The organism is Brucella intermedia LMG 3301, assembly GCF_000182645.1.
GTDB lineage: Bacteria > Pseudomonadota > Alphaproteobacteria > Rhizobiales > Rhizobiaceae > Brucella > Brucella intermedia.
In genome coordinates this window covers 1,235,001-1,350,343 of sequence record NZ_ACQA01000002.1, presented here as the reverse complement: position 1 = coordinate 1,350,343, position 115,343 = coordinate 1,235,001, and the positions used below count along the sequence as shown (strand labels likewise).

The following is a 115,343-nucleotide window of genomic DNA, read 5'->3' as shown; positions in this document are numbered from 1 at the left end:
ATACATGCGTCACGTAGATTTTTCCCCGCTTTATCGTTCCACGGTCGGTTTCGATCGCCTTTTCACCATGCTTGATACGCTCGCTTCGCCGGAAGGTAACCAGTCCTATCCGCCGTATAATATCGAGCGCACGGGTGAAAACACCTATCGCATCACCATGGCGGTTGCGGGCTTTTCCGAAAGCGAACTCGAAATCGAAGCACATCGCAACCAGTTGACCGTGAAGGGTCAGAAGGCCGACGAGAATGCTTCCGATATCGGTGAAGTTCTCTATCGCGGTATTGCTTCACGTGCTTTCGAGCGCCGTTTCCAGCTTGCCGACTTCGTGGAAGTCGCCGGTGCGAGCCTCAAGAATGGCCTCCTGCACATTGATCTCAAGCGCGAAATCCCGGAGCAGATGAAGCCGCGCAAGATCGAAGTCACCAAGGCTGGCTCGGAAAGCGCCCAGCAGATCGAGGCGAAAACCGCGCATTAAAGCATTCCCTGCAAAGTACGAAGAAGGCGGCGCTCAAAGCGCCGCCTTTTTTAGTTTCCATGCTTATTGAAAGGCGTCAGGCAATCAATTCGGCGAAGCGGTCCACGTCTTCTTCCGTATTGGCGAAGCTCGTGACGAAACGGGCGAAAATCTCGCCGTCGCTGATGCGGTTTACTTCCGAATGCGGCGGGTTCCAGTCGTAGAAAATCGCTCCGGCATTGCGCAGGCGGTCATAGACCGACTGTTTCATGATGGCGAACACCTCGTTGGCTTCCGGTTTCCAGGCAAGGCGCATCTGGCTCGACGCATTGATATGGCCGGCAAGGCGCGTTGCGAGCGCGTTTGAATGACGCGCCAGTTCCAGCCAGAGATTGTCTTGCAGATAAGCATCGAATTGGGCGGCCACGAAACGGGTCTTGGAAAAGAGCTGCGCTGCGCGCTTGCGGATGAACGGCAGGTCCCTGGCGCGTGCAGGGTCCATGAAGACCAGAGCTTCGGCGCACCAGCAACCGTTTTTCGTGCCGCCGAAGGAAACAATGTCTACACCCTGTTTCCAGGTCATTTCGGCAGGCGTCATGTCCAGGGAAACGAGTGCATTGGCAAAGCGTGCACCGTCCATGTGCAGCGGCAGGCCTGCATCGCGGCAGATCTTGGAGATGGCGGCGATATGCTCGGGCTGGTAGAGTGTGCCGACTTCGGTCGCCTGCGTGATGCTGACAGCCATGGGCTGCCCGGCGTGAACGAAGGCCGGATTGAACCGCTTCAGTTCGCGCTTGAGAAGCTCGGGGTCGATGCGGCCATGTGCGCCGTCAATCGGATGCAGACGGGCCCCGCCGGTGAAATATTCCGGCGCGCCGCATTCATCCTCGATCACATGCGCCTCGCGGTGTACCAGCGAAACACCCCCGGGCCGGTTGACGCTGGCAAGCGCCAGCGAGTTGGCGGCGGTCCCGGTTCCGACAAAGAATACGGCAACTTCACGCTCGAACAGTTCGTTGAACCGTTGCTCGACGCGCTTGTCGATTTCACTTGCGCCATAGGCTGCCGCAAAACCCGCAGCATGCAATGAAAGGCTCTCGGCGATTTTCGGATGGGCACCTGCCCAGTTGTCTGACGCAAAATGCACGTGTTCCTCCGGATGCGTTCAATCAGGCTGTCGCCAGCCCTCGTGTCTATGGCTGTCTACAGCATCGTTTGGAGAATCGGAATCACTTTTCGGAAAGCACGACGCGCCGATTTCACTGGGTTCCTGCGCTCGAGCGTATCCGTTAGCGCGCAACCTTCTGCAAAAGCGGTTGGGGCTGCTTGTGATAAAAATGCCGCCACGCTGCCTATTTTTTAGGCATCAAAGACGAAAACGGCGTGAGACCAAACTGACGCAATGGCCGCCAAACGCAATTTAAAGCCCACAAAATCACCGCTTTTGATATTTTATTACGGAAGTTGCCGAGAAAAATTGCGTTTCCATCTTGTGAGGCAATTTGAATTCTGTCATACGTAATTAGGACAGCAATGCTGTCCAATTAGAAGCTGATGCGAACGGAAGCGACGCAACGCTCTCCGAAAGTTTCAGAAAGAGGCGCCGGAACCCGCAGGCAGATCGCCTGGCGGTAACAGGCGCCCCGACCGCGACAGGAGGAATTCGAGTGCGCCGTTCCGGCGGGCTGGGTGTCGTCTGTCCAAGCCTGATGAGAATAAGGCGCTAAACATCGTTCCTCGCATCGGCTTTGCCGCTCGTCCGGAACCTCGTCCAACGCCTTGTCGATAAGGCTTCCTTTATATGCAAAGCAACGGCGGGATGGTTGTCACACCATCTCGGTATATACTGATCGCGCACCTCATGATGAGGGCCAAACGGAGGGAATGACGATGACGCATTTGACGCCATCTGTATCGACTGTGGTTTCTCACAACGTACAGAACGGAACGGTCAAAGCTGCGACGACCGCTCCCAACCGAACGACGCGAAAAACGAAAGCGGCGGGTTTGCCCGCAGCGCAAGGACTTTATGATCCGCGCAATGAACATGATGCGTGCGGCGTTGGTTTCATTGCGCATATGAAGGGCAAGAAGTCGCATCAGGTCGTGGAAAGCGGCCTCCAGATGCTGGAAAACCTCACCCATCGCGGTGCGGTCGGTGCCGATCCGCTGATGGGCGATGGCGCTGGCATTCTGGTGCAGATTCCAGATCGCTTCTTCCGCGAGGAAATGGCGCGTCAGGGCATCGATCTGCCGCAGCCGGGTCACTACGGCGTGGGCTATCTGTTCATGCCGCGCGATGCGCAACTGCGCGCCCATATTGAAGAGATCGTCAAGGAAGTAATCGCTGCCGAAGGCCAGACCTTCATCGGCTTCCGCGAGGTTCCGGTCGACAACTCATCGCTCTCCAAGGCGCCTGACATTGCCGCAACCGAACCTTTTCACGTTCAGGTCTTCATCGGACGCAATCCGATGCTGGAGACGGATGACGATTTCGAGCGCCGCCTGTTCGTTCTGCGCAAGGTCATTTCCAACCGCATCTATCAGGAAAACGACGGCGACGATAAGGGCTTCTATGTCGTGTCCATGTCGGCCCGCACGGTCGTCTACAAGGGCATGTTCCTGGCCTATCAGGTCGGCGCCTATTATCAGGATCTGAAGGACCCCCGTTTTGAAAGCGCGGTGGCGCTGGTGCACCAGCGCTTCTCCACCAACACTTTTCCATCCTGGCGTCTGGCGCATCCATACCGCATGGTTGCGCATAACGGCGAGATCAACACGCTGCGCGGCAACGTCAACTGGATGGCGGCGCGTCAGGCTTCGGTCGACTCGGAACTGTTCGGCAACGACATTTCCAAGCTGTGGCCGATTTCCTACGAAGGCCAGTCGGATACGGCCTGCTTCGACAATGCGCTCGAATTCCTGCATCAGGGCGGCTACAGCCTTGCCCATGCGATGATGATGCTGATCCCGGAAGCGTGGTCCGGCAACAAGCTGATGTCGGATGAGCGTCGCGCATTCTACGAATATCACGCAGCACTGATGGAGCCGTGGGACGGACCCGCCGCCGTTGCCTTCACCGATGGTCGCCAGATCGGCGCGACGCTCGACCGCAATGGCCTGCGTCCCGCACGCTATATCGTCACCGACGACGATTTCGTCATTCTGGCTTCGGAGGCAGGCGTGCTGCCGGTCGAGGAAAAGAAGGTCGTCAAGAAGTGGCGTCTCCAGCCGGGCCGTATGCTGCTCATCGATATGGAAGAAGGCCGCATCGTCTCGGATGAGGAAATCAAGTCGCAGATCGCGCAGAAGCATCCTTACAAGCAGTGGCTCGCCAATACGCAGCTCATTCTGGAAGAGCTGAACCCGGTCGAACCGCGTGCGCTGCGCAAGGATGTAAGCCTTCTCGACCGCCAGCAGAGCTTCGGCTACACGCAGGAAGACACGCGGATACTGATGGCTCCCATGGCCACGACCGGTCAGGAAGCCATCGGTTCGATGGGCACGGACACGCCTATCTCGGCCATGTCCGACAAGTCGAAGCTGCTCTACACCTATTTCAAGCAGAACTTCGCGCAGGTCACCAACCCGCCGATCGATCCGATCCGCGAAGAACTGGTGATGAGCCTGGTCTCCTTCATCGGCCCGCGCCCCAACATCTTCGACCTTGTCGGCACGTCGCGCCGCAAGCGTCTGGAAGTGCGCCAGCCGATCCTGACCAATGGCGATCTGGAAAAAATCCGCTCCATCGGCCACACGGAAGACCGTTTCGACACCAAGACGCTCGACATCACCTATAATGTCGGCGAAGGTGCTGCGGGCATGCATGGCGCAATCGAACGCCTTTGCGACCGCGCGGAAGCAGCCGTCCACGGCGGCTATAACATCGTCATCCTGTCGGATCGTCAGGTCGGGCCGGACCGCATTCCGATCCCCGCCCTTCTGGCAACGGCAGCCGTGCACCATCACCTGATCCGCAAGGGCCTGCGTACCTCGGTCGGCCTTGTGGTTGAATCGGGCGAGCCGCGCGAAATCCATCATTTCTGCTGTCTTGCCGGTTATGGCGCGGAGGCGATCAATCCTTATCTCGCCTTCGACACGCTGCTGGACATGCACCGCCGTCGCGAGTTTCCGCCGGAGGTGGACGAAGATGAAGTGGTCAAGCGCTACATCAAGTCCATCGGCAAGGGCATGCTCAAGGTCATGTCCAAGATGGGCATCTCGACCTACCAGTCCTATTGCGGCGCGCAGATTTTCGATGCGGTGGGCTTGCAGTCGAGCTTTGTCGATAAATTCTTCTTCGGCACGGCAACGAGCATCGAAGGCGTCGGCCTCGATGAAATCGCGGAAGAAACCGTACGCCGCCACCGCGACGCCTTCGGCAATGATCCGGTTCTGCTGACCGCGCTGGAAGTGGGCGGTGAATATGCATACCGCATGCGCGGCGAAGCGCATTTGTGGTCGCCGGATGCGGTGGCAAGGTTACAGCATGCGGTGCGTACCTCCAATCCGGAGACCTTCACCGAATATACCTCCATGCTTGACTCCAAGTCGGCGCAGGCGAAGACCATTCGCGGCCTGTTCAATATCCGCTTCGCCGAAGAACGCGGTCTGAAGCCGGTTTCCATCGATGAGGTTGAACCGGCGGCGGAAATCGTCAAGCGCTTCTCCACCGGCGCGATGTCGTTCGGTTCCATCTCGCGGGAAGCGCATACCACACTTGCCCGAGCGATGAATGCCATTGGCGGCAAGTCGAACACGGGTGAGGGCGGTGAGGAGCCGGATCGTTTCTATCCGCTGCCTGACGGCACGCCGAACCCCGAACGCTCCGCAATCAAGCAGGTGGCATCGGGCCGTTTCGGTGTGACCACGGAATATCTGGTCAATTCCGACCTGATCCAGATCAAGGTCGCACAGGGCGCCAAGCCCGGTGAGGGCGGTCAGTTGCCGGGTCACAAGGTCGACGCGACCATTGCCAAGACCCGACATTCGACGCCGGGTGTCGGCCTCATTTCGCCGCCGCCGCACCACGACATCTACTCCATCGAAGATCTGGCGCAGCTGATCTACGACCTGAAGAACGTCAATCCGGCTGCTGATATTTCGGTCAAGCTGGTGTCGGAAGTAGGCGTCGGAACTGTTGCCGCGGGCGTCGCCAAGGCGCGCGCCGACCATATCACCGTGTCGGGATATGATGGCGGCACGGGTGCCTCGCCGCTCACTTCGCTCAAACATGCTGGTTCCCCTTGGGAAATCGGCCTTGCCGAAACCCACCAGACGCTGGTGCTGAACGGGCTTCGCTCCCGCGTGGCATTGCAGGTGGATGGCGGCTTGCGTACCGGTCGCGACGTCATCATCGGCGCGCTGCTCGGTGCCGACGAGTTCGGTTTCTCGACCGCACCGCTGATTGCGGCTGGCTGCATCATGATGCGCAAGTGCCATCTGAACACCTGTCCGGTGGGCGTGGCCACGCAGGATCCGGTTCTGCGCAAGCGCTTCAAGGGTACGCCGGAACATGTCATCAACTTCTTCTTCTATCTGGCGGAAGAGGTGCGGGCGCTTTTGGCCGAAATGGGCTTCACCAGGCTGGAACAGATTATCGGCGAAACGGAGCTGCTCGAAAAGCAGGCCATGATCGATCATTGGAAAGCCAAGGGGCTGGATTTCAGCCGCATCTTCTACAAGCCTGAGGCCGAAAAGCACGAGATCTACTGGACCGAGCGTCAGCATCATCCGATTGAAGATGTTCTCGATCGTAAGCTGATTGCCGAGGCCATGCCAGCGTTGGAAGACCGCCAGCCGGTGAAGATCGACGTGGAGATCAAGAATGTTGACCGTTCTGCCGGTGCTATGCTTTCCGGCGAGGTGGCAAAACGCTTCCGCCACAAGGGTCTGCCGGAAGACACCATCGCCGTTACGCTTCGCGGTACGGCTGGCCAGTCCTTCGGCGCGTTTTTGGCGCGCGGCATCTCGTTCGAGCTGATCGGCGACGGCAATGATTATGTCGGCAAGGGTCTTTCGGGCGGTCGCATCGTCATCCGTCCGCCGGAAGACACGCGTATCGTTGCCGAAGATTCCATCATCGTCGGCAATACGGTGCTCTATGGTGCGCTTGAAGGTGAGTGCTATTTCCGTGGCGTGGCAGGCGAGCGTTTTGCCGTGCGAAACTCTGGCGCGGTGACGGTTGTCGAAGGTGTGGGCGACCATGGCTGCGAGTATATGACCGGCGGCGTTGTCGTGGTCATCGGGCAGACCGGCCGCAACTTCGCGGCGGGCATGTCAGGCGGTGTCGCCTATGTGCTCGACGAGGAAGGCGATTTCGCCCAGCGTTGCAACATGGCGATGGTTGAACTCGAGCCTGTGCCGGAAGAGGACGACATCCTCGAAAAGCTGCATCACCATGGTGGCGACCTCATGCATAAGGGCCGTGTGGACGTTTCCGCCAACATGACCCATCATGACGAGGAACGTCTCGTGCAGCTGATCGCCAATCACCTGCATTACACCGGCTCGACGCGGGCGAAGGACATTCTCGACAATTGGGAGAGCTATCGCCCGAAATTCGTGAAGGTCATGCCGGTTGAATACCGCCGCGCTCTGGAAGAGATGGAGCGTATGCGGATCGGTGTCGCGGCTGAGTAAGTGCTATCGTCAAAACGCAGTGCTTGTGCGCCTGGGATGGCGCACGGCACCGCGAGCCTCGCACAGCGAGAGGAGAATAATATGGGTAAGGTAACTGGTTTTCTTGAAATCGACCGGCAGGTGGCAAAGTACCAGCCAGCGTCGGATCGTATCCGTCACTTCCGCGAGTTCACCATTCCAATGACGGATGGTGAAGTGCAGAAGCAGGCGGCACGCTGCATGGATTGCGGCATTCCGTTCTGCCATGGGCCGACGGGCTGCCCGGTGCACAACCAGATCCCGGATTGGAACGATCTCGTCTATAACAACAACTGGGATCAGGCGATCCGCAACCTGCATTTGACCAATAATTTCCCGGAATTCACGGGTCGCGTCTGTCCTGCGCCCTGCGAGGAAGCCTGCACGCTGAACCTTGAAGATACGCCGGTTGCGATCAAGACGGTCGAACAGGCGCTCGGCGACAAGGCATATGAGTTGGGCTATATCGTGCCGCAGCCCGCCGCCAACAAGACCGGCAAGTCGGTCGCCATCATCGGTTCCGGCCCGGCGGGTCTCGCGGCCGCGCAGCAGCTGGCCCGCGCCGGTCACATGGTCGACGTCTATGAGCGCGAAAGCCGTCCCGGTGGCCTGCTGCGCTACGGCATTCCCGATTTCAAGATGGAAAAGCACCTGATCGACCGCCGCATCGCACAGATGGAAGGCGAGGGCGTCCGCTTCCTGTGCGGCGTGAATATCGGCGTGGATAAGCCGCTGCGCGGCCTCCTCGATACCTATGATGCCGTGCTTTATTCGGGTGGATCGGAAACGCCGCGTCCGGCGGGCATTCCGGGGGCTGATCTGGAAGGCGTGCATGATGCCATGCCTTATCTGGTGCAGCAGAACCGCCGGGTGGGCCGCGAAAATATCGAATCCGTCGCCTGGGCTTCGGCTCCAATTCTGGCTGGCGGCAAGCACGTCGTAGTGGTCGGCGGCGGCGATACGGCTTCGGATTGCGTGGGCACCGCGTTTCGTCAGGGCGCGGTCAACGTCACCCAGCTCGACATTCGCCCGCAACCGCCGGAAAAGGAAGACAAGCTCAGCGTCTGGCCCTATTGGGCGACCAAGATGCGCACGTCCTCCAGCCAGGCGGAAGGCGCATCGCGCGAGTTTCAGGTGGCGACCTTGGAATTCATCGGCGAAGACGGTCGTCTTACCCATGTGAAGTGCTGTCAGGTCGATGAAAAGCGCAAACCCATTGCCGGCTCTGAGTTCTTCATCAAGGCCGACCTCGCCTTCATCGCTATCGGCTTTGCCGGCCCGGCAGAAAACAGCGTGGTCAAGGAACTGGGCGACAAGCTCGAAATTGCCACCGACCGCCGTGGTTCAAAGTCGGTCAAGGCCAATGAGCGGGATTACCGCACCAATGTCGACAAGCTCTATGCGGCGGGCGATGTGCGCCGTGGCCAGTCGCTCGTCGTCTGGGCCATCCGCGAAGGCCGTCAGGCAGCGCACGCCATCGATGCCGATCTGATGGGGAGTTCGGTCTTACCGCGTTAAAGCTGCGATATTCCGCCTCTGGCGGCCTGCAAATGGCGTTGTTTTGCGCTTCCGGTGCTCATGTACCTTTAAGTACACTCCGCTCCGGTTCTCAAACTCCACCATTTTCGGCTCGCCAGCGCCGCAATCTCATCAGCTTTAAAGAGCGCACTGAAAATAAAAAACCCGGGGTCTCCTCCGGGCTTTTTCGTATCTTGGAGCATTTCCAGCAAAAGTGTGAAACGTCTACGCGGGGAAATCAGTTCATTGGACCGATTTCTTATCCCGCTTCGATGCGTTGGATAATGCGATAAAACAAATAGTTAGAGCGGTTCCGGCGATTCTGTTAGAACAGGAACCGCTCTAGCCGGTCAGCTTTGGCTGCGCCGTGACTTCATCACCAGATAAGCGACGGCGAGAAGCACGAACCACACTGGCGTGATTTTCAGTGCTGCCGCAGTATCCGGCTTTTGTGCCAATGCCCAGAGAATGAAGGCGAAGAAGGCAAAAACCATCACAACGGCTGCGCGTCCACCGGGCATCTTGAATGTAGACTTTTCATGCAGGTCCGGGCGCTTGCGGCGATATTGAAGATAAGACGCCAGAATGACCGACCAGATGAAGATGAAGAGCAACGCCGAAATCGTCGTGACGATGGTGAAGGCTTCAATGATGCTCTGGCCAGCATAAAGCAGCACCACGCCTGCGAGCAGGAAAATGCACGAGAAGAACAGAGCGTTGACCGGTACTTTTCGCTTGTTCAGCTTGCCGAACGCCTTTGGCGCGAGTTTGGACGTGGCGAGACCGTAGATCATGCGCGACGTCGAATAGATGCCGGAATTCGCGCTCGACGTTGCCGAGGTCAGCACGACGAAATTCACGACATGGGCGGCGATGCCGAGACCAGCGAGCGAGAACATGGCGACGAACGGGCTTGAACTCGGGTCAACCTGATCCCCAGGGAATGACGGTGATGATGACGAAGAGCGCGCCGAGATAGAACAGCACCACGCGGATCGGAATGGAGTTGATCGCCTTGGGCAGATTGCGCACGGGGTCCTTGGTTTCCGCAGCGGCGGTGCCGACCAGTTCGATGCCGACGAAAGCAAAGACCGCGATCTGGAAACCGGCGACAAAGCCTAGGAAACCATTGGGGAAGAACCCGCCATGGTTCCAAAGATGCGCGACCGATGCTTGGCTGCCGTTCGGCAGGGTGAAGCCGGTCGAGAGCATGTAGACGCCGGCAATAATCAGGCCGACAATGGCAACGATCTTGATGAGAGCGAACCAGAATTCGATTTCACCGAAATTGCGCACCGTTGGCAGGTTGAGCGCCAGAAGCGTAAAAATCAGGCCGAGGGCCGGTATCCAGAGCGCCAGTTCCGGGAACCAGAACGAGACATAGCCCGAAACGGCGACAACATCGGCCACGCCGGTCACAATCCAGCAAAGCCAATAGGTCCAGCCGGTGAAGAACTGCGCCCAAGGCCCCAGATAATCGCCAGCGAAATCCGCGAAGGAGCGATATTCGAGATTGGACAGCAGGATTTCGCCCAGTGCGCGCATGACGAAGAACAGCATGAAGCCGATCACCGCGTAGACGAGCAGGATCGAAGGGCCTGCCAGCGAAATGGTCTTGCCCGAGCCCATGAAAAGGCCGGTGCCGATGGCCCCGCCAATGGCAATCAGCTGAAGGTGCCTGTTGGACAGATTGCGTGCAAGATGGGGTTCCTCCTCCCGATGTGGATCGACAGAAGGCTTTGATGCAATATTCATTCAAACGCCTCTTGTTTTCTGATGGACGCCAAGAACAATTCCCCGCTCATGCGAGTGATTGCGCCCTCCCTTGAGCCTTTTCAGGCCGACGGTGCCTCCTGATAGACGATGCAGACGCTTCTGGAAACAGCGCGGAATGTAGCAATTAGAATCATATTGGGTAGAGGAAGCCGCTGGCTATCAGTTAGGTGATAGTTCAATCATACTGATATGGGTGCAGAAATTAGGGATTTGCGCTCTTCTGCGGCCAGGAAAAATCATCTGCCCGACCGGGGGACGGCTTGCCGTCATTTCGGGGGAGGCGTGCGGCTTGCGGGCGCGCTGCGAGGCTGCCGCCCAGCAGGACTCCGCTTTCATCCTTGTCGATATCGCGAATGCTGACCGGCGCTACGCGATCAACCGGTTTAGACGGATCGTGGGCGCCCGCCGCGGGCAGGGTCTGATCCTCTTCCTTCGCCCCGCCGAGATAGGCGCGAAGCGGTTTTTCGGCATAGAAAGCAAGCTTGCGCTTGCCTGCCGAAGTGATGTTGATGCCGTCATTGCCGCGCAGGCGTGCGGTCTGGCCGTTGATATCGAAGCCAGTCTGGGTAAAATTGCCTTCTTCATCGACAAAACCATCCCAGACATCGGCGAATTTGCCTCCCGCCTTCTCGGTGGCGGTGCGGTGGATTTCGTTGAGCGCCAGCATGTCCTGCGACATGCCCTTCGGGCGGAAAGGCGGCTGGCCGATCCAGGCGAACGGGACGTGCCGGTCACCGATCGCCTTGATGAAAGCCGCGACGCGCTTCTGGTATTCTTCATTCCATTCCGGTGACCGGGGCGGCAGGCTCACGCCCTTCTCTGTCATTGCCTGCCTGTCATTGGAGCCGATCATCACGACAAGGGCAGCAGGCTTCTCCTCATCCAGTATCTTGCCGATATTGTCTGGCCAGTCGAAATGGTCATTGCGGACAAAGCCGGAAGAGCCGTTTATGCGCGATACGACCTTGAGATCGGGGTCAGAAGCGAAGGCAAGGTCGAGCCCTTCCGCAAGACCATTGCCAATGAAATCTCCGACAACCAGAATCTTCCTGGCATCCGGCTTCTTGTCCACGAATTCGACAGCGGGGCTCGCCACTGGCGGCGGTGTCGGGCGTGATGCGGGCGACGCCGCCTTGGGTCGTTTCGGCTTAGGCCGTGCACGCTGGGGAGCGGGCTGCTGATATTGCCGCTGCGGTTGCGCTTGCCGGGGGCCGAACAACAGATCGAAAAGCGTGCGCGGGCGCTCCTGCGCAGAGGCCGTGGCGACGGCTGAAAACAGCAGCGCTGCCAGTGCGAGCACCATGCCAGCAGCTTTCATCAGCTTCCGCAACTTTCGATTTTCGTGCATTCGTCTCGCCTTCATGCCTGTATATTAGCTCGACGATGTTGAAAAACAAAATGGGCGCACTTCTGTTGAAGCGCGCCCATTTGATCAATTCGCCAGTTTAACGGCGGCGCAGGACCGACAGAACTTCCTTGCTCGGATGGCCATCCGGCTGAAGTCCATTCCGCTGCTGGAAGGCTTCGATGGCGGCCCGGGAGGTGGAGCCGATCTTGCCGTCGATATTGCCGTCATAATAACCGAGCGCCTTCAGATGGGTCTGCAATTCCAGCCGCTCATTCATGGAAATGGGCGTGAACGGGCGGTTCCAGTCCTGCCGAAGCCCCTGATAGCCGCCGATACGGTCCGCGAGCAGGCCCACGGCCAGCGCATATTTGTCGGCGTTGTTATAGCGCTTCAACACGAAGAAGTTCTTCGTCATTAGGAAGGCTGGCCCCTGACGGCCATCGGGTACTTTCAGTGTCGCCTTTTCATTCGGATCGGGGAACGGGCGTCCGTTGGCCCGGACAATGCCGATCTGCTGCCACTCGGCAATCGAGAGCGAGCCGTTGGGGAACTTGCGTCCCTGCGGCAGGGCGACTTCGTAGCCCCAGGTGCGGCCGGGCTGCCAGCCATTGCGATGCAGCAGGTTCGCAGCCGTACCAAGCGCATCGGGAACCGAGTTCCAGATGTCACGCTTGCCATTTCCGTCCACGTCGACGGCATAAGCCTGATAGCTGGTCGGGATGAATTGCGTGTGGCCGAGCGCACCGGCCCACGAGCCGGAAAGATGGCCGCGGTCGATATCCCCGGTCTGGAGAATCTTCATTGCGGCAATGAGCTGCGTGCGGCCGTACTTGGCGCGGCGCTGGTCCGCATAGGCAAGCGTTGCCAGCGAACGCACTGCATCCCGCATGACGTCGTCGCGCTTGAGGATTTCGCCGTAATTACTTTCCATCGACCAGATCGCAAGCAGGATATTGCGGTCAACCGAGAAACGCTGCTCGATGCGCTGGAGCCACGGACCCCATTTGCGGGCCATGCTCTGGCCAACGGAGACCGACTGCTCGTTCACGCGATTGTCGATGTAGTTCCAGACAGGCTCGGTAAATTCAGGCTGATAGCGCGCCTTCTGCAGCACCACCGGGTCCGGCGCATCCACGCCGCGAAATGCGCGGTCGAACGTGGAAGGCGAAACACCTGCCTTTATGGCGACAGGACGGAAGCTCGCGACCCATTGGCGAAATTGCGCATCAGCCAGTGCAGAACCGGTCGTAAGAGTTGAGGCGAGCGCAGCTATCGCAACCGTTGCAGCTTTCAGCTTCATTGACGGGCTCACCGTGAATGGAAATCGCAGCATTCTGTGTTTCCCTTCTGCAATCAAATTTAGCCGATACCGGCGCGTTTCCCTTCGACCTGGATTCTGCTCGCTCCGGATTGCATTAATCAATTAATACCATCCTGTGTTGAATTTGAGCCAGCGGAAAATTCCTGGTCGAACCGTTGAACGTTCAAATTAGAACCTGTCGGTTAGCAATTGGTTTACCATCGCCGCTTCAGGTAAGAATTTGCCCGAAGTTTCGAAAAATTTTTGAATCAAGCAACATTAAGGGCGGGTCATTGAATGTGATGGGATCGGTCCCGCAATTTCGTCGTTCTTTAATGAAAAGGCCTTATTTGAAATTCAGTCGTTTCAATGCTTTGATAGCAAATCTGAAATAGTGAAATCGAGGAGAGGAATGAGTTCGATCCGAAAAATTCGCAAGGCCGTGTTCCCTGTCGCAGGTCTTGGCACCCGTTTCCTGCCCGCCACCAAATCGATCCCGAAAGAAATGCTGACGGTCGTCGACAAGCCCGTCATCCAGTATGTAGTCGATGAGGCGCGCGAAGCTGGTATCGAACATCTGATTTTCGTCACCGGACGCAACAAGGCAGTTATCGAAGACTATTTCGATGCGCAGGTGGAGCTTTATTCCACGCTCGCCGAGCGCGGCAAGACGGCGGAACTGGAGCATCTCCAGGATATCCAGCCGCAGCCGGGAACGACCAGCTTCACGCGCCAGCAGGTGCCGCTCGGCCTTGGCCATGCGGTCTGGTGCGCGCGCGAACTCGTCGGTGACGAGCCGTTTGCATTGCTGTTGCCGGACATGGTCATGCAGTCCAAGAAGGGCTGCCTGAAGGAAATGGTCGAGCTTTACGAAAAGACCGGCGGCAATGTCGTTGCCGTGCAGGAATGCGATCCGGAAGAGGCGCATAAATACGGCATCGTGGGCAAGGGCGAAACCGTCGGCAGCGGTTTCGAGATCACGCAGATGGTCGAGAAGCCAGCCAAGGGCACAGCGCCATCCAACCTCTACATCAATGGCCGCTACATCCTGCAGCCGGAAATCTTCGAGCTTCTGAGCAAGCAGGAAAAAGGTGCTGGCAATGAAATCCAGCTGACCGATGCGATGCTGAAGCTTGCTGACGCCCAGAAATTCTTCGGCTTCAATTATCAGGGCCTCACCTTCGACTGCGGCTCCAAGGCCGGCTTCATCGAAGCCAATGTCGCTTTCGCCTTGTGGCGCAACGATATTCGCCCCTCGGTGGAAGGTTCCATCGGCCATCTGCTGAATACAATCAAGCCAGCCTGATTAAATCCGGTCTGGACTCTGGTGGCGCCCCCTGAAAAGGGGGCGTTTTTTTGTGATTTGAGCACTATTTCGTGAAATTTGCTTTTCCGGACGACGATAGTAGGTATTTTGCCTAGTATGCATCCCAAAAAGTGTGAAACACATTTTTGGGCGCAATGATAAACGGGCTCCTCCCCAAATAAGGAATAAAGCATGCAGGAATTCCAGCAGACGATGGGTGCGGGTGCGCTCATCTCGATAGCGGTTGGCGCTGTCCTCTTATTGCTTTTGCTCATCATCCGGTTTCGCGTTCATGCTTTCGTGGCGCTTGTGATCGTCAGTCTTTTAACGGCACTCGCGACCGGCATCCCGGCGGGCAACATCCTGACCACCATCACATCGGCCTTCGGATCTACCCTTGGCGGGGTGGCGCTTCTGGTCGGCCTTGGCGCGATGCTGGGCCGTTTGCTTGAAATATCGGGCGGAGCGCAGGCGCTCGCCGATGATCTCATCCGGCGTTTCGGCGAAGAACGCGCACCCATGGCGCTTGGCATCGCATCGCTGATTTTCGGATTTCCGATCTTTTTCGACGCGGGGCTGGTCGTGATGCTCCCGGTGGTCTTCACGGTCGGGCGGCGCCTCAAGGGAAGCCTGCTGCTTTATGGTATCCCGGTTGCCGCAGCCTTTTCGGTGATGCATGTTTTCGTGCCCCCGCATCCGGGTCCGGTCGCGGCATCCGAGCTTCTGGGCGCTGACGTGGGGCTTCTCATTCTCGTCGGGATCGTCGTCGTCATCCCGGTCTGGTTTATCGCCGGGCACCTTTTCGGTGCGTGGATCGGCAAGCGGATCAATCTTCCCATCCCCGACAATTTCGATGCCGGAAGGGACGTGGAAGAGGCGGCGAACCCTCCGAGTTCCAGCCTGGTCGTATTGCTTCTTCTTCTGCCGCTGGTCCTCATTTTCATCAATACGGGTCTCGACTTCGCCCGCGCGCAAGGCTGGGTCAGCGCCGATGCAAACTGGTATCAGCTCGCGCGAATGATTGGATCGACGCCGGTTGCTCTCCTTATTTCGGTGCTGGTGGCTTCCTACGTGCTGGGACCACGGCGCGGCACAGATGCAGCCAGCGTGGAACGCATACTCGATTCGGCGCTGGGCCCGGTCTGCTCCATCATCCTGATCACGGGAGCAGGCGGCATGTTCGGCGGCGTCCTGCGCGCTTCCGGCATTGGCGATGCCTTGTCCACCGCGTTTGCGAATACGGGATTGCCCGTCATTGTGGCGGGATTCCTGCTCGCAACGATTTTGCGTGTAGCACAAGGGTCGGCAACAGTGGCGCTGATCACTGCTGCCGGGCTTGTTCAGCCTGCCGTTCAGGCTGCCGGATATCACGGACTTGAAACCGCAGCGATGGTGATCTCCCTTGCTGCGGGTTCTGTCATGCTGTCCCACGTCAACGATTCCGGTTTCTGGCTGGTCGGACGTTTCTTCAACATGGATGTGAAGACGACGCTGAAAACATGGACGGTTCTGGAAACCCTTATCGGGCTTCTGGGATTCGGCATCGCCTGTTTGCTGTTCTGGCTCGCCTGAACGCACCACGACACGGCATCCCGGAAGGGATGCCGTTCTCTTTTCTAGCGCTGAACTTTCACGCCAAGATAGACACTGTCGGCTCTATATTCGCGGTCGGAGATGCGGCTCGTCAGGAATTCGTGACGCAGGCGCGCATCCAGTCCGACGAACCGATTGATCCAGTAGGTTGCACCAATCTGCGCGCCAAGGGTGTAGTCGGTGCCGGTCCCGTCCTTGTTCTGCCGGATATTCGCGTCCAGCCTGCCATTGAGGCTAAGGTCGGAACGTATGCGGCGGCTCACCTCCAGGCTTGCGAAATGCAGAAGCGACCCGGCAATACCCGGCGTGGTGGAAGTATCGACCGTACTCTGGGCATAAAGGCGCACATCGGTTCCGCGCAGCGGTGACCAGTTGAGCGCAGCATTGACAGACGGACCGCTAACGTCGCCGAGACGGGAATCATCGCTGTTGGCGCGCATGTATCCGGCAGCGAACTCGCCGCTCAGCTTTTCGCCCATATCGAGCATCAGGCCACCGCGCAGTGCGAACTGCGATCCGCTGCGTTCATAGCCGTTGCTGTCCACTTTCTCGTCGAAGACGCGCTTGCCCAATTCGACTTCCGCGAAGGGTTTGATCGCCGGCGACAGGCTGAAGCCGCCGCGCAGCGTAATGCTGGTATAGGTGTTATCGCGGTCCTTCTGGCTGACAGTGCCGCCGGACGACAGTTCGGCGTCGCCATAGATATTGTGCTCTACCCGCCCGGTGGCGCTGCCGAAGAGCAGGCCCATATCGCGTTCGATGCCGAGACTTCCGTTGAGGGTATGAACCAGCGGGCGTTGCAGCGCGCCGACCACCCCATTCGGGCTGGACGCGCTTTCACGGCGCAACTGATAACCGGCACCGGTATTGACCGTCGTCTGGTCGCCGAGATCGAGCCGAAGCTTACCCTGAATATCAACGCGCGGTTCGGAAACATCTTCTCCCGAAATGGATTTGGACCAGGTGCCTGATGCGTCGAGCGTTGCCTGATGGCGTGCCCAGTCCGACTGCGCATTGAGCCGCAATGTTGTTTCGTTGAGAACGGCGCTGGAACCGGCAGCGCTATTGTCACCGTTGGTGGTAGCCCGGATACCCTGTTCGAGCGAGGGTCGCAGGACAAACGAACCGGTGCGAATGCCGAGCGGTGCGAACGGATCAGCGTCCTGTGTAGAACCGCGCCCCTGCTCCGGCAACTGCCGCAGATTTTCGCGCTGTGCCCGCCCCGTTTCCTCGCCCGCTTCGGTATCGACCGAACCGACACGCATGTTGTCGGGTGGAATGGGCTGGCGGTCCTGTGGCACGGGAACCGTTGGAACGGTTTGGATTGTAGTGGCCGGGTCTGCCGCCGTGGTGTTTTCAGGCGGGGGGTAACTGTCGTTGTCGGTCGTCTCGCCAGAGCCGTCATCATATCCCGGCGCGGCAAGTCCGCGATTTGCCAATGTCTCCGGCGAAGAGGCCGAAAGCACGTCCTCGGCAACGCTTCCGCGCAGATAGGCTTCCTGGGCAAATGCAGAACCATGACAAATTGCCAGCGCGACGCCCGACAAAAACAGGCATCGCAGCCTGCGGGCAATGGGCGTCGAACCGCCAGATGGGGCCTTGGCAAAAAGCATGTCGTGTTTTCAAACCGTCGCAACGTGGTGGATGAACGGTAAAGGCACATGGTTAATTCTTGGTTGCTGCGGCCCGCATCACGACGGTTCCGGCCACACAAATGTTTGGACAAGCGCCTGCGAAGAAGCTAACCCTTGCGGCCATGGAAAAGCTCGATCAGATCACCCCTCCGGCAAACGCAGAAGCGGCCATCGCGTCAGCGTTGCGCACCATAAAAACCGAAAATGCGGGTCTCTCCGCGCTGGAAGACGCGCTGAACAATGGCCTTTCCGCCCCATTCGTCGAAGCGGTGAAGCTGATCGTCGCTTCGCGCGGACGCCTGGTCGTGACCGGCGTCGGCAAAAGCGGCCATATCGGTTCCAAGCTTGCGGCCACCTTTGCCTCCACCGGCACCTCTGCATTTTTCGTGCATTCGGCAGAAGCCAATCACGGTGATCTCGGCATGATCGGCCGCGATGATGTCATTCTGGCCATCTCATGGTCTGGCGAAACGGCGGAACTGAAGGGCATCGTCAATTATTCGCAGCGCTTCCGTATTCCGCTGATCGCGATCACTGCAGGCGAGAATTCGGCCCTCGGCCGCGCGGCGGATGTCGTGTTGCTGCTGCCGAAGACTGCCGAGGCCTGCCCGCATGGTCTGGCGCCCACGACCTCGACCATGATGCAGCTCGCCATCGGCGACGCGCTGGCAATTGCGCTGCTGGAAGCGCGCGGCTTTACCCCGAGCGACTTCAAGACTTTTCATCCCGGCGGCTCCCTGGGCGCAAGTCTGATCCATATCCGCGATATCATGCATCGCGGCGAGCGCCTGCCGTTGGTAAAGATGGGCACCTCCATGCCCGATGCGATGAAGGTACTAGCCCAGAAGAGCTTTGGCTGCGTCGTGGTTGTGGATGATGGCGGCGATCTGGCCGGCATTGTTACGGATGGCGATATCTCGCGCAATCTGAGTCGCAACCTTGCTGCGTTGTCGGTCGATGAAATCATGACGCGCAAGCCGAAAACGGTTGACCAGAACATGCTGGCGACCGCAGCCCTCAATACGATCAACGAAAATCACATCGGTGCGCTGATCGTCGTCGAGGCCGGTCGCCCGATCGGGCTCGTGCATTTCCACGATCTGCTGCGCATAGGCGCAGCCTGACAAGGCGTTCAAGCCGTTTATTTTCGCGCCAATGCTTTACGCAATCCGGCCATCGAAACGATAGCCGGATTGCGTGAAGGTCGATTTGCGAGCCTCATAGAGGCTCATTTTGGGGAGCTACCTGCATTCGTCGCCCGGTCAGCAAGCCGACGGGGCGACGATGATTCCGAGATCAGGGACGGCCTGCGGGGGTAACGTCCTCGATCTTCTCATCGCCCTGGATCGACACTTTCACCATGTCCTTCCCGTCTATATCCATCTTCATGAGATCAACAGAACGGATCTGGCTGTTGTCGTAAGTGCGGAAGAAGTAGCGCTTGCTCTTCAAATCGCTGGCGCCTGTCCAGATCGTATAGTCAGCCATTACATTGCCGTTCGCATCCTTTTCGCCGTCTCGCGACGAGCCCTTAGGAATGTCGAACTGGTTGAGAATCTTGAAGACCTGAAGGACGGCGTCCTGTTCAGTCTTTGGCTGGAATACCGATTGTGAGAATGCAACCGCGCGAACGAAGCGCGATGGCGGCGTGAAATCGCCCGGCAAGCCAAGCATGCCCGAGCCCTGACCCGTCGGGACAATTTCAACCGAGCCGAGCTTGATCGAAGGCTTTCCCGTCATGGAAAAATTCGTGTACTGGCGCAGATTGTTCATATGGAAATCGAAGCCCGGTGTATTCGTGATAACGCCGAGGGGATTGTCATAGACATTCAGCTTGCCGCCGACATATTCAACGACAATGCTTTTTCCCGTCGCATCATGCACGATGTAATGTGCTTCCGGGGCAAAGCCCCATTGGGAGAATACCGAGGACGCTACCACGATATTCCCGATATTTTCCTTCACTTCATCGACGGTAGCAAAATTTCCGAGGACATATGACACGAATTCCCATTGGGAGATTGTTCGGTCCGAAACCTCAGCCGTATAGGGCATATAACCTGCGGAAGTGGGGAAATAGAACATTCCCGCACCCAGTCCCTTTTCGTTCAGGCCATCGAACAGGTCGGGCAGGCCCGCGCCATTCATGCCCACAGATGCGTATTTGGCAGTCCATTTCAGGCCGCCCTTGCCGTCAGGGGTGGTGCCGGTGCGCGAAAAGCCGCGCGGCACCATCATGATTTTTGACTTGAGGTCGAGGCCGAATTCGAGGGTTCGTGCGTAAACGACACTGCCGTCTGCCGCGATCAACCTGATGCCGGTGCACGCCTGAGCTGCCGGAATTACATTTCCCAGCATCAAGGCGCAGGCTGCGGCGATGGACGTAAACTTTTTAAAAGGCTCGCCTTTGCATCATTTGTACTAGTCCTCATTGTATGTGGATAAGACGTTGTGGGTGTCCGGTTGGTCGTCTGTGCCGAACCTCGGCTGTCCTGTTGCCCGCGGTGACACGATCCCTCATTGGAGCGAAAGCGCTTCGCCCGGTTGGGTGTCCTTGAATTTCATCTCATAACAAAACAAGCAATTGTATCAGTTAGAAGAAGTTTTCACGGCGGGACGTCTCATTTTATTCTTCATTTTATCTCACGAATGTGCTTTAACGTGCCTGCGCTTGCATAAATAAGTGCCCGCTATTTGTAGTTTTAGCGGTCATGCGTGCGAACGAAGGCTTTGCTCTCATCCCGCGCCGGGAATGAGCGTCGGCTGGCGTTACGGTCTGTTATCGGTGTCTTGGCGGCGCATTGCATGATGGCAGGGGCAATGAGTAACGAAACCTTTATTTCAACCGCTATGGTGGAAGTCGAAGCGCGCAATGATTTCTGGCGCGAGGCCACTCGGCCCGTATTCGACACCATGCCCCTTTCGCCAGACAGCAAGGAACCGCTGGAGGGAGCGATAAGTTCTCGTCCGCTGGGTTCGATTGCAATCGGAACGGTATCGTTCAACGGCCAGCGATATATCCGCGATCACCGCACTATCGTGCACAGCGATCTGGATTATTATCTTATCCAGCTCTTTACATCGGGAAAGATGAACGGCGATTTCAACGGTCTCGGCGTGCGCGCCGACGTTGGCGATATCTGCTTTCTCGACCTTTCGAAAGCCTTCAAGAGCGAGGTCGATGCGGGCTCCAGGATTTCGCTTGCAGTCTCCCGGCGCGATCTTGAAAAGGTGATCGGGCCGCGCAGCCTCCATGGGGTCGTCCTGCGTGGGGATCAGCCAATGACCCGGCTGATCGCAACCTACCTCAAGGGGATACGGTCTCTTGAACGCTCCCTTTCGCCGGTGGAGGCTCTGGCATCGGAGGAAGCACTGATCGCGCTTTTGGCGGGAGCCGTGAAAGGGGATGCGCTGGAGTCCCTGGAAGATTACCCTTCCATGAGCATAGCTCTTCGTCAGAGGGTCCTGGCCTTCATCGATCAGAATATTGGTGAGCAGGAGCTGTCTCCTGAGCTTATTCAGCAAAAGCTCAGGGTTTCGCGCTCCCATCTTTATCGTGCATTCGCAGAGGATGGCGGCGTGGCGAAGATCATTCGCGACCGGCGACTGGATGAAGCATTCAAGCAACTGACCAAGCCGTCCAAGCAGTCCCGTTCGGTCCGCCAGATTGCGTATAGTTTAGGGTTTTCGAGCGGTAACCAACTGCTGCGCGGCTTTCGTGCGCGTTTCGACATGACGCCGAAAGAAGCGCAGATCGAACGCGAACGTCTCCAGTTCGAAAGGCAGGCGAACAACGATCTCCACGGTTATTTCACGGAGATACTTAATCGCACCGTCAAGTCGTAGTGCATTGCGACCGGCGGATACACGCCGGTGCCGTCTTACTCGGCAACTTCGATTTCCAGCGACAGCGGATCGAAGGCAATCACGCGGACTTCAGTGCCGGCTGGCAGGTCGGGTCCTTTCACACGCCACATCGTATCGTTGATACGGATACGTCCACGCCCGTTGATGATGGGTTCCGTCAATGTGGCGCGCCGGCCGACCAGCTGCTCCCCGCGACGATTGAGGAAGGCCTCGTCGGCATCGGTGCTGCGCGAGCCGAACAACCGGCGCCCCGCCAGCACGAAGATGACAGCCAGAACAAGAAACACGACGGTCTGAAACTGCCAGCCGAATGCCGCCGTTGAAGACAGGAGAAAGGCGAGGCCGCCTGTCACGAGAGCCGCAAGCCCGAACCAGATGAAGAAAAAACCGGGCGCCAGAATTTCCAGAATGAGCAGGACCAGCCCGAAGACGAGCCAGTTCCATATGCCGAGACCGGATAGAAACTCAATAATCATGGCGCCCTCTTTCCTGGTTTCAGCGCGTTGCTGGCGGAACGCTGCGTGGGCGGGACGGGGCTGGCGGCTGCGGTGTCGGATCGACCGGCCGGTTGCCATCGCCAAAGACTTCCCTGGCAATTGCGCCAATGCCGCCAAGCGAACCGATGAGAGAGCTTGCCTCAAGCGGCATCAACACGACCTTCTGGTTCTTGGCGCTCGCGATATTGCTCAGGGCTTCGGTGTATTTTTGCGCGACGAAGTAATTGAGCGCCTGCACATTGCCATTGGAGACAGCTTCGGAAACCATGGTCGTGGCTTTCGCCTCGGCCTCGGCAAGACGCTCGCGTGCCTCCGCCTCGCGCTTGGCCGCTTCCAGCTTGCCTTCTGCTTCGAGAATCTGCGACTGCTTCTGGCCTTCGGCGCGCAGAATCTGCGCGTTGCGGTCGCCTTCCGCTTCCAGAACCTGCGCGCGCTTGTCGCGCTCGGCCTTCATCTGGCGGGCCATTGAGGTAACTATGTCTGCGGGCGGGTTGATATCCTTGATTTCCACGCGGGTCATCTTGATGCCCCACGGATGGGCGGCCTCGTCGACGACACGCAGCAGGCGGTCATTGATCGCATCGCGGTTGGAAAGAAGCTCGTCGAGGTCCATCGAACCCATGACGGTACGAATGTTCGTCATGGTCAGGTTGAGGATTGCATATTGGAGGTTGGCGACCTGATAGGCCGCCTGAGCCGCATTCAGCACCTGATAGAATGCCACGCCGTCGACGCCGACGATGGCATTGTCGCGGGTGATTACTTCCTGCGTCGGGACATCCAGCACCTGCTCCATCATGTTGAGGCGGGCGCCGATGCGGTCGAAAAACGGCACGATCAGATTGAGGCCGGGATTGAGGGTGCGCGTGTAGCGGCCGAACCGCTCGACGGTATAATTAAAACCCTGCGGCACGGTCTTGATGCCGGCAAACAGTGTCGCCAGAACCAGCGCGGCCAGAATGAGTAACGTGATATCGAAACCGGTCATTGTTTTTCCTTAAGGCAATAGGGCAGTAGGGCAATAAGGCAGTAGGTGGAATCTAGCACAGATCAGAACATACTGCCTTACTGCCCTATTGCCTTACTCCCTTCAATCTAGACCCAACCCTGCAACTCGCGACGTACCAGCGTCTCGATGACTTTCATGCCGTCCTCGCCGTCATTGAGACAAGGAATGTGGCTGAAATTCTCGCCGCCATTTTCAAGAAATTCTTCGGCTGCTTCGTTGCCGATCTCATCCACCGTTTCCAGGCAGTCGGCAACGAACCCCGGATTGAGAACGGCCATCGACTTCACCCCGTGCTTGGCCAATTCCTCCACCGTTTCGTCCGTATAGGGCTGGAGCCATTCTTCAGGCCCGAAACGCGACTGGAAGGTGGAACGAAACTGGCTATCATCCAGACCCAGCCGCGCCTGCAGCAGGCGTGATGTTTCAAGGCATTGCTGGCGGTAGGGATCGCCCTTGTCCGAATAGCTTTTCGGAATGCCGTGATAGGAAGCCAGGATCACTTCCGGCTTGAAGGAAAGCGTTTCCAGATGTTTCTCGATGGAACGTGCCAGCGCCTCGATATAGACCGGTTCCGCTTCATAGGATGGCACGATGCGCACCGCCGGCTGGAAGCGCTTCTTCATCAGCGCTTCGAAGAACTTGTCGTTCACCGTCGCGGTGGTCGTCGCCGAATATTGCGGGTAGAGCGGGAACATGACGATCCGCTCGCAACCCTGCTCCAGAAGACGGTCGGTGACGCTTTCAATGGACGGCTGGCCGTAACGCATCGCCCAATCAACCACCACATTGGGATATTCAGCGAGCGCCCTGGCAAGTTTCTCACCCTGTGCGCGGGTGTAGGTCCGCAAGGGAGATTCGTTCTTCTCGCGATTCCAGATGCGGTCGTAAAGCCTGCCAGACCGTTTCGGGCGGGTGTTGAGAACGATGCCGTAAAGGATCGGGTACCAGATCAGGCGCGGCCATTCGATGACGCGGCGATCCGAGAGAAACTCGGCCAGATAGCGGCGCATCGGGCCATAACTCGTGCCATCCGGCGTGCCGAGATTGACCAGCAGAACACCAACTTTCGGCAGCTTTCCCTGCGCCTCCGGTCTGGTTGTCTGGTTGGGCTTCTCCTGCACTTTGTCCATCTCACTCATCGTCCGACTCCTGTTCAGCCGGAAAACTAGAGAAAAAAAAGACAAATTACAATCCTGACAATTGCCGCTGGCGAAATTCTATCGGCGCGGGTGTTGCCCGCGCCGTCAATATTCGAGATTTACGCGAAATATCCGCTGCTTAACCGGCTGCCCGACGCGTGAGGGAGAAGCGCGAGCCCGACGAGGACGTGCAGTTCAGCTGCGTCGGCGAGACGAGAGCGCAGTTTACCTTCGACGAGGTGCCGCGCACGATGGAGCGCATGTCGATTTCGACAAGCTGTGGTGACTGGTAACGATAGTTGCCTTCGGCAAGCTTTTCGTTCGTGTCGGTGGCGCGGGTCTCGAAAATGCCGCCATTGAAGGACGAAACGATGCCGTTGGGATCGACCCAGCTCCCTTCGATGCCAGCCGGCGCGCGGGAGACGACCGGGACATTGCCGCCGACCGGCCCAGTCGTTTCGCACGCTGCCAACGCCAGCGACATGACTGCAAGAGGGGCAATGATGCGGAAGCGTTTCATATCCATGCTCTCCATTAGAGCATTCCGAGCCAGAACCATAGCTTAGCTGGCATCTGAAATGCGTAACCAGATATTTTGAGCGGTATCAACGATACCGTGCTGATGGGAACCGCTCGGGATGATTAGTTTGATGTATGGAAACTTGCACGAAAACAAGTCCTCATTGCGAGGAATAGCTGCTGGGCCTGTCGATTTGTTAGCAATGATGCAAGATCGCCGCGCTGGGCAAAGGGTGCGCCGGGTCCTTCCGCTTCGCGATTACGATCCCAAAACGAGCATGACGGATATCGCCAGCATGACGGTTGCGATGACCGACGACGTTGCAAGCATGCGGTGGAGATAGCGCCCGGCCGCATTATTGCTCCTGAACGAGGCCTTGGACGCAAGGGATTTCGCTATCTGATAAAGGACGAGATAGACGACAATCGAGATCAGTCCGATTGTCCATCCAAGCCGTACCATATGGGCAGGATGACCCGGCACGCCCAGAATCCAGGGCAGAACGAGCAGCCCGCAGAGCAGAGCCACCAGATCGGGAAACCGGCTTGCAATCAGCCTCGTCATGTTGCGGGCAGAGAAGGACAGACGCATATCCTCATGGAATGGCCCGGTCGAAACCGGGCCGGTTCAATCAACGCACCAGAATATTGCGGAACTGCCATGGGTCCTTGGTATCGAGATCTTCCTTGAACAGGTGGCCGCGTCCTTCCAGCGGCGTCCAGTCGGTGTAATAACCCTTCACGGGCCCCAGATACTGCATCTGGACTTCAAGGCAGCGGCGGTAATCCATTTCGTCCGTCTCGACGATCCCGCTCTGCGGATTTTCCAGTGCCCAGACCATACCGGCAAGAACGGCGGAGGAAACCTGCAGGCCGGTTGCGTTCTGATAGGGCGCAAGCTTGCGCGCCTCCTCGACCGTCAGTTGCGAGCCATACCAATAGGCATTCTTATCGTGGCCATAAAGCAGCACGCCGAGCTCATCGCTGCCATCGAGAATTTCATGCTCTTCCAGAACGTGCTGCACCGGCTGCGCTTTGCCGCCCGCACCGAACATTTCGTCAAGCGCCAGAATGGCGTCGTTGCTGGGGTGATACGCGTAATGGCAGGTCAGGCGGAAGTCGAGCTTGCCCTTCTTGTCGCGCAGCGTGAAAAAATCGGCGATGGAAATTGCTTCATTATGGGTGACCAGCAGGCCATATTGCGCGCCGAGCGTCGGGCACCAGGTGCGGATGCGGGTATTGCCGCCGGGCTGCTCGAGGAAAATCGCGGCCTTGTTGCCCTTCTTCTGCTTGCGGGCGTTCTTGGGCATCCATTTTTCGTGGCTACCCCAGCCGAGTTCCGCCGGTTGCAGGCCTTCGGCAATAAAGCCCTCGACGGACCACGTGTTCCAGAAAGTGTTGAAGGGCTTGGGCTCCTTGGCGCGCTGGGTGTCGCGTTCCGCGATATGGATGCCCTTAACGCCAGCCTTCTTCATCAGTTTCGCCCAGCCGTGACGGTCATCCGCCGCCGGTTCGGTGAAATCGAGCTTCAGATCGGTCGCAAGCTCGACCAGTGCTTTCTTGACAAACCAGGAGACCATGCCCGGATTGGCGCCGCAGCAGGAAACCGCGGTCGTTCCCCCGGGGTTCTTGCGCTTTTCAGCGCGGACTGTTTCGCGCAGCGCGTAATTGGTGCGCGAGGCATTGTCGGCTTTTTCATCGAAATAAAAGCCGAGCCAGGGTTCCACCACCGTATCGATATAAAGCGCGCCATGCTCGCGGGCATAACGCATCAGATCGAGCGATCCGGTATCGACCGAAAGATTGACGACGAAGGGCTGGCCCTCCGTTCCCTTCAGAAGGGGACCGAGAACCTTCTTGTAATTTTCCTTGGTGATCGCTTCCTTGAGGTACCGGATGCCCTTGTCGTCGAGGATCTTGCGGTTGGCTTCGCTCGGATCGATCACGACCATGCGGGATTTGTCGAATTTGAAATGACGTTCAATCAGCGGCAGGGTACCGCGCCCGATCGACCCAAAGCCGATCATGATGACAGGGCCAGTTATCTCGCCATAGACTTGCCATTTCGCTTTCGCCATTTTCTTCCTCTCAGATGCCGCAGAATTGCGGTCAGGTTATCACCCGCTTTAGCTGATGTGCCGGAACGATAACACAACTTCATAGAAAGAAAGAAACGTCACAAGGCTATGACATCAATACATGTTTAATGGATATTAGGATTTCAGAGGTCGACAAGCTTTGCGCGGATCATGCCGCGCAACGAATTGCCGACAAGAATGTTGCGCGCGTTTTTCAGCGTCTCGACGGTCACGATACCTTCTTCAACGACGTTGTCGTTCAGCAATTCACGTCGCAATACCCCGTCGAGCAGGCCGCATGAAAGCGCGGGCGTCATGCAGGCTGCGCCGCCGATATCGAGAAATATCGACGTGATCGTGCCTTCGCAGACCTCGCCCCGATCATTGAGCAGGATGACTTCGTCAATCTCTGCGGGCGAATATTCCTCGCGAGCCGCGATATAGGCCTGCCGCCGGGTCGTCTTGTGGCGCAACAGGGGATCGTTGTGATTGAGATGCGTGCGGGCTATCGCAACCCGCCATATCGTCTGGGACGGCAACGGTTCGTAGGGAGCGCTCGAGACAGTGGCGACACCATCCGGAGCGAGCGTCAGCCGCAGTTTCAAGGCCTGTTCGCCAGCCCCGGCTTCCGCGACCTTCTGCCGAATGGCTTCCATATTGCAGGCAAAGCCGAGTTCACGGGCGGAATTCTCAAGGCGCGCCATGTGCAGATCGAAGCGCAGAATGCCGGAGAGCGGTTCCGAGCGCATCGTTTCGATCAGTTGATAATCGGGTTCCATCGTCACGGCTTGCGCCCCTTGTGGCTCGACAGTGCCGCGAACCGTGCTTTCAGAAGACATTCCTCGTACTCCGCTTGCGCCGTGGAATCGAAGACCACACCGCCCCCGACATTGAAGATCGCACGATTTTCATCCAGAAGCGAGATCGTACGAATGGCAACGTTAAAACGCATACGTCCGCCCGGCTCGATCCAGCCGAGCGATCCGCAATAGATGTCGCGCGGCCCGGTCTCCAGTTTACGCAGGATTTCCATGGCGCTGATCTTGGGCGCGCCGGTGATCGACCCGCACGGGAAGAGGGCGGCAAACAGCGAGCGCAGCGGCAGGTTCTCTTTCAGACGGGCGCGCACGCGGCTGATCATCTGATGGACGGTGGGATAGGTTTCGACGCGGAAAAGTTCCGGCACGTCGAGCGAGCCTACTTCACTTACGAGCGAAATGTCGTTGCGAAGAAGATCGACGATCATGCGGTTTTCAGCCTGGTTCTTGGGATCGTTCAGCAGGAACTGGCGGTTCCGCTCGTCCTCTTCAGGCGTAGCACCACGCGGCATGGTGCCCTTCATCGGATGGGTCTCGATCCCTCCCTCCCCATCGACCTCGAAGAAAAGTTCCGGCGAGCGCGACAGGATGATCGGTCCGCCCAGATCGCAATAGGTCGCGTAGCGAACCGGCTGACGCTTCGCAAGCATGTTGAACAGGACCAGCGGATCGCCGCCCCATTCCGCGTGGATGGGAAAGGTGAGGTTGCCCTGATAGCAATCGCCTTCACGTAAATGCTGATGCAAGCGCTTGAAACGCGGCGCATAGTCTGCGAACGACCATTGCGCGACCGGATTGCGCAGGAAGGTGGACGGGGAGGCGGCATTGTCTTCGCTGCGACCGTGCATCCGTTCATCGGATGGGCCGTCGAATACGCCGAAGCAGAGAAGCGGCGCCTTGGGTCCTTCGGGCAGAAGCGGCTTGAGCTTGGGTTCGAGAAGATAGCCCGCTTCATAGGAAAGATAGCCCGCAAGCCATCTTCCGGCCTCGTGCGCTTCTTGCATTGCATCCCATGCAGGCTCGAATTCATCCGGCGTGTCGGCACGGATGATCGATGAAGGGGCCGCGAAAAGCACGTCGCGGCCCGCCTTGTCGTCCCGAAAGAGAATGAGCGGTTTGTTACCCGTTCGGGTCACTGTCGCCTCAGTCTTCCATGGCTTCAAGCTCGTCGATAATGCCTTCGATCACCGACAGGCCCTTGCTCCAGAAATCGGGATCGCTCGCATCAAGGCCGAATGGCGCCAGCAATTCCTTGTGGTGCTTGGTGCCGCCAGCCTTCAGCATGTCGAAATACTTCTGCTGGAAGCCCTTTTCCGAGTTCTGGTAAACCGCATAAAGCGAGTTCACCAGGCAGTCACCGAAAGCATAGGCATAGACATAGAACGGCGAGTGGATGAAATGCGGGATATAGGTCCAGAAGGTCTCGTAACCCGGATTGAGATTGACGGCATCGCCAAGGCTTTCGCGCTGCACATCCATCCAGATTTCGCCGATGCGCTCAGCCGTCAGCTCGCCTTCGCGCCGCTCGGTGTGGACGCGACGTTCGAACTGGTAGAAAGCGATCTGGCGCACGACCGTGTTGATCATGTCTTCGGCCTTCTGGGCCAGCATGGCCTTGCGTTCACGCTTGTCCTGTGTAGCGGCCAGAAGCGAGCGGAAAGTCAGCATTTCGCCGAACACGGATGCGGTTTCAGCGAGCGTCAGCGGCGTTGAAGCCATCAAAGCACCCTGGCTGCCCGCCAGAACCTGATGCACGCCGTGGCCCAATTCGTGCGCCAGCGTCATCACATCGCGCGGCTTGCCCATATAGTTGAGCAGCACATAGGGATGCGCCGACGGAACCGTCGGATGCGCGAATGCGCCCGGAGCCTTGCCGGGGCGGACCGGCGCGTCGATCCAGTTCTTGTCGAAGAATTTCTTCGCGATCTCGGCCATTTCCGGCGCGAAGTTGCCATAGGCGGAAAGCACTGTTTCGCGTGCATCGTCCCATGGGATCAGGGCCTGCGGCGTTTCCGGCAATGGTGCGTTGCGATCCCAGTTCTCAAGCCTTTCAAGGCCGAGCCATTTTGCTTTCAGGGCGTAATAGCGGTGCGAAAGACGCGGATAGGCGTCTTCCACCGCCTTTGCCAGCGCATCCACAACGTCGCGTTCCACGCGGTTGGCAAGGTGGCGGCTGTCGGCGATGTCCTGAAAACCGCGCCAGCGATCGGAGATTTCCTTGTCCTTGGCCAGCGTGTTGGTGATCAGCGTGAATGTGCGCAGATTGGCTGCGAAAGTCTTTGCCAGCGCTTCCGATGCCTTCCTGCGCACAGCGCCATCGGCGTCCTGAAGCATGTTCAGGGTCGGCTCGATGCTGAGTTCCTTGCCGTCGATTTCAAACCGAAGTCCCGACATGGTTTCATCGAACAGCCGGTTCCAGGCGCTATAGCCCGTGATCGATTTTTCGTGGAAGAGCTGCTCCAGCTTGTCGTCGAGCTGGTAAGGCTTGTCCAGGCGCAGATCGGTCAGCCATGGGCGGTAATGACCGATTGCCGCATTGTCGTTCATAGCCTTTTCGAGAACGGCATCATCGATGCGGTTCAGTTCGAGGCCGAAGAAAATGAGATGCGTGCTGGCGTCGGTCAGCTTTTGCTGCGTGTCGCCGAAAAGCTTCATGCGCTTCGGGTCTGTGGTGTCGCCGTAATAATAGAGGCCGGCGAAAGAGCCGATACGGCCCATCAGCTCGTCCAGAGCCTCGAATTCCTTGATTGCATCGGCAAAGTTACCGCCATTTGGCTTGGCCGCTTCGTCTCCGAGCTTGCCTTTCCAGCGCTCCTCGAAGGCCGCTGCATCCTTCATGGCTTTTTCAATATCGTTTTTCAGTTCCGGGCTGTCGGCAGACGGATAAAGATCGCCCAGATTCCATTCCGGCAGGTTGCCGAGATCAGCCTTTTCGGCCGCAGCCGCATCGCCGGCAGGCGCATGCGAAGCATTGTTGAAGAAAACGGATTCTGAAAAACGGGTCATGAACATTCTCCAAGAGCATTTCCAGAAAAAGTGCGAAGCGGCTTTTCGTCGGATAATGCGTACAAACAAAGAGAGAGCGCGGCTCCACGATCCGGCGCTGACTGGAGCCGCTCTGTCAGGCTCCTTCTCGCACGTCTTGTCAGGATCGCCAAGAGGTGGGAAAAGGGCTTCGATCATTTGTGATGGCCCGCCCCGATCAGGCCGCTCGACAGGCAGATGGTTGAAGCTGGGAGTGGATTCAGGATACAAATTTTGTGAAATGGGACACCGAGGCACATTTTAGTACCTTGCATTCGCTGAAGGCTTGGCACCAAATAACGCGCCTAGAATATGAGACATTTAAACTGTTTAAGTATTTCGGGCGCGGGAACTCCATAGGTAATGATAACGGTTAATGGCCACGCGCATTCTCATAGCGGATGACGATCCGATCCAACGACGCAATCTGGAAGCGGTAGTCATGCGCATGGGCTATCGGACCATCCTGGCAGATGGCGGGGCCAGCGCACTCAGCTTCGTCAGCCAGCGCAAGGACATTGTGCTGATGCTGCTCGATCTTTCCATGCCGGATATGGATGGCCTGACCGTTTTGCGGCGCATGCGTGAAGCCGGAAACAGCGTGCCGGTGATAGTTCTCGTCCAGAACGATGATCTCCAGCCGGTTCTCCAGGCCATGAAAATGGGTGCGGTCGACTTCGTGACCAAGCCGGTCGCCTTCGAGCGCGTTCAGGTTTCCGTTTCCAATGTGTTGAAGATCGATGCGCTGACGCAGGAAATCCGCCGCGCGCGTTCCTCTCTGAAGGCTCATCTGACGCTTTCCGACATGGCGATCAAGAGCCCCGAGATGGAGCGGGTCGGGATTCTGGCGCGTCGGGCTTCGGCGCTGGATGCGCCGCTTCTGATTGAGGGAGAACCCGGCAGCGGCAAGGAGACGCTGGCGCGCGCCATTTGCAGCGGCAGTGTCCGCTGGCGCGGCCCTTTCGTGACCGTCGATTGCCGCACCCTGACGGTGGATAATGCCGACGAGGTTTTTTTCGGCGTTTCGACAGCACGGCGCGACCGTCGCGATGGCGATGCCCTGCGCAGCCTCGGAAAGCTTGCGGAAGCCGATGGCGGCACGCTTTTCCTTGACGAAGTCGGTGCGCTGCCGCGCCACACGCAGATCAAGCTTTTTGCGGCAATGCAATCGGGCCAGTTCGAAAGCGGCGGCGAGCGCACGCTTTCCAATGCACGCATCATGGCGTCGAACAGCCGTCCGCTGGCCGATCTCGTCGATATGGGACGTTTTCATGCCGGGCTTTATCATCTGCTCGGCTCCTTTGCGGTAGCCATGCCGCCCCTGCGCAATCGTCCGGAAGATATTCCGATCCTGCTGCATCAGTTCATGATGCGCTTTGTCAGCGAAGAGCGCATGGGGCATATCACTGGCATCACCACCCACGCGCTGGAAAAGCTGAAGGCCTATCATTGGCCCGGCAATGTGCGGGAACTGAAAAATGCCGTTTACCGTGCGGTGATCCTCTGCGACACTGGCGAGCTGACAGCGGGTGATTTCGCGCAGATAGGTGCGGGCAGCGAGTCCATGAGGCCTGCACAGCAATCCGCCCGGTTCAACCTTGTCGATCAGGATCCAGGCGTGACTTCGGCCGGTCTGTTCAGTGGAATAGACGGAGCGGGCGAGGTTCGCACGCTTGCCGCAGCCGAGGAGGAAATGATCCGGTTCGCCATCGCTCATTATGACGGACAAATCAGTGAAGTGGCCCGGCGTCTGGGTATCGGAAGAACCACGCTTTACCGGAAGCTGAAGGAATATGGCATCGATGTGGCGTCGATTTCCGGCAAGGGATCAGGCGCCGAGGAAGAGGCCGGTATCACCCCTTTCAACCGCGTTGCGGGCTGATCGATCCGGCCTAACATATTGAATTTCAGTCATTTATAATAAACATACTGTCGGTCCTCGCAGGTACTGTTGCGAATTAAAGACTGTTAATAATTTTTTAACCATGGCGAAAATAGATGCACGTGTGTGGCTTTTTTGCCATGGTGTTTCCTCATTTGTTGTTCACTAAGCGTCCATTAACCATTAAATCCGACAATCGGAGTTCAAGCGGAACTGGGACGCAGGCTTTTTGTGGCACCACAAAGAAAGCCCCGAGGGAAGCCTGGAGAATGCCTCTGGGGGCGGAAAACGGTAAGGCGATACGATTCGATGAACAGCATATCGACCATTAAAGCGCGCTTTGCGAAGGTTTGGACCGGAATAAAGGCCACGATGAAGGTATCTGTGTCCGCTCCGTCTGCCCTTGCCGTCGCTGCGGTTGTCCTGGCGCTGTCTCCTTCGCAGGCATCGGCTGAAACCCGCTCTCTCAAGCTTTATTACGTTCATACCGGTGAAAAGGCCGAAATCGTCTTCAAGAGAAATGGTCGCTTCGATGCGCAGGGCTTGAAGAAGCTGAATGTTTTCCTGCGGGACTGGCGCCGTAACGAGCCGACCAAGATGGACCCGCGCCTGTTCGACCTGATCTGGCAGGTTTATCGCTCCACCGGTTCGAGCCAGTATATCACCGTCGTCTCCGCTTATCGTTCGCCGGCAACCAACGCCATGCTGCGTTCGCGTTCCGCCAACACCGGCGTTGCCAAGAAGAGCCAGCACATGCTTGGCCGCGCGATGGACTTCTACATTCCCGGCGTTCCCCTGGCCAAGCTGCGCGGCATCGGCATGCGCTACCAGATCGGCGGCGTCGGCTATTATCCGCGCTCCGGTTCGCCTTTCGTCCATATGGATGTCGGCAATGTCCGCTCCTGGCCGCGCATGAGCCGCCGCGAACTGCTCGCGCTGTTCCCGGATGGCAAAACCGCTCACCTTCCCGCCGATGGCAAGCCATTGCCGGGTTATGAGCAGGCACTGGCCATGATCGAAAGGCGCAAGGCTGGTGGCGGCGAGGTCATGGTGGCCAGCAATACATCCCCACGCCGCAGCAAGAGCCTGTTCGGTGCGCTGTTTGGTGGTGGTGCCGACGAAGAAGAAGAAAGCGGCGGTGAGGTGAGTGCTCCACCGGCATCCGCACGTCCTGCCCGCGCAGTGCCTGCGCGTCAGGCTCCGGCGGTTCCGGAAGAGCCGGTCCAGCAGCCGCGTGAAACGATGATTGCCGCCTTGCCCGCCCGTGAGGCTCCGGTGCCGATGCAGGCGCCGCGTCCCGAAGCCGGGCTCGATGCCCAGGCGCAGGCCGCAGCCGAAGTTCCGGTGGCCGCGCTCAATGTTCCGATACCGGCTCGCAAGCCGGCGATGGCGCCGCAAGATGCCGTGGCGCTTGCCGCAGCCGAACCGGCCGCCGATGCTGCTGCCGCGGCCCGCGCCGCCGTGGATGCGAACACGGTTCAGGTTGCCGATGCCGGGACGCCTTCACCGCTGATGAACGGTTTTGTGCCGGTGCCGTCGGCCCGTCCGCAGCTTGAGACGGATAATATGCAGCTTGCCGCCGCGGTGATCCCGTCAGCACGTCCGATGCGCCCGGGCGAAAAACCTGCCGCAAGCGGCCAGGATGCGATTGCCGCGCTGGTCAACAGCGAGCAGAACGAACCGACACAAGTCGCCGATACTGGCAATGTGGCAGTGCCGCAGCCGGGCGAAACGGCAGCTTTCCCGCTGCCGAAGGAAGCGCCGCGCGCCAATACGCAGCTTGCCCTGCTTTCCAAGAAGGATGAGATCGGTGAGCTGATCGCACCGCCTTCCGACGATTATTATGACAGCAAGCCGGTTGTAGACGCCGCACCGAAGCAGGCGCCGGCAGCTGTGCAGACGGCTTCTGTGGCCCGGACCGCGTCAGCCAAGGCGACTGCTACGGCTTCCGCCGCTGTCCAGAAGAAGGTCGCAGCGATTGGCAAGGCAGCCGAGACGGGCGTTCGCGCCACAGCAAAGGGCGGACGCTATATCGCCAAGGCCCAATCCACGCCGCGTGTGGTGGTTCAGCCTGCCGTAATGCCGACTTCGGAAGTTGCCCTCTCGGCGGAATCCGTTTCCAGCGCCGTGCCCGTGACAAACCCGGTCCTCCGCAACGATGCGCTGCGGTCCGCACCGGCCATGGTCTACACGGCAGGTTTCCAGCGCGGCAATCTGCCGACCGAACGCGCCAATCAGTTCAGCGGCAACGCCGTTACCTTCCTGACGGTGGCCAAGTTCACGGAAACCAACTGATCGTCGGTCGGATCGAAGCAAGGCAAAATAAAAGGGGCCCCGGAGGCCCCTTTTTATTTTCCCGTTTGGGCTCGCTCAGCCTTTCAGGCCAGCCGCTTCGCTCGCAAGCCGGGTAATCGCATCCCAGTCACCTGCCTCGACGAGTTCCTTCGGTGCAACCCACGAGCCGCCGACGCAGACAACGTTCGGCAGTGACAGGTAATTTTTTGCATTGGCAAGGCTGATGCCGCCTGTCGGGCAGAAGACGGTTCCGGCGAGGGGCGAGGACAACGCCTTCAGGAACGATGCGCCGCCAGCCTGTTCAGCCGGGAAGAATTTCAGATGGGTGTAGCCTTCCTCGCGCAGCGCCAGCATCTCGCTCGGCGTGATGGCTGCGGGCAGCAGCGGCACGTCGCTGTCATTGGCGGCTGCAACGATATATTTGGTCGCGCCGGGGCTGACGATGAAGCGCGAACCCGCCTTCGCCGCATCCTCATATTGCTTGGCGTTGAGGATAGTGCCAGCGCCGACGATTGCTTCCGGCACGTCCGTCGCCACCGCACGGATGGCGTCAAGCGCCGCAGCCGTGCGCAAGGTGATCTCGATAGCGGGCAATCCACCCTTGGCAAGCGCCCGTGCCAGCGGAACAGCATGTTCTACCCTGTCGATCAACAAAACCGGAATGACCGGCTGGCCTGTCATGATGGGAACGAGAAGGTCGGTTTTCTGGGACATCGGCTTGCTCGGCTGTTTGAGTGGATAAATCGATTTAAATCCCTGTCGGCGGTTTGTCCACCACCGAAAGTTACTGGTTCATGCGGCTCTTTTAAGCGTGTCGAGCTGCTTTTGCCAGCGCTGATAGGCTTCGGCCATCCGCTTATCATATTCGTTGCGGGCAAAGGCAGGGCCATTATAGCGTCGGGCGAATTCGCGCCAGTTGCGGGCCTTCAACACTTCAAGAAGCTCCGCCTTTTCGATAAAGCGCAGCATCAGCCGCGCTTGCCCGGCAACCGACCCGCGTGCCTCTGCCACAAGGTCGTCAACGGTCATGTAGCCAAGCCATTCCCAATGTGCGCCCATGACCTGTCCCAGCCCCCAGGAGGTGGATTCAAGCGCTGCCTTCTTGTTCAGGCCCATCGCCCGTTCAAGCAGAAGCCAGCGTTCGCCCTGCGATTTGGGATTGCGTATCCGGCCTGCAATGGGCGCCGACAGGCCGTTGCTCCTTGCGTATTCGCGCAAGCGTCCGGAAAGCCTGCGGTCGAAATAATGTCCCTCGAACCGGATGGCGGGTTCCTTGCCGCCATTGATGTTGTGAAGCGCACGACCGCCGCTTTCCACTTCCGCGATCGCCAGCAAGGCCGCCGGTTCGATTTTCGCCTCGTTCGCCATCATTGTCAGGTCTGCAATCGTCTGGCTGTCGAACATCTATTGCTCCTCGAAAAATTGATCTGCGAGGCCGATTTTGGGGCGACTTCGACGCACGAGGATAAAGTTGACTTGAATTCGCCGTTTGCGGGGATTAGTTGCGAGGTGAATTTTCAAAGAAGACAGAACCGATGAGCAATTTGCCTTTCACCGTTGCCGCCCTTTATTGCTTTGCGCCGCTGCCGCAATATGAGAGCCTGCGCGAGCCGCTGGCTCAGCTTTGCTGCTCGAATGGCATCAAGGGAACGCTGCTTCTGGCGGCGGAAGGCATCAACGGGACAGTTGCGGGCACAGCCCAGGCGATTGAAAAGCTCGTGCAGCACATCACGGCCATTCCCGGCCTGGCAGAGCCCGAACTCAAATATTCCCATGCCAGCGAAATGCCGTTCCATCGCATGAAGGTGCGCTTGAAGCGCGAGATCGTCACCATGGGCGTCGAGGGCATCGACCCGCTGAAAAGCGTGGGCACCTACGTCGCGCCGCAGGACTGGAACGCCCTCATCGCGGATGAAGACACTGTCGTGGTCGATACGCGAAACGACTACGAATATGCCATAGGCACATTTGAAGGAGCGATCGATCCGCAGACCAAGACTTTTCGCGAGTTTCCCGAATGGGTCGAGCAGAACCGCGACAAGTTCGAAGGCAAGAAGATCGCCATGTTCTGCACCGGCGGCATTCGCTGCGAAAAGGCGACAGCCTTCGTCAAGGGGCTGGGCTTCGAGGATGTCTTCCATCTCAAGGGCGGTATCCTGAAATATCTTGAAGAAGTCCCGCGTGAAGAAAGCATGTGGAACGGCGAATGCTTCGTGTTCGATGAGCGCGTGGCCGTTGGCCACGGCCTTGCCGAAAGCGACGTCGAACTCTGCCGCGCCTGCCGCCGCCCGATTTCGCCGGAAGACAAGCTTTCGCAGTATTTCGAGGAAGGCGTTTCCTGCGCCAGTTGTTATGACGAACGCACGCCGGAAGATCGCGCCCGTTATGCGGAGCGCCAGAAGCAGGTAAAGCTTGCCGAGAAGCGCGGGGCGCATAAACACATCGGTAGCTGATGGCATTTTGCGGCAATGATCTATTGCCGCATATGCCCGCATGGGGCTGGTCAAACAGATTTCACCGCATTATGGTGGCTCTGGTTCCGGAACGATCTGAATTCGTTACGGAATTTTGGGCGGCTTTTGCATGGACGCCCGTGCATCAAGGGTTTGACGGCATCCGGGTCGCGTTTGCCTCCATCACACCCATCATCGCAAGTCAGGGCATGGAAATTTCCCATGTCCGAACAGAAACAGCGCCGGTTCTCCGGCGGATGATGGTTTGCCTACTGTTGCAGGTGATATGGAGGATATTCGTGAAGAAACTGATCGCCGCATTTCTCATCACTGTTGCTGCTGGTGCCGCCTCGGTTGCTCATGCTGCCGAAAAGGTGACCGTTTTCGCGGCTGCCAGCATGAAAGACGTTATCGAGGAAGCCGCCAGGCAGATGAAGGCTCGGGACGGCACCGAAGTGGTCGCGTCCTTTGCTTCTTCGTCGGTTCTGGCCAAGCAGATCGAGCAGGGCGCTCCGGCGCAGATTTTCATCTCCGCCGATCTCGACTGGATGGATTATGTCGAAAAGGCTGGTGCCATCGACAAGGCTTCGCGCAAGGTGATCGCGGGCAATGCGCTGGTGATCGCAACGCAGAAGGACACGCCCAAGGGCGAGGCCAAGGAGCTTTTGAGCGGTGGTCGTTTCGCCATGGGCGACCCATCGAATGTCCCGGCGGGCAAATACGGCAAGGCAGCGCTGGAAAAGCTCGATATCTGGAAGGATGTCGAAAAGAACGCGGTCTTCGCCGAGAATGTGCGCGTTGCGCTGCAATATGTCAGCCGGGGCGAAGTCGGGGCGGCCATCGTCTATGCATCGGACCGTGCGGCGGCACCCGGACTGGTCGAAGCCTATCGGTTCCCGGCTGACAGCCACGCGCCGATCCTCTACCCCGCGGCGCTTGTAGCGAAAAACGAAACCGACGCCGCCAGGGCTTTCCTCGCTTTCCTTGAAAGCGATGCCGGTCAGGCGATCATCAAGGACAAGGGGTTCGTAGGCGCGTCGGAGGCTGCTGAATAAATGATCGCCAAAAATGATTGAGAGTAATGTCTGGCAGATTGTGTCTCTGTCGCTCCGGGTTGCCGGAATAGCCATCATTGTCGCTCTGCCGGTTGCTTTTGTGGTCGCGTGGATTCTTGCCCGGTTCAATTTTCCGGGCAAGTCTCTGGCGCAGGCCATTGTCACCATGCCGCTGGTTCTGCCCCCGGTGGTGACAGGCTATCTGCTTTTGATCCTGTTTGGCGCGCGGGGGGCGCTTGGTGCTCCCTTGCAGGAATGGTTCGGCCTTTCCTTTTCCTTTCGCTGGACGGGTGCCGCCCTTGCCGCCGGTGTGATGGCGTTTCCGTTGCTCGTCCGTCCGATCAGGCTTTCGATAGAAGGGCTTGACCGCGGGCTGGAGGAAGCTGCCCGCACGCTTGGCGCCAGCCGCTTCACCGCCTTTTTCACCGTCATTCTGCCGCCGCTTCTACCCGGGGTGCTCGCAGGCGCCGTGCTTGGCTTTGCCAAGGCGCTGGGCGAGTTTGGCGCCACGATCACTTTCGTGTCCAACATTCCGGGCGAGACGCAGACCCTTTCGCTTGCCATCTATGCCCTGATGCAGACCCCGTCCGGTGACGCGGAAGCATTCCGTCTGATTGCGATATCTGCTGCCATTTCAGTGGTTGCCGTGGTGCTGTCCGAATGGTTGCAGCGCAGGCTTGCGGGAGCAACGAAATGAGCGGGCTAGCTGTTTCGATTAATGGCCGCAACGGCAAGTTCATTGTGGAAGCCGATTTCGCGGCCGATTGGGGCGTGACCGCTTTGTTCGGCCACTCCGGTGCGGGCAAGACGACGCTCCTGAAAATGATTGCCGGAACGCTTCGCCCCGAAAGTGGACGTATCGCCGTGGGCGACTTCACGCTGTTCGATGCCGAACGAGGCATAAACCTGCCGCCGGAAAAGCGCCGCATCGGCTATGTGTTTCAGGAGGCGCGGCTTTTTCCGCATATGAGCGTCAAGCGCAACCTGACTTACGCGCGCTGGGCAGGCCGCAGGCAGGCGACGCGCAGCTTTGACGAAGTGGTGGTGCTGCTTGGCATTGGCCATCTTCTCGACAGGCGGCCATCGACGCTTTCGGGCGGCGAACGCCAGCGTGTCGCCATCGGTCGCGCGCTTCTGTCCGATCCGGCGCTCCTGCTGCTGGACGAGCCGCTTTCCTCGCTCGACCATGCGCGACGACAGGAAATCCTCCCCTTTATCGAACGTCTTCGTGATGAAAGCCATGTGCCGATCGTCTATGTAAGCCATGAGATCGACGAGGTGGCGCGGCTTGCCGACCAGATCGTGCTCCTGTCCGCTGGCCGGGTGACGGCAAGCGGTGCGGCGGCGGATGTGTTTCCGCTGATCGACGCCGAGGGCGAGGGCGGCGGCGTGCTGCTGGAAGGGACGGTTTCGTCCTATGACGAGCATTACAAGCTGGCGGAGATCGATCTTGGTGGCGCATCGTTTCAGCTCAGCGATGCGGGGCTGAAACTGGATATGCATGTGCGGCTGCGCGTGCGTGCGCGCGATGTTTCCATTGCCCGCAAGGCGCCTGAAGCGATCAGCATCCGCAACGTGCTGCCGGTGAGGGTCACGGCAATCACGATGGATGGCGGTCCCAACGCCTATGTCGCGCTCGACTTCCGGGGGCGTCATCTGGTTGCGCGGCTGACGCGACGCTCGGTCGACGAACTGGCATTGCGCGCCGGTAACGAAGTGGTGGCGCTGGTGAAGGCCGTTTCGGTTGATCGTGCGGCCATTCGGGAAAAATGACACGGAAACAATAATCCGGTTTTCGTCCCGCTTCTTTTATGCTCCTGTCCGGTCGAATGGGAGAATTGGCATGACTGATTTGCAGAACTGGACGCCGCGTCCACAGCCGGAACGCAAAGTGCTTGAAGGCCGCTATGTGCGGCTGGAACCGCTGAACCCCGGGAAGCATGGTGACGAACTGTTTGCCGCTTCCTCGGTGGAGGATGCGGACCGGCGCTTTACCTGGCTGTTCGAGTTTCCGCCTGCAACGCGCGAAGAATTCGAGCCTTGGCTGGAAAAAGCGTCCAAAAGCGACGATCCGCTGTTTTTCGCCGTCATCGACAAGGCGAGCGGCAAGGTGGCGGGGCGGCAGGCGCTGATGCGCATAGATCCCGTCCATGGCGTCATCGAGATCGGCAGCATCTATTGGGGGCCGCAGATTTCGCGGAAACCCGCCGCCACGGAAGCGCAGTTCCTGTTCATGCAGTATATTTTCGATGAGCTTGGCTATCGCCGCTACGAATGGAAGTGCCACAATGAAAATGGGCCTTCCAAGCGTGCCGCCGAGCGTTTCGGGTTTCAGTTCGAGGGTGTATTCCGCCAGCATATGGTGGCCAAGGGCCGAAACCGCGATACGGCATGGTTTTCCATTCTCGACAGCGAATGGCCTGCCTTGAAGAAAGCCTATCAGGCATGGCTTGCACCGGAAAACTTTGATAGTGACGGCCAGCAGAAGAAGAAGCTGGAGGAGTTTCGTGACCGTGGCTGAGCGCAAGAAGAGCAATCCGGCAATTGCCGCCGCCGTCATCCTGATCGGCTTCGGGGTGCTTGCCTATTTCGTACCCAGCATCATGCTGGCGCTGGGCGAGCGCTCACAAATCGCGGCGATCATCTTCCCGATTGTCTTCGTTCTGGGCTTCTTCGCAATTTTCTGGCTGCGCTCGAAGCGGCAAAATAAAGATTAGAGCGCATCCCGAAAAGTGTGAAACGGTTTTCGGAAAAGATGCGCGTCAAAACAAAGAGATAGAGCGCCAATCTGATTCACTCAGATCGAAACGCGCGCTCTAACTCACCAGCGAAGCGCTCAACAACAGCGCACCGGTCAGGGCGATGAACAGGGCGGCGGCCACTTCGATTGCCGCCTTCAGGCGACCCGACATGGCCTTGCTGCCCGCAAAGCGCAGCGCCGTGTTCTTGGCGGTGACGGCCAGCGTGGCAAGAACAGCCACCGTGATGAACGTGCCGAAGGCCATCGCGAAGACCGAAAGCAGACCGCCAACCATCAAGCCATTCAAAAGCGCAAATGTCAGCACGATCAGCGCGCCCGAGCATGGGCGCAGGCCCACCGACAAAATCGCCGACCACGCCGTCTTCCAGTTGAAATCGTCGCCAAGCGTCGAAGGATCGGCAATATGGGGATTGCCGCATGCGGCGCACACGTCCCCTTCGCCGATGAAGATATGATCCGATGCAGCAGTAGTTGCGGGCTTGTAATTGAGCTTGACCGCGCTGCCGGTCGCAGCCGCGCGTGTGGCTTGCGAAATCGTGCCCTGCCATGCCGGGCCGGAAGCCATTGCCGGCTCGGGCGCGGCGGCAAAGAGCGATGCGGTCGGGCCAGGGCCTGCATCTTCGCGCTTCCTGAAAAGCAGCGGCAGCTTGCGCGCCAGCAGCCAAAGGCCGAAAAACAGCACAAGCGCAAAACTGGCGATCTCCATGTAGCGCGCTGTCTGGTTCATCGAGATGCCGGTGCCGCGCAGCAGGAACCATGCGAGGCCGACGACGGCAATCGCCATGAGTGCCTGCAAAAGCGACGAAATGAACGAAAGGAAGATACCGCGCCGCAGCGCCGTTTCATTGGCGATCATATAGGACGAGATCACCGCCTTGCCGTGGCCCGGCCCCGCCGCATGAAAAATGCCGTAAACGAAGGAAAGTCCCACGAGAACCGAAGCCTGCCATGGGTCTTCGCGCATGGCTTTCAGAGCGTTGGTCATGGCGAGATAGAAAGAGCGCTGCTGTTCGTTCATCCAGAGGATGATATGCGCGAAAGGCCCGGTCGGCTTCATCGCCACCTCATTCGCGCCGATACCGAGCGAGGACTGCGCATAGGCTTGCGCAACGATCATCGTAAGGCAGAGGGCCAGAACGAAGGCTGCCGCTTTTCTCATCAGCCAGTCTTTCCTTTCGGTTCGCAGTCGATCTCGAGACGGGTTGCAAATATCTTCGACATGTCCGTGCCTGTCGGATCGTTGAAAAAGGCATCGGTCAGTGTCGCCTGGTTCTGGGCAAGCGCCTCGTCTGGATCAGGACGGACAACCTTGGATGTGCAGCCTGCGGGCAGGCCCTTCACGATCAGGTCGCTGTCATTCATGTAATCGATGGCGGTATAGAAGGTCGGGTCATAGACGCCGAAGCTGATCTTGTGACCCGCGGCAAGCTTCAACGGTTTTTCGGGCTTGCTGGTGAAGATGATGAGCAGGCGATTGTCCGTGAAATCAGCGGCAAGATCGGTCGGCCTTGCCATTTTCACATCCTTGCCATTGTCCAGAACAGTCTGGAAATATTTGAATTCGGCAATGGAGCCATTGATGACATGGCCAAGGTCGATCAACTCCTGTTTGTCGAGCTTGAGATCGCCATTCTTGTCGAATTCCATGAGGACGGTGGAGGAAAAAACGTCGTCAAAGCGCCAGACATGGGCAAGCTGCTGCACCGTGCCGTCGGGCGATATTGAGAGTTCCAGCCGCGCCTCGGCGAAGACATGCGGGTGGGCAAGTGCAACCGTGGGCAAACAGCCCGCCAGCAACGCGATTGCTGCAGGCCGGATGAAACCGCGCTTGAACAAGGATGAAACCACCATCGAAAATTCCATTAGAACACGCTTATGCCCGAAGGCGGCGAAAGTGCGACGTCTCTGGAAAATCCAGAGCATGTTTCCCGAAAGTTTGACCGGGTTCGGGAGAAGGCAGACAGGAATGCTTTACTGCATTTCCCTGGAGTTGTTTTCCCTGTCCTTGAACCATTGGGTCAGAAAATCGACCAGCGCCCGGATTTTTGCCGGCAAATAGCGCCGATGCGGATAAACAGCGTAGATGCCGCCATCCTTCACGATAAATTCGTCCAGACAGGAGACCAGCCTGCCGCGCTCGATTTCTTCTTCGGCGATGAAGGCGGGCAGCATGGAAAAGCCCAGACCGGCGAGTGCGGCGTTCTTTGTGGCGACGGGGCTGTTCACTTCAATCGGGCCGTTGACGGGAACCGTCATCATCGATCCATCCGTATTGCGGAAATGCCAGTTGTTGCGCGAGCGCGCATTGGTGTCGATGATGCAGGGCCGGTCGGCCAGGTCTTCGGGGCGCTCCGGTTTGCCGACACGGGCAATGAGTTCCGGCGCGCCGCACAGGACGGAGTGGAACGGCGACAATCGCTTTGCGATGAGGGAAGAGTCCTGCAAGCGCGTGATGCGGATCGCAAGGTCGAAGCCTTCTTCCACCAGATCGACAAACCGGTCATCCAGCCGCACGTCGAGCACGATTTCGGGATGGGCGAGGCAGAAATCGATCAGGGACTGGCCGATGACGGCATCGGCGAAGGTACGCGGGGCCGACAGCTTGATGCGTCCGCGCGCATCGGAACTGGTTTCGCTGACGGCATCCTGCAGCGCGTCGATCTCGCGGATGATTTCGACCGCCCGGTGATAATAGGTGTGCCCCGCTTCCGTCAGCGAGAATTGCCGCGTGGTGCGGTTGAGAAGACGCGCTCCAAGCTCGTCTTCCAGTTCGCGCACATATTTGGAAAGGAGTGCCTTGGAACGCCCGATTTTTCGCGCTGCGGCGGAAAATCCTTCCGCCTCGACCACGTCGATGAAGGCGCGCATACGTGTGAGGGTGTCCATGGTCTAGCCCCGCTTCCCGATGATGTTTCTGGCCAGCGCGATCAGCGCCCGGTCGCTGCCGCGTGGTCCGATGAAAGAAATGCCGAAAGGTGCGCTCTGCACCTGCCCCAGGGGTAATGTGATTTGCGGCAGGCCGGAAAGCACCGAAAGGCACAGCAGGCGCAATGCCTGCTCGCGATAGGCCTGCAAGGTTTCGAAAGGTTCTTTTGCGAGCGGAGCCGCACCCGGTACGGTCGGCAGCGCCAGCACGGCGTCGTTCCCGATGATCTTTTCAAGTTCCTGCGTGAATTGCGCCCGGCGCAGGCGCTGGCTGGCAACGAGATCTGCGGCGATTTCCGCGCCGAAGGCAAAACGGTCCGCGACGCCGGGGCCGAGCTTGCGATCACCCGACGAAATCCAGCCACCATGCGTCGCCCAGGCTTCCGCACCCTGAATGTGACGGAAGACCAGATAGAGTTCATCTATTGAAAGCGTCGGCTGGCTTGCCGCCTTGAGGCCCGTGAAGTGCGGGCGCACTTCGGCAAACATGGCGCGATAGGCATCCGTTTCGGCCTCGCCCAGCAAAAGCTGTTCGAGAACCGGCATATAAAGAAGCTTCGTCAGATTGAACTCTCGGGCGTCGTCGCCAAGCAGGATGGCGCCAACCCGGTCATAAAGCTCTATGTCGCGCGCAAACCATCCGATTGTATCGAGCGAGGGCGCAAGCGGCATGATGCCCTGGAGCGGAATGCGGCCATGGGTGCTGCGCAAGCCCACCAGACCGCAGAAGCTTGCAGGAGCGCGAATGGAGCCGCCCGTATCCGAACCGAGCGCAATGTCGGCGAGCTTGCCTGCAACGGCCGCCGCCGAGCCGGAGGATGAGCCGCCGGTAACGCGGTCCGGCGCTGCCGGATTGATCGGATAGGGGAAATGCGAATTCTGCCCCATCAGGGAAAAGGCAAGTTCGTCGGTCTGTGCCTTACCGACAAATTCCGCCCCGGCGGCGAGCAGCCTTTCCACCACCGGAGCCGATCTTTCGGCGCGCGGTGATTCGGCCTCGATCTGCGGATTGCCGCATCCCGTCACCATTCCGGCAACGTCATAAATGTCTTTTACGGCGAGCCGTTCGCCTTCAAGCGGCCCTTCCAATGCGTGAACGGGCGGCTTTTCAGCTTTTGCAATGATGGCGTTGAAGGGATCGAAACTGGCCATTGTTCACAACATGCAACAATTAACGGGATATTTACGCTCTTTCGAGACGGATTTGCCTGTTGAATGTTTCACTAATATTGAACAATGGCAAGCGTACAGCGCACTGCGATCCTGCCAAAAATAAATTCGCTCAACCAATTTTTTGTCATTGAATGGACACGACTTTGCGCTTATATCGCGCTTGCCCAAAGTCGCACGTGCCTGTGGGTGTCCGCCGATCCTCGAATGGTGAGGAATTCGGTACGGTACCTGGACCTAACCGCTCCAGTCGATCTGATGGCCAACCGCCAGATCGAGGACATCTTGAAGCAACGACGGTGCGGGCCTTTCTAGTGTCTTTCGGCTGTCCAAAAGCCGAAATTACTGAAGAGGCACACCTTCATTGCCAGAAGTGCGGATGCGGTTCTCCAATTCCAATCCAAGGCAGACAAAGCGGAGTAACGCGGGTTTAGCGTTGTTCCATCGCCGCATGAGTTTTCGCGTGACATCAGCACCTCCAAAGGCTGGCTTCACGGCGGATGCGTTCATGCACACTTTGTCCCTTTGAAAGCGGTGAAGACAACCGCGCGGGAGAACGACCATGGCAACGCAGCGTATTATCGACTTCCTCAACACCCGCCGTCCGGACGGTCCTTGCCTCGTCGTCGATACCGACGTCGTGCGCGACAACTATCTGAGCTTCGAGAAGGCTTTGCCCTATTCGCGCATCTTCTATGCGGTGAAGGCAAATCCTGCGCCGGAAATCCTGCGCCTGCTCGCTTCGCTCGGCTCGTGCTTCGATACCGCTTCGGTCGCCGAAATCGAAATGGCGCTGGAAGCCGGCGCGACGGCGAACCGCATTTCCTATGGCAACACCATCAAGAAGGAGCGCGATATTGCGCGCGCTTTCGAGCTGGGGATTCGCCTTTATGCGGTCGATTGCGTGGAAGAAGTGGAGAAGGTTGCGCGCGCCGCCCCCGGCAGCCGCGTGTTCTGCCGCGTGCTGACGGACGGTGAAGGCGCCGAATGGCCGCTGTCGCGCAAGTTCGGTTGCGTGCCTGCGATGGCTATCGACGTTCTGCGCCATGCAAAGTCGCTGGGTCTCGATTCCTACGGTGTGTCGTTCCACGTCGGCTCTCAGCAGACGGACCTCACCGCATGGGACCGTGCGCTCGGCGATGCGGCCAAGGTGTTCCGCACCCTTGCCGATGAAGGCATCGTGCTGCGCATGGTCAATATGGGCGGCGGTTTCCCGACCCGTTACCTCAAGGACGTACCGACCGCGCAGGCCTATGGCATGGTGATCTTCGACGCGCTCTCCAAGCATTTCGGCAACCGCATCCCGGAAACTATCATTGAGCCGGGCCGCGGCATGGTCGGCAATGCAGGCGTGATCAAGACCGAAGTGGTTCTGGTCTCGCGCAAGGCGGACAACGACAATGTGCGCTGGGTCTATCTCGACATCGGCAAGTTCGGCGGTCTCGCCGAAACCATGGACGAGGCGATCCGCTACCAGATCGTGACCCCGCATGACGGCAGCGAAACCGAACCATGCGTGCTGGCCGGCCCGACCTGCGACAGTGCGGACGTTCTTTACGAAAAGACGCCGTATCCGCTGCCGGTCTCGCTGACCATCGGTGATGAAATCCTCATCGAAGGCACGGGCGCATACACCACCACCTACTCGGCGGTGGCGTTCAACGGCTTCGAACCGCTCCGATCCTACGTCATCTGATCTTTGAGGCCGGGATATGATCCCGGAAAGCGCGAACGCTTTCCGACCTCGATCATACCTTTGAAAGTCTGAAAGATCCTCTCAATCCGCCCGGTGCTGCAAGGCGTCGGGCGGGGTGTGCTGCTGCCGCTTTGCGGGGATAGATGTGATGAACGCAACTCTTGAAATTCAGGAAAACACCGTAACCCTCGTTGCCCCGGCTTTTTCGATCGCGGGCGAGGCGCTGGAGCATGTGCTGGCGCGCGAAGCCTTGCTGGACCGCGCGATGGGTGAAGGCCGCCGCCGCAAGTCATCGGAAAAACTGCGTCGTGGTCGCCTGCCCGCAGAGGGGCTGGCCTTTGCCGCACTTGGCGAAGACAGAGCGCTCGCAGGGCACCGTGCGGCTGTGGGATGTCCATGCCGGGCTCGACGCCTTCGGTTTTCCCGTGTCCGCCTTGCTGCTCGGTCCGCTGGCCGTCGAACCTTCCGCCGCCGGTTGCGGCATCGGTTCGGCCTTGATGCGTCATGCCATCGACGAGGCCATGCGCCTTGGCCATGGCGCGATCCTGCTCGTCGGCGATCCGGAATATTACGGGCGCTTCGGCTTTACCGCTGAAAAGACCGGCGAGCTTGCCATGCCAGGCCCATATGAAAAGCGCCGTTTTCTGGCGCTCGAATTGAAGCCGGGCCATCTGGACGGCGCACATGGTGTCTTGCGCGCCAGCGGGCGCAAGGTGCCTCGCGCCGAGGTGCTTGCACGCCGGTCGGCATGAGTTGATCGATAAGATTATACTTCAAATGGAAGAGATTAGCGCATTTCCACCAAAAGTGTGAAACGTCTACGGGGGGAAATCAGTTCACTGGACTGATTTCCTATCCCGCTTCGATGCGTTGGATAATGCGATAAAACAAATAGTTAGAGCGGTTCCGGCGTTCCTGTTGGAACAGGAACCGCTTAGAGGCGCAGCAGCCGTCCGAAATTGCGGACGGCTGTGATCGCAAGCCCTGCGAGGAAGCCGGCAATCAGCCCGGCGATGACGATCAGCTTGCGCGATGTGCTGGCCGGATCGAGCGGCGGGCGGGCTTCCGACAACACCCTGACATTGGCGGTATTCAGCCCTTCCTGTTCGTTCGTCTCGCGCGAGCGCAGGAGGAAGGCTTCGTAGACGGAGCGGCGCGCGGTCGCCTCGCGCTCAAGCTCGCGCAATTTCACCAGATCGCCGCTATTGTTTGCCTGCTGTGACTTGAGCTGCGCCAGACGCGTGGTCAGGTCTTTTTCCTGCTGCACGGACCGCGAGACCTCGACTTGCAGCGAGGAGCGGATGCGCCGCAATTCAGCGTCGATGTCGCTCAGCACCGTGCCCGCCTGCGACTGTGCCTGAATGAGCGCCGGGTGACGGGGGCCAAGCTGGGTGGATAAGCCGCTTGCCGTCTGGCGCGCCTGCGCATATTGCGCCCGCAGAGCCGTCAGCGTGTTGGATCGCAAATCCTCCGGCAAAGTCCCGGTCACCACACTGTCGGAAGTGGCGTTGCTCAGTACCTGTACACGGGCCTGAAGCCGCATGGTTTCGGCGCGCTGGTTGGTCAGTTGATCGTTGAGCCGCGTCAGGTCGTTATCGCTGATCAGCTTGCCATCCACATTGACGAGATCGTGCGATGCGCGGAAATCAGCCGCTGCGCGCTCCGCCTGTTCGACATTGGCGCGCATGTCTGCAAGCCGGTTCGACAGTTCGTCCGAAGTGCGCCGTGCGGCATCGGATTGCAGCGATGCAAGCTCGCTCTGGAAAACGGTGCTGATGGTGTTCGCAAGCGAGGCCGATTTCTGCGGATCGCGGGTTTTCACCGAGATCGAATAGATGAAGGTCTTGGCGTCGCGCCCGATGGCGATACTCTTGTGCAGGTTATAGAGAACGCGGGTTTGCAGCGTCTGGCTGTCGCTCGCCTTTTGGGGGGACAAGATATCCTTGATCTGCGCAAACAGTCCGGCAATGCCGGTCGGAACCAGCGTGCCGTTGAATTCGGGGTCTTTTGTCAGGTCCGTCCTGTCGATCACTTTCAGCAGAACACTGCTGGAATCGATGATGCGGGCCTGGCTTTCGGCGACGGCAAGCGATGCGTCGGTCGGGAGTTGCCCCGGGGTCAGTTCGTCTCCAACCGTCTTGATGTTGCGCGGATCGACCAGAATATCGGTCGAAGCGACGTACATCTGCGGCAGCGACAATGCATAGAGCGCGGCGACCACACCGCCCAATATCGTGCTGACCAGCAGGAGCCTGCGCGATCCCCGCACTACATCGATGGCGATGCGCGGATCGATCAGCGGTTTCCATTCGGCATCCGGTGCCGGGCGGTCGGCAACAGGATGCTCGCGCATGACGGGTTCGCGGGCTGGCTCCGGGGGTGGAGCGTCAGCCTCGATTGCGATTTTGCGACGTTCGCGTTCCTGAATCTTGCGCTCCAGTTCCGCTTCGATGAGCGCCACGCGTTTTTGCAACTCGGCCACGTCCGCATCGTCCAGTTCTTCCTCGATAACGGGTTCTGGCGTTTCTTGCGCATCATGGTCGTGTTCATGAAAGAACGCAGCGCGTTCATCCGATGTGGCGGGTGGTGTCCATGGCGGCGCGGCTTCGCTATCACGTGGAGCAGGCGGGCGACCGGTGGGGCGATCCGTCGGGCGCACGTCGGAAAATGCGAGAAGAGGTTTCTCAACTCCCGCCTTTCTGCGCCCCTCATGATCGCTCATTGTCGAATTCGTCCGCATCTGTAGCCGCTGCGGCCGTTTCAGGTGCCCGCTGCCGCCATGAAATCCATTAAACAGGGCTTGCACATGCCAAACCGGAATCCGCTCGCCCCAAACCTGATGGCCGAATGTAATTTTTTATAGAAAACAAAAAGTTAAAATAATGTCGGCCTGAACCGCGAAATGCTCGGCCCTCTTATTTTAGCTTTTGCTTGTCTGCTCTTTGAGCTTGCAAAGAAGAGTTTAAGTCTTTTTAGCTAAATCTCTTTATCTCGTCCCGCTCCAATGGGTCGAACGCACCACGAGACCACGATGGATGAGGCTCCCTGTTGATAGCGAAAGCGCTGCGGAAACTGTCAGGCAATAATGCCGGAATAGTGCGCGATTACCTGTCCCTGTTTTCCGGCTCCGCTGGCAGGCTGGTGGTTTCACTCGTCTATTTCATCGCGCTTGCAAACACGCTGCCCACGGGCGATTTCGGGATATTCGCCACTGCATCGGGCACGGGCGTGGTGCTGTCGCGCATCGTTTCCCTCGGGTTCAGTTCGCCGCTTTACCGCATATCGACAGTAAAGCCGCGCCTGCTCGGCATCTATACGGCGGGTTTTCTCGTCGCCATTCTGGTGTCGCTGCCGCTGTTCGCGCTGGCGTCCTGGCTGGTTTACTTCGTCTTTTTCAGCCGCGATATTTCCTTCCTGCCCTTTGCCGTTGTGGTGTTTGCCGAGGCCCTGTTCTGGCGGTCGACGGAAATCGTCATCATCGTCAATAACGGCCTGCGCCGCTTCGGCATATCGGCGGGACTGGTGATTTTCGGCACGGCCACGCGAGCCGTCGCAGCCCTACTGTTCATGTGGCTGGCAAGCGCCCACGATATTGCGCATTGGGCATGGTGGTATGCGGCTGCAAACGGGGTCGCGCTGCTTGCCGCGCTGCGATTTTACCCGTCGATCCGGCTTCGCTTCAGACCGTCGCTTTATATGCGGCGGCTTTCCGATGCGATTGCCGTGATGGGCGCCGAACTGCTGTTCTATATCCAGGCCGAGCTGGACAAGCTTCTCGTGCTGACTGTCGGCGGGCCTGCGACGGCGGGGCTTTACGCGATCATCATGCGCCTTGTGGACCTTACTGCCCTGCCGGTTCGCTCCTTCAACATGATGCTGGTGCAAAAGCTCATGCGCGCGCCGGACATGCTGTCTTCTTTGCGCATCCGCGCCGGACTGGAGCTTGCGGTCTTCTCCGTCTCGGTGGCAGGTCTCGGCGCGATGGTCGTGTTCCTGCAAATCTTCCCGAACGCACTCGGTTCAAGCGTTGCGCCCATCGTCGGCCTGTTGCCGCTGGTGCTGCTCGTACCCGGTTTCCGCAACCTGATCGAATACCAGACCGAAATTCTGTATGCGCGCGGTCAGTCCGGTCTCAGGACCTTGAGCATGGTGCTGATGACTGCGGCCAAGGCATTCTTCGTCTGGCTGTTGCTGGTGAACTATGCCGACAGTCACGACTGGATTCTGGGACTCAATATCGTGTTTGGCGGCCTCTATCTGCTGTCGCTGGTTTTCACCTATTCCAGCATTCGTTTGCCAGCTAAACGAATTTAAGGTTCAGGCTCCGATAATGCGCCGGATATCGTCGACCGAAAGGCCGAGAAAGGATTGCATGCCGATAGCGACCTGATGGGGTTCCATTTCGGCGATGAAGGTGCGGAATTCCTCTTCGCTCGGTGGCGGGGCGAACCATTGCATCCGGCAGAGATCATGCGTGTCGCTGAAATGGCCCGAGCCTTGCAGCACGTCATCGACATAGCGGCCATAGATGAAGCATTCGGAAAAGCGTCTTATATTGCCAAGGGCCGCCACCCAATGCTGTCCGGTATGAGCTTCGATCCGCTCGCACATCGAAATCACGCTGTCGCGCCGCCATGAAACAAGCTGGCCGATATAGTCGTTAAGCCCGCTTTTGCCGTTTTCGATGCCGAGCAGTTTCGCTGCATTGGCCGCCCAGACCGGATGCTCCGGCCATTCGGGATTGGCGAGCGCATTGGGGCGGACGAAAAGCCGAAGCTGTTCACCATGCCAGAGTGTGCCGCAATCGAAGGGGCGCAGAAAGGCCGTGTCGGAATCCGTGTAGAGAAAACCGTCTTCCTCCACGGCAGCGGCAAGCGCGATCCGGCGCAACTGCTGCACATGCCAGCCACGCAGCGGCTTGGTCCGGAGCGAAAGCCAGACCCGTCTGCGCCAAAGATAGGTCGGATCCCAGAAGGCGTGCAGCCAGGAGGGGAGAAGATCGCGCTCATCGATGATGACCCGGTGCGCGCTTTCGAGCTTGCGAAACAGGGCAACATCCTTGCTGTCTACGAGGATGTAGTGCTTCGTGAAACCGCTGACATATTTGTCCACGGTTTCGCAAAGCAGCTTGCAGCGCTCGAAATCCTGATCCCAGCTGGCCGTGACGATTGCGGTTCTCACCGGGGTTCTCCCTTCATCCAGCCTTTGGCGACGCGCCACAGAAATACGGGATTGCCGATGAGATAGCGTTTCGCGAGCCTTCGCGGTTCCTGCAACAGCCGGTGCGCCCATTCCATCTGGATCTTGCGCATCCAGTGCGGCGCGCGCTGCACGCGGCCTGTATGCAGGTCGAACAGCGCGCCGACCGCGCTCGCTATCGTGCAGTGCTCCGCGGTGATATGCTTGTCGATGAAGAGTTCCTGGCGCGGGACGCCCATCGCGACGAGCAATAGGTCGGCGTGGAATTCCTTCAATTGCGCCAGAATGCCGTCGAGATCGGCGGGCTTGAAGAAGCCGTCGGAAATGACGCGATATTCATGGCGGGGTATCTGCTGCCTGAAAAGCTGTGCGGCGTCGGCAGCGACGCCCGGACCGCCGCCGAGAAGTGCAACCTTCAGCGGGCGTTTCATATGCTGCAAGAGCCCCGGAATGAAGTCCGTTCCGTTGAGATTGGCAGGGAATTTGCTGCCATAGGCAACCTTGCTGGCAATATCGACACCCACCCCGTCGGGCAGGATCAGGAAATCCTGCAACGCAGCGCGATAATCCGGGGTTTCATCCGCAATGTTGGAATTGTTGGCGTTGAGCCAGCCTTGCTTCATGAACCGGCCCTCATTGATACGGTTCTCGAAGAAGGCGAAGGCGCCGTCCCAATCAAAACAGGCGACCTTCACGCCAAGGATGTTCCGGTAGGTTACATTTTCGGTATGCATCATGCCTAGTCCGTCATTCTATTTTCGCTGCGAAGTGCTTGCAGACCGCGGGCAACCGCACGGTCCATGCCTTCGATTTGTGACCGGGTGAAGGCCTTGCCGTCCAGTCTCTGGCTGTCCCCCGATCTTGCCTTCCCGATCCGCTCGATGATTGCCGCCGCGAAGGCTCGCGGGTCATCGGCAATGGTGCAATTGGCCGGGATATTGTCGATACCGCGCACGGAATGCGTCGTGGCGACGCTTGGCATGCCCAGCTCGAATGTTTCAATGGTTTTCAGCTGCACCCCGGTTCCCGCCCGGCTGATGAGCGGAACAACCGCCCCGCTTTCCACGAATTCCGTCGCATCCGGCACCTTGCCGACGAAGTTGACGCCAGACCAGGCAGAGACGAGATCAGCGGGCGTGTTGCCTGCAATCGTGATGGAAATATCGCCGGGGAGATGCGGCTTTACCTCGCGCAGGAACCATTCCAGCCCGATGCGGTTCGGGTGCCATGTCCATGTGCCGATGAGGGCAAGGTCGTACCTTGCCGGGCGTGGCTGAGCCGCCTGCATTCCGCCCGGCGTGACGAGCGGCATCGTCGCAAACCGGTCGGGAGCAAGTCCGAGCGCCGGGCCGTCATCTTCGGCAAAGGTGAAGACGAAACGCGCCGTTCCGCTGAGGCGGCTTTCCAGCCCTTTGAGAATGCGCGCCTCGCGGGCGAACAGGAATTTCTGAATGAAGCTTCGGGCGTCGGCGGCGTTTTCCTCCGCCGAGCGATATTCCACATTATGCGCCACGAAGAGCGACGGCTTGTCCTTGAAAATATCTTCAAACGCGCCGGGCAGGGTCACCCCGTTCAGCACATAGGCATCGAAAGGGCCGATCCGTCCGATGGCCTCGCGCAGTTTCTGCGCTGGAATCACCCGCAACTTCGCCGAGGAGACAGTCAGGCCGGTCAGGAAGGATTTCACCACCCAGCCGATCTTGCGCCTGATGCCAGCGCCTTCGGTTCGCACTTCCACCTCGCCCAGCACGACCGTAACCGCAGCATCGGCTTTCACGCCCGGCCATGTGAAACCAAGCACGGTCACCTTTGCACCCGAACGCCGCAGGCCATCGACCACAGCCGAATTCGCCACTTCATAACCGGTAGTCGGGATTCCATGCGGAACAATCGATGTTACGAAAACAAGGTGAGGGGACGGCAAGTCAGCTCCTGCATATTACGGATCAGCGTTCTCTATGATAGTTTCAGGCTGTGCTTACAACCACGCGGTGAACTTTTCTTTAATTGTTTTTGAATAGGCCCGGTGAAAACATGGGTCGTTAAATATTGGGTGGCGTAATGTCTGTATTACCGGATCATATACAAGTAATTGCTAAAACACCTAAACTTCGTTTCGATGAAGTAGAGGTGGTGGTGACCTTGCCGACATTTCGCCGTCCGGAGCATGTCATCCGCACGCTGGATACGCTCAATGCCCAAGTCACCAGCCGCCGCTTCGCGGTCGTGGTGATCGAAAACGAGGCGGAGGACCGGGAAGGCGCCAAGGTTGCGGCACCACAGTTCGAGGCCGGAAAATATAACGGCATGCTGATCGTGGAATCCCATCGCGGCAACTGCAATGCCTATAATGCAGGCTGGCTGACGGCGACGACCTATTTCCCGAATTTCAAATATGTCATCGTCATCGATGATGACGAACTCGCCGATCCGGCCTGGATCGAAAACATGGTGGCAACCGCCGAGCGCTATAATGCCAGCCTCGTCGGCGGTCCCCAATATCCGATTTTTGAGAAGCCGGGTTCGGAAAAATGGGCAAGGCATCCGGTTTTCCTGCCGCATTACAGCAAGACCGGGCCGGTTCCAATCATCTATTCATCCGGCAACCTGTTGATCGCCCGCCCGGTTCTGGAAGCCATCGGCTATCCGTTCATGGACCTGAAGTTCAATTTCACCGGCGGCGGCGATTCCGATTTCATCAACCGCTCCCGCGCCAAAGGCTTCACGATTGCCTGGTGCAACGAAGGCATCGTGCGGGAGACTATTCCGGCACGGCGGCTGGAGAGCGACTGGATCACGGCGCGGGGCCTGCGCAACGGCGTCCTGTCAACGCTGATCGAGCAACGCCAGCGCAAGGACGAGCCTTTGGGTCAGGTGCGTGTTTTTTTGAAAAGTCTCGCTCTTTTGGCTTATTCTCCGATCAAGGCCCTGCGGCGCGGCATCGCGGCGCGCTTCGTGCCGGTCGGGACTTACTTCATCCATATCGGGCTGGGCCGCGTCATGGCCCATTTTGGATATCTGAATGAGCAATATCGCAACCCGGACAAGAACTGACGCGCGTTCCGATGTTGCGGCGCAAGCCAACGTGCGGGCGACAGTCCGCACGATTGCGCTCGTTATCGCCACGATAACATTCTGCATTCTGCTGATTTCCTTCCGTCCCTTCAATCCGCTCAGCGCCGCGGCGAGCGGGGATGCGTCGGGCGGCGGCGATGCCATCAACCAGCTCGGTTTCGGCTGTCTCGGAGCCGTATCCCTGCTGTCGCTTGCCATGTTCGCCGATCCGAAGAAGGTGGCCAAAATCGTCAGCCCCGGCTGGCTGCTGATGTTTGCCTTCCTGTTGGCGTCGGTTTTCGCAAGCCCCGATCCGGCAACCGCGATACGCGGCGTATTGTTGACGATGATCGGCATTCTGACGGTCATTGCCGTCCTCAGCCTGCCGCAGGATGGCGACGCCTATTCGGCCATGCTGGTCACTGTGGCTTCGATCGTCATCGTCGTTTCCTATGCGGGCGTCGTGCTTCTGCCAAATCTCGGCACCCACGGCGCCGACGCGCTGGAACCGCAGAACGCCTATCTCTGGCGCGGTGTCTTCACGCACAAGAACATTGCCGGTCCGGTCATGGCCGCCTTTTCCTTCGCCGGTGTCTATCTGTGGCGGCGCGGCTGGCGGGTGAGCGGTTTCCTGATTGCCGTCTCCGCATTGGTCTTCGTTTCGCAGACCGGATCGAAGACGACGGCGGCGCTGGTGCCGCTGGCCATGCTGCTCGTGATCACCCCCGGTCTTTTCGGCCTCCGTTTCCTCGCGCCGGTGGCAGTCTTCACGATCCAGTTTCTGCTTGCGCTGTTTACCTTCGGCACGGTCCTGTTCGAGCCGATGCATCAGCTCGTTCTGCAACTCGATGTCGATCCCACCTTTACCGGGCGCACCTCCATCTGGGCCTTTGCGGTGGAAGCGCTGTCCCAGCGCCCGTGGACCGGCTTCGGCTATGAAAGCTTCTGGGGCACACCGATCGCGAAGCAAGCCGCCAATCCGTATTATCTCGACTGGGATGTGCGCGGCATCGTGCATGGGCACAATGGTTATCTCGATATCGCGCTGTCGATGGGGGTTCCGGCGCTCATCTGTGCTATTTTCGTCATCATCGTCATGCCGCTGGTCAATTACGCGCGCTGCCGCCCGGTGCGGGAAAACCTGCTGCTGGCCGATTTCTTCCTGATGGTCGTGTTCTTCGGAACGTTGAACGCCATGCTGGAAAGCTTCTTCTTCCGCCGCATGGACCCGGTCTGGCTCACGCTCGTCTTTGCGATCTTCGGCCTCAGGCTGACCGCGAAAATCATCATCCCGAAACGATAGAGCGGTTCCAGTGAAAACAGAATCGTGGAACCGCTCTATCTCTTTGTTTACACGCATTATCCAACGCAGGACCGTTTCGCACTTTTGCTGGAAATGCTTTTAGCCGGAGCCACTTCATGAATATCGCAATTGTCGGGACCGGATTTGTTGCCGACTACTACATGACCACGCTGCGCAATTATCCCGAACTGACGCTGCGCGGCGCCTATGACCGCTCTCCCGAGCGGCTGAAGGCGTTCTGCGCGCATTACTCGGTCAGTGCTTATGAGAGTTTCGAGGCAGTCCTCGCCGATCCGGACGTAGAGATCGTCGTCAACCTGACCACGCCTGAAAGTCATTTTGAAATCTCCCATGCAGCGCTTTCGGCGGGAAAGCACGTCTATTCCGAAAAGCCGCTGGCGATGAATTATGACGATGCGGAAGCGCTGGTCGCTTTTGCGCGGAAGGCAGGGCTCACGCTCGCGGCAGCTCCCGGCCAATGGCCTCAGCGATGCCTATCGTCTGGTAGCAAGCGTAATGAATGGCATCGGCGTGCCGCGTCTTGTCTATGCGGAAATGGAAGACGGGCCGGTATTTCGTGACAAATGGTCAAGCTGGCGTTCGCAGTCGGGAGCGCCGTGGCCCGGCCTGCACGAATTTGAGATCGGCTGCACGCTGGAACATGCGGGCTATGCGCTGTCATGGCTGGTGTCGCTGTTCGGTCCGGTCGAAAGTGTCTCGGCATTTTCCGCGATAACCTTTCCGGACAAGGGGCCGGGAACCGAGCATCTGCATATGGCGCCTGATTTTTCGGTCGGCTGTCTCGTTTTCAAGTCGGGGCTGGTGGCGCGTCTCACATCGGGGCTTGCCATGCCGAAGGATCGCAGCCTGACAATCGTTGCCGACAAGGGCTCGATAGTGGTGGATGATCTCTGGGATAATCGTTCGGTCGTCCGTCTTGAACGCACGGAGGAAAAGCGCCGTTTTCTCGCGCGCCTGTTCGGCATCATCGAAATGCGCGTCGGCAAGTTTCTGTCCTGGAAACCGACCGTCGGCACAAAGCTGTCCTATCCGAAGGCCGACAAGCGGTCGCTGCCCATGTATCCCTCACAGATCGATTTCGTGCGGGGCATCGCCGATCAGGCCCGCGCAATCCAGACGGGCGACAAGGCGTTCTTCTCTGGCGATGTGGCGCTGCATATCACCGAAATCGCGCTTGCCCTGAACAATGCCGGTGAAAATGCGCAGCCTTACAGGATGAGAAGCAGTTTCTAGAGAGCCGATCTCAGCTCGTCTTTCTGAAAATTTGTCCTGGCGCGCATCTTATCCGAGAACCGTTTCACACTTTTCGGGATACGCTTTTCAACCCTTCGACAGCACCTTGCGGATGATGTCGGCAACGGCTGCACTATGGTCGAGCGGCATGATCGCATCGGATATCCGGCCGCTTCGCACCGCATCGCGGACCGCTTCGGCCTGAAACTGCAATCCGTTGCCGGAAAAAGCATAGGTTTCGATGGTGCGGCCCGGCAGGGGCAGGCGGTTCATGACCTTGCCTACAAACCCCTTGCCGCCATTCGGGCCGAGCGATGACCGCGCGGCAAAGGCAGAAAACAGCGTCAGCCTCTGGGCTTTCAGAAATGGCGAATGGATCAGGATCGTGCCTTTGGTCCCCTCGATCAGCATGCTGTTCTCGCCGTCGCGGTCGAAGCCGCAGGAAAGGCTGGCTGTAGCGCCCCGCCAGCCGAGCTGGAAATCGGTACGCATGTCGACGCCGCTTCTGGCGCGCTGCCAGCGGCCGTCCGCATGATCCGGCAAGCCAAGGAAATACAGTGCCAGCGAAACCGGATAAACACCGAGATCGAATGCAGCGCCGCCGCCAAGTTCCGGACTGAAGAAGCGGCTTTGCGGGTCATAGGCGCGGATATAGGACAGATCGGCTTCAATGCGCGTCACCGCGCCGATGCGACCGCTGTCGATATGCTTCCTGGCGGCGCGGATCGCTGGCAGAAAGCGGCTCCACATCGCCTCCATGGCGAAGACGTTTTTTGCTTTCGCAGCGGCTTCGATCTGCCGTGCGCCCGCCGCATCCAGCGACAGCGGCTTTTCGATCAGGCATGGCTTGCCGGCCGCGATTGACTGCATGGCCTGCAGCACATGCATCGCGCTCGAAGTGGCGATATAGATGGCATCGATATCCGGATGGGCGAGAAACGCGCCTGAATCGCTGAATGCCTTGTCAGCGCCGATCCGCCGGCGGAAAGCTTCGGCGGTCTCCGCCGCGCGCGAGCAAACAGCGGTGACACGCATCCCCGTGCTTGCCTGAATATCGTCCGCAAAGGCGTTGGCTATCGTGCCCGTGCCCCATATGCCCCAGCGAAAGTCTGTCTTTGCCTGCCTGTCCTGATTCACGTGCTTGCCCCGCAACTTCATACAGGTGCTATATAGCTCATGTAATGCGGCTAACGAAGTTTCTTTGTCCTGTCAGGATGTCTTTCACAAGGTGGGTTTGATGAGCGGATTTGTCGTGGCTGTAGCGCGGGATGGTGAGCATCGTTTTTCCAAACAGGTCGTGCCGGAAATCCGCATCATCACGGGGCATGGCGTCGAAGGCGATGCGCATCAGGGCGTGACGGTAAAGCACCGTTCCCGCGTGCGGGCCGACCCGACACAACCCAATCTGCGGCAGGTGCATCTCATCCATGCCGAGCTTTTCGACGAGCTGGCCGAAAAGGGGTTCGATGTTGCGCCCGCCGACCTTGGCGAGAACATCACCACGCGCGGTGTCGATCTGCTGGGTCTGCCCCAGGGCGCGCTGATCAGGATCGGCGATGAAGTCGTTCTGGAAGCGACCGGCCTGCGCAACCCCTGCGCCCAGATAGAGAATTTCCAGGCCGGGCTTCTGAATGCTGTGCTGGACCGCACCCCCGATGGCGAACTGGTCCGCAAGTCGGGCATCATGACCATCGTTCTTGCAGGTGGCATGGTAAAGGCGGACGACGCGATCACTATCGAATTGCCGCCGCTGCCGCATCACAAGCTGGAACGGGTGTGAAAATCGCGAAACACGGGTTTTCAGGCCAGCTAACCGATTTAACAAGGCGGTTATGCGGGCAAAACCGGTGATTTTCGTGACGGGAGGTCTATCAACTTTGCGTCATATGCCCTAGATCATCCCACAATAGGATACAGATTGACATGCGCTGCTGCCGAAATCCGGCGGCGGCCTATTCTTATCGGTTCGGCTTGTCGGCGTTCGATGTTCTGCATGTGTCTAGACGACGGCCGGTCGGTTGCATTTGCGAAGGGCACAAAATGGAAAAAGCAGATATCGGAATGGTCGGCCTTGGCGTCATGGGCTCCAACCTGGCGCTGAACATAGCCGAGAAGGGCTATACGGTAGCCGTCTATGACCGTGATGAGCCTGTGCTGAAAGCCTTCCTCGAAAAGGCTGGCCCGCTGCGCGACAAGATCATTGCTTGCCCTACTTTCGAGGACCTCGCGGCGAATATCCGCAAGCCGCGCCCGATCATCTTCCTCATCAAGGCAGGCGCTCCCGTCGATGCTGAGACCACCCGCCTCAAGGCCTATCTTGAGAAGGGCGACATCATGATCGACGCTGGCAATTCCGATTATCGCGACACGGTGCGCCGTCTGAAGGCGCTCGGCCCCAATGATCCGACCTTTGTCGGCATGGGCGTTTCCGGCGGTGCGGAAGGTGCGCGCCACGGTCCGTCGATGATGGTCGGCGGCACCGAGGAAGCCTATGAGCGCATCGCGCCGATCCTGCTTGCCGCTGCCGCCAAATACAAGGACGAACCTTGCTGTGCGCTGGTGGGCCCCGATGGCGCCGGTCATTTCGTCAAGACGATCCATAACGGCATCGAATATGCCGACATGCAGATGATTGCCGAAATCTACGGCATCCTGCGTGACGGTCTCGGGCTTTCCGCCCCTGCCATCGGCGATGTGTTCGAGAAGTGGAACCAGGGTCCGCTCAACTCCTATCTGATCGAGATCACCGCCAAGGTGCTGAAGGCGACCGATCCGGAAACCGGCAAGGCGATGGTCGACATGATCCTCGATGAAGCCGGCCAGAAGGGCACGGGCCGCTGGGCGGCCATCGAGGCGCAGATGCTGGGTGTTCCGGCAACCGCGATTGAAGCTGCGGTCGCTGCCCGCTCCCTGTCCTCGCTGAAGGCGGCGCGCGCGCTTGCCGCAAAGGCCTATAATCCCGGCCAGCGCAGCCTCGAGATTTCCGATCAGGCAAAATTCCTCGCCGATCTGGAGCAGGGTCTGCTGGCGGGCAAGATCGCCGCTTACGCTCAAGGGTTCGCGGTGATGGAAGCCGCATCGCAGGAGCACGGCTGGAACATCCCGCTTGCAGAAACCGCCCGCATCTGGCGCGCGGGCTGCATCATTCGTTCGCAGCTGCTGGACGATATCGCCCACGCCTTCGAGGACAGCGAAAGCCGCAACCTGCTGCTGGCGCCCGCCTTTGTCGAACGCATGAGCAAGGCTTCCAACGGCCTTCGCCAGATCGTCGCCAAGGCGGCGCTCGCTGGCCTGCCTTTGCCTGCACTGGGCTCGGCGCTCAGCTATTTCGACAGTTTTACGCAGGCGCTTGGCACCGCCAATCTCCTCCAGGGCCAGCGCGATTTCTTCGGTTCGCACGGCTTCAAGCGGATCGACAAGGACGGGGATTTCCACGGTCCCTGGGGCGAATAAAATTCGCTGTAATTGAAAAAGCCGCCCACTGGGCGGCTTTTTTGTTTTAATCTGCCAGCACGAGCAGATCGCGTGAGGCGAAATGCACGGTCACCTTGTCGCCGCGCTGCGGCGGCGGATGAGTCGGATCGTTGAACGTGTCGAACGAAAGGCGGTTCTTGCCGAGCGTCACACGCGTGCGAATGACGGAACCGAGGAAATGAACATCGTCGATCGTTGCTTCCAGCGCTGTATCGTGGCTCTTGCGCGCTTCGAGGCTGACAGCTTCCGGGCGCAAGGCCAGCGTCAGCGGCTTGCCCTTCGGATGATGGTCGAGCGTTTCCTGCACCGTGATGGTGCGGCCGTCGAGCTCGATGCTGTTCCGGCCGGGTTCGCTGACCGAGGCTTCCAGCATGTTGAGCGTGCCGACGAACGACGCCACGAAGCGCGAGGCAGGGCGGTTATAGATGTCGAAAGGCGATCCGATCTGGTCGGCGCGGCCTTCATGCATGACCACGATGCGGTCGGAGATCGACAGCGCTTCCTCCTGATCGTGGGTGACGAAGACGGTCGTAATGCCGAGCTTCTGCTGGATGGCGCGGATTTCTTCGCGCAAGGATATGCGGATTTTGGCATCGAGTGCCGATAGCGGCTCGTCGAGCAGAAGAACCTGCGGCTTGGTGGCAAGCGCGCGCGCCAGCGCGACGCGCTGCTGCTGGCCGCCGGACATCTGGTAGGGATAGCGATCCGCCAGATGGTCGAGGCGGATGAGGCCCAGCATTTCCTTCACCGTGGCGTCGATTTCTGCCTTCGACTTTCCGGCAACGCGCAGGCCGAACGAAACATTCTGCGCCACCGTCATATTAGGGAAAAGCGCATAGGCCTGAAACACCATGCCGATATTGCGCTGGTTGGGCTTGAGGTCCACCACATCCTTGCCGTTGATTTCGATGGCGCCGCTGTCGGGCATCTCGAAACCGGCGATCATGCGCAGAACGGTCGTCTTGCCGCAGCCTGACGGGCCGAGGAAGGAGACGAATTCGCCCTTTTCCACGGCAAGGTTGAAATCGTGGACGACGGTATTGGCGCCGAAGCTCTTTTTCAGGTTTTTGATATTCAGAAAAGCCATGAATCTTACCCGGCGGTTGTCTTGAATTTATTGAGGCGCGAGACGAGCTGCAGCATGATGATGCTGAGCCACGTTATGCCAAACGAAATGATCGCCAGCGCTGACGGTTCGTAGGCGCGGTTTGCGCCGACCAGCTGCAGATAGGGACCGAAGGCAGGGCGGTTCAAAAGCGAGGCCAGCGTGAACTCGCCAATGACGATGGCGAATGTGATGAAGGCACCGCTCATCACGCCGGAAATCACATTCGGAAAAATCACCTTGAACATGATGCGGCCCCAGCCAGCGCCGAGGCTTTGCGCGGCTTCGGTTAGCGTATTGACGTCGATAGTGCGCATTGCCGTATCGACGGCACGATACATATAGGGCAGCGAAAGCGTCATATAGCCGAACATCAACAGGAGGTCGGTCGCTCGTGTCGATGCGGTGAACGGCAGCCAGGATGACGAGTTGTAGATGCGCAGATATCCGAACACGATGACGATGGCCGGAATGACCAGCGGCAACAGCGTGATGAATTCCATCACCGGGCGCAATTGCGGCAGGCGCAGGCGCACCCAGTAGGCGGTCGGCACGACCAGAAGCACGCCGAAGATGATGGTCAACAGGCCAAGCAGGATGGAATAGCCGAAGGTCGCCTGGAAATTCGGGTCGGAGAACACGACGCGATAGGCATCGAAGGAATATTCGCCGCGCCGCATGCGCAGCGAGAATTCGAACGTGCCGATGAGCGGCACGAGGAAATAGATCGCGCCAATCAGGAAGGCGATCCAGGCACCGATTTTCTGGGCATTTATGCCTTTCTTTTTCATCGCTGCCACCTCTCGGCGCGAATGCGCAGCCAGATATAGATGAGGTTGGAGATACCTGTGATGACGATCATGCCAAGGGCCAACGCATAGCCGAGGTTCTGGTTATGCAGAACGTCGCCACGGATCTGGGCAAAGAGCAGGATCGGCACGATGTTGAGCGAGGAACCCGTCAAGGCGTAGGCGGTGGCGATGGCGCCGAAGGCGTTGGCGAACAGGAGAAGCGTCGTGCCGAGCAGGCTCGGCCACAGGATCGGAAAGGCCACCATGCGCCAATATTGCGCGGTGGTCGCACCCAGAATGGAAGATGCCTCGCGCCACTCTTTTTTCAGTCCGTCGAGGGCGGGCGTCAGGATCAGCACCATCAGCGGTATCTGGAAGAACAGATAGGTCAGCGTCAGGCCGAAGAAGGAGAGCAGGTTGAAACCTGTCGCATAGAGGTTGAAGCCGAACCATTCCTTGAGAAGGATCGTCACGAAGCCGGTTCGCCCCAGCGTCGCAAGAAAGGCGAAGGCAAGCGGCACGCCTGCGAAGTTCGAGGCAACGCCCGAAAAGGTCAGCACCGTCGGCCGCAGCCAGGAGGGCAGGTTGCCGAGGACAACCGCCCAGGCCAGAAAGAAGCCGATGATCGCGCCGCCGATGGCCGAGGCCAGACTGACCTTGATGGAAATCCAGTAGGCGCTCATGATCTGCGGCTGAAAGAGATCATGGATGTTCTGGAGCGTGAAGTTTCCAGCCGGGTCCTGAAAGGCGCCGATGATGAGGTACATCGTCGGCCAGATCAGAAACAGGATGGCGAAGATGAAAAACGGCGTCACGCCAAGCCAGGACAACGGAAGCCGGCGCTTGCGCACTCCGCTGGGGGCTGATGTTTCGGCAATTGAACTCATAGGTTCTTTCTTTGGACCGGTTCCCGGCAGAACGGAAACTGACAGAACCGTTCCGACTTCTTGTTTATATCTTGCGATCGGCAGGGCGGTCATTCGCCCCTGGGGCAATTACATTGCATCTTTGCAGTCTGCCCATCCTGTTTGCCAAAGAGCGCGGCGCTGTTTGGAAAAGAGGACGGGAGGGCAAATGAAACCAGTTTGATGTCGCGCCGACCGTTTGGGGCCGACGCGACATGTGTTCGATGCGACAGAAGCGCTTACTGGACGTTTGCGCCCACGACGCTGTCCCATTCCTTGGTGATCGTGGCCTGTGCTGCCTCGATCTGTTCCAGGGTCGGGAAGATAGCCTTTTCATAGGCTGCTGCTGGCGGCAGCTTGTCGAGCAGTTCCTGCGGGATCTTGCCAGCCTTCGCCATCGCGTTGAAGCGGATCGGATGACAGTAGCCCTTCAGGTAGCCGAGCTGGCCTTCATCCGAATAGATGTGCTCCATCCACAGCTTCGCAGCGTTCGGATGCGGAGCGTAGGCGCTGATCGCCTGCACGTAGACACCGGCGATGACACCCGTCTTCGGGATGACGGTTTCGATTTCCGGATTGCCCTTGAGCGTGTCGCGGTCGGCGAGCGCGTTATAGTCCCAGCGGATGACGATAGGGGTCGAGCCCTGCGCCAGCGAAGCGGCCTTGCCGATGACCGGAACGAAATTGCCGTTGGCGTTCAGTTCCTTGTAGAACTCGAGGCCCTTCTTGCCTGCGGCTTCGCCCGGCTCGCCGCCACGGGCGATGCCGGCGGCATGAACGCCGAGAATGGCCTGTGCGGAAACGCGCGGATCGCCTGCAAGCGCAACGGAATTTGCGTAGTCGCTCTTGAGCAGGTCTTCCCAATCCTGCGGGATGTCCTTGACGATGTCCTTGTTCACTTCGAAGGCGAGCACGCCGTAATAGTCGCCATACCAGTGGCCTTCAGGGTCCTTGGCGCTGTCTGGTATTTCGTCCCAGGTCGCGACCTTGTAAGGCTGGATCAGGCCGTCCTTCTTGGCCGAAGCGCCGAAGGCGAAGCCGACGTCGATGACGTCAGGAGCCTGTGGGCCCTTGTTGTCCTTGTTGGCCTTGATGGCTTCGATTTCATCGCCCGAACCGGCGTCCGGGTTCAGTTCGTTGACCTTGAGGCCGTACTTGTCCTTGAAGCTCTTGATGATTTCGCCATAGCCGCACCAGTCATGCGGGAGTGCGATGGTGGTCAGTTCGCCTTCCGCCTTGGCAGCGGCGATCAGTTCGGCTGACGGTTCGGCAGCGGCGATGGAAACCCCGGCAACGGCGATTGCCGTCGAAAGCGACAGCAGACGCGCTGTGTAAGCAAGCATTGTTTGACTCCCCTGTTTAAGGTCCGGCGAACGCCCCCGGTCGATTCCGGTGCTCGCGCATTCCCGATACCCGCCCTATATGACGGTTGGATGACAGTTTGTGGCTTGTCACAAACTGCCAGCGGTGGAAAGTGAAACACGTTTTCAGAGACTTAGCAATTCATCCGTTTGCGGGAGCAGCATTTTTATGACAGGAAATGTGACAGTAAATTCGTCGTTGTCATAATTCTGCAAGAGGCTTTTCCCTGCGCGACAGGGGTTTGTCTCCGCGCGGCATCACGGTCGAATTTCTGCGATAAACGAAAATTTCTGAAAGATGATCGAACCCTAATAGGTTTCGTATGAAATTGGGAGGCGGAGAGCTAATGCCCTCCACCGCCACCGCCGACCTGCTTGGGTTTGCGCAGCATGATGGCGCAGACGGCAAGCGAGCAGAACATCATCGTGAGGATGAAAAACACGTCGATGAAGGACAGAAGAGTGGCCTGCTGGCGCACCATGCCGGAAAGCTTGGCGATGGCAATCGTCGCGCCGTCCATGCCTGCCGCATTATATTTGGCGGTCAGGTTGGCGATCATCCTTTCCGCTTCGGCATTGCCCCAGCGAACATGTTCGGCCAGCCGCTCATAATGCATGTCGCCGCGCCGGGTGAGGATCGTATTGATGACGGCAAGGCCGACGGCGCCGCCCAGGTTGCGCGTCAGGTTGAAGAGGCCCGATGCGTTTTTCAGCAGGGAAGGCGGAAGCGTGCCGAGCGCCAGATTGTTGATCGGCACCATGCACAGCATCAGCGAGCAGCCACGCAGAATCTGCGGCAACAGCAATTCGTGGAAATCCCAGTCGGCCGTCAGACCCGTCACCATCCATGTGCCTGCCGCAAAGCCGAGGAAGCCGATCATCATCATCAGGCGCGGGTCCATCCTGTTGGAAAGGAAACCCGCCACCGGCGCGGTGAAGAACATGGCGAGACCGCTGACGAACAGCGCTTCGCCGATCATCAGGGCATCATAGCCGCGAACAGTGCTCAGATAGAGCGGATATAGATATGTGAGGCCATAAAGACCGACGCCCATCACGAAGGAGAACACCGAGCCGAATGCGAAATTGACATTCCTGAAGGCTCGCAAGTCCACGATAGGCTCTTCTGCGGTAAAGGCCCTGAAGAAGAAGAGAATGCCGCCGACGATCATAACGCCGGTCAGGACGAAGATGGCTTCATCCTGAAGCCAGTCATTGCGCGGGCCTTCTTCCAGAACATATTCCATCGAGCCGAGGAATGCGGCCATGCCGAGAAGGCCCCACCAGTCGAACTTGCTCAGAAGGGAGCTGTCGCCTTCGTCGAAGTCGATGAGGTTCCATGCGGCGATGGTAACGAGGATGCCGGGGCCGACATTGACCAGAAACAGCCAGTGCCATGAGAAGGCGTGGCTCAGATAGCCGCCGATCGTCGGGCCGATGGTTGGCGCAAGCGTTGCGACCAGACCGATCATCGGCGAAACGATGGAACGCTTGGAAGGCGGGAAGATGGTGAAGGCGGCTGCGAACACGCTCGGGATCATGCCGCCGCCGATGAAGCCCTGAATTGCGCGGTAGACGATCATCTGCTCGATGTTCGTCGCCGTCGCGCAAAGCATGCTGGCCAGCGTGAAGCCTGCCGCAGAAACGGTGAAGAGCACGCGCGTCGACAAAAGGCGTCCAAGGAAGCCCGACAGCGGAATCATGATGACTTCCGCAATCAGGTAGGACGTCTGGACCCAGGAGATTTCGTCGGAACTGGCGCTGAGACCCGCCTGGATTTCAGCCAGCGAAGCCGAGACGATCTGAATGTCCAGGATCGCCATGAACATGCCGAACACCATGGCCAGAAAGCCGATGGCCTTCTTGGGGTCGATGCGGTCTTCTGCCGGGGCTATCGGCCCCATTGTCGTGTCTGCGGCCATGACGGCGCACTCCGGAATGGAAGAGAAAGGCGGCGCGAAATCCGTTTCGCCGCGCCGCCATCTGTTATTTCAAGTGAGCCAAAGGGCTCGATCAGTCGGCCTTTTGCTCGGGGGCCGTGCGCGTGTCGATATCGACCACGACGCTGAGGCCCGCGCGGATCTTGCCGGATTCCAGCGCTTCCTTCGGGATCATGATGCGCACGGGAACGCGCTGCACGATCTTGGTGAAGTTGCCGGTCGCGTTTTCCGGCGGCAGCAGCGAGAACACGGCGCCCGAAGCCGGAGCGATGGACGCGACCTTGCCGTCGAACTTCGTGCCGTCGATAGCGTCGACATAGATATGCGCGGTTTCGCCGGTCTTGATCTTTGCGAGCTGCGTTTCCTTGAAGTTCGCGTCGATATAAAGCTCATTGACCGGGACAAGCGCCGCAATCTTCTGGCCCGGCGAAACGAGATCGCCCTTCTTGCCGGAAAGATTGCCCACCACCCCGTCGAAGGGCGCGCGCAGCGTCGTGAAGGACAGGTCGCGTGCGGCTTTGTCGCGGGCAAGTTCCAGCGATTTTACCGTGCTTTCGGCTTCGCTATATTGGGCGTTGAGCACTTCGATATTGGCCTTGGCAGAAGCGATCTGCGCATCGCTGCCGGCAACCTTGGCGCGCGCCTGGTCCAGCGAGGACTGGGCCGTGTCGAGTTCGGCCTGCGCGACGAAACGCGTGTCGTGCAGCTTCTGCACGCGCGCGATCGTGTTCTGCGCATTGGTCAGAACAGCCGTTGCGGCCTGCTTGTCGGCATCGGCCTGTTGCAGGGTTGCCTGCGCGGCGTCGGTCTGGGCCTTGATGCGAACGAGGGTCTGTTTCTGGGTCGCGAGCTTGGCTTCGGCTTCATCGAGCGCGATCTGGTAGTCGCCTGCATCGAGCTGGAAGATCACATCGGCCAGCCTTGACCTGCTGGTTGGCGGCCACGGGGATGTTTTCGATATAGCCGGTAACTTTCGGCGCGATGGACGCAATGTCGCCCTGCACATAGGCGTCGTCGGTCGAAACCATGAACCGTCCGACCGTCCACCAGTCATAGGCGAACCAGAGGCCGCCTGCGACCGCGACCGTCAGAATGCCGGGCAAAAGTACGCGTTTGCCGAAGCCCTTCTTCTTGCCGCCCTTGGCGGTTTCCCCGGTTTCCCTGGGTGCGGCTTCCTGCGGGTTCGGCGCGGTATGGGGCTGCGATCTCTCGCTCAGCGGCGCCTCATTCGTCGCCGGCTGGGTTGCCGAGGCGAAGTTCTTGGCGTTGGGAAACGGATGAATATCGGCCTTATCAACGGACTTCGGGGCGGACATAGGGAAACTCTCTGGACATCCTTGGGATTGAACCGCTCGGTTCGATGTTGACATAGATCAATAAGATGCGCATATCAAGAGCATATCGAACCGCTTGGTTCGAAAAAATTCAAGAGTCTCTAAAATGAAGCCTGATCGCAAGACCAAAGGAACAACGGATACGATGATGCATGACCGGAACCGGCATGATGGGAAAGATGTCGGCATTATGGGTCAAAGCAAGTCGTCCTGCTCCGAAACGGAATGCGGTCGCACGCGGCTGGGTGCCGGTCAGGACCCTGCAAAACGCCGCCAGATTCTCGAAGGCGCTCAGGACGTGTTCCTGCGCATGGGTTTCGATGCAGCCAGCATGAACGACATCACGCGTGAAGCTGGCGTGTCGAAGGGCACGATCTACGTCTACTTCAACAGCAAGGAAGACCTGTTCGTCGCATTGTGCGAACACTATCGCCACACGATGTTCAGCGAATTGATCGCCACTCTAGACAGCGGTTTCGGGAACCGTCAGGAGTTGACCGATTTCGGCGTGGCGCTGGTGACGCTCATCACTTCCTCCACCGCCATCCGCGCCCAGCGGATCGTGCTGGGCGTGAGCGAGCGCAAGCCGGAGCTTGCCGCGCGGTTCTATGAGCGTGGCCCGAAGCGCAGCCTCGTGGTGATGGCCGACTATCTCAGGCGGATGATCGAAAGCGGCAAGCTCAAGCCTTTCGATGCCGACCGGATGGCCTATCAGCTTTCCGATCTTTTCCTGTCGGGCCTCTACAGGCCGCGGCTTTTCGGGGCCTTGTCGGAGCCGCCATCAGCGGAAACGATTCGCAGCAATGTCGAGCTGGCAGTGGATTTCTTCTACAGAGCTTACGGAAATGAGAATGAAACTGTTCTGAAATAGAACAAGTTGAGCATGGCATTGCTTGATTCTCAAAAAAAGTTTACCGCCACACCAATTAACTTCTCATTTAGGCCTTATTTCGGCACCGCTTTTGTGTGCAATTCTTTGCTATCGATTAATTGAAGGTTGTCAGACCCCCTGTTTTTTTTGTCACTTATACAAAAGATTGAATGGCTTCAGGCCCCGATTCGGCCCCCTTTTTGGACACGGTAATAATCGCCTGCCAGCATTAAGGACATTATATTAATGACACTCGATCTGATTCATTTTCCGAATTTTAAGAAGACATTTTTTGGCACTTCCTTCCAGAGCGATACGCTTGCTCTGCTGACACGAATTCGCGACGAGATCGGTTGTCGTCACATCTTGCACACTTATCGTGGACGGATGGGCGATTGCTCGAAAACCAGTTCTTCCGACCTGACGGTCGTGATGACTGTGCCCGCCAACTGGGCCGCCCGCTACTCCACCAAGAACTATTTCGTTGTCGACCCGATCTTTCAGGAAGATGCGCCCTATTTCAAAGACGATGTAAGCGGCATCGTTCGCAATCTCCAGGAAGACGCAGACCAGTGTCCGGCTGTCGCCGACATGCTGCAGGATGCGGAAAAGCACGGGCTGGGCAATATTTTCATCGCCGTCTCGGCCCGCGGCCAGAAAGGTGCGGTCGGCTGTTCGCTGTTCAGCTTCGAGATCAGCCCGGACGAGGACCGTGAACAGTTCGTGGCGAAGCTTCGCCCGCGCCTGTTGAGCCTGTCGGGCATCATCCATTCGGCGCTGTGCGGCTGCAAGGATGTGGCGACGGTGTCCAGTCTTCTGACCCCGCGCGAAGTCGACTGCCTGCGCTGGGCCGCAAATGGCAAGACGGATGGCGAGATCGCGGAAATCCTGAACATCGCGCGTTGGACGGTGGTGACTTATCTCCAGAACGCCAAGATCAAGCTCAACTGCTCCAACCGCACTTCAGCCGTGGCGACGGCGCTGTCGCTCGGCATCATCGAAATGCCGGAAGTCCATCATCTGGACTGATGCCAGCGGACTTGCAGAGACAAGAACACCGGATGTTTCAGGCATCCGGTGTTTTGTGCTTTCAGGCCCTTTTTCTGAGCGGCAGGCGGGCGGCGTCGAAGGCGTTGGCAAGCCGCGCCGTGTTCCTGGCCGGGTCTTCGTCGGCGTCCTCGAAGGCGATGTGGTTCAGCTCAATCCCCGCCGTCTTGTCGGTCAGCGTCAGCCGAAAATAGGCGTAGACGCCCTGATTGCGAAACTCCATGTCGAGCACGATGGCCGGTGGCGACTGCCAGTCGCAGCGATATTCCCCGCCATGTCCGAGTTCCAGCGTGCCGGGAAAGAAATAAAGCTCGGTCGCCGAACTGACGATATCGGCGATATTGGCAAAAAGCTCGCAGCGTATGAAGGGCGATGTAGTCGGCCGGATCGACCAGACGAAGATCGGTTGCGACTTCGCGCAGGTTCCCGGGCAATGATCGCCTCGCGCTCGTTGGAGAATTGCAGGCTCTTCATGGTTTCACCGCCAATCTGGGGAACAGGCCGTCACTGTTCCGGAACATATAAATATCATGATTATCCAATTGTTCTTATGCATGTCTCACTCCCAGTTCCCACCTTTGAGACATGCTCTAATGTAATGCATGCCGCGTATTGATGACCCGGATCAGCTCGGCCACGGCCTTGTAGAATTCCGGTGCGATCATCTGGTCGACATTGACCTGTTTATAGAGCGCGCGCGCCAGCGGAACGTCCTCGAATATCGGGATGGAATGCTGCGCGGCGATCTCTCTTATCTTGAGAGCGATCAGATCCTGCCCCTTTGCCACGACGACCGGGGCCGCATCCTGATCGGGCTTGTAGCGCAGTGCTACGGAAAAATGAGTCGGATTTGCGACGATGAGCGTTGCCGTCGGAACGGTGTTGATCATGCGGCGGCGCGCACGGTCGCGACCGAGCGATCGCAGGCGAGACTTGACCAGCGGGTCGCCTTCCGACTGCTTCAGTTCGTCCTTCACCTCCTGCCGGGTCATGCGCAGTTCCTGCCGCCAGTGAATGCGCGACCAGGCAAGGTCGAAACCGGCAATTGCCGTGATGGCCAGAACATTGGCGACCAGCAGGCGCACCATGTTCTCACGCAGGAATTCGGGCAAGGCGCTGGGGTCCGAGGCGACCGCATCGGTGAAAAGGCTGTTGCCGCTGAAAAAGACGACGAAGACGATGACGCTCGCCGCCAGAAATTTGGCCAGCGACTTGAGAAACTCGACCTGACCGCTGCGCCCGAAAATACGCTGCCACCCCTTGAGAGGCGATATGCGCGAGGCCTGCGGGCGGATGCGCTCGCCAACGAAACGCGGCGCATTCTGGAACGCGGAGGCCGCAATGCCGGCAAGCGGAATGATGATGAATACCGGCACGAGGGCCGCGCCGACGGCGAGCGCCAGAACGCCGAACAGACGGCTCGCATCCTCGGCGCTGTTGAGGAGCCAGTCTTCGGGACGGTCGATCAGTTCCCGCAGGAAGACGGCAAGCTTCGTTGTGGCAGGTCCAGCGACAAAGACTGCGATGATCAGAAAGGAAGCGATGCCAGCGAGGATCGGCGTTTCGCGGGAAAAGGGCATGTTGCCCTTTTCCAAGGCGTCGCGGATCTTCTGTTCGGTGGCTTCTTCTGTTTTGCTTTCCTTGTCAGCATCATCTGCCATGGGTCACCGCAATCAGGACGAAGCTTCGCCAGCGTCGAGGGTGATGATGCCGCGTTCGGAAAGATCGATGGCGATACGGGCTATCGTGCGGCGCGCATCGGCAATGTTCTGCGCGGTTATGTTGCCCTGCTCGGCGCCAAGCTCGGTTTCCACCATGCGGCGGCCACGGGTCGAGAGCGAGGAGAGAACGAGTTCCTGAAGCCTTGTGTCCGCTCCGCGCAGCGCCGTTGCGATCTGTTCCGTCTGCACTTCATCGAAGAGCAGCAGGCGCGCGCGCTGCGACAGGCGCTCGATGTCTTCAAAGGTGAAGAGCTTGGCCTTGATGCGGTTGAGATCGTCGCGGTTGAGGTCTTCAAGGCTCGCCATCAGTTCTTCCATCTCGCTTCTGTCGAGCTGGTTGAAGATATTGGCGATCTGGCCGTGATGCGCCTTTACCGGTCCGGAATCGCTGCGGCCCAGAAGATCGCGCCGCAGCACGTCTTCGAGAAGTTCCGCCGCAGCCGGTGCGACATTGCCGATATGGAGCGAGCGCTGCACGACGGCGTTGCGCAACTGCGGCGGCAATACCACGAACAGCCGGGCCGCGAGGTCGGACGGCAGCTTCGACACGATATAGGCGATGATCTGCGGATGCTGGTCCGTCAGATAGGCCTGCAGGCTTTCCACCGGCAGGCGGCCGAGCTGCACCCAGACGGATTCCTGAACGAGTTGCGGCTGGACGCGCTCTTCCAGAACCGCATCGACCTCTTCCTGCGGCAGCGTTTCGCGCAGCAGGCCCTCGAACCGCTGGGCAGCTTCCGAAACCGGCGCGCCTTCGGCAAAGGAATCCTCGAACTGCTTGACCAGATGTTCGAAATCGAGCGGTGAAATCGGCTCCAGCGTGCGGGCATGACCGGCAAGCTTGCGCAGGTCCTCGGCATTGAAATGCTTGAGAAGACGCGCGGCCGCAGGGCGACCGATGGCAACGAGGATCGCCGCCGCCTTTTGCGGGCCGGTCAGCGTATCGACGAGGCCGCTGGCGGTCCCTTCAAGGTCTTCCGCGAGGGCTTGCTGTTCATTGTCGGCCATGGTCACGTCCGTTACTTGCCGATGATTTCGGTGAGGCTGACACCGAAACGCGAGGAATCGTCTTCAAGGACGATCACTTCGCCACGGGCGATGACGCGGCCATTGACCACGATATCGACCGGATCGCCGATCTGCTTGTCGAGCGTGATGACCGCACCGCGACCGAGCTTCATCAGATTGGCAACCGGCATGGTCGTGCCGCCAAGGACAACCTGCACATCGACGGGAATGCCCATGATGAGTTCGAGATTCGGCTTGGATGGCCCCTTCTGCGCGCTGCGCGGCTTTTCCTCGCGCAGTTCCTCAATGGCTTCGTCCAGTTCCTGCTGCATGTTCTTGTCCTCGGTTTCCTTGCTCATGCCTGGCCTGCGAGTTCGACCGTTGCCTTCCTGACCGTGCGGCGCACGAAGACCGGCAGTGCGTTCTTTTCCTTCGGGAGCGATTGTTCGGCGGCGGCGGTCCGGTCGTCGGTGCGCCGTGCGCTGTCGGCGACATTGCGCGCATGGCGGATGTCGCGGGTCAGCGCCTTGCGCAGCCGGTTCAACTCCTCGATCGCCTCTTCCATTTCGCGGCGCACGCGCTGCGTTTCGGCAAGGCGGGCTTCAAGCCTGGTGTTTTCGTCAGCCAGGGCAGTGCCAAGATCGGTGCGCTCGCTCTGGATGGCCTTGACGGCGCGCTCCAGCCCGTTGGAGGCGGCTGCGACGCGCAGCGCCAGCAGCTTGCCGAGCTTGATCGTCTCATTAGCCTTGCGGCCAACCACGATCAGGGCCGCAAGCGAGGCGAGAGCCATCAATGTGGAAAGCACGTTAGCCAGCAACAAGCTCATCGATGAAATCCTCTTCCTGATTGACCGGGTCGCCGACCTTGACTGTGAAATGAATGCCCGATTTGCCGAGCGTGCACTTGAAAAGCTGCTGATCGCCGGCGCGCAGGCGCACCTGCTCCATGGCGTCGGCGGGCAGTTTCAGAACCTGGCCGATTTCCAGCATCGACAATGCGTCCAGCGTCATCGATCCCTGCTGGATGAATGCCTCAAGCTCGATGCGCGCGCGACTGACCTCGTGCCGCATCTTCTTCGCCCAGCTCGGATCGGCCTGATTCATCGGGCGGCGTAAAAAGGCGGCCACGGCATCCTGCATCGGCTTGTGCGTGCTGCGCGGCAGCAGCAGGTGCACCCGACCGGTCTTGCCTGCGGCGGTAACATCGATGCGGCAGGCGAAAAGGCGCGAGCGCTCGAAATTCTCCCGATCGAATTCGGCGGTATCGATGCATTCACCGGCAGCAAAAAGCGTCTGGCCGTTTCCGGCGAACACCTGATCGAGCGATTTGGCAAGATGACCGGCCAGAAGTGCGGAAATCTTCTGCTCCAGCATGCCGAAGGGACGGTCCTCATCGACGGAACCGACATTGCCCCCGATATTGCCTTGCGCACCGAACATCGCCTCGATCACGGAGAAGACGAGGGTTGCATCGGCGGTCAGATAAAGCGTGCAGCCCCAGCGCTCGGCCTTCAGCGGCGCGATGATCGCAGCCTTGTCGAGAATGTCGGCAAAGGCGGCTTCGTCGGTGCTTTCCACCTGACCCGCATCAATGTCGAACGCGGCGGCGCAGCCATGTTTCAGCCGGTCGCAGAAATGCGTCGAGGCATCCTTGAACACATGGGCAAGCGATTTCAGGTCGTCGCCCGAAAGACCGGCTGCGCGCAGCACATTCTCGGCCAGAACATCGGTTTTGCGGTTTTGTCCCAATGTGGCGGTTTCGGCGGTGGTCATCTTATGCGGCCTGCTGTGTCGCCGCGCTCGCCATGGTTTCCTGCTCGACCACATCGATGGTCGGGCGATCATAGGCGGAGATGGTCTTGCGGCCATATTCCACGGCGATCTGCGGCAGGGAGCCGTTCATATAGGCGAGGAGCGTCTGCTTCACGACGATATAGAGGCGATTGTTCTTTTCGCGGGTCGATTTGATCTTGGCTGCGATCGGGCCGACCACGCCATAGGAGAAGAAGATACCGGCAAAGGTGCCGACGAGGGCCGCGCCGATCAGGTGGCCCAGCACTTCCGGCGACTGATCCAGCGCGCCCATGGCCTTGATCACGCCGAGGACGGCGGCAACGATGCCGAGCGCCGGAAGCGCTTCGGAAATGCTGACCATGGCATGGTAGGGCTTGAGCTTGTCGCGGGCGATGGTGTGGATTTCCTCGTCCATCAGCGCCTCGATCTCATGCGAGCGCACATTGCCGACGATGATGAGGCGGCAATAGTCGCAGATGAAATTGGTGAGGTCCTCTTTCTTCAATACGCTTGGATAGGCCTGAAAGATCGGCGATTCCTTCGGATTGTCGATATGCACTTCAACTTCATTGCGCGACTTGGCGCGCAGTTCGCGCATCAGGCTGTAGAGCACGCCCAGAACGTCCAGATAATCGCGCTGCTTTGGGACGGCATTGCTGAATGCCTCCATGCAGGCGCGGCCCGTGTCCTTCACGAGCGAAAAGGGGTTGGCGATGAAGAAGGTGCCGAGTGCGGCACCCAGAATGATGACGAACTCCCAGGGCTGGATAAGCACGCTCACATGTCCGCCCATGGCGATAAAGCCGCCCAGCATACAGCCCAGTGTGATGACAAGACCGACAATAATGCCCAAAGCTCGAGACTCCCGCCTACATTCTGTTTGCCGGGAACCTAAGTGCTGCGCCTTGCGCGAACCTTGTCTGCAGCGCGCAGATAAAATCAGCTTCGGACAAGCTTGGTCCTGCATAAGGATCGAAATAGAGTCAGGGGGTCATGCGCATGGTCGATACGATGACGAGCTATCGCCTGATCGCGTCGGATATGGCGCGGTCGTTGCAGCGTGTTTCGAAGGAACCGATGGTGGAGCGGGAAACCGCCTACTACAAGGAGAATATCGGCAAGGTGAAATCCGTCGATGATTTCATGGCCGACAGCCGCCTTTATAATTATGCGCTGAAGGCGTTCGGTCTGGAAGACATGGCCTTCGCCAAGGCGTTCGTGCGCAAGATATTGACCGAAGGCATCAAAAGCGATGATGCCATGGCCAACAAGCTGACCGACAAGCGATACAAGGAATTTGCGACGGTCTTCGATTTCGAGGGCAAGGGCGCGGAGGCGACCCAGAGCACGGCGGCGCAGCAGGGCGTGGTCGACAAATATCTCCGCCAAACACTGGAGACGGAAGCCGGAAGCCAGAATGAAGGCGTGCGGCTGGCGCTCTATTTCCAGCGCAAGGCCCCGACGCTGACCAATGCCTATGAAATTCTGGGCGACAAGGCGCTGGTGTCGATGATCCAGACGACCTTCGGCTGGCCATCCACCATATCCAATGCCGATATCGACAAGCAGGCGAAGATGATCGAGGACAAGATCGACTTCACCAAAATGTCGGACCCCGATTACGTCTCGAAGCTCATTTCGCGCTTTACCGCTATGTATGAGATGAACAACCCGACCGCGAGCAGCCCGGCGTCGATTGCGTCCCTGCTTCTGGGCGGCACTTCTTCCGTCGGCATTTCGATGGATATTCTGAGCACCTTGCAGAACTTCAAGCCGGGCGGGCGCTAAGCGATGCAGAACAATTCTATCTATGTCGGGCTTTCCTCGCTCATCACGCTGGAACGGCGGATGGATGCCATTGCCCATAATGTGGCCAATGTCTCCACGGTCGGCTTCCGGGGCGAGGGTACCAAGTTCAGCTCGATTGTTTCGGACAAGGCCAGCGACGATGTGAGCTTCGCGACCGCGGGCAAGAGCTTCATCCGCACCGAGGCGGGCCCGATGATCAAGACCGACAATCCGCTGGATGTTGCGGTCAAGGGCGATGTGTGGATGTCTGTCTCCACGCCGCAGGGCCAGATCTATACGCGTGACGGGCGCATGAACATGCTGCCGACGGGCGATCTCGTCACCGTCACCGGTCATCCGGTGCTGGATGTCGGCGGCGCGCCGATCGTGCTCAACCCGGCAGGCGGCGCACCGAAGATTTCAAGCGATGGCGCGATCTACCAGAACGGCGCGCAGATCGGCGCGATCGGTCTTTTCACCATCCCCGCCGATGCGGAGCTGACCTATGCCGGTACATCCGGCGTAATCCCCAACAAGCCCGCCCAGCCAGTGGCCGATGACAACAGCGTGGGCGTCGTGCAGGGCATGATCGAGGGATCGAATGTCGATGCCATGACGGAGATGACGCGCCTCATCAGCGTCAGCCGCGCCTTCGAGCAGGTCAACAACCTGCTGGCGCAGCAGGAGACGACCGTCTCCGAAGCCATCAAGATCCTGGGCTCCAGAAACGGATGACGCCTGATCTGCCGCTCTCCCGCGTGGCCGCCTTTGCCCGCCGGCAATCGGTAGCGCCGAAGTCGCTCACCGGTATCGGCGGAACGGTGAGCGACGTGTCGCGTTCGGCGATTGCGGTGCGCGGGCTTTCGCGGGATGCGCGGCTGGGCGATGCGGTGGCGATCCACGCGCAGGGCAGCCAATGCCTTGCCGAGATCATCCGGGTAGCGGACGCACAGGTGCTGGTGAAACCCTTTGACGACCGCATCATTCCCTCGCTCGGCGCTGCGGTTTTCGAGGAAGGCCCGCTGCAGATCCGCCCCGCGCCGGAATGGCGCGGCCGGGTCATCAATGCGCTGGGACAGGGCGATTGACGGCAAGGGCGCATTGCAGCCCGGGACCCGGCCCATGGCGTCCGAGAGCCTTGCACCCGCCGCCTTGCGCCGTGCGCGGGTGGATCGGGGTTTGCGCACTGGCGTCAATGTCATCGATATTTTCACGCCGCTCTGCTTCGGCCAGCGTATCGGCATCTTTGCGGGTTCGGGTGTCGGCAAGTCGACCCTGCTTGCCATGATGACGCGTGCGGCGGATTTCGACACGGTGGTGCTGGCCTTGACGGGCGAACGCGGACGCGAAGTGCGCGAGATGCTGGAAGAAACCATGGCTGGCCATCTCGACAAGACCATCACCATCGTCGCGACGGGCGACGAAAGCCCGATGATGCGCCGCCTCGCGCCCAACACCGCGACGGCGATTGCCGAATATTTCCGGGACCTTGGCCATAATGTGCTGCTGATCGTCGATTCCGTCACGCGCTTTGCCCATGCCGCGCGCGAGGTGGCGATAGCGGCGGAAGAGCCGCCGGTTTCGCGCGGCTATCCGCCGAGCGTCTTCAGCCAGCTTCCGCGCCTTCTGGAGCGGGCGGGACCGGGCATTACAGAAGCCGGCGGCAGCATCACAGGGATTTATTCCGTGCTGGTCGATGGCGATGATCATAACGATCCGGTTTCCGACACCATTCGCGGCACGCTGGATGGCCACATCGTGCTCGACCGCGCAATTGCGGCGCAGGGGCGCTTTCCGGCGGTCGATATTCCGGGCTCGGTTTCGCGCCTTGCAAAGCACAACTGGACGCCGGAGCAGCGCAAGCTCGTCAGCCAGCTGCGCGGCATGGTTGCCCGTTTCGAGGAAACGCGCGATCTGAGGGCCATCGGCGCCTATCAGAAAGGCCATGACGGCCTTCTGGACCAGGCGGTCGATCTCGTGCCGCGCATATATGACGCCTTGCAGCAATCGCCGGAAACCGGCCTATCGGACGATCCCTATAACGACCTTGCCGCGGCACTGCGCGGCGACAGACAGGCGCAACACGCATGATGACGGGCTTTCAAAAGTCGAAAGAAGACAAGAACCTTGCCCAGCTTACGGCGGAGGTGGAAGCCGCCGCACGGCTCGAGGGCATGAAGAAGCCGCAGAGCAAGGTGGACCGCTATCTGAAGATCGCGGCAATCACGCTTGCTGCCGGAAGTGCGATGCTGCCCTTCATCACCTATTTGCAGCGGGCCGATCTGGGCGCGCCGGAAAAGGCCGAGCGCAAGATCATCGATCCGCTCGACCGTTCCGAACAGAAGACGGTGCGCCGCTTCCCGTCCTTCCGCCCTTCCGAACAGGTCGCGCCGAATGCGGATGTGGACGATACGATGACGGGTTCCGTCATGTCGAACGGCAAGGGTCTTCCGGGAACGGGGGCTGGCGGCGGCGACGGCAATGGCGGCGACGGGCAGGCCATGCCCAAGCCGGTTTTCGCATTGCGCGAGGTTGTCGGCGGCATGGCGATGATCGAGGATACGTCCGGCTACTGGTTCGTTGAAAAAGGCTCGCTGCTGCCTGATGGCAGCCGCCTCGTTTCCATCGGTCGCGGTGCAGGAACATGGCAGCTTACGACGTCATCGGGCGATGTGATCCAGAAGGCGCCGTAAGCCATTTTTCAGGTCCCCGCCCCCAGAGGGCGGGGCAGCTAAAGCATTTCCAGCAAAAGTGTGAAACGTCTAGGCGGGGAAATCAGTTCACTGGACTGATTTCTATCCCGCTTCGATGCGCTGGATAATGCGACAAAACAAATAGTTAGAGCGGTTCCGGCTTTCTGTCAGAACAGGAACCGCTCTGGTCAGAACTCATATTTCATGATGAGTTCGCCGCCGATGACCTCTCCCGTCATCCGGAAGCCTGTCTGCTCATAGAGCCTCCGGGCACCATCGTTTCCCGGCTGAAGGCCGAGGATGACGAAAGGGCAATCCGGCAGTTCCGACAGCAGGCCCAGCAATTGCCTGAGGGCTGCGCGCCCATAGCCCTTGCCCTGATGGCGCGCATCGATCACGAGGCGATAAATCCAGTAGTTTCCATCGTCCTCATCAAGGGCATACATGGCAAAGCCGACCGGCTCGCCTCCAGCCCTGACAAGGAGCGGAACACAGGCCGGATTCTCCCCGGCATCTTCAAGCGATTCCTCATTGCTGGCCACGAAGCCCTGCTGATGCGGATGGGGATTGAGGGCAATCACCTGCTGGTAGTCCGTCTGCCTGACCGGTTCGAGGGTCACGGCGGTATCGTCTGCAGCGCGAGGCTGTCCATTCTGTTTCATGACAGTGGGTTCCTGTAAGGCGCATGTGCGCGCCATGAAGCGATTTCATGCATCCGGTGGATGCACGACGCTCCGGGTTTCGATGAAGAATGCCCGCTGGCCGACAGGAAACGTCGGAAACGCCTTAAACGGTCGCGCCTCCGCGCGATCCGAAACCAGCGAGCGCGGCAAATTCTGTCTTGTTCAGCATGTCGCACCTCCCGGTTCGCGTTGACGATGGCTGGCAGTTAGCCGGTTTCCCAGCATCACGCAAGTCTCGCACAAGATTCGCCCTGTAGGTTAACGAACAGTGAATAAGGATGGCGGGTAATAGATATGGGGCCGATTCATCTCTTCGATCTGGCCGCAAGGCAGGCGCAGTGGCTGTCGGTAAGGCAGGCCACGGTTGCGGGCAATGTCGCCAATGCGAATACGCCGGATTTTCGCGCGCGTGACGTGCAGCCCTTTGCGGATGTGCTGGACAAGACGCAGCTCACCATGGCTGCCACCAGCCCTTTGCACCTGGAAGCCGAAGCCGACGGGATCGCCGGCGCGCGCCTGCGCCCCGACGACATCACCGAGCAGACCCATTCCGGCAACACGGTCGATGTCGAACAGGAAATGATGAAGGCCGGTGAGATCGCCCGCGAATATTCGCTCAACACAAGCATCGTGAAGGCGTTCCACCGCATGATGCTGTCGGTAGCGAAGGGATAGTCATGTCTTCCGATGCCTTGCAGAGCACATTGAAGATCGCAGCGTCGGGCCTTTCGGCCCAATCGACGCGTCTGCGCATTGTTTCCGAAAACATCGCCAATGCGCAGTCGACTGCCAAGACCGCCGATGCCGATCCCTATCGCCGCAAGACGGTTTCCTTCCGCACCGAGCTGGAGCAGGGCACCGGCGCCGCCGAAGTCCGCATTGCTGAAGTCGGCAAGGACACGTCGCCCTTCATCGAACAATACGAGCCGAGCCATCCCGCAGCGGATGAGCGCGGCTATGTCCGCTATCCCAACGTCAACATGGTCGTTGAAATGGCGGACATGCGCGAAGCCAATCGTTCCTACGAAGCCAATTTGCAGGTCGTGAAACAAGCCCGTGAGCTGATTTCCATGACCATCGATCTCTTGAGGAGCACATAATGTACGACTCGATCATGAGTATTTCGGCGCGCAATGCCCTGTCGCGCCTTTCCGAAACCGTCGTCGAAAAGGGCGTGGGCTCGGCTTCCGCGCCGCAGGCCGTTCCGGCGACGCCGGGCGCTTCCTTCGGCGAGGTCCTGTCGCAGATGACGGATTCCGTCGGCCAGAAGCTGGAGGCCGCCGAAGCAACCTCCATCCAGGGTATCAAGGGCGATGCGCCGGTGCGCGACGTGGTCAGCTCCGTCATGGAAGCCGAGCAGTCGCTTCAGACCGCCATCGCGATCCGCGACAAGATCGTGCAGGCCTATCTCGAAATCAGTCGCATGCCCATCTAGCGTCTGATCCGGAAGTCGCCGTTTGCAACCCGCATGGCGACTTATGATTCAGACTTCTGTCCAGACGAGAGATTAAGGACGCGCCATGAAAGCCCTGACGATTGCCGCAACAGGCATGAACGCCCAGCAGCTCAATCTGGAAGTGATCGCCAACAACATCGCCAATATCAACACGACCGGCTTCAAGCGCGCACGTGCGGAATTTTCCGATCTTCTCTACCAGTCCGAGCGGACGGCAGGCGTGCCCCAATCAGGCAAACCAGTCCATCGTGCCGGAGGGCGCGCTGGTCGGCCTTGGCGTGCAGACGGCGGCGGTGCGCAACCTCCACATTCAGGGCAGTTTCAACCAGACCGGCAATCCCTACGACGTGGCGCTGACCGGGCGCGGCTGGTTCCAGATCCAGAGCCCGACCGGCGAGACGCTTTACACGCGCGCCGGTGCGTTCAACAAGAACCCTGACGGCCAGCTCGTGACGCTCGACGGCAATCCGGTCGAACCGGCGATCACCATTCCGCCGGATGCCATTGAAGTGACGATCACCGATACGGGCCAGGTTTTCGCGAAATTGCAGGACCAGATCAATCAGGTCGATCTCGGCCAGCTCACCCTTGCGAACTTCACCAATGAAGCGGGTCTGGAGCCGCTCGGCGGCAATCTCTACCGCGAAACGGAAGCATCCGGCGGCCCATTGGTCGGCGTTCCGGGCGATCCCGGCTACGGCTCGATCAAGCAAGGCTATCTCGAAGCGTCCAATGTCGATCCGGTGAAGGAAATCACCGATCTCATCACGGCGCAGCGCGCCTATGAAATGAATTCCAAGGTCATTCAGGCTGCCGACGAAATGGCGGCAACCGTGTCGAAGAACCTGCGCTGACGGTGATGGCGATGGGGCTGGCGAAAGCAATCTTCCGGAAAACAGGGCTGGCGCTTGCAGGCGGATTGCTGCTCGCGGCAACAGCCGGTGCGAATGCTGCCGATCGCATCGCTTTTGTCGTGCCTTCGGCCACCGTCTATCCCGGCCAGATCGTGAGCGACACGGCCCTTCTGGAAAAGCAGTTCTTCATCAATGCGCCCGCAGCAAGCCAATATGTGCTGTCGCTCGATCAGGCGGCGGGCAAGGTGGCGCGCAAGACGCTGCTTCCGGGCAAGCCGATCCTCGTTTCGGCCCTGGGCGAGCCGTCGCTGGTCACGCGCGGGGTTCCGGCGCCGCTGGTGTTTACCGCCGGTACGCTGACAATCACCGCCATGGGAACGCCGCTCGAATCCGGTGCGGCTGGCGATTTCATCAAGGTTCGCAACGTCGATAGCGGCATCATCGTGTCCGGCACGGTGCTGGCAGATGGGCGTATTCAGGTGGGGATGCAGTGAGAAAGACTTTCGCCATCCTGCTCGCCGTCCTGGCGCTTGTTTCCCAGCCCGCCGCAAGCCTTGCGGACGAGTCGTCCAAGAATGCGCGGGAATTCGGTTCCGCAGTGGATGCCGATGCCGATTGGCTCGGCTCCGGCGGCGATCCGTCCAAAATGGCTTATGCGGAGCTTGGTCGCGGCAGCGCGGTTGCGCGCCTGAAGGACATCGCCACCATTCAGGGCGTGCGCGAAAACCAGCTCGTGGGTTATGGTCTCGTCATCGGCCTCAAGGGCACGGGCGACAGCCTGCGCAATTCGCCCTTCACCGAACAGTCCATGCGCGCCATGCTGGATAATCTCGGCATCAGCGCGCCGCGCAATTCCACCCGTTCCAAGAACACGGCCGCGGTCATCGTGACCGCCAACCTGCCCGCCTTTGCCGGTGCCGGTTCGCGCATCGACGTCACGGTATCGTCGCTCGGCGATGCGACCTCGCTGCAAGGCGGTACACTCGTCATGACCCAGCTCATGGGTGCCGACAACCAGATCTATGCCGTCGCGCAGGGCAACATGATCGTGTCCGGCTTTTCAGCGGAAGGTGAAGCTGCAAGCGTGACGCAGGGCGTGCCGACCTCCGGGCGCATTCCCAACGGCGCGCTGGTCGAGCGCGAAGTGGCCGGCAATTTCGGCAAGGAAAGCGAAATGATCGTCGAGCTGCGCGATCCCGATTTCACCACTGCCGTGCGCGCTGCCGATACGATCAATGTCTTCGCCAAGCGCCGTTATGGTCGCGGCGTGGCCATTGCGCGCGATGCCAAGACGATCCGCCTGTCGCGTCCGAAGAACGTGCCTGCGGCGCGTTTTCTGGCCGAACTCGAGGGTCTGCCGATCACGACCGACGAAGTGGCGCGTGTGGTGGTGGATGAGCGGACGGGAACCGTTGTCATCGGTGAGAAGGTGCGCATTTCCAAAGTCGCGATCAGCCACGGCAGCCTGACGGTCCGCGTGACGGAAACGCCAATGGTCGTCCAGCCTGAGCCGTTCAGCGACGGCGTGACGGCGGTTGAGCCGAATACCGATATCGCCGTCAATCAGCAGAACGCCAAGATCGGCATCCTGACCGGCGCCAACCTTGAAAATCTGGTGAAGGGCCTGAACCAGATCGGCGTGAAGCCGACCGGCATCATCGCGATATTGCAGGCCATCAAGACATCCGGCGCGCTTCATGCGGAACTGGTGGTGCAATGACCAAGGCTCGTAGAATGATCCGGTATGGTTCGGCGGTGGCGCTGTTTCTGGCGGCGTCCGTTCCCGCTTTCGCCGATCCGCCATCACTCGGCAATCTCGATGAAATCCGCAAGTTCTGCGGCAATATCGACGATCAGGCGGCGGATGCCCGCTATGCGCTTCAGGCCAGACAATTGACCGAGCTGAAGGCCGATGTCGAGGAGCGGATGCGGGCGCTTGAGGAAAAGCGCCGGGAATATGAAATGTGGCTGAAGCGCCGCGACGAGTTCGTCAGCAAGGCGCAGGATTCGCTGGTGGATATCATCTCGAAGATGAAGCCGGAGGCGGCGGCGGCGCAGATGACGCTGATCGGCGATGAAGCGGCGGCAGCCCTGATCCTCAAGCTTAATCCACGCGTCTCCAGCATCATCCTCAATGAAATGTCGCCGGAAAAGGCGGCCAAGCTCGCCCGCGTCATCGTCGGCTCGCAGCGCACCTCGACCGCGCCGCAGCCTGTCAGCGACCAGCGCGCCGCAGCGCAGACCGGGAATACGGTGCAATGAAGAACAGCATGAACAAAGCCATCCTTGCAGCAGCAACCCTGGTCCTTCTTGCCGGTTGCGCGACCAAGCCGGAGGAAATCGGCCGCGCGCCCGACCTGTCCCCTGTCGCGGCCAATCTCGGCATGCAGAACAATCCGCAGTCCAACGGCTATCCGGCGCGCCCGAGCAAGGCGTCCTATTCGCTCTGGGACCAGCGTTCGACCAATTTCTTCAAGGACCCGCGCGCGGCGACGCCCGGCGATGTGTTGACGGTTATCATCTCCATCAACGACCGCGCCAATCTGGATAACAAGACCGACCGCGAGCGCGTGTCGAAGGGCATTTACGGCGCGGGCGGTTCCTTTGCGACCAGCAGCAGCACAGGCGCTGGCGCCGGCGGCGACATGGACGCTTCGGTCAACACCCATTCCGACAGCAAGTCGAAGGGCAAGGGCACCATCGAGCGCAGCGAAGACATCCGCCTGCAGGTCGCGGCCATCGTCACCGACACGCTGCCGAACGGAAACATGATCATCCGCGGGTCGCAGGAAGTGCGCGTCAACAATGAACTGCGCGTGCTGAACGTCGCCGGTGTCGTGCGCCCGCGCGATATTTCCGGCAACAACACGATTTCCTACGACAAGATCGCCGAAGCCCGCATTTCCTATGGCGGGCGCGGACGACTGAGCGAGATTCAGCAGCCCCCTTACGGCCAGCAGATTCTCGATCAGGTTTCTCCCTTCTGAGGCATGCCGGATATGAGCGACACGACGACAACGGAAACGGACGGCAAGGCGAAAAGCTCGCTGACGACGCTGCTTGCGGCTGTCGCGGTCCTGACCGTCATCGCCGGTGGCGGCGGCTGGTATCTGGGCGGCATGATTTCCGCCGATCAGTTGGCGTCGGCAAAGGTCTCCGGCAAGGAAGACAAGCCGAAAAAGGGCGACTTCGAATCGCGCTCCATCGGCACGGTCGTGCCCTTGCAGCCGATCGTGACCAATCTCGGCATTCCGCAGGATACTTGGGTGCGCCTCGAAGCGTCGCTGGTGGCAAAGCCCGGACATGAAATTCCGGCGGCGCTGGCGGCAAGCGTCGGCGACGATTTCCTGAGCTTCCTGCGCAGCGTCAATCTCATGCAATTGCAGGGCGCGGCGGGGCTTGCCTATCTGCGCGCCGATCTGGAAGAACGCGCTCGCCTGCGTTCGGAAGGCGCGGTCGACCGCGTCTTCATCTCGGCGCTGGTGGTAGAATGAAGAAGCTCCTTGGCCTCGGCGTCATCCTGACGCTCGCCCTCACGGTGTCCGCTCAGGCGCAGCAGGCGCTGACGCTCGACAACCTGCTTCCAGCAGGCAGCGGCGCGGCGAGCGGCCAGATCGTGCAATTGTTCGGGCTGCTGACGGTGCTTTCCATCGCGCCGGGCATTCTCATCATGGTGACGAGCTTCACGCGCTTCGCCATCGCCTTTTCGCTTTTGCGTTCGGGCCTCGGCCTCCAGACCGCGCCCGCCAGCATGGTGATGATTTCGCTCGCCCTGTTCATGACGTTCTATGTCATGGCACCCGCCTTCGACCGGGCCTGGAACAACGGCGTGCAGCCGCTGATGCGCAATGAAATCACCCAGCAGGCGGCTTTCACCGAAATTTCCCAGCCTTTCCGCGAATTCATGCTGGGACAGGTGCGCGACAAGGATCTGCGGCTCTTTGAAGACCTCGCCGATCCATCCTTCCGCACCGGCGATGACGGCATCGTCGATTTCCGCGTTCTGGTCCCCGCCTTCATGATTTCTGAACTGCGGCGCGGGTTTGAAATCGGCTTCCTGATCGTGCTGCCCTTTCTGGTGATCGATCTCGTCGTGGCCACGCTCACCATGTCCATGGGCATGATGATGCTGCCGCCGACGGTGATCTCGCTGCCGTTCAAGATTCTGTTCTTCGTGCTGATCGACGGCTGGAACATACTGGTCGGAAGCCTGATACGTTCGTTCTCCTGACCCGTTTTGGTACGCTTCAAACCGCACCAAGCAAAATTCCGAATGGGAATTTGCGAATCGGTTAAATTTTGACGGAATAAATTAGCCTTTCTTTAATGTTTGGGTTCTAACTGTCGGCTCATGGTGGGTTTCCGCGCGTTACGCGGCAACAGGCATGATGCCGCTCCACCATGCCGGTAATCTGAAACCCGGCCTGTCCCTCAGATTGTTTTTCCCAAGGGGCAAAAAACTATGGCTAGCATTCTTACAAACTCTTCGGCTCTGACCGCTCTCCAGACGCTTGCTTCGACGAACAAGTCGCTGGAAGCTACCCAGAACCGTATTTCGACCGGTCTTCGTATTTCCGAAGCTTCGGACAATGCTTCGTACTGGTCCATCGCGACCTCGATGAAGTCCGACAACAAGGCCAACTCGGCTGTCCAGGACGCTCTTGGCCTCGGCGCTGGCAAGGTCGATACCGCTTACACGTCGATGAACAAGATCAAGGATCAGGTCGACGAAATGAAGAAGCTCCTTGTTAGCGCGCAAGGCGCCAGCAAGGAAGACCAGGATAAGATCGCAACGCAGATCACTGCGATTCAAAACAACATCAAATCAGCTGCCAGCAACGCTAATTATGCAGGTTCGAATCTGCTTGTTAACGACGGCACGACTGATCTTAAGGTTGTCGCTTCGTACAATCGTACCGACACGACCGTGAAGGTCGACACCATTGATGTTAAGGCCTCTGAAACGCAGGTATTTGGCAAAGCCGCAGATGGCACCGTTGATTATGCGACGGGCGCTGCTGCCGCTGTTGTTGCCGCTGATTTCTTCCAGGTTCCTGCTAACGCATCTCTGACCGACACCGAAATCAATGCTGCGATGGTCAAGGTTGAAACGGCTTTGAAGAGCCTGACCACCGGCGCTGCATCGCTTGGTGCTGCGAAGTCGCAGATCGACAGCCAGAAAAGCTTCCTGTCCGGTCTGTCCGACTCCATCGAAAAGGGCGTCGGCACGCTAGTTGACGCTGACATGAACAAGGAATCGGCTCGTCTGTCGGCTCTCCAGGTTCAGCAGCAGCTCGGCGTTCAGGCTCTCTCGATCGCCAACTCGTCGAGCCAGTCGATCCTGTCGCTGTTCCGCGGCTAATCATAACTGAGCCAGCATGGAAGCGCGTCCCGAAATGAGACGCGCTTCTGCAACGGGCGCCGGGTTGCCGGCGCTCGCGAGTTCTCAGGCAAATCAGGGGTTCGCATCCGAACCGACCTGATCGGATCGGATGTCTTTGGGCGGAAAACGGGGCGCGGGATTCATTCCGCGCCCCAATTCTTTGCGCTCATTTCCAGTTTCCGGAAGCACTTGCTTCATCAGCCGCCACTTTCGCGCAAGCTTCGCGGGCTAGGTTGCATCCATCATTATGGCGGTGGTGTGGATGCAGCAGAATTTCCAGCAATTGATCGAACAGCTCAAGGGTACGCTCGGCAAGCTTGGCGCGCGAAAACTCGTGGCGCTCGGACTTGTGGGCGCCGCGCTCATGGCCGCGATCCTCTATACGAGCATCTATCTGAGCCGCCCCTCCTATGAGACGCTCTATGTCGGTCTTTCGCGTGACGATGTGAACCGCATGGGTCTGGCGCTTGGCGAGGCAGGCATTCCTTTCGATGTGAAGGCCGATGGCTCGTCCATCCTCGTGCCCATCGGCAAGGCGGAAAACGCCCGCATGTATCTGGCCGAAAAGGGCCTGCCGACCTCGAACAATGCCGGTTATGAACTCTTCGACAATATGGGTTCGCTCGGCCTGACCTCGTTCATGCAGGAAATCACCCGCGTGCGCGCGCTGGAAGGCGAAATCGCCCGCACCATTCAGGCCATTCGCGGCGTGAAGGCCGCCCGCGTCCACATCGTGCTCGCCGAAAAGGGTTCGTTCCGCCGTGGCGACCAGAAGCCGTCGGCCTCGGTCGTCATCCGCGCCGAAGGCGGCTTTGCCGCCGAATCTGCCCAGTCCATCCGCCAGCTGGTCGCCGCCGCCGTTCCCTCGCTCGATGCTTCCGCCGTGACCGTCCTCGACACCAATGGCCGCCTCCTGGCCTCGGCTGGCGAAGCCGCCAATGGCGCAGCGCTGATGACCGCCTCGCTGGAGCAGCAGGTCGCAGGCAATGTGGACGACAGCATCCGCAAGGCGCTGGCGCCCTATCTCGGCATGGGGCATTTCCAGACGAGCGTTCAGGCAGTGCTCGATACGGACCGCCGCCAGACCAACGAAACCATCTTCGATCCCGAATCCCGTGTCGAGCGTTCGGTGCGCGTTGTCCGTGAAAGCGGCGATTCCCGCAACAATCGCAACGACAACGCAACCGGCGTCGAACAGAACATTCCGCAGGAAGAAATCCAGAATCGCAACGGCGAAAGCTCGTCGGAAAAGACCGACCGCCGCGAGGAACTGACCAATTACGAAATGAACAGCAAGACGGTTTCCACCGTCAGCGACGGCTATACCGTCAAGCGCCTGTCCATCGCCGTGGTCATCGATCAGGCGCGGCTTCTGGAAACCGCAGGCACCACGCCGCCGCCCGCCAATTTCGTCGACCAGCAGATCGCCAAGATCCGCGACCTCGTGGCAACCGCCGCCGGCCTCAACGCGGATCGCGGCGACGTCATCAACGTGACCGCCGTCAACTTCCTCGATCCTGCCGGTGCCGATATGGAACCGGTCTCCACGCCGTGGACCGACACGGTGCTTCGCCAGAGCGGCTCCTATGTCAATGCGCTTGCGATCCTTGCCGCTGTCGGTCTGCTGATCTGGTTCGGCCTGCGTCCGCTGCTGCGTGACCAGAATGCCAGGACTGCCGGCACGGAAGTCGCCATCCGCGAGACAAGCGACGTGGCTGCACCCGATTTCGTCGGCGGTCAGGCGGCAGGCGAAGGCGTACAAGGGGCGCAGGGCGTACAGGCCGTCATCGGTGGGCCGGAAGCCTATGCCGACCAGATGAAGACAAGCCTCAGCGATCTTCGCCAGCGCATGCGCATGCCCGCAAAGCTGCGACTGGAACAGATGATCGACATGGACGAAGAGCGCGTCGCAGCCGTTCTCAAGCAGTGGATTCACGAAACCGCCGCCAGCCGCGAGGGCCAGCCATTGAGGGAATCGACCGCAAAGGCTTCGGTCATGCCGGAGCTTGAGGCGGCCTGACGATGAGCGCGCTTTCCCTCAGCCGTTATCTTCCCGATTTCTCGACCCATCACATAGAGGATGAGGCGGTCGAGATCATTGCCGCGCCTTTGCCGCCGAAACCGCTGAAGGAAACGCCCGCGCCGCAAGCTGGAAGCGAGGCGCTGAAGCGTGCGGCTTCTGCCGAAAAATCCGCTGCCGCCGAGCAGGCGGAAGTTGCGGCCATCATCGCCGGCGAGGAAGAAAGGCGCGCTGCCTTTGAAGCCGGGCGGGAAGATGGACACCGCGAAGCCGAGGCGCTCTACGAGGCGGAGAAGACGCGGCTTCTGCGGGAGCATGAGGCCGAAATCGAAACGTTGCGCGCTGCATTCTCGCGTGAGCAGGCCCTGCTTCTGGCAGGAAGCCTCACCGAAGCGCTGGCCGCGCTGGAGCGCAGTTTTTCCGGCCAGATCGCGGAAATCCTGATGCCATTGCTGGCGCAAAAGATGGAGCGCGAGGCGGTTGCGGAATTTGCGCGCCGCATTGCGGCGCTGGCGCTCGACGGCGAAGCGCCGGAAATTTCCGGCCCGGCGCGGCTGGTTGCGCCGCTCCGCGATCACGCCGCCCTGCTGCCGTCCGGCTGCAGGTTCTCGGAAACCGGCGCGGACGAACTTTCCTTTTCCTTTGGCGACCGGGTGCTTGAAACGCGCATCGCGCCGCTTCTTGAAGAATTGAAGGCTGCGGTGCAATGAACATCGATCCCGAAACCAAGCGCGAGATCATCATTGTGCGCCGCGGCGGGCATGACGACCATGACAGCCATCATGGCGGCGTGTGGAAGATCGCCTATGCCGACTTCATGACCGCCATGATGGCCTTCTTCCTCGTCATGTGGCTCATCAATGCCGCCAATGAGGAAACCAAGGCGGCGGTTGCCAGCTATTTCAATCCCGTCAAGCTGATGGACCGGCATTCAAGCCCGAAGGGCGTGCAGGATGTCGAGGAGAAAGACGGCAAGGTTCGCTATGAAAGCGACCAGAAGATCGAAAACAGCACCAAGGTCATCAACGATACGACCGTCGCGCCGCCAAGCGAACAGGAAGAGCGCCAGCTTTTCCGCGAACCCTATGCGGTGCTGTCGGAACTGGCCCACGAAACCGGCGTTCTGCAGAACCAGTCTGCCAAGGGCGATGGCGGCACGTCGAAATCCGGCCCCGCAACAGGCGCCGATGGCGGCGAAGCCTATCGTGATCCGTTCAGCCCCGATTACTGGTCGAGCAAGGCTGTCGAGGACCTGACCCCGCCGGATGCGGCACCGGCCACGCCGCCCAGGCCGGAAGCGGCCCAGCCGAAACCGGAGGAAGCTGCAAAGCCTGCGGAAGCGCCAGCAGACACGCCAGCAGAAAAGCAGGAGCAGCTCATTGCCGATCTGAAAAAGGCGGCTGAGGGCGAAACCGCGAAGGAAGGTACGGCCGCAAAGAAAGCCGAGCCGATGCCCGATGTGACGGTCGTTCCCGTCGATGGCGGCGTGATGATCCAGCTTACCGACAAGATAGACTACGGCATGTTCACCATCGGCTCCGCCAAGCCGGACGCCCGCGTGGTGCAGATGCTGGAGCGCATCGCCCAGGTGATTTCCCGCCAGCCGGGCGAAGTCATCATCAGCGGGCATACCGATGCGCGTCCGTTCAAGAGCGCGACCTATGACAACTGGCGTCTCTCTTCGGCGCGCGCGCAGATGGCCTATTACATGCTGGTTCGCGGCGGGCTTGATGAAAAGCGCGTGCTGCGCGTGGAAGGCTATGCCGACCGCCAGCCGAAGAACGCCAATGATCCGAATGCGGCTGAAAACCGCCGCATCGATATTTTCCTCAAGTCCGCGCCATGAAGCGGTTCGCCACGCGCTCACTCCTGGCATGTGTGGCAGGCCTTTCCCTGGCGGGAGCGGCCTCTCCGGCCTTTGCTCAAGCCCAGGCGCAGGCGGTGGCCGAGACCCGCACGCTGCCGGTGCTGGAACCCTACAAGCTCGTGCGTTCGCTGCGCATGTTGCAGGACCAGATCGTCGCCGGAAAGCCGGAAGCGGTGGTCATGCTCAACAAGCTTCTGGGCTTCGTCAGCACGGATATGGGGCGGGCGTCGGGCGACGTCTGGCACAATCCGGAAAATGTCTATGCGGCGATCATCTATCTCTTCAATGGCGGCAATCCGGAAGCGGTGCGCAAGGTACTTGCCGACCTCAAGACGGATGCCGTGCCGCCGGAACTGGTCAAGGGAGCGCTTGCCTATGCTTCCGGCCAGACGATTGAAGTGGTGAAGCTTTTCTCTGTTCCGCTGGCGCCCGATGTCCCGTCGGAACTGAAGGCCTCCATCGTGCTCGTCACCGCCAGCCAGATGACGGCCTTCGATCCGGCGACGGCCCTGATGCGGCTCGATCAGGTGCGGCTCGATGCGCCGGGCACCCTGTTCGAGGAAGCGGCGATCCGCCGTTCGATGCCGATTGCAGCCCGGCTTGGCGATGCCGACAAGATCAGGCTTCTGGCGCGAAATTATCTCCAGCGCTTTCCCCGTTCGCCCTATATGCGTGATTTCATGGCGCAATTTGTCGATGCGGCCGTGAAGCTCAACGACCGTATCGGCAATGCGGAACTGGCAAGGTTGATCGGTTCGGCTGATCCGGTGATGCAATATTCGCTCTATCTGCAAATCGCGCGCGGAGCGCTTGTCGATGGTCAGACAGAGCGGGCGCGTTTCATGTCGGCAGAGGCGAAAAAGCTTGCCGACAAACTGAAAACCGACCCCACCCGTGCAAATCTCTATGCGGCGGCAAGCGATGTTGCCTCGGATTCGGCAGGCAGCGCGCTGCGGGAACTGTCGCAGATTTCGCCCGACAAGCTGCAGGAACCGGATCGCAAGCTGCTGAAGGCCGCCGAAGCGGTCGGCACGGTCGTCACCCGCACGCCGGATGCCTCGCCGCCCGCAAAACCGGCCCTGACCGAAAGGGATGTGCCGCCGATGGCAACAGCGAATCCGCCGGAAAACCGGGCGGAAAAGCCGGTTGCGAACCCTGCGGCAGCTCCGATGGCCGTCAGCCTGAAGCCTGTCAAAAACCAGCCGGAAGACGATTTGCAGAAAACGATGGAAGATGCGCGGCGCAAGCTTGCCGAAATCGATGCCTTGCTAGGAAAGACCGTTCAATGAGCGTTGATATTTTGCTGAATTCGACCAGCCGACTTGCTTCGCTCGCCCGAAATTCCGGTCCGTCGCAGGCAAAGGCGGAGGCGGAAAGCGAGGGGCAGGCCGACCCGGCGAAATTGTTCAGTTCGCTTCTGGAACGACCGCAGGGCAAGGTCGAAAGGAAGGATGAAAAGGACGACGCAGCCAAAATGGATGAGGCTGAAACGAGGGATGAAGACGGGGCGAAACAGGCTGCAATTTTCGTTCTGCCGCAAAATCTCCTCTCTTTGGCCACTTCTTCGCCTGATTTGAAGGGACCAAATCACAATTTTGCCACAGGAAATATCGCCAAAAACGACAAAAACCCCTCTGATCCGCTCTCTGCCTTAATTAAGGAAGCAGGTCCGGAAGGGGGAGAGAAGCAGGTTGGCGAACTGCCTGATGCGCATGTCGATCCGAAGAAGGGGCAAGCCCCGGCGACGCCTTCGGCCAGCGCCAGGGCGGAGCAGTTTATCGCTCCTGACGCATCGAAGGAGACCGGCGGCAATCCGAGCGAGAACGCTGTGGACGATCTCGCCAGCCCCGCGAACGCGGACAAGGGGCAGACGCGGCAGTCGGGCCAGACGCCCGACAGGGCCGATCTCCAGCCACAGCAACCGGCGCCCAAAAGCAGTGTGCCGGGAGAAAGCAAGGCAGCCACCACGCCGTCGCAGGGCGCGGCGCGGGATCGCCGACATTCAGGTGGTTTCCGAACGCAGCTTCGGCACGGTCAAGACCTTGCAGATTAGGCTCGATCCGGCAGAACTCGGGACGGTGACGGCGCGCATCCGCGTGGGATCGGAAGGGGTCGAGGTGCATCTCGTCGCCGAAAAGACCCATGCGGCAGAAACGCTCGCCGCCGACCGCTCCATGATCGAGAAAGCCCTGAAGGCGGCAGGCGTCGCGGACGATGCGAAAATTTCCGTGACCGTCACCGATCGCAACGCGGCGGGCGCGGTGCAGCAGGCGCAGGCATCGCATAATGCCGGGCAACAGCAGGCCAGCGGCCAGCAATCGGGCCAGCAGCAGGCTTTCAGCATGCAGCAGGGTTTTGACGGGCGAAACGGCAGCGAGACCCAGGCGGGTCTCATGGGCGGCGAGGGCAGGCGGAATGATGAATCCGGTCAGGCAGGACGCGAGCGTTCGGACATGCAGGGCGCGCAGGATGGCGGGAACGGTATTGTTCGCAATAACGACCGCAATCGCGGCCTGGTTGTCTGACAGCCGCCCGGCCAGAGCCGAGAATATCTGTGAGCGCGAAATGCACCGGGCATCGGCCCGCTACGATGTCCCGCTCGGCATTCTCTACGCGGTCGGGCTGACGGAAACCGGCCGCAAGAACTCCCTGCAACCCTATGCGATGAACATCGAAGGGCGCGCCGAATTCATGCCGTCGCAGACGGCGGCGGTGAGGCGTTTCAACGAGGTCAGGGCCGAAGGCGCAAAGCTGATCGACCTCGGCTGCATGCAGATCAACTTTCACTATCACGGCAAAGAATTTCCGTCGGTTGCCGCGATGCTGATGCCGAGCCTCAATGTCGATTACGCGGCCCGATTCCTGAAGCAGCTCCGCCAGCGCGAAGGCAACTGGACGATGGCCGTCGCGCGCTATCACGCCGGGCCGAACAACGACCCCGCCCAGAAGCGTTACGTCTGCCGCGTGATGACGAATATGGTCGCCACCGGCTTCGGAAACTGGACGCCGCAGGCGCGAAACTTCTGCTTCGGGTAAACCCGATTCCTGCCAATTTTAACAGGTTGTAACAGAGTGTCAGGTGCACCCATGTTGCGCCTGTTCAATTGCCGGTTGCAGTCTTCGGCAAGTGCTGTTAAAGCGACCGAAATTTTAAGCCCTTGTAAAGAATCGTAAATGTTCGTGAGCCGTTAATATTCGGTTAAGGTTTGTGCGCCTAAAGGATGAGGCGCGTTGCAATCAATGCGATTCCCTCTATTTTAGCATCTACTAAAATGCCTCCCAATTTGTTGCGGGCAACTAATTGCCATTGTTGCTGATTCCTCTCGCCAGTTATTGCTAGCGTGCTTGGGCTAACATATTGATTCGGAAGGCGGGCCGATGATCGTTGTCGTAGACGACAGAGATATTGTGACTGAAGGATACTCATCCTGGTTCGGTCGCGAAGGCATCACGACGACGGGTTTTACCCCTACCGATTTCGATGAGTGGGTGGAGAGCGTTCCGCAGCAGGATATCATGGCTGTCGAGGCCTTCCTGATCGGTGAATGTGCCGATCAGCATCGCCTTCCGGCCCGGATTCGTGAACGTTGCAAGGCGCCTGTGATCGCCGTCAACGACCGTCCGTCACTGGAACATACGCTGGAGCTGTTTCAATCAGGCGTTGACGATGTTGTGCGCAAGCCGGTGCATGTGCGTGAAATCCTTGCGCGCATCAATGCGATCCGCCGCCGCGCGGGCGCATCCGCCGCTTCCAGCGACGATGGCACCGAGCTTGGCCCGATCCGCGTTTTCTCCGATGGCCGCGATCCGCAGATCAACGGCGTCGATTTTCCGCTGCCGCGCCGCGAGCGCCGCATCCTGGAATATCTGATTGCCAATCGCGGCCGCCGCCTGAACAAGGCGCAGATTTTCAGCGCGATCTACGGCATTTTCGACAGTGAAGTCGAAGAAAACGTCGTTGAAAGCCATATCAGCAAGTTGCGCAAGAAGCTGCGTGAGCAGATGGGCTTCGATCCGATCGATTCCAAGCGCTTCCTGGGCTACTGCATCAATATCGAATGAGGTTGATGCGCACTGTCTCTTTGTCTTCACGCATGTTCTCACCGCATCGCAGCGACACCAGAGGCCAGTCCGGCGGACTGACTTCCCCGCCAAGGCGGTTCCCACTTCCGGGAGACATGCTTTCAGTATCGCGATTTCGAGCAGGTCTGCGGATTTCCGAAACCGCGTCGGTTCCCCAGTAAAAGCGTAAAACATCCCGAGGCTACAGTTTCACGCAAGCGTGGCTCTTTAGCTTGATCGCGGATGAGTGGGTCGGGTCGCCGATTCCATCGCTGGACTTCACGGATTCCGGCCCAGAACTCTTGGATTTTGGCCGGTGACACAATGATGGTGATACAACCAATCAGGAGCTGCTAATGAGCCTCTACGGTATGATGCGGACCGGTGTTTCGGGAATGAACGCGCAGGCGAACCGCCTGTCGGCGGTCGCTGACAACATCGCGAATGCAAGCACCGTCGGTTACAAGCGCGCCGAAACCCAGTTTTCGTCGCTCGTTCTGCCCAGCACAGGCGGACAGTATAATTCCGGCAGCGTGCTGACCAATGTTCGTTACGGCATTTCCGATCAGGGCGGCATCCGCTCCACATCGTCCACGACCGACCTTGCCATCGATGGCAACGGCTATTTCGTGGTGCAGGGCGCGGACGGCTCCACCTTCCTGACCCGCGCCGGTTCCTTCGTTCCCGACAAGAACGGCAATCTGGTCAATTCAGCCGGCTATTATCTTCTGGGCGCAGGCCCGAACGACCCCGCCGGCGCGCTGACGATTCCCGGCCTGAACATCATCAATGTCAACAGCGCGGCCCCTTCCGCCGGAAGGCAGCACGTCGGGCACCTTCACGGTTAATTTGCCGTCTAGCGATCAGGTTCCAGCAGCCGGCGAATTCAATCACAAGACCTCGCTGATCTCCTACAACGACAAGGGCGAGAAGATCACGCTCGACGTCTATTTCAGCAAGACCGGCACGGATGAATGGAGCGTCACGGTCAAGAACGCAGCCGACAATGCAGTGGTCGGCGGCCCGACGACGCTGACCTTCGATCCGACCACGGGCGCGATGACGTCCGCGGGCGACGTGACGGTCGATCTAGGGCCTTATGGCGGCCAGAGCCTCAGCCTCAATCTCGGCGCCTCGACACAGCGCGCCGGTGAATACACGATCTCGCAGGCGCAGATCAACGGCCAGGCGCCGTCGGCGGTCAAGGGCGTGGATGTGGCCAATGACGGCTCGGTCGTCGCCATCTACGAAAACGGCACGCAGAAGGTTCTGGCGCGCATTCCGCTTGCCAATGTCGCAAGCCCGGATCGCATGACGGTGGTGAGCGGCAACGTGTTCCTGCCGAGCGCTGAATCGGGTGACGTTCGCCTCGGCTTCCCGCAGAGCGAGGGCATGGGCAAGGTCATGTCCGGCACGCTGGAGGAATCCAATGCCGATATCGCGCAGGAGCTGACCGACATGATCGAGGCGCAGCGCAGCTATACGGCCAATTCGAAAGTCTTCCAGACCGGCTCCGAACTGATGGACGTGCTGGTCAATCTGAAACGTTAAACCGGCCAGTTCCGGGGAGGGTGAAAAGCCTTTCCCGGAAACAGTGGTTTGAATTTGGCATTTGCCCGGACCTCTTTCCGAGGGGCGCAAATGCCGGAACCGGACCACTGGCGCATTGAGAATACGGACCGTCCGGGCAACGGGCACGGTTCACGCACGATGGGGCAGTTCCGATAGAAGCGGAATTATCAGGGGCTTTCCAGGTGTTTGTTTTAGCCGCATTTCCGGGCACGAGACCGCATCGCGCCTGCCGGGAATGCACTTGTAGGATGGGGTAAGATGTCGCTTAGTTCTGCTCTTCTGACGGCCAAAAGTTCGCTTGCGGCAACGTCCAAGCAGACCTCCGTTGTCTCCAGCAATATCGCCAGGGCCAACGATCCGGATTATTCCCGACGCACCGCTTCTCTCGTATCGGGGCCTTATGGCTCGCTTTACGTGGGGATCAGCCGGTCGGCGGATGAGGCCTTGTTCAACAGGTTCATCCAGTCGAACAGCACGGCCTCTTCCTCTTCCATTCTCGCAGGCGGGCTCGACCGCCTTTCGTCGCTTTATTCGGCGGATAATTATTCCGGCTCGCCTTCGGCCCTCATCGGCGATCTGCGCGATGCGCTCCAGACCTATGCCGCTTCGCCTTCCAACAGCGCGCTTGGCGACAGCGTGGTGTCGACGGCGCAGTCGCTCGCCAATGCGCTCAATGCCGGAACGAAGCAGATCCAGTCGCTGCGCAACGATGCGGACCGGGAAATCGCGGATTCCGTCGCCAATATCAATGATCTTCTGGCCAAGTTCGAGAAGGTCAATCAGGAGATCGTCGGCGGCACGCGCGCCAATCGCGATGTTTCCGACTATATGGACCAGCGCGATGCGATCCTGAAGCAGCTTTCCGGCGAGATCGGCATCACCACCATGATGCGCGGTGACAATGACATGGTGATCTTTGCCGAAAACGGCGTGACGCTTTTCGAGACGACGGCGCGCAAGGTTAGCTTCGAGCAGTCGACGGTGCTGGCGCCGGGCATTTCCGGCAAGGCGGTGCTGGTGGATGGGGTTCCGCTCAACCACGAGACATTCGACCAGCCTTATGGAACAGGCCGTCTCAGCGGCTTGCTGCAACTGCGCGACCAGATCGCCCCGCAATACCAGATGCAGCTTGACGAGATTGCGCGCAATCTGGTGACGATGTTTGCCGAAAGCGACCAGACCGGCGTCGGCGCCGACAAGACGGGTCTGTTCAGCTGGGCCGGATCGCCGGATGTTCCGGGCGCAGGTATGTCGGCGGGCATTGCAGGCAGCATCAAGGTGTCCTCGGCTTTCGTTGCCTCCGAGGGGGGCAGCGCGCTCTTGCTGCGTGACGGCGGGGCCAACGGGCCTGATTACAAATATAACATCGAAGGCGCAGCCGGGTTCAGCGAGCGCCTGCGGGCGCTCAACGAAGCCTTCTCGGAGCCGATGGCGTTCGATCCGGCAACAGGTCTTTCGGCCAGCTCCAGCCTGATCGACTACAGCGCGTCATCCATCAGCTGGCTTGAAGGCAAGCGCCAGAAGGCCAACAGCGAATTCTCCTATAATGCGACGGTTGCCACTCAGGCAGACGCCGCCCTCTCCAACGCCAACGGCGTCGACATGGACACCGAAATGGCGCTGCTTCTCGATCTTGAACATTCCTATCAGGCATCGAGCCGGGTGCTGACCACGATCAGCGCAATGCTCGACGATCTTCTCAACGCGGTGTGAGGCCAATGAAAGCGCAATCGATTTCCACCTATGGCGCAACGTCAGCCCTCAGGGCCATGGTCGCGAAGAACAAGGCCGAGATGCTGAAAGCCCAACAGGAAGCGACCACGGGAACCGTGTTCGATGTCGGGCTGTCGCTCGGCTCGAAATCCGGGCAGACCGTGTCCCTGCGCAAGGAATATGACCGGCTGAGCGTGCTGACGGACATGAACAAGCTGGTGCAGCAGCGCATGAATGCGACGCAGACCGCTGCCGGCACGATCATCGAAAACACGCAGAACTTTCTGGGCGACCTGACGGGCGCCAACAATACCGCTGAAAGTGCCGCCACGATTGCCAAGTCGGCAAAGTCTATTCTCAACTCCGTCACCGGCCTGCTCAACACCAGCTATAACGGCGAATATATCTTCGCCGGTGTGAACACCGATGTGAAGCCGGTTGCCGATTATACCGAGGGCAGCGCCGCGCAGACCGCCGTGCGCCAGGCCTTTCAGAACCATTTTGGCTTCGCCATCGACGATCCGCAGGTGGCCAACATCACCGGCGACGAGATGACGGCCTTTCTCGACGGCGATTTCGCCGAGGAGTTCAACGATGCCAACTGGGCCGCGAACTGGTCGGATGCATCGGACACGGTGATCAAGAGCCGCATCTCGCCCACCGAAACCGCCGATACGTCGATCTCGGCCAATGCCGACGGCTTCCGCAGGACGATCATGTCGGCGGTCATGGTCGCCGAATTCGCAACCATCGGCCTCAACAGCCAGGCTTTCGAAGCCCTGACTGGCAAAGCCATGCAGACTACGACGACGGCGATTACCGAAACGACGTCGGAACAGACGACGCTCGGTCTGGCGCAGTCGCGCACGCAGGCGGCGACGACGCGTATCGTGGCGCAGCAGAAGATACTGAACCAGTCGGTGCTCAATCTCGAGGAAGTCGACCCTTACGAGGCGGCGACCCGCGTCAACGCTTTGAAGACGCAGATCGAGACTTCCTATTCGCTGACGGTTCAGCTGCAGAATATGAGCCTGCTCAACTATCTCAGATAGTCGGGATGATCAGGACGGACGCAGCATGATGCGAGCCCGTCCGGACTGATAGACGGAGAAAACCATGTATCAGATGCGCTACGAAGATGTCATGACTGACGATATGGCGAGCGCCAGGGAACGGGAGCGGACGCTGTTCGACCGTTCCATCGCAATGCTCGAACTGGCGAAGGAAAACGGCAGTGGCTCGCGCGAGGGGATCGACGCGACCTATTTCACCACGAAGCTCTGGACCACGATCATCGACGATCTGGGGTCGGAGGAAAACGTGCTGCCGAAGGAACTGAAGGCGGCGATCATTTCCGTCGGCATTTTCGTGCTGAAGGAAATCGAGCGCATCCGCCAGGGCGAAAGCAACGATTACGCCACGCTGATCGAGATCACCCAGTCGATCCGGGACGGACTTTGAAATGGCTCCCAACGGAAAACCGGCCATTCGCCTTTCGCTGCGCGCGGGCGAACGTATCTTTATCAATGGTGCAGTGCTGAAGGCCGACCGCAAGGTCTCGCTCGAGCTTCTGAACGACGCCACCTTCCTTCTGGAAAACCACGTTCTCCAGCCCGAAGACACGACAACGCCGCTGCGCCAGCTTTATTTCGCCGCGCAGATGATGCTGATCGAACCGGCCATGCGCGAACAGGCCCACGCCACCTTCGCGCAGATGCTGAGGGGCATGTTCTCCACGTTCAAGGATGTGGAAATCCTGAATGCGCTGAAGCTGGTCGACGAGCTGGTTCATAACGGGCGCGTTTTTGAGGCGCTCAAGACCATTCGCGCGCAATATCCACGCGAGGCCGAACTGATGGGCCTTGAAGCCCCGGCTTCGCCCGTGGCTGCAATCCGGAAATCCGCAGAGGCAAACCGATGACCACGACACCGCCGGTCGGCACGAACACGACGAACAACAATACGCCGAACAACAGCAATTCGGCGGCCAACAAGGCAAGCGTCGACTACAATTCCTTCCTCAAGCTTCTGGTGACGCAGATGCAGAACCAGGACCCGACGCAGCCGATGGACGCGACGCAATATGTCTCGCAGCTTGCGACCTTCTCCAATGTGGAACAGGCCGTGCAGATGAACAGCAAGCTTGAAACGCTAATCGCCAATACGTCGCTGACGCAGGCCGAAGGCTGGATCGGCCGCACGCTGACCAATGCCGATGGCAGCATATCCGGCGTCGTGAAATCCGTTACCATCCAGTCCAACGGCATGCTGGCCGAACTGGAAGACGGCAAGACGCTGATGATCGGCGCAGGCGTCAAGATCAGCTAGGACATGATGCGGTGAACGAGGCCGACGCGCTCGATATCGTCAATTCCGCGATCTGGACCGTGCTTATGGCAAGCGGCCCGGCGGTGCTTGCCGCGATGCTGGCAGGCATCGGCATTGCGCTTTTCCAGGCGCTGACCCAGATTCAGGAAATGACACTGACCTTCGTGCCGAAGATCATCGTCATCTTCGTCGTGCTGGCCCTGACCGCGCCTTTCGTCGGCGCGCAGATCAACTCTTTCACGCTGCTCGCATATTCGCGCATCGAGAAGGGGTTCTAGCACGTAGCCTTCGCGCAAGCTTCGCAAGCTAAGTTCCCTCCGCAAACAGGAGACGGACGTGCAGCAGGCAGCGGCTAAACCCTTCATAAAAGGCGGATTTCTGACCGGCAGCGACATGGGTCTGGCGGTTGGCATCATCATCATCCTGACGGTGCTTTTCCTGCCTGTCCCGGCGGTGGTGCTGGATATCGGGCTGGCATTCTCGATTGCCTTTTCGGTCCTGATCCTGATGGTGGCGCTGTGGATCCAGCGCCCGCTCGACTTTTCCGCCTTTCCGACGGTGCTGCTGATCGCCACCATGATGCGATTGTCGCTGAACATCGCGACGACGCGCGTGATCCTGACCCATGGCAATGAAGGCTATCTCGCCGCCGGTCATGTGATCCACGGCTTCTCGCAATTCGTGATGGGCGGCGATTTCGTCATCGGTCTGGTGGTTTTCTGCATCCTGATCATCGTCAATTTCCTCGTCATCACCAAGGGCGCGACGCGTATCGCGGAAGTGGGCGCGCGCTTTACCCTCGACGCCATTCCCGGCAAGCAGATGGCCATCGATGCCGACCTTTCGTCCGGCCTGATCGATGAAAAGGAAGCGCAGCGCCGCCGCCGCGAGCTGGAAGAGGAAAGCTCCTTCTTCGGCTCCATGGACGGTGCCTCGAAATTCGTGCGCGGCGACGCGATTGCGGGCCTCATCATCACCGCCGTCAATATTTTCGGCGGCATCATCATCGGCGCCACGCGCCACGACATGGACATTGCGCACGCCGCCGACGTCTTCACCAAACTGTCGGTGGGCGATGGTCTGGTCACGCAGATTCCGGCCCTGATCGTCTCGCTCGCCGCCGGTCTTCTGGTGTCGAAGGGCGGCACGCGCGGTTCCGCCGACCAGGCGATCTTCGGCCAGCTCGGCGCCTATCCGAAGGCGCTTCTGGTCGCGGCGATGCTGCTTTTCGTCCTCGGCATCATGCCGGGCCTGCCAGCCTTCCCGTTCTTCATGCTGGGCGGCGCAATGGCCTTTGTCGGCATTGCCGTGCCGCGCCGCCAGGCGCGCCAGCGCGAGGCGGAAGCGAGCGAAGCCGACAAGAAGCAGCGCGAGGGGGAAGAGCAGGAGCGCAACTCGGTCAAGGCGTCGCTGGAAACCAACCAGATCGAGCTTTGCCTCGGCAAGCAGCTTTCCGCCCGGCTGATCGCCTCGCAGCAGGAACTGGCGCACCGCGTCAACAAGATGCGCCGCAAGTTCGCGCAGGAATACGGTTTCGTCATTCCCGAAATCAAGGTGACGGACGACATTGCCCTGCCGCCGAAAAGCTATCGCATCAAGATACACGGCACGGCTGTCGCCAGCCACGAATTGCGCGTCGGCGAAACGCTCGTCGTGCTGGGCGAGCGCCCGATCCCGTCCATCCCCGGTGAGGAAGTACGCGAGCCGGCCTTCGGCATGCGCGCCTATTCGGTGCCGGAAACCTTCGCGGCTGATCTGCGCCGCGATGGTTACATGACCGTGGACAATCTCTCCGTCCTGCTGACGCATCTGAGCGAAATCGTCCGCAACAATCTGGCCCAGCTTCTGTCCTACAAGGACATGCGCATCCTGCTGGATCGTCTGGGTTCTGAATATCGCAAGCTTCTGGAAGATATCTGCCCGACGCATATTTCCTATTCGGGCTTGCAGGCGGTGCTGAAACTGCTGCTCGCCGAGCGCATTTCCATCCGCAACCTGCATCTGATCCTCGAAGCCATCGCGGAAATCGCGCCGCTCGTCCGCCGCCCGGAAATGATCGTGGAGCATGTGCGCATGCGCATGGCGCAGCAGATTTGCGGCGATCTTTCCGACAATGGCGTTCTGAATGTTCTGCGTCTCGGCAATCGCTGGGATCTGGTTTTCCACCAGAGCCTCAAGCGTGACGCCAAGGGCGAGATCGTCGAATTCGACATCGATCCGCGCCTGCTGGAACAGTTCGGCACCGAGGCTTCCGCCGTCATCCGCAAGCATTTCGACAATGGCGAGCGCTTCGTGCTGGTGTCCTCGCCGGAAGCTCGGCCATATATCCGCATGATTATCGAGCGCCTGTTCGCCACCTTGCCGGTGCTCTCCCATGTCGAAATCGCCCGTGGCGTGGAGGTGAAGTCACTTGGCGCGATTTCGTAGTGATGACCGGTCGATCCTTCGGTCTTTTGATCCTTCGAGACGGTCCCCTTCGCTGCGCTCAGGGCACCTCCTCAGGATGAGGGGAGCGAGGGTTGGAGACGCCCTGCCCGCGCTCAGGGCACCTCCTGAGGATGAGGAAGAGTTCTAGCGCCCACACCCCTCATCCTGAGGAGCCATGCCGAGCTTGTCGAGGCGTGGCGTCTCGAAGGACGAGGGGAGTAATTATTGCAACATACGATGAAAGGGCCCTGAGTGCCTGTCGCGCAATTGCCGCTTAACGAGATCATTCTGGCCGCCGTTCTGGCGTTCTGCCGCATCGGCGCATGCCTGATGCTGATGCCGGGACTTTCGAGCGCGCGCATTCCCTTGCAGGTCAGGCTGTTCATCGCGCTCGCCTGTTCGTTCGCGGTTCTGCCGCTCGTGCTGCAACGCATCATCACCGTTGTCGATGCCGGGCAGCCCTTGACCCTGTTCCGCCTGATGGCGAGCGAAATATTCATCGGCGCGGTCATTGGCATTCTGGCGCATATCTATTTCTGGGCATTGCAATTCATGGCAAGCACGATGGCCGTTTCTATCGGCTATTCCGGCTCTCCCGCCGATGCCATCACGGAAAGCGAACCGCAGGCGACATTGGCGACGATCGTCACCTTCAGCGCGCTGTTCCTGTTCTTCATCACCGACATGCATCTGGAAATCTTCCGGGCGCTGCTCAATTCCTATGTGGCCATTCCGGTGGACGGGCAGTTTCGTCCCGATGCAGTGATGATCGACTTCACCGATGCGCTTTCGGGGGCTTTTCTGGCGACGCTGCGCATCGCCGCGCCCTTCATCGTCTTTGCGATCCTCGTCAATTTCGCCATCGGTCTGGTGAACAAGCTGACGCCGACCATACCGGTCTACTTCGTGTCGATGCCGTTTGTGCTGGGGGGAGGGCTGCTGGTGGTCTATTTCATCCTGCCGGAACTGCTGCGCTTCTTCACCAACGAGACCGCCACGCAGTTGCGTGAATTGTTCTGAGGGCCGCGATGACCAATCCGCGCAATCTGAAGAAGCTGATTGAACTGCAAAAGCTTGGCAGCGCCCGGGTGGAACAGGCGCTTGCCGCAGCCAATGCGCGCAAGGGCGCGCTGGATGAGGAGCGCGAGGCGCTGATCGCCATGCAGGATCGCCGCTATGATGGCGATGCGCTCAATATCGATCCCTCGCTGCTTATCAGACGCCTCGGCAGCAACGCAGCCGAATCGCAGCAGCTTGAGCAGCGTCTTCAGGCGCAGCGCAAGGCGCTGTTGCAGGAACAGCGGCGTGTCGAATTGCTGGAGGATCGCCTGACCGACACCAGAAACGAGCGCGAGCGGCGCGAACTTTCCAGCCTTATCGAGGAATTTATTAGCCGGAAAACGACAAACCGGTCGCAAGGCCCTGATTGAGCGCAAAAACGAGGCTGAACGCACGCACAAGTTTCAGTCAAGTTTGACCCGTTATGGTGCAATCAACAGAAGAGGGAGTGTATTGCATGGCGATCAACCCGCCGTCAGATCTGGTGATGGACGTGGCGCGCGCCGCCGATCCGCAAGCCTATCGCATGGCGGCGGAACGGTTGAAAGCGCCGTCGGCACCGGGAACCATGGTGGCCTCGGCTGCCGTTGGCCTGACGCGGGACAATTTCGCCAGCTTTTCCGACAGTCTTGCGGCGGGCGTCAGCGTGCGGCCGGATGCGCAGAATGCGGCCAGCCCGGCCTATCGCAAGTTCGAGGCCTTCATGCTGCAATCCTTCGTGCAGTCGATGTTTACCAGTGACACGACGGCGACCTTCGGGAAGGGGATCGCCGGTGAATACTGGAAGTCCATGATGGCGGAAGCCATGGCAAACAAGATGGCGGATGGCGGCGGTGTCGGCATTGCCAGGTTGCTTGAGGAACAGGCGGCGCGCAACGCGCGGCCAGAAGCACCGACAACGGTAGCGTTGGGAGACGTGATCAATAATCTGGGAGGCGATTTGAGCGAAAACGCCGTTTCGAAGGACATCGTGCATGGTTTCGAACGCAAGCTCATTCAAAAGCAGCTGGAGCATGTCTCCCGAAAAGGGGAACCGGTTTCGGGATGAAGACATGCGGGAAAATAGAGAGATAGAACCGTTCCGAGGACTGCGTTTCACCGGAACTGTTCCACACAAAGATAGCGACACGGACAGCGCGCGCGGCTGATTGGCCCGTAACGACAAGCGTCATAATTGAGGACCCCCGAAATGACCGAGACAAGCTCTGAAAACAGCCTGCCAGAGGATTCGCTGATCGTCGCCGTGACGAGCGAACCCGGTCAGGCGCTGGCAGAGGAACCGGCCGAGAACCCAGCATTGAAGCCGGTCGTGCGGGCGATCCAGCGTCTGGAAGACGTCATCGATACGGAGACGCGCCTTCTGCTGGAAGGCGGCAACCCCGATCTTGCGGAAATCAACGCACGCAAGAGCCGCGGGCTCTATGATTTCAACAAGGCGATCAAGAAGGCGGCCGGCGCTGCCGAGCCGGCGACGATGAAGCCGCTTCAGCCACTGCTCGACAGCCTGAAGCACAAGCTTGAGAAAAACTGCGAAGCGCTGCAACTGCATCTGCGGGCTGTCGGCGAACTGGCCGACCTCATTCGCGGTGCGCTGGAAACGCAGGAAGCCGACGGCACCTATTCCATGCAGAGCGCGAGGCTCGGTCACGCACGATGATCCGCATCATTGCCATCGGCCTGTGGATCTGCGCTGTCGCTTTCGGCTCGCTTTTCTTCGCGGTTCGCCAGAACGCCTCATCCCCGGATGGGGCGCAGGCCGCGGTCGGCGGGTTTGGAGGCGTGGACTACGTGAAGACGGATGTGATGAGCGTGCCGATCCTCTCGAACGGCGGCGTCGCCGGTTATGTGGTGACGCAGCTCGTCTATACGATCGATTCGAACGTTCGCAAGAAGCTCAGCGTGCCGCTCGAATTCTTCATCAGCGATGAAATCTTCCGCAAGTTCTATGGCAGCTATTCGGATACGAAAGAGGTTGAAAAGGTGAGCTTCGAGGATGTGCGCGCCTCGATCATCGCCGATCTCAATGCGCGGTTTCCAGAGCCGGTCATCAAGGACCTTCTGGTCGAGCAGTTCAACTATATTTCAGCCGAGGAAATCCGCGCCATGAACATGCGCGGCGCGCCGACGCCGACCGCGCCGGGGAAACAGGTTCCTGAAAAGCAGGCAGCCGCGCAGCCTGTCGGTCACAGCGAATAATATTTTCCTGAAAGCTGGGCGAGGCGTTCTTCGTCCAGCGGCGTGACTGCCGGGTCGGATACGAGTTCCACACCCATTTCACGGCCATTGCGCCAGGCGACGCGGGCCAGAAGCGCGCGACCGTAATAATCGTCGAACAGCCAGAAACGCTCGGGCAGAGTAGGGACCTCCACGGTTCTGAGCTTGGCGCCATGGGGCGCGATATCGCTGAACTGGCATTCGATGATAAACCGCCCGTCGAGGCCCACGATCTTGCCGGAGCGCAGCCTTGTGCGCTGCCTCTCTTCCCTGCGACGTTCATGGGATGGCTTAACCCGTGCCATATCGAAATCTTACCTGCTTTTCCCCTCCGGCATCGGCCTGAAAATCGCAAACGATTTTCAGAAAGCACGATGCGCAGTTTCAGGAGAGCAATCTAGCAGGTTTCGATTGCCGATGCGTTACTTTTTAAACCGGGAACCTTCGGACATGGTTACCTTGAACAGGTTCGTATCTGTTCAGTGATCCCCGCAGGCTTCGCAGAGGCCGCGCAGCTCCAGCGTCGTCTTGCGCGACTTGAAGCCGTTCTGCAGGCTCCATGCGCTGACGAGATTTTCGATTGCCGCGTCGGAAAACTCCGTCACCTGACCGCATTTCTCGCAAATGGCGAAAGCCACCAGACCCTGCTGGTGGCATTGCGGATGCGCGCAGGCAACGAAGGCGTTGAGGCTTTCGAGCCGATGGATCAGCCCGTAGTCGAGCAGCTTTTCCAGCGCGCGATAGACTTGCAGCGGCGCGCGGAAGCCGTCGTCGCGCAGCTGGTCGAGGATCGTATAGGCGCTGAGCGGGCCTTCCGCCTTGGACAGCACGTCGAAAACCAGTGTCTGATTGCGGGTCAGGTCCTGCGGGGCGTGATGATGGTGATGGGTGCTCATTGTCCAGCGATCCGTTTCGGTGATGCTTGTTCCCTCTTATGTAGGGGTAACAGGCTCAAAATGAAAATGGCAAGCGCCGCGACCACGATGGACGGGCCGGAGGGCGTGTCGAAATGAATGGAGCCATAAAGTCCGCCGATGACGCCTGCCGCGCCGATCAGCGAGGCGAGGATGGCCATCTGCTCGGGCGTGGAGGCAAAGCGGCGTGCGGTCGCTGCCGGTATGATCAGCAGCGAGGTTATCAATAGTATTCCGACGATCTTCATCGCAATGGCGATGACGATGGCCAGAAGCAGCATGAAAACGATACGCGACAGGGCGGGGTTCATGCCCTCGGCGCGGGCAATATCCTCGCTGACGGTGGCGGCGAGGAAGGGACGCCACAGCCAGGCCAGAACCGCCAGCACGAACACGCCGCCGCCATAGATGAAGGCGATATCCATGCGCGAGACGGCCAGAATGTCGCCGAACAGGAAGGACAGCAGGTCGACGCGCACCCATGTCATGAAGGCGACGAGGACGAGGCCAAGCGACAGGGTGGCATGGGACAGGATGCCGAGGAGCGAATCCGCCGACAATGTATGGCGGCGCTGCAAAAGCAGCAGAATGGCGGAAATCGCCACGGCGACGGCAAACACGCCGATCATCAGATTGATGTCGAAAACGAGCGCCAGCGCCACGCCGAGCAGGGCCGAATGCGCCATCGTATCCCCGAAATAGGCCATGCGCCGCCACACGATGAAGCAGCCGAGCGGCCCGGTGGTGAGCGCCAGTCCGACACCGGCGATGATGGCGCGGGTGAAGAAATCGTCAAGCACGGGGCGCGCTCCCTTCGTGATGATGGTGGTCATGTGCGTGGTCATGCTCGTGCTCATGATGATGGCCGTCATCGGCATGGCAGTGATCGGTCACGGAACCGTCGGCATGAAGCACGCGCCCGTCGGGCAGATGCGTGTGATCGTGGTGATGCTCATAAACCGCAAGCGGCCCGACGGCGCGGCTGCCGAACAGGCGCATATATTCAGGGCTCGCCGTCACGTCGCGCGGTGTCCCGCTGCAGCAAACATGGCCGTTGAGGCAGATGACGCGGTCGGTCGCCGCCATGACGAGATGCAGGTCGTGCGAAATCAAAAGCACGCCGCAGCCCGTATCGTCGCGCAGTTTCGCGATCAGCTCGTAAAGCGCAGCCTCGCCGGAAAAATCGACGCCCTGCACCGGCTCGTCCAGCACCATGAGGTCGGGCTTGCGGGCAAGTGCCCGCGCCATCAGCGCCCGCTGGAATTCGCCGCCCGACAGGTTGGCGATCTCGGCCTTTGCAAGATGCGGGATGCCGACCACTTCCAATGCCGTCTCAATATCCTTGCGTGAGAGAGGTCCTGTCAGCGTCATCAGGCGCTCGACGGAAAGCGGCAGCGTGCGGTCGATATTGATCTTCTGCGGCACATAGCCGATGCGCAGTCCAGGCATGTGGATCACGCTGCCTTCGTCGGGCTTCAGGATGCGCAGGGCCATCTTGGCGGCGGTGCTCTTGCCCGCGCCATTCGGCCCGATCAGGGTCACGATCTCCCCGCGCTCGACGCTCAGGCCGACATTGCGCACCAGCCAGCGCCCGTCGCGATAGACGCCAGCGTCCTTCATTTCGATCAAGGTTTCCCGCGCCTTTTGGACGGGGAGGGCGGTCTTCCTGCTCATCTGTTCCGGGCTTTTCTCAGTGTCTTTTCGTTGCGCCACCCCGGTTGCGATTTTTGCAAAAATGGGGGTTGCCTCACCTTATGACAGACGTTATAGCATAACGCAATAGACGTTATAAAATAACATATCACTTGAATATGATATCCGTTTCCAACCGCACAAGAGAGAGACCATGAAACACTTCCGCTCCCTTCTTCTCGCCTCGGCTTTCCTTACCGGCGCGACGAATATCTCGCTTGCCGCAGAGCGCGAAGGCGTTGTGGTATCAATCAAGCCGCTCCATTCCATCGTGTCGGCGGTCATGCAGGGCGTGGGCGAGCCGAAGCTGATCGTGCAGGGGGCGGGTTCGGAGCATGTCTACAGCCTCAAGCCTTCCGATGCCGAGGCAATCGAGCATGCCAAGGTGATCTTCTGGGCCGGGCCGTCGATGGAAACCTTCCTCGACAAGCCGATCGATACGCTGGGCGAGGGCGCGAAGGTCATCGCGCTTGGCGATGCGGAGGGCCTCACCCGGCTGAAGTTCCGTGAAGGCGGTCCGTTTGAAGCGCATGACCACGGGCATGAAGGTCATGACCATGGCCATGATGACAAGAAGCACGATCATGCCGCGGAAGCTTCCGAAGCCGGGCATGATCATGACCACGGCCATGGCGAATATGACCTGCATTTCTGGCTCGACCCGCAGAACGGAAAGGTCCTGGCAACGGATATTGCGAAGACGCTGGGCGCAAGCGACCCGGAACATGCCGCGCAGTATGAAAAGAACGCCAGGGACTATGGCGAGAAGATCGACGCGCTGACCAGGGAAATCGCGAGCGAACTGGAGCCGGTCAAAGACAAGCCCTTCATCGTCTTCCATGACGCCTACCAGTATTTCGAAAATCGCTTCGGTGTGAAGGCCGCCGGGTCGATCACGGTCAGCCCGGAAAAGGCGCCGGGCGCAGCGCGCATCAAGGAAATCCACGACAAGATCAAGTCGCTTGGCGCAACCTGCGTGTTCTCCGAACCGCAATTCGAGCCGAAGCTGGTAAAGACGGTTATCGACGGGACCGAGGCCAGAACCGGTATTCTCGATCCTCTGGGTGCGGAACTGAAGGACGGGCCGGATCTCTACCCGCAGCTCATCCGCAATCTGGCGGATTCACTTAAAACCTGCCTGTCGAAATAACAGCCGCAGCCGCTTCCCTTTGCTGGATGCACGCGCGTTCAGAACGCGGCTGCAAATGTGCCGGGCTGCAACTATCGACAGCCCGGCACTCACGAACCAAAAGCGGAAAGGCTTCGCCCCTTCGCCTGAGCGCTCGTCAGGCCCAGACGGTCTGGAGCATTTCCAAAAAGTGCGTAGCGGTTCCGCCATACCATATTGAACGGAACCGCTCTGGAGCATGATCCGAGAACGAGGGTCGACAAGATGTTGCTCCACGTAGAAGGGGCTGGAGCGTCGATCTGATTCCATCCGATCGAAACGCGCTCCGGGTTTTCCGGGACATTTCAGGGCGGCTTCCACCGCCCATTTTCACCACGAAAATTGTTACGATATAACATAAAGGAGAAATGAATGCGCAGCTTTTTGAGGACGCTTCACGCCGGTGCCGTTTTGGTTTTTCTCGCTCCTGCGTTTGCAGGTGCGCATGGCATCTGGATTGCCGAGCGTCATGGCACGCAGGCTGTCGTTTACGGTCACGGCGCGAGCGACGAGGCCTATGATCCGCAGAAGCTGAAGACGGTCACGGCCCGGGATGTGGACGGCAAGGAACTCGCCGTTGAGATCAGGCGGCAGGAAGATCATGCCCTGCTCGGCGTGCCCGGGGATGCGGTCGTGGTCAGCAGCGTCTTCGATAATGGCTTCTGGGCCGAGGGGCCGGACGGCAAGTGGGTCAACAAGCCGAAATCGGAAGTGCCGGGCGCAAAACAGTCCAGCCAGAGCCGGAAGTTCGCCGTCGCCATTCTCGACCATCTGCGCAAAAAGCCCGAGCCGCAGGGCCTGCCGTTTGAAATCGTGCCGCTGATGGACCCGACGATCTTGGAGGCGGGCAACGAACTGCCCGTGCAGGTTCTGGTTGACGGAAAGCCGGTCGAAGGCGTGGAAGTCGCGGCGGACTATGTCAATGACAGCCATGCGGCACCGGTGAAGACCGACGCGGAAGGCATTGCCAGGATCAGGATTCGCAATGCGGGTCTCAATGTCGTCGGGGCGGCCTATTCCAGCCCGCTTTCCGATTCAAAGGAAGCCGACAAGCTCAGCTATTTCACCACGCTGACCTTCAATCTCGATCACCATCACCACGATTGATCCCATCCCGTCATCAAGGAACGGAGTCATGCGAAAGAGACTGCCCGTTACGGTCCTGTCCGGCTTTCTTGGAGCCGGAAAGACGACATTGCTCAACCACGTGCTCAACAATCGCGAGAACCGCCGCGTTGCGGTGATCGTCAATGATATGAGCGAAGTGAACATCGATGCCGCCCTCGTTCGGGAGGGCGGCGCCAATCTGTCCCGCACGGATGAACAACTGGTCGAAATGACCAATGGCTGCATCTGCTGCACCTTGCGCGATGATCTCCTGAAGGAGGTTTCGCAACTGGCGGCACAGGGGCGCTTCGATTATCTGCTGATCGAATCGACCGGTATAGCCGAGCCCTTGCCGGTCGCCGCTACGTTCGAATTTCGCGACGAGAAGGGCAACAGCCTTTCCGATGTCGCCCGGCTCGATACGATGGTGACGGTTGTCGATGCCGCGAATCTGCTGAAGGATTATGCGTCGAGCGACTTTCTGCGCGATCGCGGCGAATCCCTCGGCGTGGAGGACGAGCGCACGCTTGTCGACCTCCTGGTCGAACAGATCGAGTTCGCCGACGTCGTCGTGCTGAACAAGATATCGACGGCTTCGCGAGAGGAGCGTGATCTCGCCCACAAGGTCATCCGTTCGCTCAATCCCGATGCCAGCATCGAGGAAGCTGATTTCGGCGAAGTGCCGCTCGACGCCATACTGGACACGAAGCTCTTCGACTTCAACAAGGCGCATGAGCATCCGCTCTGGTACAAGGAACTGCACGGCTTTGCCGCGCACACGCCCGAGACCGAGGAATATGGCGTCCGCTCCTTCGTCTATCGCGCGCGGCGCCCCTTCGATCCCGGACGGTTCCAGTCGTTCATCGACAAGGGCTGGCCGGGCGTCGTGCGGGCGAAGGGCTTCTTCTGGCTGGCGACAAGGCCGGATTTCGTTGGCGAAATCAGTCAGGCTGGCGCATTGGTGCGCACCGGCAAAAGGGGTCGCTGGTGGTCGTCCGTGCCAAAGCAATACTGGCCGGACGAACCCGAATGGCAGCGCGCCATGGAACCATATTTCCATAAGACATGGGGTGACCGGCGTCAGGAAATCGTGTTCATCGGCGTCGATCCGATGCAGGAAGACGCGCTCATCGATGAGCTGGACCAGTGTCTGCTTGAGGAAGAAGACTTCGTGCCGGAGCGCTGGTCCGGCCTGAACGATCCGTTCCCGAACTGGTCGCCCGCCTGAGCCTGTTTGGCCAGCGATTCCAGAGCGGTTCCCATTGAATCGGGGCGTCTGGAACCGCTCTGTCTTTTGTTTCTACGCATGCCTAATCCCAAAGCAGGTTCCCGCTTTTGGGGGCATGCTCGATATCCAGAGCCCTGCTGTCGGCCAGCGTTCGGTGATCCAGAACGCTGGCGATGGCTTCGCGCACATCCAGCATCATCTGGCGCACTTCACATTCGTCCTCATCGCAATCGTCGCAGGGGCGATAGTCGGTCTTGCTGGCGCAGGCGATAGGCGCAAGCGCGCCATCGAGCGCACGGATGATGTTGCCGATGGCGATCTCGTTGGCCGGGCGGGCGAGGCAGAAGCCGCCGCCCTTGCCTTTGCGGCTCAGAACGAAACCGGCATTGCGAAGCTCGGTGAAAATATTGTCGAGAAACTTGCGCGGTATATGGTGCTTTTCGGCGATCTCGCTGGCGGAAACCAGTTGTCCATCGGTAACGCCCGCCAGATGTACCATGGCTTTCAGGCCATATTTGCCCTTTTTGGTCAGCATGCCACCCCTGTGGGGCATTTCCTCGAAGTACCGAAATCGGCTTTGTCCGGAAATGCACGAAAAGAATACGCAACACACGCCGCCAGCCAAAACCGGCGCCGTTCGCAACATCAGGCCAAAGCCTGCTCCCTGGAAGTTAGGCGCTAAACCCGGCTGCGACAAGTCTTTTTGCGCCTGGCGGGGGTCTGATGCACGACCTGCCTGCATCCAGAGGCGACCGGATACACCCACCGCCTCCGCTATCATAACGCCATTCAGGTTTGTGTACGCCAGGGCAAGAAATCTGCTTGCTCGAGCACCCGGCTAAATAAGTTCCCTGCGCGATACATCTCCGGCTCGACGCTGAAGATGTTGTCAGTTTTTCGGGGTGGCAACAATTGCCGCCGTTATATTGAGAGGCCCATTTCCGTGGCCATCGCCCTCATAAGATCCTAAAAGATAAAGATCGCGACCCTGTGCGATAGCTGTAAGTGCAAATTCTATAACGGTTTTATCAAAGTCATTCATTTCTGAGACATCGTAATTGTTTCTAAATGAAAACCAAACATCATCTGTTGCTACTGATAGAGCAATGATATTTGGGTATGCGGTAACTTTAATATGCTTAAACTCTTTTGCAATATCTGGCATACTAATCTCCTTAATATATTGAGAATCAGCTAATTTACCGTCTTATATTGCCGGAAATGGGTGGGTTCGGACAACCTGTCAGCGTATTCAGCAAATCAATGTAATGTTAGCTTCGGGGGTGTCGATCAAAAATTTTCACGCTGCCGCCGAAAGATTGTAGTTTCGTCACGCCATCCTCGATTATTTTTTGTTTTAGTGCCTTTGTTGCTGAGGCGATATGGAGGGCGCCCTTCATATGCGTGGTGACATGTACCGCCGGTTAATTGTGCGTATTCTCCAGCAAAGCGAGCGATAATGCGCCTTGCAATGCGTCGCCAAGTGCAGGCCGATAGTGCCCCCGATACGGCAGGAAGGGCAGTGCTGCATAGGAAGAGGCAAGGCCTCCGGTCAGGCTGAACCGGCCAAGCGCTTCCGTGTCGAGCCGCTCCAGACCGCGTGCAATATAAGAGCAGGCGTGTTGCAGGATCGAATTGCCGAGCGGATCGCCCGCATGGGCGTGGTTGAAAACGAGGGGAGCGAAGGCGGCGTAGTCGGCGGCTGTTGCCTTGCGCGAGAAGGCGATGATCTGGCGAAGCTCGCCGTTGAACCGCGCCAGCACGGCGTCGACAAGTGCCGTACGCTCCGCCATTCCATCCAGTGCGAGCAGCGTTTCTTCGAGAAGTTCCCGCCCAAGCCGCGCGCCACCCGCGTGGTCGCTCAGCATGAAGCCGCGTCCGCCGACAATCTCGAAGGCGCCCCGTTCCCTTTTGACGAAGACCGAACCGGTGCCGAGAATGACGATAGCGCCATCGTCCTGCCCGAGCGCGCCTTGCAGGGCGCTGACCGCGTCGGAAACGATCTTCACATGGCCAAAGGGGAACTGGCGTTCCATGCTGTCCTTGTCGGCAAGCGAATTTGCGCCCGCGAGCCCGAGCACCGCGCAGGTCTCCCTCAGTATGGCGACATCGAGCCCCGCGTCCTGCACGGCCTGCTTCGCCGCGCGCATTATATTATCCAGCGCGGCGACCGGCTCC

General features: G+C 59.3%; 100 protein-coding genes and 10 pseudogenes (1 of these 110 only partly in view). 63 read left to right on the top strand and 47 right to left on the bottom strand.

Features of this window, described 5'->3' with window-relative positions; all coding sequences use genetic code 11:
- Positions 1-4 precede the first annotated feature (4 nt).
- Positions 5-475 (top strand): Hsp20 family protein, encoded by a 471-nt coding sequence (locus OINT_RS18785; protein ID WP_006469490.1) that lies wholly within the window; start codon positions 5-7, stop codon positions 473-475.
- A 76-nt stretch (positions 476-551) separates the two neighbouring features.
- Here the strand turns inward: OINT_RS18785 and OINT_RS18780 are convergent, their stop codons facing one another.
- Positions 552-1,601, bottom strand: a complete 1,050-nt coding sequence (locus OINT_RS18780) for a threonine aldolase family protein (RefSeq protein WP_006469488.1) — start codon at positions 1,599-1,601, stop codon at positions 552-554.
- A gap of 743 nt (positions 1,602-2,344) precedes the next feature.
- Here OINT_RS18780 and gltB point away from each other — a divergent pair.
- Together gltB and OINT_RS18770 are read left to right on the top strand one after the other, a co-directional pair.
- The gene (gene gltB, locus OINT_RS18775) at positions 2,345-7,096 is read left to right on the top strand and encodes a glutamate synthase large subunit (protein ID WP_006473192.1); all 4,752 of its coding nucleotides are present in this window, start codon (positions 2,345-2,347) and stop codon (positions 7,094-7,096) included.
- 81 nt (positions 7,097-7,177) lie between these two features.
- Complete coding sequence (locus OINT_RS18770) at positions 7,178-8,632, top strand: glutamate synthase subunit beta (protein ID WP_022570088.1); 1,455 nt, start codon at positions 7,178-7,180, stop codon at positions 8,630-8,632.
- Positions 8,633-8,982: 350 nt separating this feature from the next.
- Here OINT_RS18770 and OINT_RS18765 read toward each other — a convergent pair.
- From OINT_RS18765 to OINT_RS18755, 3 genes and pseudogenes are all read right to left on the bottom strand, one after another.
- A pseudogene (locus OINT_RS18765) lies at positions 8,983-10,261 on the bottom strand (amino acid permease).
- 349 nt (positions 10,262-10,610) lie between these two features.
- Positions 10,611-11,756 carry an SGNH/GDSL hydrolase family protein gene (locus OINT_RS18760; RefSeq protein WP_006473357.1) on the bottom strand — a complete coding sequence of 382 codons (1,146 nt, stop codon included), beginning with the start codon at positions 11,754-11,756 and terminating at the stop codon, positions 10,611-10,613.
- A 97-nt stretch (positions 11,757-11,853) separates the two neighbouring features.
- A complete protein-coding gene (locus OINT_RS18755) occupies positions 11,854-13,089 on the bottom strand; it encodes a lytic murein transglycosylase (RefSeq protein ID WP_006473356.1) in 1,236 nt (411 codons plus the stop codon).
- A 379-nt stretch (positions 13,090-13,468) separates the two neighbouring features.
- On the opposite strand from OINT_RS18755, the gene galU reads away from it, so the two are divergent.
- Complete coding sequence (galU, locus tag OINT_RS18750) at positions 13,469-14,362, top strand: UTP--glucose-1-phosphate uridylyltransferase GalU (protein WP_006473355.1); 894 nt, start codon at positions 13,469-13,471, stop codon at positions 14,360-14,362.
- A gap of 192 nt (positions 14,363-14,554) precedes the next feature.
- A complete protein-coding gene (locus OINT_RS18745; RefSeq protein WP_006469480.1) occupies positions 14,555-15,934 on the top strand; it encodes a GntP family permease in 1,380 nt (459 codons plus the stop codon).
- Positions 15,935-15,978: 44 nt separating this feature from the next.
- On the opposite strand, the gene OINT_RS18740 is transcribed toward OINT_RS18745, so the two are convergent.
- Positions 15,979-17,568 (bottom strand): outer membrane beta-barrel protein, encoded by a 1,590-nt coding sequence (locus OINT_RS18740; protein ID WP_006469479.1) that lies wholly within the window; start codon positions 17,566-17,568, stop codon positions 15,979-15,981.
- A 143-nt stretch (positions 17,569-17,711) separates the two neighbouring features.
- On the opposite strand from OINT_RS18740, the gene OINT_RS18735 reads away from it, so the two are divergent.
- A complete protein-coding gene (locus OINT_RS18735) occupies positions 17,712-18,713 on the top strand; it encodes a KpsF/GutQ family sugar-phosphate isomerase (protein WP_006473354.1) in 1,002 nt (333 codons plus the stop codon).
- A gap of 172 nt (positions 18,714-18,885) precedes the next feature.
- Here OINT_RS18735 and OINT_RS18730 read toward each other — a convergent pair whose 3' ends face one another.
- Positions 18,886-19,947: a linear amide C-N hydrolase gene (locus tag OINT_RS18730; protein WP_006473353.1), complete on the bottom strand. Its 1,062-nt coding sequence runs from the start codon at positions 19,945-19,947 to the stop codon at positions 18,886-18,888.
- Between the two features lie 462 nt (positions 19,948-20,409).
- On the opposite strand from OINT_RS18730, the gene OINT_RS18725 reads away from it, so the two are divergent.
- Complete coding sequence (locus OINT_RS18725) at positions 20,410-21,435, top strand: AraC-like ligand-binding domain-containing protein (RefSeq protein WP_036566128.1); 1,026 nt, start codon at positions 20,410-20,412, stop codon at positions 21,433-21,435.
- A gap of 35 nt (positions 21,436-21,470) precedes the next feature.
- On the opposite strand, the gene OINT_RS18720 is transcribed toward OINT_RS18725, so the two are convergent.
- From OINT_RS18720 to OINT_RS18680, 9 genes are all read right to left on the bottom strand, one after another.
- The gene (locus tag OINT_RS18720) at positions 21,471-21,932 is read right to left on the bottom strand and encodes an NfeD family protein (RefSeq protein WP_006469475.1); all 462 of its coding nucleotides are present in this window, start codon (positions 21,930-21,932) and stop codon (positions 21,471-21,473) included.
- A 19-nt stretch (positions 21,933-21,951) separates the two neighbouring features.
- Positions 21,952-22,941, bottom strand: a complete 990-nt coding sequence (locus tag OINT_RS18715; protein WP_006469474.1) for an SPFH domain-containing protein — start codon at positions 22,939-22,941, stop codon at positions 21,952-21,954.
- Positions 22,942-23,048: 107 nt separating this feature from the next.
- A complete protein-coding gene (hemH, locus tag OINT_RS18710) occupies positions 23,049-24,101 on the bottom strand; it encodes a ferrochelatase (protein ID WP_022570098.1) in 1,053 nt (350 codons plus the stop codon).
- A 139-nt stretch (positions 24,102-24,240) separates the two neighbouring features.
- The gene (gene omp10 / locus OINT_RS18705) at positions 24,241-24,621 is read right to left on the bottom strand and encodes an outer membrane lipoprotein Omp10 (RefSeq protein ID WP_006473350.1); all 381 of its coding nucleotides are present in this window, start codon (positions 24,619-24,621) and stop codon (positions 24,241-24,243) included.
- 258 nt (positions 24,622-24,879) lie between these two features.
- On the bottom strand, positions 24,880-25,212 hold the full coding sequence (locus OINT_RS18700) for a hypothetical protein (protein WP_006469471.1): 333 nt from the start codon (positions 25,210-25,212) through the stop codon (positions 24,880-24,882).
- A gap of 40 nt (positions 25,213-25,252) precedes the next feature.
- Positions 25,253-26,698 carry a homospermidine synthase gene (locus tag OINT_RS18695; RefSeq protein ID WP_006469470.1) on the bottom strand — a complete coding sequence of 482 codons (1,446 nt, stop codon included), beginning with the start codon at positions 26,696-26,698 and terminating at the stop codon, positions 25,253-25,255.
- A 143-nt stretch (positions 26,699-26,841) separates the two neighbouring features.
- Positions 26,842-27,537: an aminotransferase class IV family protein gene (locus tag OINT_RS18690; protein ID WP_006469469.1), complete on the bottom strand. Its 696-nt coding sequence runs from the start codon at positions 27,535-27,537 to the stop codon at positions 26,842-26,844.
- Complete coding sequence (locus OINT_RS18685; protein ID WP_039853374.1) at positions 27,480-28,652, bottom strand: aminodeoxychorismate synthase component I; 1,173 nt, start codon at positions 28,650-28,652, stop codon at positions 27,480-27,482. The genes OINT_RS18690 and OINT_RS18685 overlap by 58 nt, the downstream gene beginning before the upstream one ends.
- Positions 28,653-28,659: 7 nt before the next feature.
- Positions 28,660-30,522, bottom strand: a complete 1,863-nt coding sequence (locus OINT_RS18680; RefSeq protein ID WP_006472903.1) for a M3 family oligoendopeptidase — start codon at positions 30,520-30,522, stop codon at positions 28,660-28,662.
- 394 nt (positions 30,523-30,916) lie between these two features.
- On the opposite strand from OINT_RS18680, the gene OINT_RS18675 reads away from it, so the two are divergent.
- A complete protein-coding gene (locus tag OINT_RS18675; RefSeq protein WP_006469466.1) occupies positions 30,917-32,422 on the top strand; it encodes a sigma-54-dependent transcriptional regulator in 1,506 nt (501 codons plus the stop codon).
- Positions 32,423-32,731: 309 nt separating this feature from the next.
- Positions 32,732-34,717 (top strand): DUF882 domain-containing protein, encoded by a 1,986-nt coding sequence (locus OINT_RS18670; protein ID WP_036565808.1) that lies wholly within the window; start codon positions 32,732-32,734, stop codon positions 34,715-34,717.
- A gap of 75 nt (positions 34,718-34,792) precedes the next feature.
- On the opposite strand, the gene OINT_RS18665 is transcribed toward OINT_RS18670, so the two are convergent.
- Together OINT_RS18665 and OINT_RS18660 are read right to left on the bottom strand one after the other, a co-directional pair.
- Positions 34,793-35,431: a 2-dehydro-3-deoxy-phosphogluconate aldolase gene (locus tag OINT_RS18665; protein WP_006469464.1), complete on the bottom strand. Its 639-nt coding sequence runs from the start codon at positions 35,429-35,431 to the stop codon at positions 34,793-34,795.
- Between the two features lie 78 nt (positions 35,432-35,509).
- A complete protein-coding gene (locus OINT_RS18660; RefSeq protein ID WP_006469463.1) occupies positions 35,510-36,121 on the bottom strand; it encodes an N-acetylmuramidase family protein in 612 nt (203 codons plus the stop codon).
- Between the two features lie 131 nt (positions 36,122-36,252).
- Here OINT_RS18660 and trhO point away from each other — a divergent pair, with 131 nt between their 5' ends.
- From trhO to OINT_RS18630, 6 genes are all read left to right on the top strand, one after another.
- Positions 36,253-37,170, top strand: coding sequence for an oxygen-dependent tRNA uridine(34) hydroxylase TrhO (trhO, locus tag OINT_RS18655; protein WP_006472907.1), 918 nt, complete (start codon positions 36,253-36,255; stop codon positions 37,168-37,170).
- A gap of 299 nt (positions 37,171-37,469) precedes the next feature.
- Positions 37,470-38,225, top strand: a complete 756-nt coding sequence (gene modA, locus OINT_RS18650) for a molybdate ABC transporter substrate-binding protein (RefSeq protein ID WP_039853509.1) — start codon at positions 37,470-37,472, stop codon at positions 38,223-38,225.
- 13 nt (positions 38,226-38,238) lie between these two features.
- Positions 38,239-38,922 carry a molybdate ABC transporter permease subunit gene (modB, locus tag OINT_RS18645; RefSeq protein WP_006469458.1) on the top strand — a complete coding sequence of 228 codons (684 nt, stop codon included), beginning with the start codon at positions 38,239-38,241 and terminating at the stop codon, positions 38,920-38,922.
- Positions 38,919-39,998 carry a molybdenum ABC transporter ATP-binding protein gene (gene modC / locus OINT_RS18640; RefSeq protein WP_006471414.1) on the top strand — a complete coding sequence of 360 codons (1,080 nt, stop codon included), beginning with the start codon at positions 38,919-38,921 and terminating at the stop codon, positions 39,996-39,998. The genes modB and modC overlap by 4 nt, the downstream gene beginning before the upstream one ends.
- A 70-nt stretch (positions 39,999-40,068) precedes the next feature.
- On the top strand, positions 40,069-40,746 hold the full coding sequence (locus OINT_RS18635) for a GNAT family N-acetyltransferase (protein WP_006471415.1): 678 nt from the start codon (positions 40,069-40,071) through the stop codon (positions 40,744-40,746).
- On the top strand, positions 40,733-40,942 hold the full coding sequence (locus OINT_RS18630; protein ID WP_006469453.1) for a hypothetical protein: 210 nt from the start codon (positions 40,733-40,735) through the stop codon (positions 40,940-40,942). Before OINT_RS18635 ends, OINT_RS18630 begins: the two co-directional genes overlap by 14 nt.
- Before the next feature lie 99 nt (positions 40,943-41,041).
- Here OINT_RS18630 and OINT_RS18625 read toward each other — a convergent pair whose 3' ends face one another.
- The 4 genes from OINT_RS18625 to OINT_RS18610 all read right to left on the bottom strand — a co-directional run bounded on the left by OINT_RS18625 (position 41,042) and on the right by OINT_RS18610 (position 45,063).
- Positions 41,042-42,145: a nickel/cobalt transporter gene (locus OINT_RS18625; RefSeq protein WP_006469452.1), complete on the bottom strand. Its 1,104-nt coding sequence runs from the start codon at positions 42,143-42,145 to the stop codon at positions 41,042-41,044.
- Positions 42,145-42,849, bottom strand: a complete 705-nt coding sequence (locus OINT_RS18620; RefSeq protein ID WP_006471416.1) for a DUF1007 family protein — start codon at positions 42,847-42,849, stop codon at positions 42,145-42,147. Before OINT_RS18620 ends, OINT_RS18625 begins: the two co-directional genes overlap by 1 nt.
- Before the next feature lie 108 nt (positions 42,850-42,957).
- Positions 42,958-43,872 carry a LysR family transcriptional regulator gene (locus OINT_RS18615; RefSeq protein WP_006469450.1) on the bottom strand — a complete coding sequence of 305 codons (915 nt, stop codon included), beginning with the start codon at positions 43,870-43,872 and terminating at the stop codon, positions 42,958-42,960.
- 3 nt (positions 43,873-43,875) lie between these two features.
- Positions 43,876-45,063: an amidase gene (locus OINT_RS18610; RefSeq protein ID WP_006469449.1), complete on the bottom strand. Its 1,188-nt coding sequence runs from the start codon at positions 45,061-45,063 to the stop codon at positions 43,876-43,878.
- Positions 45,064-45,643: 580 nt separating this feature from the next.
- On the opposite strand from OINT_RS18610, the gene odc2 reads away from it, so the two are divergent.
- On the top strand, positions 45,644-46,777 hold the full coding sequence (odc2, locus tag OINT_RS18605; protein ID WP_006469447.1) for an ornithine/lysine decarboxylase: 1,134 nt from the start codon (positions 45,644-45,646) through the stop codon (positions 46,775-46,777).
- Positions 46,778-46,925: 148 nt separating this feature from the next.
- Positions 46,926-47,529: pseudogene (locus OINT_RS18600) on the top strand (GNAT family N-acetyltransferase).
- Positions 47,530-47,711: 182 nt separating this feature from the next.
- Here the strand turns inward: OINT_RS18600 and OINT_RS18595 are convergent.
- Positions 47,712-49,499: a GumC family protein gene (locus OINT_RS18595; protein ID WP_006471418.1), complete on the bottom strand. Its 1,788-nt coding sequence runs from the start codon at positions 49,497-49,499 to the stop codon at positions 47,712-47,714.
- A gap of 326 nt (positions 49,500-49,825) precedes the next feature.
- Here OINT_RS18595 and OINT_RS18590 point away from each other — a divergent pair, with 326 nt between their 5' ends.
- Positions 49,826-51,091 carry a lipopolysaccharide biosynthesis protein gene (locus OINT_RS18590; RefSeq protein WP_006469444.1) on the top strand — a complete coding sequence of 422 codons (1,266 nt, stop codon included), beginning with the start codon at positions 49,826-49,828 and terminating at the stop codon, positions 51,089-51,091.
- 3 nt (positions 51,092-51,094) lie between these two features.
- Here OINT_RS18590 and OINT_RS18585 read toward each other — a convergent pair whose 3' ends face one another.
- Genes OINT_RS18585 through OINT_RS18575 form a run of 3 tightly spaced genes read right to left on the bottom strand, consistent with a single transcriptional unit; the run spans position 51,095 to position 53,900 of the window.
- Positions 51,095-51,958: a DUF6492 family protein gene (locus OINT_RS18585; protein WP_021585297.1), complete on the bottom strand. Its 864-nt coding sequence runs from the start codon at positions 51,956-51,958 to the stop codon at positions 51,095-51,097.
- The gene (locus OINT_RS18580; protein WP_006469442.1) at positions 51,955-52,713 is read right to left on the bottom strand and encodes a WecB/TagA/CpsF family glycosyltransferase; all 759 of its coding nucleotides are present in this window, start codon (positions 52,711-52,713) and stop codon (positions 51,955-51,957) included. The genes OINT_RS18585 and OINT_RS18580 overlap by 4 nt, the downstream gene beginning before the upstream one ends.
- 2 nt (positions 52,714-52,715) lie before the next feature.
- Complete coding sequence (locus OINT_RS18575) at positions 52,716-53,900, bottom strand: glycosyltransferase (RefSeq protein WP_006469441.1); 1,185 nt, start codon at positions 53,898-53,900, stop codon at positions 52,716-52,718.
- Positions 53,901-54,037: 137 nt separating this feature from the next.
- Between OINT_RS18575 and OINT_RS18570 the strand changes: the two genes are divergently transcribed.
- The 3 genes and pseudogenes from OINT_RS18570 (at position 54,038) to OINT_RS18560 (ending at position 57,587) form a co-directional block, all read left to right on the top strand.
- Complete coding sequence (locus OINT_RS18570; protein WP_006471419.1) at positions 54,038-55,030, top strand: glycosyltransferase family 2 protein; 993 nt, start codon at positions 54,038-54,040, stop codon at positions 55,028-55,030.
- Positions 54,999-56,333 (top strand): O-antigen ligase family protein, encoded by a 1,335-nt coding sequence (locus tag OINT_RS18565; protein ID WP_006469439.1) that lies wholly within the window; start codon positions 54,999-55,001, stop codon positions 56,331-56,333. Before OINT_RS18570 ends, OINT_RS18565 begins: the two co-directional genes overlap by 32 nt.
- 116 nt (positions 56,334-56,449) lie before the next feature.
- Positions 56,450-57,587 (top strand): annotated as a pseudogene (locus OINT_RS18560) (Gfo/Idh/MocA family protein).
- Positions 57,588-57,674: 87 nt separating this feature from the next.
- Here OINT_RS18560 and OINT_RS18555 read toward each other — a convergent pair.
- Entirely contained in the window at positions 57,675-58,724 is a 1,050-nt protein-coding gene (locus OINT_RS18555; protein ID WP_006471421.1) for a Gfo/Idh/MocA family protein, read from the bottom strand.
- A gap of 100 nt (positions 58,725-58,824) precedes the next feature.
- On the opposite strand from OINT_RS18555, the gene OINT_RS18550 reads away from it, so the two are divergent.
- Together OINT_RS18550 and gndA are read left to right on the top strand one after the other, a co-directional pair.
- Positions 58,825-59,367: an MOSC domain-containing protein gene (locus tag OINT_RS18550; protein ID WP_006471422.1), complete on the top strand. Its 543-nt coding sequence runs from the start codon at positions 58,825-58,827 to the stop codon at positions 59,365-59,367.
- Positions 59,368-59,627: 260 nt separating this feature from the next.
- The gene (gene gndA / locus OINT_RS18545; protein ID WP_006471423.1) at positions 59,628-61,040 is read left to right on the top strand and encodes an NADP-dependent phosphogluconate dehydrogenase; all 1,413 of its coding nucleotides are present in this window, start codon (positions 59,628-59,630) and stop codon (positions 61,038-61,040) included.
- A gap of 46 nt (positions 61,041-61,086) precedes the next feature.
- Here gndA and OINT_RS18540 read toward each other — a convergent pair whose 3' ends face one another.
- The 6 genes and pseudogenes from OINT_RS18540 to OINT_RS18515 form a co-directional block, all read right to left on the bottom strand.
- Positions 61,087-62,148 carry an ABC transporter ATP-binding protein gene (locus OINT_RS18540; protein WP_006469435.1) on the bottom strand — a complete coding sequence of 354 codons (1,062 nt, stop codon included), beginning with the start codon at positions 62,146-62,148 and terminating at the stop codon, positions 61,087-61,089.
- Between the two features lie 5 nt (positions 62,149-62,153).
- Complete coding sequence (locus OINT_RS18535) at positions 62,154-62,957, bottom strand: ABC transporter permease (RefSeq protein WP_006471424.1); 804 nt, start codon at positions 62,955-62,957, stop codon at positions 62,154-62,156.
- A complete protein-coding gene (locus tag OINT_RS18530; RefSeq protein WP_006471425.1) occupies positions 62,954-63,844 on the bottom strand; it encodes an ABC transporter permease in 891 nt (296 codons plus the stop codon). The genes OINT_RS18535 and OINT_RS18530 overlap by 4 nt, the downstream gene beginning before the upstream one ends.
- 257 nt (positions 63,845-64,101) lie before the next feature.
- Positions 64,102-65,205 (bottom strand): ABC transporter substrate-binding protein, encoded by a 1,104-nt coding sequence (locus tag OINT_RS18525; protein ID WP_006469432.1) that lies wholly within the window; start codon positions 65,203-65,205, stop codon positions 64,102-64,104.
- 362 nt (positions 65,206-65,567) lie between these two features.
- Positions 65,568-67,145: a DHA2 family efflux MFS transporter permease subunit gene (locus tag OINT_RS18520; RefSeq protein ID WP_006469431.1), complete on the bottom strand. Its 1,578-nt coding sequence runs from the start codon at positions 67,143-67,145 to the stop codon at positions 65,568-65,570.
- A gap of 91 nt (positions 67,146-67,236) precedes the next feature.
- A pseudogene (locus tag OINT_RS18515) lies at positions 67,237-68,479 on the bottom strand (HlyD family secretion protein).
- A gap of 124 nt (positions 68,480-68,603) precedes the next feature.
- On the opposite strand from OINT_RS18515, the gene OINT_RS18510 reads away from it, so the two are divergent.
- Positions 68,604-69,368: a TetR/AcrR family transcriptional regulator gene (locus tag OINT_RS18510; RefSeq protein ID WP_006471427.1), complete on the top strand. Its 765-nt coding sequence runs from the start codon at positions 68,604-68,606 to the stop codon at positions 69,366-69,368.
- A gap of 246 nt (positions 69,369-69,614) precedes the next feature.
- Entirely contained in the window at positions 69,615-70,397 is a 783-nt protein-coding gene (locus tag OINT_RS18505) for a helix-turn-helix transcriptional regulator (protein ID WP_006469429.1), read from the top strand.
- Between the two features lie 61 nt (positions 70,398-70,458).
- On the opposite strand, the pseudogene OINT_RS18500 reads toward OINT_RS18505, so the two are convergent.
- The 7 genes and pseudogenes from OINT_RS18500 to motA all read right to left on the bottom strand — a co-directional run bounded on the left by OINT_RS18500 (position 70,459) and on the right by motA (position 75,790).
- Positions 70,459-70,889: pseudogene (locus tag OINT_RS18500) on the bottom strand (hypothetical protein).
- 116 nt (positions 70,890-71,005) lie between these two features.
- A complete protein-coding gene (flhB, locus tag OINT_RS18495) occupies positions 71,006-72,076 on the bottom strand; it encodes a flagellar biosynthesis protein FlhB (protein WP_006469427.1) in 1,071 nt (356 codons plus the stop codon).
- Positions 72,077-72,088: 12 nt separating this feature from the next.
- Positions 72,089-73,144 carry a flagellar motor switch protein FliG gene (locus OINT_RS18490; RefSeq protein ID WP_006471430.1) on the bottom strand — a complete coding sequence of 352 codons (1,056 nt, stop codon included), beginning with the start codon at positions 73,142-73,144 and terminating at the stop codon, positions 72,089-72,091.
- 11 nt (positions 73,145-73,155) lie between these two features.
- Entirely contained in the window at positions 73,156-73,503 is a 348-nt protein-coding gene (gene fliN / locus OINT_RS18485) for a flagellar motor switch protein FliN (protein ID WP_006469425.1), read from the bottom strand.
- Positions 73,500-73,970, bottom strand: a complete 471-nt coding sequence (locus tag OINT_RS18480; protein WP_006469424.1) for a BAB2_0123 family type IV secretion system effector — start codon at positions 73,968-73,970, stop codon at positions 73,500-73,502. The genes fliN and OINT_RS18480 overlap by 4 nt, the downstream gene beginning before the upstream one ends.
- Positions 73,951-74,916, bottom strand: coding sequence for a FliM/FliN family flagellar motor switch protein (locus OINT_RS18475; protein ID WP_006469423.1), 966 nt, complete (start codon positions 74,914-74,916; stop codon positions 73,951-73,953). Before OINT_RS18475 ends, OINT_RS18480 begins: the two co-directional genes overlap by 20 nt.
- A 1-nt stretch (position 74,917) precedes the next feature.
- A complete protein-coding gene (gene motA / locus OINT_RS18470) occupies positions 74,918-75,790 on the bottom strand; it encodes a flagellar motor stator protein MotA (RefSeq protein ID WP_006471432.1) in 873 nt (290 codons plus the stop codon).
- A gap of 146 nt (positions 75,791-75,936) precedes the next feature.
- Between motA and OINT_RS18465 the strand changes: the two genes are divergently transcribed.
- The 4 genes and pseudogenes from OINT_RS18465 to OINT_RS18450 all read left to right on the top strand — a co-directional run bounded on the left by OINT_RS18465 (position 75,937) and on the right by OINT_RS18450 (position 79,418).
- Positions 75,937-76,725, top strand: a complete 789-nt coding sequence (locus OINT_RS18465; protein WP_006471433.1) for a DUF1217 domain-containing protein — start codon at positions 75,937-75,939, stop codon at positions 76,723-76,725.
- A 3-nt stretch (positions 76,726-76,728) separates the two neighbouring features.
- Positions 76,729-77,460 (top strand): flagellar basal-body rod protein FlgF, encoded by a 732-nt coding sequence (gene flgF / locus OINT_RS18460; protein WP_006469420.1) that lies wholly within the window; start codon positions 76,729-76,731, stop codon positions 77,458-77,460.
- A pseudogene (gene fliI, locus OINT_RS18455) lies at positions 77,457-78,816 on the top strand (flagellar protein export ATPase FliI). The gene flgF and the pseudogene fliI overlap by 4 nt, the downstream one beginning before the upstream one ends.
- Entirely contained in the window at positions 78,813-79,418 is a 606-nt protein-coding gene (locus OINT_RS18450; protein ID WP_006469419.1) for a hypothetical protein, read from the top strand. Before fliI ends, OINT_RS18450 begins: the two are co-directional and overlap by 4 nt.
- Positions 79,419-79,606: 188 nt before the next feature.
- On the opposite strand, the gene OINT_RS18445 is transcribed toward OINT_RS18450, so the two are convergent.
- Entirely contained in the window at positions 79,607-80,080 is a 474-nt protein-coding gene (locus OINT_RS18445) for a GNAT family N-acetyltransferase (protein WP_006471436.1), read from the bottom strand.
- 315 nt (positions 80,081-80,395) lie between these two features.
- On the opposite strand from OINT_RS18445, the gene flgB reads away from it, so the two are divergent.
- From flgB to OINT_RS18290, 31 genes and pseudogenes are all read left to right on the top strand, one after another.
- Complete coding sequence (gene flgB, locus OINT_RS18440) at positions 80,396-80,776, top strand: flagellar basal body rod protein FlgB (RefSeq protein ID WP_006469417.1); 381 nt, start codon at positions 80,396-80,398, stop codon at positions 80,774-80,776.
- 2 nt (positions 80,777-80,778) lie between these two features.
- Positions 80,779-81,201, top strand: coding sequence for a flagellar basal body rod protein FlgC (gene flgC / locus OINT_RS18435; protein ID WP_006469416.1), 423 nt, complete (start codon positions 80,779-80,781; stop codon positions 81,199-81,201).
- Positions 81,201-81,536 (top strand): flagellar hook-basal body complex protein FliE, encoded by a 336-nt coding sequence (locus OINT_RS18430; RefSeq protein WP_006469415.1) that lies wholly within the window; start codon positions 81,201-81,203, stop codon positions 81,534-81,536. Before flgC ends, OINT_RS18430 begins: the two co-directional genes overlap by 1 nt.
- A gap of 85 nt (positions 81,537-81,621) precedes the next feature.
- Positions 81,622-82,411 (top strand): annotated as a pseudogene (flgG, locus tag OINT_RS18425) (flagellar basal-body rod protein FlgG).
- Positions 82,412-82,422: 11 nt separating this feature from the next.
- The gene (gene flgA / locus OINT_RS18420) at positions 82,423-82,905 is read left to right on the top strand and encodes a flagellar basal body P-ring formation chaperone FlgA (RefSeq protein ID WP_006471438.1); all 483 of its coding nucleotides are present in this window, start codon (positions 82,423-82,425) and stop codon (positions 82,903-82,905) included.
- The gene (locus OINT_RS18415; protein WP_006469412.1) at positions 82,902-84,131 is read left to right on the top strand and encodes a flagellar basal body P-ring protein FlgI; all 1,230 of its coding nucleotides are present in this window, start codon (positions 82,902-82,904) and stop codon (positions 84,129-84,131) included. Before flgA ends, OINT_RS18415 begins: the two co-directional genes overlap by 4 nt.
- The gene (locus tag OINT_RS18410; protein WP_006469411.1) at positions 84,128-84,673 is read left to right on the top strand and encodes a MotE family protein; all 546 of its coding nucleotides are present in this window, start codon (positions 84,128-84,130) and stop codon (positions 84,671-84,673) included. Before OINT_RS18415 ends, OINT_RS18410 begins: the two co-directional genes overlap by 4 nt.
- Positions 84,670-85,398, top strand: coding sequence for a flagellar basal body L-ring protein FlgH (gene flgH / locus OINT_RS18405; protein ID WP_006469410.1), 729 nt, complete (start codon positions 84,670-84,672; stop codon positions 85,396-85,398). Before OINT_RS18410 ends, flgH begins: the two co-directional genes overlap by 4 nt.
- 12 nt (positions 85,399-85,410) lie before the next feature.
- Positions 85,411-85,905 carry a flagellar basal body-associated FliL family protein gene (locus tag OINT_RS18400; protein ID WP_006471440.1) on the top strand — a complete coding sequence of 165 codons (495 nt, stop codon included), beginning with the start codon at positions 85,411-85,413 and terminating at the stop codon, positions 85,903-85,905.
- Positions 85,902-86,642 (top strand): flagellar type III secretion system pore protein FliP, encoded by a 741-nt coding sequence (fliP, locus tag OINT_RS18395; protein ID WP_006469408.1) that lies wholly within the window; start codon positions 85,902-85,904, stop codon positions 86,640-86,642. Before OINT_RS18400 ends, fliP begins: the two co-directional genes overlap by 4 nt.
- 231 nt (positions 86,643-86,873) lie before the next feature.
- Entirely contained in the window at positions 86,874-87,773 is a 900-nt protein-coding gene (locus OINT_RS18390; RefSeq protein WP_006469407.1) for a flagellin N-terminal helical domain-containing protein, read from the top strand.
- 268 nt (positions 87,774-88,041) lie between these two features.
- Positions 88,042-89,814, top strand: a complete 1,773-nt coding sequence (fliF, locus tag OINT_RS18385; RefSeq protein ID WP_006469405.1) for a flagellar basal-body MS-ring/collar protein FliF — start codon at positions 88,042-88,044, stop codon at positions 89,812-89,814.
- 2 nt (positions 89,815-89,816) lie between these two features.
- Positions 89,817-90,524, top strand: a complete 708-nt coding sequence (locus OINT_RS18380) for a hypothetical protein (protein ID WP_006469404.1) — start codon at positions 89,817-89,819, stop codon at positions 90,522-90,524.
- Positions 90,521-91,660, top strand: coding sequence for a flagellar motor protein MotB (locus OINT_RS18375; protein WP_006469403.1), 1,140 nt, complete (start codon positions 90,521-90,523; stop codon positions 91,658-91,660). The genes OINT_RS18380 and OINT_RS18375 overlap by 4 nt, the downstream gene beginning before the upstream one ends.
- Positions 91,657-92,907: pseudogene (locus OINT_RS18370) on the top strand (chemotaxis protein); the annotation flags it as partial. The gene OINT_RS18375 and the pseudogene OINT_RS18370, both read left to right, overlap by 4 nt.
- Positions 92,908-92,966: 59 nt before the next feature.
- Positions 92,967-94,206: pseudogene (locus OINT_RS24385) on the top strand (flagellar hook-length control protein FliK).
- A complete protein-coding gene (locus tag OINT_RS18360) occupies positions 94,151-94,717 on the top strand; it encodes a transglycosylase SLT domain-containing protein (protein WP_031346090.1) in 567 nt (188 codons plus the stop codon). The pseudogene OINT_RS24385 and the gene OINT_RS18360 overlap by 56 nt, the downstream one beginning before the upstream one ends.
- A 342-nt stretch (positions 94,718-95,059) precedes the next feature.
- The gene (ftcR, locus tag OINT_RS18355; RefSeq protein WP_006469399.1) at positions 95,060-95,743 is read left to right on the top strand and encodes a flagellar transcriptional regulator FtcR; all 684 of its coding nucleotides are present in this window, start codon (positions 95,060-95,062) and stop codon (positions 95,741-95,743) included.
- Between the two features lie 356 nt (positions 95,744-96,099).
- Positions 96,100-97,294: pseudogene (locus OINT_RS18350) on the top strand (flagellar hook protein FlgE).
- A gap of 279 nt (positions 97,295-97,573) precedes the next feature.
- Positions 97,574-99,028, top strand: a complete 1,455-nt coding sequence (gene flgK / locus OINT_RS18345; RefSeq protein WP_006469398.1) for a flagellar hook-associated protein FlgK — start codon at positions 97,574-97,576, stop codon at positions 99,026-99,028.
- Positions 99,029-99,033: 5 nt separating this feature from the next.
- The gene (locus tag OINT_RS18340; protein WP_006471445.1) at positions 99,034-100,080 is read left to right on the top strand and encodes a flagellar hook-associated family protein; all 1,047 of its coding nucleotides are present in this window, start codon (positions 99,034-99,036) and stop codon (positions 100,078-100,080) included.
- Positions 100,081-100,144: 64 nt separating this feature from the next.
- On the top strand, positions 100,145-100,489 hold the full coding sequence (gene flaF, locus OINT_RS18335) for a flagellar biosynthesis regulator FlaF (protein WP_006469396.1): 345 nt from the start codon (positions 100,145-100,147) through the stop codon (positions 100,487-100,489).
- Position 100,490: 1 nt separating this feature from the next.
- Positions 100,491-100,949, top strand: a complete 459-nt coding sequence (gene flbT / locus OINT_RS18330; RefSeq protein ID WP_006469395.1) for a flagellar biosynthesis repressor FlbT — start codon at positions 100,491-100,493, stop codon at positions 100,947-100,949.
- Positions 100,946-101,356 (top strand): flagellar hook assembly protein FlgD, encoded by a 411-nt coding sequence (flgD, locus tag OINT_RS18325; RefSeq protein ID WP_006469394.1) that lies wholly within the window; start codon positions 100,946-100,948, stop codon positions 101,354-101,356. Before flbT ends, flgD begins: the two co-directional genes overlap by 4 nt.
- 11 nt (positions 101,357-101,367) lie before the next feature.
- Positions 101,368-101,634, top strand: coding sequence for a flagellar biosynthesis protein FliQ (fliQ, locus tag OINT_RS18320; protein WP_006469393.1), 267 nt, complete (start codon positions 101,368-101,370; stop codon positions 101,632-101,634).
- A gap of 58 nt (positions 101,635-101,692) precedes the next feature.
- Positions 101,693-103,783: a flagellar biosynthesis protein FlhA gene (gene flhA / locus OINT_RS18315; RefSeq protein WP_006469392.1), complete on the top strand. Its 2,091-nt coding sequence runs from the start codon at positions 101,693-101,695 to the stop codon at positions 103,781-103,783.
- A 252-nt stretch (positions 103,784-104,035) separates the two neighbouring features.
- A complete protein-coding gene (gene fliR, locus OINT_RS18310) occupies positions 104,036-104,803 on the top strand; it encodes a flagellar biosynthetic protein FliR (RefSeq protein WP_006469391.1) in 768 nt (255 codons plus the stop codon).
- An 8-nt stretch (positions 104,804-104,811) separates the two neighbouring features.
- Positions 104,812-105,213, top strand: coding sequence for a hypothetical protein (locus OINT_RS18305; RefSeq protein ID WP_006469390.1), 402 nt, complete (start codon positions 104,812-104,814; stop codon positions 105,211-105,213).
- An 86-nt stretch (positions 105,214-105,299) separates the two neighbouring features.
- On the top strand, positions 105,300-105,890 hold the full coding sequence (locus OINT_RS18300; RefSeq protein WP_006471446.1) for a rod-binding protein: 591 nt from the start codon (positions 105,300-105,302) through the stop codon (positions 105,888-105,890).
- Between the two features lie 141 nt (positions 105,891-106,031).
- Complete coding sequence (locus OINT_RS18295; protein WP_006471447.1) at positions 106,032-106,499, top strand: hypothetical protein; 468 nt, start codon at positions 106,032-106,034, stop codon at positions 106,497-106,499.
- Positions 106,496-107,038 (top strand): hypothetical protein, encoded by a 543-nt coding sequence (locus OINT_RS18290; RefSeq protein WP_006469387.1) that lies wholly within the window; start codon positions 106,496-106,498, stop codon positions 107,036-107,038. The genes OINT_RS18295 and OINT_RS18290 overlap by 4 nt, the downstream gene beginning before the upstream one ends.
- Here the strand turns inward: OINT_RS18290 and OINT_RS18285 are convergent.
- From OINT_RS18285 to OINT_RS18270, 4 genes are all read right to left on the bottom strand, one after another.
- The gene (locus OINT_RS18285) at positions 107,026-107,361 is read right to left on the bottom strand and encodes a PilZ domain-containing protein (protein ID WP_006469386.1); all 336 of its coding nucleotides are present in this window, start codon (positions 107,359-107,361) and stop codon (positions 107,026-107,028) included. The two genes, OINT_RS18290 and OINT_RS18285, sit on opposite strands and share 13 nt — an antisense overlap.
- 174 nt (positions 107,362-107,535) lie before the next feature.
- Positions 107,536-107,952, bottom strand: coding sequence for a Fur family transcriptional regulator (locus tag OINT_RS18280; RefSeq protein WP_006469385.1), 417 nt, complete (start codon positions 107,950-107,952; stop codon positions 107,536-107,538).
- Positions 107,949-108,803 carry a zinc ABC transporter permease subunit ZnuB gene (znuB, locus tag OINT_RS18275; RefSeq protein WP_230350287.1) on the bottom strand — a complete coding sequence of 285 codons (855 nt, stop codon included), beginning with the start codon at positions 108,801-108,803 and terminating at the stop codon, positions 107,949-107,951. The genes OINT_RS18280 and znuB overlap by 4 nt, the downstream gene beginning before the upstream one ends.
- Positions 108,763-109,644, bottom strand: coding sequence for an ATP-binding cassette domain-containing protein (locus OINT_RS18270; protein WP_006471449.1), 882 nt, complete (start codon positions 109,642-109,644; stop codon positions 108,763-108,765). Before OINT_RS18270 ends, znuB begins: the two co-directional genes overlap by 41 nt.
- A gap of 172 nt (positions 109,645-109,816) precedes the next feature.
- On the opposite strand from OINT_RS18270, the gene znuA reads away from it, so the two are divergent.
- From znuA to zigA, 3 genes are all read left to right on the top strand, one after another.
- Positions 109,817-110,812 carry a zinc ABC transporter substrate-binding protein ZnuA gene (gene znuA / locus OINT_RS18265; protein ID WP_006469382.1) on the top strand — a complete coding sequence of 332 codons (996 nt, stop codon included), beginning with the start codon at positions 109,817-109,819 and terminating at the stop codon, positions 110,810-110,812.
- 390 nt (positions 110,813-111,202) lie between these two features.
- Positions 111,203-111,937, top strand: coding sequence for a DUF4198 domain-containing protein (locus tag OINT_RS18260; protein ID WP_006469380.1), 735 nt, complete (start codon positions 111,203-111,205; stop codon positions 111,935-111,937).
- 28 nt (positions 111,938-111,965) lie between these two features.
- Positions 111,966-113,165, top strand: coding sequence for a zinc metallochaperone GTPase ZigA (zigA, locus tag OINT_RS18255; RefSeq protein WP_006469379.1), 1,200 nt, complete (start codon positions 111,966-111,968; stop codon positions 113,163-113,165).
- Between the two features lie 82 nt (positions 113,166-113,247).
- On the opposite strand, the gene OINT_RS18250 is transcribed toward zigA, so the two are convergent.
- The 3 genes from OINT_RS18250 to OINT_RS18240 form a co-directional block, all read right to left on the bottom strand.
- Positions 113,248-113,700 carry an RrF2 family transcriptional regulator gene (locus tag OINT_RS18250; RefSeq protein WP_006471452.1) on the bottom strand — a complete coding sequence of 151 codons (453 nt, stop codon included), beginning with the start codon at positions 113,698-113,700 and terminating at the stop codon, positions 113,248-113,250.
- Between the two features lie 354 nt (positions 113,701-114,054).
- The gene (locus OINT_RS18245; protein WP_006469377.1) at positions 114,055-114,330 is read right to left on the bottom strand and encodes a hypothetical protein; all 276 of its coding nucleotides are present in this window, start codon (positions 114,328-114,330) and stop codon (positions 114,055-114,057) included.
- A 259-nt stretch (positions 114,331-114,589) separates the two neighbouring features.
- Positions 114,590-115,343 carry the 3' portion of a glucosamine kinase nucleotide-binding domain-containing protein gene (locus OINT_RS18240; RefSeq protein ID WP_006469375.1) on the bottom strand. 128 nt of this gene lie beyond the right edge of the window, so only the last 754 of its 882 coding nucleotides appear in the window; its start codon lies off the right edge, out of view; its stop codon occupies positions 114,590-114,592.

Coding starts and splice junctions, on each gene's coding strand:
- OINT_RS18785 (WP_006469490.1), top strand. CDS start 5: ATGCGTCACGTAGATTTTTCCCCGCTTTATCGTTCCACGGTCGGTTTC.
- gltB (WP_006473192.1), top strand. CDS start 2,345: ATGACGCATTTGACGCCATCTGTATCGACTGTGGTTTCTCACAACGTA.
- OINT_RS18770 (WP_022570088.1), top strand. CDS start 7,178: ATGGGTAAGGTAACTGGTTTTCTTGAAATCGACCGGCAGGTGGCAAAG.
- OINT_RS18760 (WP_006473357.1), bottom strand. CDS start 11,756: ATGCACGAAAATCGAAAGTTGCGGAAGCTGATGAAAGCTGCTGGCATG.
- OINT_RS18755 (WP_006473356.1), bottom strand. CDS start 13,089: ATGCTGCGATTTCCATTCACGGTGAGCCCGTCAATGAAGCTGAAAGCT.
- galU (WP_006473355.1), top strand. CDS start 13,469: ATGAGTTCGATCCGAAAAATTCGCAAGGCCGTGTTCCCTGTCGCAGGT.
- OINT_RS18745 (WP_006469480.1), top strand. CDS start 14,555: ATGCAGGAATTCCAGCAGACGATGGGTGCGGGTGCGCTCATCTCGATA.
- OINT_RS18740 (WP_006469479.1), bottom strand. CDS start 17,568: ATGCTTTTTGCCAAGGCCCCATCTGGCGGTTCGACGCCCATTGCCCGC.
- OINT_RS18735 (WP_006473354.1), top strand. CDS start 17,712: ATGGAAAAGCTCGATCAGATCACCCCTCCGGCAAACGCAGAAGCGGCC.
- OINT_RS18730 (WP_006473353.1), bottom strand. CDS start 19,947: ATGCTGGGAAATGTAATTCCGGCAGCTCAGGCGTGCACCGGCATCAGG.
- OINT_RS18725 (WP_036566128.1), top strand. CDS start 20,410: ATGAGTAACGAAACCTTTATTTCAACCGCTATGGTGGAAGTCGAAGCG.
- OINT_RS18720 (WP_006469475.1), bottom strand. CDS start 21,932: ATGATTATTGAGTTTCTATCCGGTCTCGGCATATGGAACTGGCTCGTC.
- OINT_RS18715 (WP_006469474.1), bottom strand. CDS start 22,941: ATGACCGGTTTCGATATCACGTTACTCATTCTGGCCGCGCTGGTTCTG.
- hemH (WP_022570098.1), bottom strand. CDS start 24,101: ATGAGTGAGATGGACAAAGTGCAGGAGAAGCCCAACCAGACAACCAGA.
- omp10 (WP_006473350.1), bottom strand. CDS start 24,621: ATGAAACGCTTCCGCATCATTGCCCCTCTTGCAGTCATGTCGCTGGCG.
- OINT_RS18700 (WP_006469471.1), bottom strand. CDS start 25,212: ATGCGTCTGTCCTTCTCTGCCCGCAACATGACGAGGCTGATTGCAAGC.
- OINT_RS18695 (WP_006469470.1), bottom strand. CDS start 26,698: ATGGCGAAAGCGAAATGGCAAGTCTATGGCGAGATAACTGGCCCTGTC.
- OINT_RS18690 (WP_006469469.1), bottom strand. CDS start 27,537: ATGTCTTCTGAAAGCACGGTTCGCGGCACTGTCGAGCCACAAGGGGCG.
- OINT_RS18680 (WP_006472903.1), bottom strand. CDS start 30,522: ATGACCCGTTTTTCAGAATCCGTTTTCTTCAACAATGCTTCGCATGCG.
- OINT_RS18675 (WP_006469466.1), top strand. CDS start 30,917: ATGGCCACGCGCATTCTCATAGCGGATGACGATCCGATCCAACGACGC.
- OINT_RS18670 (WP_036565808.1), top strand. CDS start 32,732: ATGAACAGCATATCGACCATTAAAGCGCGCTTTGCGAAGGTTTGGACC.
- OINT_RS18665 (WP_006469464.1), bottom strand. CDS start 35,431: ATGTCCCAGAAAACCGACCTTCTCGTTCCCATCATGACAGGCCAGCCG.
- OINT_RS18660 (WP_006469463.1), bottom strand. CDS start 36,121: ATGTTCGACAGCCAGACGATTGCAGACCTGACAATGATGGCGAACGAG.
- trhO (WP_006472907.1), top strand. CDS start 36,253: ATGAGCAATTTGCCTTTCACCGTTGCCGCCCTTTATTGCTTTGCGCCG.
- modB (WP_006469458.1), top strand. CDS start 38,239: ATGATTGAGAGTAATGTCTGGCAGATTGTGTCTCTGTCGCTCCGGGTT.
- modC (WP_006471414.1), top strand. CDS start 38,919: ATGAGCGGGCTAGCTGTTTCGATTAATGGCCGCAACGGCAAGTTCATT.
- OINT_RS18635 (WP_006471415.1), top strand. CDS start 40,069: ATGACTGATTTGCAGAACTGGACGCCGCGTCCACAGCCGGAACGCAAA.
- OINT_RS18625 (WP_006469452.1), bottom strand. CDS start 42,145: ATGAGAAAAGCGGCAGCCTTCGTTCTGGCCCTCTGCCTTACGATGATC.
- OINT_RS18620 (WP_006471416.1), bottom strand. CDS start 42,849: ATGGAATTTTCGATGGTGGTTTCATCCTTGTTCAAGCGCGGTTTCATC.
- OINT_RS18615 (WP_006469450.1), bottom strand. CDS start 43,872: ATGGACACCCTCACACGTATGCGCGCCTTCATCGACGTGGTCGAGGCG.
- OINT_RS18610 (WP_006469449.1), bottom strand. CDS start 45,063: ATGGCCAGTTTCGATCCCTTCAACGCCATCATTGCAAAAGCTGAAAAG.
- odc2 (WP_006469447.1), top strand. CDS start 45,644: ATGGCAACGCAGCGTATTATCGACTTCCTCAACACCCGCCGTCCGGAC.
- OINT_RS18595 (WP_006471418.1), bottom strand. CDS start 49,499: ATGAGCGATCATGAGGGGCGCAGAAAGGCGGGAGTTGAGAAACCTCTT.
- OINT_RS18580 (WP_006469442.1), bottom strand. CDS start 52,713: ATGATGCATACCGAAAATGTAACCTACCGGAACATCCTTGGCGTGAAG.
- OINT_RS18570 (WP_006471419.1), top strand. CDS start 54,038: ATGTCTGTATTACCGGATCATATACAAGTAATTGCTAAAACACCTAAA.
- OINT_RS18565 (WP_006469439.1), top strand. CDS start 54,999: ATGAGCAATATCGCAACCCGGACAAGAACTGACGCGCGTTCCGATGTT.
- OINT_RS18550 (WP_006471422.1), top strand. CDS start 58,825: ATGAGCGGATTTGTCGTGGCTGTAGCGCGGGATGGTGAGCATCGTTTT.
- gndA (WP_006471423.1), top strand. CDS start 59,628: ATGGAAAAAGCAGATATCGGAATGGTCGGCCTTGGCGTCATGGGCTCC.
- OINT_RS18540 (WP_006469435.1), bottom strand. CDS start 62,148: ATGGCTTTTCTGAATATCAAAAACCTGAAAAAGAGCTTCGGCGCCAAT.
- OINT_RS18535 (WP_006471424.1), bottom strand. CDS start 62,957: ATGAAAAAGAAAGGCATAAATGCCCAGAAAATCGGTGCCTGGATCGCC.
- OINT_RS18530 (WP_006471425.1), bottom strand. CDS start 63,844: ATGAGTTCAATTGCCGAAACATCAGCCCCCAGCGGAGTGCGCAAGCGC.
- OINT_RS18525 (WP_006469432.1), bottom strand. CDS start 65,205: ATGCTTGCTTACACAGCGCGTCTGCTGTCGCTTTCGACGGCAATCGCC.
- OINT_RS18520 (WP_006469431.1), bottom strand. CDS start 67,145: ATGGCCGCAGACACGACAATGGGGCCGATAGCCCCGGCAGAAGACCGC.
- OINT_RS18510 (WP_006471427.1), top strand. CDS start 68,604: ATGAAGCCTGATCGCAAGACCAAAGGAACAACGGATACGATGATGCAT.
- OINT_RS18505 (WP_006469429.1), top strand. CDS start 69,615: ATGACACTCGATCTGATTCATTTTCCGAATTTTAAGAAGACATTTTTT.
- flhB (WP_006469427.1), bottom strand. CDS start 72,076: ATGGCAGATGATGCTGACAAGGAAAGCAAAACAGAAGAAGCCACCGAA.
- OINT_RS18490 (WP_006471430.1), bottom strand. CDS start 73,144: ATGGCCGACAATGAACAGCAAGCCCTCGCGGAAGACCTTGAAGGGACC.
- fliN (WP_006469425.1), bottom strand. CDS start 73,503: ATGAGCAAGGAAACCGAGGACAAGAACATGCAGCAGGAACTGGACGAA.
- OINT_RS18480 (WP_006469424.1), bottom strand. CDS start 73,970: ATGAGCTTGTTGCTGGCTAACGTGCTTTCCACATTGATGGCTCTCGCC.
- OINT_RS18475 (WP_006469423.1), bottom strand. CDS start 74,916: ATGACCACCGCCGAAACCGCCACATTGGGACAAAACCGCAAAACCGAT.
- OINT_RS18465 (WP_006471433.1), top strand. CDS start 75,937: ATGGTCGATACGATGACGAGCTATCGCCTGATCGCGTCGGATATGGCG.
- flgF (WP_006469420.1), top strand. CDS start 76,729: ATGCAGAACAATTCTATCTATGTCGGGCTTTCCTCGCTCATCACGCTG.
- OINT_RS18450 (WP_006469419.1), top strand. CDS start 78,813: ATGATGACGGGCTTTCAAAAGTCGAAAGAAGACAAGAACCTTGCCCAG.
- OINT_RS18445 (WP_006471436.1), bottom strand. CDS start 80,080: ATGAAACAGAATGGACAGCCTCGCGCTGCAGACGATACCGCCGTGACC.
- flgB (WP_006469417.1), top strand. CDS start 80,396: ATGGGGCCGATTCATCTCTTCGATCTGGCCGCAAGGCAGGCGCAGTGG.
- flgC (WP_006469416.1), top strand. CDS start 80,779: ATGTCTTCCGATGCCTTGCAGAGCACATTGAAGATCGCAGCGTCGGGC.
- OINT_RS18430 (WP_006469415.1), top strand. CDS start 81,201: ATGTACGACTCGATCATGAGTATTTCGGCGCGCAATGCCCTGTCGCGC.
- flgA (WP_006471438.1), top strand. CDS start 82,423: ATGGGGCTGGCGAAAGCAATCTTCCGGAAAACAGGGCTGGCGCTTGCA.
- OINT_RS18410 (WP_006469411.1), top strand. CDS start 84,128: ATGACCAAGGCTCGTAGAATGATCCGGTATGGTTCGGCGGTGGCGCTG.
- flgH (WP_006469410.1), top strand. CDS start 84,670: ATGAAGAACAGCATGAACAAAGCCATCCTTGCAGCAGCAACCCTGGTC.
- OINT_RS18400 (WP_006471440.1), top strand. CDS start 85,411: ATGAGCGACACGACGACAACGGAAACGGACGGCAAGGCGAAAAGCTCG.
- fliP (WP_006469408.1), top strand. CDS start 85,902: ATGAAGAAGCTCCTTGGCCTCGGCGTCATCCTGACGCTCGCCCTCACG.
- OINT_RS18390 (WP_006469407.1), top strand. CDS start 86,874: ATGGCTAGCATTCTTACAAACTCTTCGGCTCTGACCGCTCTCCAGACG.
- fliF (WP_006469405.1), top strand. CDS start 88,042: ATGGCGGTGGTGTGGATGCAGCAGAATTTCCAGCAATTGATCGAACAG.
- OINT_RS18380 (WP_006469404.1), top strand. CDS start 89,817: ATGAGCGCGCTTTCCCTCAGCCGTTATCTTCCCGATTTCTCGACCCAT.
- OINT_RS18375 (WP_006469403.1), top strand. CDS start 90,521: ATGAACATCGATCCCGAAACCAAGCGCGAGATCATCATTGTGCGCCGC.
- OINT_RS18360 (WP_031346090.1), top strand. CDS start 94,151: ATGGCGGGAACGGTATTGTTCGCAATAACGACCGCAATCGCGGCCTGG.
- ftcR (WP_006469399.1), top strand. CDS start 95,060: ATGATCGTTGTCGTAGACGACAGAGATATTGTGACTGAAGGATACTCA.
- flgK (WP_006469398.1), top strand. CDS start 97,574: ATGTCGCTTAGTTCTGCTCTTCTGACGGCCAAAAGTTCGCTTGCGGCA.
- OINT_RS18340 (WP_006471445.1), top strand. CDS start 99,034: ATGAAAGCGCAATCGATTTCCACCTATGGCGCAACGTCAGCCCTCAGG.
- flaF (WP_006469396.1), top strand. CDS start 100,145: ATGTATCAGATGCGCTACGAAGATGTCATGACTGACGATATGGCGAGC.
- flbT (WP_006469395.1), top strand. CDS start 100,491: ATGGCTCCCAACGGAAAACCGGCCATTCGCCTTTCGCTGCGCGCGGGC.
- flgD (WP_006469394.1), top strand. CDS start 100,946: ATGACCACGACACCGCCGGTCGGCACGAACACGACGAACAACAATACG.
- OINT_RS18305 (WP_006469390.1), top strand. CDS start 104,812: ATGACCAATCCGCGCAATCTGAAGAAGCTGATTGAACTGCAAAAGCTT.
- OINT_RS18300 (WP_006471446.1), top strand. CDS start 105,300: ATGGCGATCAACCCGCCGTCAGATCTGGTGATGGACGTGGCGCGCGCC.
- OINT_RS18295 (WP_006471447.1), top strand. CDS start 106,032: ATGACCGAGACAAGCTCTGAAAACAGCCTGCCAGAGGATTCGCTGATC.
- OINT_RS18290 (WP_006469387.1), top strand. CDS start 106,496: ATGATCCGCATCATTGCCATCGGCCTGTGGATCTGCGCTGTCGCTTTC.
- OINT_RS18285 (WP_006469386.1), bottom strand. CDS start 107,361: ATGGCACGGGTTAAGCCATCCCATGAACGTCGCAGGGAAGAGAGGCAG.
- OINT_RS18280 (WP_006469385.1), bottom strand. CDS start 107,952: ATGAGCACCCATCACCATCATCACGCCCCGCAGGACCTGACCCGCAAT.
- znuB (WP_230350287.1), bottom strand. CDS start 108,803: ATGACCACCATCATCACGAAGGGAGCGCGCCCCGTGCTTGACGATTTC.
- OINT_RS18270 (WP_006471449.1), bottom strand. CDS start 109,644: ATGAGCAGGAAGACCGCCCTCCCCGTCCAAAAGGCGCGGGAAACCTTG.
- znuA (WP_006469382.1), top strand. CDS start 109,817: ATGAAACACTTCCGCTCCCTTCTTCTCGCCTCGGCTTTCCTTACCGGC.
- OINT_RS18260 (WP_006469380.1), top strand. CDS start 111,203: ATGCGCAGCTTTTTGAGGACGCTTCACGCCGGTGCCGTTTTGGTTTTT.
- zigA (WP_006469379.1), top strand. CDS start 111,966: ATGCGAAAGAGACTGCCCGTTACGGTCCTGTCCGGCTTTCTTGGAGCC.
- OINT_RS18250 (WP_006471452.1), bottom strand. CDS start 113,700: ATGCTGACCAAAAAGGGCAAATATGGCCTGAAAGCCATGGTACATCTG.
- OINT_RS18245 (WP_006469377.1), bottom strand. CDS start 114,330: ATGCCAGATATTGCAAAAGAGTTTAAGCATATTAAAGTTACCGCATAC.